Source organism: Allobosea sp. NPDC055353 (assembly GCF_053644975.1).
The window spans coordinates 1,322,571-1,434,028 of the sequence record NZ_JBSHMC010000001.1 but is presented as its reverse complement, the minus strand read 5'-3'; the positions used below and the strand labels follow the sequence as shown (position 1 = coordinate 1,434,028).

Below are 111,458 nucleotides of genomic sequence, written 5' to 3'. Positions count from 1 at the left end.
TCGAGAAGCCGGTCCAGATTCGCTGCATCAGCACCTGGATGCCGAAATAGATGATGTAGAGCGTGAGAAGCTCCGGCACGCCGCGGAAGACGGTGGTGTAGATCGTCGCCAGCGTCCGCAGGATCACATAGTCGGAGCGCTTCCACAGCGCGATGACGAGGCCGAGCGCCAGGCCGAACGGCAGGGTCGCAAGAGCGACCGAGATGGTGTTGGCAGCGCCTTGCAGCAGGGCCAGGCCCCAACCGCCGGCCCCGAAGCCAAGCAGAGCGAATTTGTCGAACATGGGAGGGCCGGCGCGCGAGGAACTGAAGCCCGCCGGCCCGATGCGGCCGGCGGGTGATCGTCGTCGGATGTCAGATCAGTCGTACTTGAACCACTTGTCCTCGAGCTTCTTGTGCGAACCGTCGGCCATGGTCTCGGCGATGGCCTTGCTGATCATGTCCTTCAGCGCCGTGTCGGACTTGCGGACCGCACCGGCGACGCCGGGGCCGTGAATGGCGTCGTCGCGCTTCACCTCGGCGATCTTCTTGCAGCAATCCTTGCCCTTGCCCTTGAGGAAATCGGCAAGAGCGAGGGCGTCGGCGACGATGTAGTCGAGACGGCCGTTGAGCAGATCGAGATTGGCCTCTTCCTGGGTCGGATAGAGGCGCGCGGTCGAATCCTTGTAGAATTTCTCGACATAGTTGGCGTGGATCGTCGAGCCCTGCGCACCGATCGACTTGCCCTTGAGGGCGGCCGGCGAGATGTCGTCCGACTTGGTCGTCTTCGGGCCGATCATCCAGATCGGGGTCTTGCTGTAGACCGAGGTGAAATCGACCTGCTTCTTGCGCTCGTCGGTCGCGTTCATGCCGGCGAAGATGACATCATACTTGTTGGCCTGCAGCGCCGGGATGATGCCGTCCCAATCCTGCACGACCCAGGTGCATTTCACCTTCATCTTCTCGCAGAGCAGGTTGCCGTAGTCGATCTCGAAGCCCTCAAGCTCCTTCTTGGCATTCAGGTTGTTGTAGGGCGGATAGGCACCCTCCGTGCCGATCCGGATCTCCTTCCACTCCTTGGCCTGGGCGAGCGCCCCTGTCGCGCCGACGACCGTCAACGCCGCCGCCGCGATAAAACGAACGAAACTCTTCATGGGACCTCCGCAGATTCAGCCGGCCGGTCTTGCTGTTGTCCCGGTCCGGTTCTGTGGCGACAGATTGGGCGCAGTTTCATTCCACTCGCAAGAGGGAGCGATACAGCTTTTCGCAGCTTGCGCGTCCCAATCCGCGCCTGGAGCCGGGATGCGACCAAAGAAGCAGGGCTATAGGCGGGGCGGAGACCCGCCGCCCTACTCAGCGGCGAGCGTCGAGAACCGCGACGATCCAGATCGCGAGCCCGCCCAGCGCCAGCGCCGCACCGACCCAGCCGGTCGAGGTCCAGCCATAGCCAGCGGCGATCGCCATGCCGCCGAGCCAGGGGCCGAGCGCATTGGCGGTGTTGAAGGCGCTGTGGTTGAGCGCGGCAGCCAGCGTCTGCGCGTCGTCGGCGACATCCATCAACCGGGTCTGCAGCATGGCACCGAGCCCGCCGCCGCTGCCGATCATGAAGATGACCAGCGACACCGCCCAGATATTGCCGGCAGCGAAGGGAAAGGCCGCCAGCCAGAAGGCGCTCCAGAGCAGCATGCCTGCGGTTGCGGGAACGAGCGCCCTGTCAGCCGCCCAGCCGGCGACGAGCGTGCCCGCCGTCAGCCCCAGACCGAAGATCGCGAGCACGACTGGGACGAAGGCCGGCGAGACTTCGGTCACCACCATCAGGGTCGAGGCGAGATAAGCGTAGACGGCGAAGAGGCCGCCGAAGCCGATGGCGCCGGTCGCGAGCGTCAGCCAGACCTGCCGGCGCTTCAGCGCACCGAGCTCCCGCAATGGGCTCGCGCCAGGCTGCACTGCATCGCGCGGCGCAAACAGCGCGATCAGGAGGGCCGTCAGCAAGGCGAGCCCGGAGACGATGGCAAAGCCCGAGCGCCAGCCCAGAATCTGCCCCATCCAGCTTGCGACGGGAACGCCGATGATCGTCGCGACCGTCAGACCGAGCATGACGCGCGCCACCGACTGCGCCCGCCGGTTCGGCGCCGAGAGAGAGGCTGCGACCAGCGCCGCGACCCCGAAATAAGCGCCATGCGGCAGCCCGCTCAGGAAACGGAAGACCAGCATCCAGTGATAGTTCGGGGCGAGCGCGCTCAGCCCGTTGCCGAGCGCGAACAGGCCCATCAGCCCGATCAGCAGCGTCCGGCGCGGGATCCGCGCCGCCAGCACCGCGATCAGCGGCGCGCCGACGACGACGCCGAGCGCATAGACGCTGATGACGTGGCCGGCCGTCGGCTCATCGACGCCAAGCCCAGCCGAGAAGTAAGGCAACAGGCTCATTGCCGCGAATTCGGTGGTGCCGATGGCAAAGCCGCCCATGGCCAGCGCGAGCAGCACCAGCCCCACCGGGACGGGCGTACGGGCGGATACCGGCGCATCCAGGCTGCGATCGTTCGCGGCGAGTGTCATGACGAGCTTTCACGGAGAAGCAGGCGCAATGCTGCGCCGCAACATGAGATAGCCATGCGTCATCGGCCAATCAACGTCATGCGTGACGATATTTCATGCAATCAGCGCATATCGTTTTGGCTTCCAGGCGTTCGAGCCGAATGCGCTATAAGGCAGCTTCCCAGACAGGCGAGAGCGACGTGATACCCTGGACCACCCTCGATACCGCAGCGCTGCCGGACGGCAGCGGCGACCTCCGGCTGAAGCAGCGCGGCAGCGAATTCTCGATCATGCTCGGCAGCAACGAGCTGATGAACAGCCGCCTCAGCGGCTCGGAGGAGGCGCTGGCGACCCTGGTCTGCGACCGGCTGGCGGGGCGGCAGCGACCCAGCATCCTGATCGGCGGCCTGGGGATGGGCTTCACTTTGCGGGCCGCGCTCGCCAAGCTGCCTGACGACGCGCAGGTGGAGGTGGCCGAGCTGATCCCCGCCGTCGTCGCCTGGGCGCGGGGGCCGATGGCCGCAGTCTTCGCCGGCTGCCTCGACGATGCCCGCGTGCAGATGCGTGTCACCGACGTCGCCGCGGCCATCGCGGCCGGCAAGGGGCGCCACGACGCCATCCTGCTCGATGTCGACAATGGTCCGGAGGGGCTGACCGTGGCCGGCAACGACCAGCTCTACGGGGCGGCGGGGCTGCAGGCCGCCAAGGCCGCGCTGCGGCCCGGCGGCATTCTGGCGGTCTGGTCCTCGGGGCCGGACCATGGCTTCACCCGGCGGCTGCGCCAGGCCGGCTTCGCCACCGAAGAGGTGGCGGCACGCGCCCGCCGCACCGGCGGCGGGGCACGTCACGTGATCTGGCTGGCAACCCGGCCCTGAAAGGGCCGGGCCTGTCTCAATTGACCAGGCAGAAGCCTTCGCAGGGAGCGGCGGCCACGACAGAGGCAAATTCCGCAACCGCCTTCTGCGCTTCCGGTTTCAGGGACGGGCTCACCGCCTGGAGCGCGCCGACGAGGGCGTTGCGGTCCGGCGGTGCGAGCGCGGCGGCGATGCCCCCGGCATTCTCCGCGAAAGCCTGCGCGATCAGCAGGCGATTTGCATCGCTCAGCCCGGTGCCGCGCAGCGCCAGCGCCGCGCCGACGACGATCTCCTGCAGGCCGAGCCGCATCTGCCGCAAGCCCTGCGCGCGCGCCTCGGTCTTGTCTTCCTCCTTCAGCTTGAACGAGAAATCGTTGATCGCCGACAAGGTGCCGCCTGCCGCCTTGAGCAGGAAGACGCGCGAACGAGTCATCTCATCCTGGAACTCGACCGCGTTCGCGGCCAGGTCCGGTTCCTTTCGGCCCTGCCCCGGCACGAACAGCGCATAGACCTGAAGGACGCGGGTCTGCTTCTGCACAATATCGTGCAGCGCCGGGAGATCGGCGGCGCCATAGGGTGCCTTGCCGAGAATCGCCGGCACATTCCAGACATCGGCCAGGACCTTGCCATCGACCGGATCGGACAGGCGAGGCAGAGTTCCCTTGCCATCGTAGAGCCTGAGCAGCGATTCGACGGAAGCGAGGGCCGCATCGAGATAGGCCTGCCCGTTTGCAGGCACCTCGGCACGCGCAGCCGGGGCCAGCAGGCACAGCCCGCTCAGCGCGGCGATCCGCGCGATCGATCGAATCCGAATCATGGTCTTCCTTTTCCCGAAGCGCGCGCCTCAGCCAACAGGCAGAGCTCGGTGAAGAGCACCTGGGCCGCACATTGCGCCGTATTGCTGGTCGCGTCGTATTGCGGCGCCACCTCTACGACATCCGCAGCGACGATGTCGCGCCCCTTCAGCGCCCGCAGGATCGCGAGGGCCTCGCGCGGGCTCAAGCCGCCGACTTCCGGGGTCCCGGTGCCGGGCGCGAAGCCGGGATCGAGCGAATCGACGTCGAAGGAAACATAGGTCGGCCCGTCGCCGATCACCGCCAGTGCCTTGGCGATCACCGCCTCGAGGCCGAGATCGTCGACCTCGTTGGCGTGGATCACGGTCATGCCGGACTCGTAGGAGAACTCCCAGAGATATTCGGCACCGCCCCGGATGCCGATCTGGATCACGCGCTCGGGGTCGAGCACGCCGTCGAGCACCGCCTGGCGGAACGGCCCGCCATGATGGAACTTCGAGCCCTCATACGGCCCGGAGGTGTCGCAATGGGCGTCGATATGGACCATGCCGACCGGACGCTTCGCGCCGACCGCCTTCAGGATCGAATAGGTGATCGAGTGGTCGCCGCCGACGGCGAGCGGCGAAACGCCGGCCTCGACGATCGTCCTGAAGGTCGCCTCGATATCCTCGTGGCAGCTCTCCAGCGAATAGCGCGAGCGGAAGGGCACGTCGCCGATATCGGCCGCCTTGAGCATGGTGAAGGGCGCGGTCCCCAGCGCATGGTCCATCGGACCCATGCGCTCGATCGCGCGGACGGCGCGCGGGCCGAGGCGCGCGCCGGCGCGGTTGGTGACGCCGAGATCCATGGGCACGCCGATGATCGCGACATCGAGGCCGCCGAGGCCGGGCGCGGCGAGGGCGTCAGGGCGATAGGGCGCGCCCAGGAAGGTCGCGACATCCGCGAAGGGCCATTTGCGCCGGTCGCCGGTGAACTGACCTGCAGCCACCTTGGCGAAATGCGGGTCGCGGATGTCGCCGCCGCCGCTGCCGGAATAGCGTTCCCGCAGCTTCGCGAGCCTGTCCTGATCCATATTTCCCCGCTCCGCTTCGTCAGCCGGGAATGCGTTCGAGCATCACCACCGGCCCGTTCTGGTAATCGACCTGTCCGAAGCTCTTGTAGCCGAGCTTGTGCGCCACACGGAAGGAGGCAAGATTCTCGGGCGCGATGATGCAGACGCTGCGCCGCTCGCCATGCGCAACTGCGAACCAGCGATGCGCGGCCGTCGCCGCCTCCCCCGCATAGCCCTTGCCCTGCGCCTCGCCGGCCAGAATCCATCCGGCCTCCGGCGCATTGTCGAAATCCGGGGAGAGCCCCCTGCAGCCGTCGAACAGTCCGACCTCGCCGACCAGGGCGCCGCTGCTTTTCTCGACCACCGCGAACATGCCGTAGCCGCGCAAGGTCCAGTGGCCGACGATGCGGGTCAGCCGATGCCAGGCCTCCTCGCGATTGAGCACCCGGCCGCCGAGAAAACGGATGACGGCGAGGTCGCTGCGCATCGCATGGATCGCGTCGAGATCTCCGATTTCGGGACGGCGCAGGCGCAGGTTTTCAGTCTCGATCATGCCCGCTTTAACCACTGCCGCAGAAGCCCGCCAAGATGGGGATGGAACCTAGCCGAAAGTCGCAGGAATCGGCGATGAAATCCCTCGCACTTCGAAAATCCATTCGCTACAACCCGATTCCGAACGCCGGGCGGCAGAACCTGTTTCGAAACGCCCGCATCCGCCAAACATCCGAGGAGAATGTCTAGATGAAGCGTCGTCAGTTTATCCAGACCGCCGCGGCTGGCGCTGCCGCGACCGCCGTCGCCATGCCGGCCGTCGCCCAGTCGAACCCGGAAATCAAATGGCGCCTGGCCTCGAGCTTCCCGAAGTCGCTCGACACGATCTATGCCGGCGCCGAGATCATGGCCAAGATGGTCTCCGAACTGACCGACGGCAAGTTCCAGATCCAGGTCTTCGCGGCCGGCGAAATCGTCCCGGCGCTGCAGGCCCTCGATGCGGTCACGAACAACACCGTCGAGATGGCCCATACCGTCTCGTATTACTATGTCGGCAAGGACCCGACCTTCGCGATCGCCGCCTCGGTGCCGTTCGGCCTCAATGCCCGCATGCAGAACGCCTGGCTGTTCCAGCATGGCGGCAACGAGATGTTCAACGAGTTCTACAAGAAGTTCAACGCCTACGGCTTGCCCTGCGGCAATACCGGCGCGCAGATGGGCGGGTGGTTCCGCAAGGAGATCAAGTCGGTCGCCGATATCCAGGGCCTAAAGATGCGCATCGGCGGCATCGCCGGCTCGGTGCTGCAGAAGCTCGGCCTCGTGCCGCAGCAGCTCGGCGGCGGCGACATCTATCCGGCGCTCGAAAAGGGCACGATCGACGGTGCCGAATGGGTCGGCCCCTATGACGACGAGAAGCTCGGCTTCTCGAAGGTCGCGCCGTATTATTACTATCCGGGCTTCTGGGAGGGTGGACCGACCGTCCACGCCTTCGTCAACCTGGAGAAGTGGAACGCCCTGCCGAAGGCCTATCAGGCCGCGCTGACGGCCGCCTGCACCTATGCCAACACGCAGATGGCAGCGAAGTACGACGTGGTGAACCCGCCGGCGCTGAAGCGCCTGGTCGCGGCCGGCACGCAGCTGCGCCCCTTCCCGCAGGACGTGATGGAAGCCTGCCTCAAGGCCTCCAACGAGCTCTATGCCGAAATCTCGGCCAAGAACCCGGACTTCAAGAAGGCGATCGAGGCCATGGCCGCCTTCCGCTCCGACCAGTATCTCTGGTGGCAGGTCGCCGAACTCAGCTTCGACGTCTTCCAGGTTCGCACGCGCGCCCGCTGAGCGCTCCGGCACCGCGACGGCTCATCGACAGGAGGCCCGGCGAAAGCCGGGCCTTTTTTCATGAAAATGGCGGAAATGCGCGGCCTCATCGATCGCGCTTCGAAAAGGTTCGCAGCCGACTCATGACGAATTTGCATGATTGCCATGCAAATTCCTCTTGCGCCCGCCAACAGACCTGCTTTCCTCACAGGCGTTCGCGACGACCGGAAAACCGGCGCGCATGGCCTTGGGGAGGGCAAAATCGATGAGTCGTCGTCATTTCTTGAAGGTTGCCGGGGCCGGGGCTGCTGCGGGGGCGATCGCGAGCCCGGCCATCGCGCAGTCCATGCCCGAGGTGAGATGGCGCGTCACATCATCCTTCCCGAAATCGCTCGACACGATCTTCGGCGCATCGGAGGTGCTGGCGAAGGCGGTCTCGGAAGCGACGGACGGCAATTTCCAGATCCAGGTCTTTGCGGCCGGCGAGATCGTGCCGGCCCTGCAGGCCGCGGACGCGGTCACCAACGGCACGGTCGAGATGTGCCACACCGCGTCCTATTACTATGTCGGCAAGGACCCGACCTTCGCCTTCGGCACCGCCGTGCCGTTCGGGCTGAATTCGCGCCAGCAGAACGCCTGGTTCTACCATGGCGGCGGCAACGAGCTTCTGAACGAGTTCTACAAGAAGGCGAACATCTACGCCCTGCCCGGCGGCAATACCGGCTGCCAGATGGGCGGCTGGTTCCGCAAGGAAATCAAGACGGTCGCCGACCTGCAAGGCATCAAGATGCGCATCGGCGGCTTCGCCGGGCAGGTGGTGAGCAAGCTCGGCGTCGTGCCGCAGCAGATCGGCGGCGGCGACATCTATCCGGCGCTCGAAAAAGGCACGATCGATGCGGCCGAATGGGTCGGCCCGGCCGATGACGAGAAGCTCGGCTTCAACAAGGTTGCGCCCTACTACTACTATCCCGGCTGGTGGGAGGGCGGCGCGGCGCTGCATTTCTTCATCAACGACAAGAAATGGGACGAGCTGCCGAAGACCTACAAATCGCTGCTCACCACGGCCGCCGCCCAGGCCAATATCGACATGCAGGCGAAATATGATGCCCGCAATCCGGCCGCGCTGAAGCGCCTCGTCGCCGGCGGCGCGCAGCTCAGGCCGTTCTCGCAGGAGATCCTCGAAGCCTGCCTGAAGTCATCGAAGGAGGTCTATGCCGAAACCTCCGCCAAGAACCCGAACTTCAAGAAGCTCTACGATTCGATGGCGGCGTTCCGTGGCGACGAATATCTCTGGTTCCAGATCGCCGAATACACCTTCGACAATTTCCTGATCCGCTCGCGCGTTTCGAACCAGCTCTGATCCAACGGAGCCGTAGCGCGAGCGATACTCACCCCGGCGCAAGCCGGGGTTTTCTATTGGCGGACCGGGAGCCGGCGACCTTGCCACAACTGCGCCTTGCTGGCTCAGTAACAGGGATCGTCGCCCCGGATTCCAGCCATGCTCCGCACTGCCCTTGCCCTGCTTCTGTCCGGCCTCGCGTCCGCAGCCTCGGCGCAGTCGATCGGCCAGCCGCTGCCGCGAAAGCCTGCGCCGCATGAGGCCTACGCCAAGCCCGCTCCCAAGCCCGGCGCCGCCGCCCGCCCCTGCCCCGAATACGGCGCCGGATTCGTCCGGGTGGAGGGCTCCGCATTCTGCGTGCGGGCCGGCGGTTCGGTCCGCGCCGAGTTCGGCAAGAGTTCGCGCAATGGCTACGGCAGCCGGGCCGATGGGCTGGTCTATCTCGAAACCCGGGGAGAGACGGCGCTGGGGCCCGTCCGCTCGGTCGTCGGCGTGCGCGGCCAGGTCAATCGCGGGCTCGATTCCAGCCCCTTCCGCTACTGAACGAGACTGTCAGCGCAGCAGCCGCGCCACCTCTTCCCGCAGGACGGGTACAAGCTCGTCCTCGAACCAGGGATTGCGCTTGAGCCAGGCATTGTTGCGCCAGGACGGGTGCGGCAAGGGCAGGACGCGCGGCAGGACCGGCCTGGCGAGGATCTCGCGCCAGTTGGCGACAGTGGCGGAGAGGTTGGCGGCCTCCTTCGGGCCGAGATGCCAGTTCTGGGCATAGCGCCCGATCGCCAGCACGAGCTCGATCCGGGGCAACGCCGCGAAGACACGATCCTGCCAGGCCGGCGCGCATTCCCGCCGCGGCGGCTTGTCGCCGCCCTTGGCGTCGAGGCCGGGAAAGCAGAACCCCATCGGCACCACGGCGATCTTCGCCGCATCGTAGAAAATCGTCTCGTCGATGCCGAGCCAGTTCCTGAGGCGCACGCCCGAGGGATCGGTGAAAGGCCGGCCGCTGGCATGGACGCGCGTGCCCGGCGCCTGGCCGGCGATGCAGATCCTGGCCGTCACCGACGCCTGGATCACCGGGCGGGGCTGATGCGGCAAGGGCGGCAGGTAGCGAGGCTCATCGCGGCAGATGCGGCAGGCACGCAGCTCCGCCAGCACCTCTGCGAGCCGCTCCGTCGCGTTCATCGGCGCGCCAGCCGCGACCGGCCCGGCGCCTGCGAGATCAGCCCGTCGCAAACCCAGTCGGATTTCCTCGCGGCGTAGCCGTAAGGGTCGCCCTTCTCGATGCGGGCGAGGCCGTTGATGCGGCCGCTCGGGCGGCTGCGAATGACGATGAGATCACCGCTCGTCTCGATGGTGAAGCAATAGGTGCGGCGCTTCTCCTGCGGGCCGTAGTAATAGCAAACGGCGTCGGGGGTCGTGATCCAGCAGGCATCGGTGTTCGGGACGTTGCGATTATGCCCGCTCGCCCGGCCATCGGCATGATGATACTCGCTGAACGGCAGGTTGCTGCCGGAATAGCGGCCCGAGACGGTGTTGCCCTCGAAGAGCTGCCTGATCTGTTCGCCGCTCAGTCGCTCGACGGCCGCAGCCTGGGCCGCCGCCAGCAGACTCAAGGCAAGAATCGCGAGGCCTGCAAACCGGGACATCAGCGCCGCGCCAGCTTCCGGCTCATCGGGGGCTCGGCCCCCCGCGAGATCAGCCCGTCGCAATACCACGGCGTGCCGTTATCGGTATGACCACGGGGATTGCCGGGTTCGACCTTGGCCAGAGCATTGACCACGCCGTTGCCGCTGTTGCGCAGGACATAGAGATCGCCGCTCATCTCGACCGAGAAGCAATGCACCGTCCGGTCGGTCTGCGGGCCGTAATAATAGCAGATCCGGTCCGGCTTGGTGATCCAGCAGGCATCGGTATTGGCCTGCCAGCCATTGTGGCCGAGCGCCTGGCCATTCGGGTCGTGATACTCGGTGAAGAAGCCGCCATTGGTGTAGCGGCCGGACACCGTGTTGCCGCGAAAGGCGCGCTCGATCGCCTCGCCGCTCAGCCTTTCGGCGGCCGACGCCGGAACGGACGAGGCCAGGGCAGCAAGCAGGGCCAGGACCAGGCGAAGCATCAGACCTTCCAGCTCGGCCGGGCCGACAGCGCGCCATGCCAGCGACGGATATGGACGAAATCCTCCGGCAGCGGCACGCGCGACGGCTTCATGAAGTCGATGGCGATGCCGGCGGTGATGTCGGCCACCGTCAGGGCCTCGCCGCAGATGAAGGGATTGGCCGCGAGCTGCAGCTCGATCAGCCAGAGATGGTCGTCCATCTGGTCCCGATTGGCCTCGGCCCATTCCGGCACCTGCTCCTCCAGCTCCGCCATCGAGGGGTGGCTGTGGCGGAAGATCGCGGCGACGCTGGCGAAGAGGCCTAGTTCGACGCGCCGGTTCCACATCTCGATGGTAGCCTGTTCCTTCGCATCCCGGCCAAACAATGGCGGCTGCGGATGCAGCGCCTCGAGATAGCGGCAGATCGCGATCGTCTCGGCGAGCGCGGTGCCGTCGTCGAGCTCGAGGACGGGCAGGCGCTGGGCCGGGTTCAGCCTGGTGAAGGCCTCGGTCCGGTGTTCCTTGCGGGCGATATCGACCGGCACGAGCTCCGGCAGCGGCACCCCCTTCTCCGCGAAGAAGATGCGCACCCGCCGCGGATTCGGGGCCCGCCCGCCGTCATAGAGCTTCATCAGATCCTCTCCGTCTCCGGCCGTACCGGATCACGGCCCGCGCAGGAAGGTCAACCGGATTGCCGGCGCTTCATGACGCCAGCATGGCGAAGAGCTTCAGCGCGGATGGCCGCGACGCCAGGCTTCCGGGCGCTCGAACTGCGTCGCCCAGATGCCGCGACCGGCCGCCCGCGCCGCGTCTTCCTCGGCGCGATAGGCGCCGTAGGAGACCGCGTGGCCTTCGCGCACCAGCGTCGCGTTGATGTCGATCTCGCCCTGCCAGCAACGGGCGAGCCCGCGGCCGTAGCGGTCGGCCTTGCCGATCTCGCAACGCGTAACCCCGCGCGCGAACAACGCCTGCAAAGCGCGCCGCGCCTCACGCCCGCAGGCCACCCGCCTGCCGTCGCGCGCGGTGCAGCTCTGGCGGTATTCGGGCGCGTCGATCCCCTCCAGCCGCAGTTCCTCGCCGAGCAGGCGCGCCGAATCGCCGTCGATCGCCTGGGCCGCGCCGACGAGTTCGCGCGCCGGGCCGAGGCGATATTGCAGGATCGCGCCGGCGAGGCCGAGAAAACCGAGCAGGCCGAGCGCGACGACGAAGTCGACCGGCCGGCCGACCCGGCGCCAGCCGAAAGGTCCATAGCGGGAGCGACCGAATCCGAAGGGTGCCATCAGGAAGAGCTTAACGATTTGGTGTCCATGATGGCGAGCCGGCCCCTGCATGTCGCAGCGGCCGAACGAGGATACACGCTCCCGACCATGACGGAAGTGACGGCCGAACAGGTGCAGCGCGGGCGCGGACCCGACCCCTCGGCCGTGGCGCGCCGGAAACTGGTCACGCGCGAGGTCAAGTCCGCGCGCGAACGGCTGACCTCCTCGACGGGGCTGGAACGCGCCTTCGACAACGAATTGCTGCGTGTCTTCGCGCAGTACCGGATCGCCGGCTCCGCCGGCACGTTCGTTCTGGTGCTCGGCATCGCCGCCGCCGCCTGCCTCTGGCTGCCGACCCCGATCGTCGCGGTGTGGAGCGGCGCGGTGCTGCTCACGACGCTGATCATCGTGCTGATCGCGCGGCGCTTTCTTGCCAAGGTCCCCGACGACGTCCGGCTGAAGCTCTGGCGCCGGCTCTTCGCCCTCGCCGAGGGCCTGCACGGCCTGGCCTGGTCGCTGCTGCTGCTCTTGTTCGTCCCGGTCGAAGCGCCCGGCGCCAAGGTCTTCGTCACCACCGCCCTTTTGATCGTCAGCGCGCTCACGGTGATGCTGTCGGCGACGATCCCGATCGCGGTCTATGCCGGGCTGACCCCGATCATCGCCGGGATCATGGTCTTCTTCTGGGACCGGCGCGACATGGACAGCGTCACCATGGCGCTGATGGCGGCCTCGGCCCAGCTCTTCTTCATCTTCCTCGCCAACCGCCTCTATGCGAGCTCGGTCGATTCGATCGTCTTCCGGGCCGAGAAGGACGCGCTGATCGCGGAACTGGAAACAGCCAACGCCAATTCGGACGAGGCGCGGCGCAAGGCGGAAGAGGCCAACCTCGCCAAGTCGCGCTTCCTGGCCACGATGAGCCATGAATTGCGCACGCCGCTCAACGCCATCCTCGGCTTCTCCGAGGTAATGAAGAACGAGATCTTCGGCCAGCATGCCAATGCCGCCTACAAGGAATACTCGGCCGATATCCACGGATCGGGCCAGCATCTGCTCGACCTGATCAACGAAATCCTCGACCTGTCGCGGATCGAGGCCGGCAAATACGAGCTGAACGAGGAGGCGCTCTCGCTGCCCAGCGTCGTGGAGGACTGCCAGCACATGCTGGCGCTGCGCGCCAAGGCCAAGGGCCAGAGCATCCGCGCGCTGGCCGAGCCGCAATTGCCGCGTGTCTGGGCGGACGAGCGCGCCATCCGGCAGGCCGTCCTCAACGTGCTCTCGAATGCGATCAAGTTCACGCCCCAGGGCGGCGAGATCACGATCAAGGTCGGCTGGACCGCGACGGGCGGGCAATATGTCCTGGTCACCGATACCGGGCCGGGCATCCCCGAGAACGAGATCCCGATCGTCATGCAGAGCTTCGGGCGCGGCTCGCTCGCGATCAAGACCGCCGAGCAGGGCTCGGGGCTGGGCCTGCCGATCGTCAAGGGGCTGATCGACCTGCATGGCGGCGGCTTCCATCTCAAGTCCAGGCCGCGCGCCGGCACCGAGGTCACGATCACGCTGCCGGCCGAGCGCGTGATGGACACGCTCGCGGCCCTGCCCGAGCCGAAGACGCGGGCGGCGTGATCGCGAGCGCCCGAATCTCGCCCCACCCGTCGGCGACATCCTCTCACCGCCTCGTCGAAGCCTTCCCTCCAGCCTCTCGGACCATCGGATCATGAACCGGAAAACGCGCGTCGCCGTGCTCTATGGGGGCAAGTCGGGCGAGCACGAGGTGTCGCTGAAATCGGCGGCCTCCGTCCTGCGCTATATCGATCGCGAGCGCTTCGAGCCGGTCCCGGTCAGCATCGACAAGCAGGGCCGCTGGCAATGCCACGACCTGCGCCGGATCGAGACGGCCAATACCGAGAGCCTGCCGATTCCCGCCGATTCACCCGCGATCCGGCTGGAGCCGCAGGGCGGGCGCACCGCCATCCTGCCGGCCGACAGCGCGGCGCCGGCGATCGCGCCGGTCGATGTCGTGTTCCCGGTGATCCATGGCCCGCTCTGCGAGGACGGCGCCGTGCAGGGCCTGCTGGAACTGGCCGGCGCCGCCTATGTCGGCTCGGGCGTGCTGGCCTCGGCGGTCGGCATGCACAAGGACATCGCCAAGCGGCTGGCGGCGCTCGCCGGGCTGCCGGTCGCGCCCTATCTCGCCCTGTCGCGCCGCGACTGGCGGCGCGATCAGGCAGGCTCAGCCGAGGCGGCCGAGGGGCAGCTCACGCTCCCCGTCTTCGTCAAACCCTGCAACATGGGCTCCAGCGTCGGCGTCCATAAGGTGAAGAGCTGGGAGGCGCTCGGTGCCGCGCTTGACGACGCCTTCCAGTACGACACCAAGGTGCTCATCGAGCAGGGCATCGACGCCCGCGAGATCGAGGTCGCGGTGCTCGACGGCGATCCGCCGACGGCAAGCGTCGCCAGTGAGCTCAACGCCGGCCCGCAGCACGAATTCTATTCCTACGAGGCCAAGTATATCGACCAGGATGGCGCGAGCGTCGACCTGCCGGCGAAGCTCGATGCCGAGCAGATGGCGCGTGTGCGGCAGCTCGCGATCAAGGCCTTCCTCGCCCTGGAATGCAACGGACTGGCGCGGGTCGACTTCTTCCTCGACCGCCAGAGCGGCGCCTTCTACTTCAACGAGATCAACACGCTGCCGGGCTTCACCGCGATCAGCATGTATCCGAAGATGATGGAAGCCTCCGGCCTGCCCTACCCCGCCCTGATCACCCGCCTGATCGAGCTGGCGCAGGAGCGCCATGCCGAGCGGGCGGGATTGAAGACGGATTACGAAGGCTAGTCCTTCCGCGCGACCTGCGCCTGCTCGAAGGTCGCCATGCCCGAATGGACCGCCGCCGCCGCCTTGACGAGGCCGGCGGCAAGCGCCGCGCCAGAACCCTCGCCGAGGCGCATGTCGAGCGCCAGCAGCGGCACCTTGCCGAGACGGGCGAGCACGTCGGCATGGGCGCCCTCGGTCGAGAGATGGCCGGCGATGCAATGATCGATCGTGGACGGCTCGATCGCGTGCAGGATCGCGGCAGCGGCCGTCACGACATAACCGTCGAGGATCACCGGAATGCGCTGCGAACGGGCCGCGATGATCGCGCCGCAGATCGCCGCGACCTCTCGCCCGCCGAGCCGGCGCAGCACTTCGAGCGGGTCCTTGAGATGGGCGCGGTGCAAAGCCAGACCCGCCTCGACCGCCGCGACCTTGCGCTTCAGGCCCTCGTCATCGACGCCGGTGCCGCGGCCGCACCAATGCGCGGCATCGCCGCCATAGAGCGCCGCGTAGATCGCCGCCGCCGAGGTGGTGTTGCCGATGCCCATCTCGCCCAGGCAGAGCAGGTCGGTGCCGCCGACAAGAGCCTCCATGCCGAAGGCCATGGTGGCGACGCAGGCACGCTCGTCGAGCGCATCGGTTTGCGTGAAATCGCCCGTCGGCAGGTCGAGCGCGAGGTCGAAGACCTTGAAGCCGAGGTCATAGGCCGCGCAGATCTGGTTGATCGCCGCTCCGCCCGCCGCGAAATTCTCCAGCATCTGCCGCGTCACCGCCTGCGGATAGGCCGAGACGCCTTGCGCGACCACGCCATGGTTGCCGGCGAAGACGCAAACCAGCGGCCGGTCGACCGCGGGTTTCCCCTTGCCCTGCCAGGCCGCGAGCCATTCGGCGACCTCCTCCATGCGGCCGAGGCTGCCGGCCGGCTTGGTCAGGTTGGCATCGCGGGCGCGCACCGCGTTCGCGGCCTCCATGTCGGGACCAGGCATCGCGGCAATGAGGTCGCGGATATCGTCGAAGGGCAATCCGGAAGCGGCCATGGTCAAATCCATCACGCGAGGGCGCCGCATCAGCGCATCGGCATGGCGGCAGGATTGACGCTGCTGCTATAGGGTCGGGAGCGTGAAGACAATCGAGCGAGACGACGCGGCGAATATGGCAGAGGCGGAAACCACGAACGAGGCGCCCCCGCCGGACTGGCCGGGCTGGGGAATCGCGACCGCGATCTGCCTGCGCTTCTGGTCGCGTCTGCCGGTGCCGTTGCTGCCGGGCGAGAGCGACGGCCACGCCATCCCGGATTTCCGCGAGGTGCCGCGTGCCCTGCCCTTCGCCGCGCTCGTCATCGCCGCGCCGGCCGCGCTGATCGCCTTGGGCGCGGGACTGGCAGGGCTCAGCAGCTTCGTCGTCGCGGCGCTCGCGCTGACCGCACTGGCCCTGACGACCGGCGCTTTCCACGAGGACGGCCTTGCCGACAGCGCCGACGGGCTGTTCGGCGGGCATACGCCCGAGCGCCGGCTGGAGATCATGAAGGACAGCCGCATCGGCTCCTATGGCGCGCTGGCGCTGGGGCTGTCGCTGCTGCTGCGGGCGAGCCTGATCGCCATGATCCTCGACCGCTCTGGCGCCTGGGCGGCGGCCGCTGCGGTGCTCGTCGCGGCGCCCTGGTCGCGTGCCGAGGGGCTGTTCATGTTGGCGACCCAACCGGCGGCGCGCAGCAGCGGCGCGGCGGCGGCTGTCGGCCAGCCGACGGTTCTGACAGCCCGGATCGCGCTGGGCTTGAGCCTCTTCCTCGCGACCGGGATCGGGCTGGCGGCGGAACTGCCGATCACCGGCCTGCTGATCGGCTTCGCGCTGGCGCACGGTGCGGCGGCGGTGCTGTCGCGCATGGCGCGGCGTTTGATCGGCGGGCAGACCGGGGACATCCTCGGGGCAGCGCAGCAATTCGCCGAAATCGCGATCTATCTCGGTCTTGCGCTCGCGATCGGGTGGCCGGGGCGATGAGCAGCGCCTCGACGCCCTGCATCAAGATCTGCGTCATAGACCCTGTCAGCAAGCTCTGCGAGGGCTGCGGGCGGACCCTCGCCGAAATCGCGCAATGGGGCCGGTTGAACGAAGCCGAGCGGCTGGCGATCATGGCGGCGCTGCCGGAGCGGCTGGCGGAACTGAATTCCGCACAAACCGTCATTGCGAGCGAAGCGAAGCAATCCAGAGGGGCCGGGTGAAACATTGCACCTAGTCCCTCTGGATTGCTTTGTCGCTACGCTCTTCGCAATGACGAAACCAGAGGGCTCTCGTCCTGAGGTTCTCGGGTCGAAGCTGCGCTTCGCCGCGAGAATGACGGTCAGGTCTTCGTCAGCTCGATGAGCGCATCGCCGGTCAGGCGATAGAACACCTTCTTCGGATAGGCAGCCGCACCGAGCCCGTCATAGAAACGCAGCAGCGCCGCGTCGTCGGCATCGGCCGTCCAGTCGATGCGGCGGTGGCCGCGCTCCAGGGCGAGTTCGGCGAGCGCCGTCATCAGCTTCCGGCCGAGCCCGGCGCCCCGCGCGGCATCGGCGACGTAGATCTCCTTGAGGAAATAACCGGTCTTCAGGCCCGGTCCCGGATAGAGATTGCAGGCCGAGGCGAAGCCGAGGACCGTCTCGCCCTTGACCGCGATGAGGATATCCACGCCGGCCGGCAAAGCCGCAAGCCCGGCCAGAATTTCGGCCGGCGCCGGGCACGGCACGCTGTAATGTCCCTGCATCTCGACCACCAGCGCCGTCAGCGCCTTGTGGTCATCGGGCCGCAGCAGCCGGATCGTGGTCTCGCTCATCGCCGTTCGCCTCAGTGGATCAGCGACCAGACGAAGCGGCTGGCGACGACCAGCAGGAACAGCCCGAAGGCGATCTCGAGACGACGCTTCGAGAGCCGATGCGCCAATCGCGCGCCGATCGGCGCCGTCCAGATCGAGGTCGGGATGAACAGGATCATGCCGATCAGCGAGACATAGCCAAGCGAGAGCGGCGGCAGCGTACCCAGGGCCATCTGCGGCCAGCCGGCATAGATGAAGCCGAGGGCGCCGGGGATCGAGATCAGCACGCCGAGCCCCGAGGAGGTCGCGACCGCCTGATGGATCGGCCGGCCGTAGAAGGTCATGAACAGGCTGGAGAGCTGGCCGCCGCCGATGCCCATCAGCGCCGAGAGTACGCCGATGAGGCCGCCATAGGCGACCATCAACGGCTTGCCGGGCATGTCCTCGCCGAATTTCCAGCGATCGGCGGCGAAGAGCAGACGCAGCGCCGAGATTGTCGCGACCGCGACGAAGACGATCTTGAACAGATCGGCCGGCGCGAAGCGGGCGATCCAGCTTCCGGCAAGCACGCCGACGATCACAGGCACCGCCCAGATCTTGAGGATCGAGAGATCGACCAGCCCCTTGGCCCGGTGCGCGTTGAAGGAGCGGATCGAGGTCGGGATGATGATCGCGAGCGAGGTGCCGACGCTGAGCGGCATGCGCACCTCCTCCGCCACGCCGATGACGCGGAAGATCTCGTAGAGCACCGGCACGATGACCGCGCCGCCACCGACGCCGAAGACGCCGGCGAGCAGGCCAGTGACAGCGCCTGCCAGCACGAGCGAGACGGCGAGGAAGGCGAGATCGCCGATGGGAATGCCAGCAAACATGACGAGAGATCCGGTGAAGCCGCCCGATCTCTCGGCTATTTGGCCAGCGGGAGCAAGGTGTCCCCCGCATGGCCGTCGCGTGAATCCCGTCCCGTGGCCTCAGCCGCGCCCGGTATCGAAGATCGGCGCGAAGCCGCCATAGACGACGCGCTTGCCGTCAAACGGCATCTTCAGCGCCTCCATGCGTGGGTCTTCCATCATCTTGCCCCAGGCGGCAGCGCGCACGTCCTTGGACGGCCATTCGACCCAGCTGAACACCACCGTCTCGCCAGCTTCAGCCTTCACCGCGCCCTTGAAATCGGTGAGCTTGCCATCGGGCACGTCGTCGCCCCAGGCATCGACGACGCGGCGGGCGCCGTATTCCTTGAACAGCGCCGCGTGACTGGCCGAGAAATCGCGATAATCCGCCTTGCGATCGTCGGGCACGGCGACGAGAACCCCATCGAGATAGCCCATCGCGCCGCCTTCGCCCTCGTCGAGGATCGGGGCGAAGCCGCCATAGATCATGCGCTTCCCGTCGAAGGGCATGGCCTCGCCCATCGCCTTCATGCGCGGATCGCTCATGATCTTCTCGTTGGCCGCGTCGCGCGTCGCCCGGTCGGGATATTCGAACCAGGAGAACACCACGACCTCGTCCGGCGTCGCCTTCACCGCGCCCTTGAAGTCCGTCACCTTGCCGTCCGGGACATCGTCGCCCCAGGTCTCGACATGGCGCCGGACGCCGAATTCCTGGAACAGCGGCGCCGCATCGGCAGCCTGCTTGCGGTAAGCCTCCTTGTTCGCCGCGGGGACCGCGAGGACAAAACCATCGACATAGGCCATTGCATCTCTCCCTGTTCGCGACGGCCGGCGACGGCCGCCTCATGAAATGTTGATATCAACTCTACGAGCCCGGAATAGGTCCGCAAAACCGCTGTCAGCTGCTGCAGCAATTCACCGCCAGCTCCGGCTGGAAGCTCGCCGCGCCCAGCGGCTTGCCGGGGTAGCGATCGTGATGGCGGACCCAGTCCATGATCCCGACCTCGTTGCGCCCCTTCGGGGTCATGTCGAGGAAGTTATGGGTGCCGATCAGAAGGTCACCGCCGCGGGCATAGGTCGAGTAGGTGTGGAAGATCTCGCCCGCGTCGTTGCGATAGAAGACGCTGAAGCCCGGCATCTCGCCGCCCTGCCCGTCATGCATCGCGTAATTGTATTCGTAGCGGCCGGCAGCCTTCTCCTCCGGGCTCGGCGAGACATGGAAGTCGTAGTTGAAGTCGCTGTTCGCCGATGACACCCAGGGGAAGTCCCAGCCCATGCGGTGCCGGAAGTTCTGGAACTCGGCATAGGGCGCCCGCGAGACCACGACGAGGCTGACATCGTGATGTCTGAGGTGCCGGTTGGCGCCGTCGAAATGATCGGCAAGGAAGGAGCAGCTCGGGCAGCCCTCCCGGGCTCCGGGGCCGAACATGAAGTGATAGATGATCAACTGGCTGTTGCCGGCGAAGAGATCGGCCAGCGACAGCGCGCCGTCCCAGCCCTCGAAGGTATAGGTCTTCTCGATCCTGACCCAGGGCAGCGCGCGCCGCTCGGCTGAGAGCGTGTCGCGCCGGCGGGTCAGTTCCTTCTCGTTGGCGAGGTGGGCCTTGCGCGCGGCAAGCCAGTCCTCACGGGATACGATCCTGTGTTCCATCGTCTCCTCTCCTCCAATTCCCGCCGGCATAGTGCCGGCGGCTTCTTCGGCGCAGCGCGGATCATGCCGCGGCGCGCGGTCGCTCAGGCGAAATACGCCTCGAGCTTGGCCATGGTTCCCGTCCAGCCATGCGTGTGGCCGCGGACGGCAGCATCGTCGGCGAGCTTCTCGTGCAAAAGCGTCAGGATCGTGCCGTCTCCGTCCAGTTTCAGGGTGACGGTGACGCGCGAAACGCGCTCCGGCGTGGTGATCCAGGACCAGCTGAAGACCAGCCGCTCGTTCTCGACCACCTCCAGATAACGGCCGAGCACCTCATGGCGCTCGCCGGTATCCTCGATCATTACGACGCGATACGCGCCGTCGACGCGCGGATCGATCTCCGCCTCCTGCGCCACGACATTCTCCGGGCCGAACCAGCGCACGAGCAGCTCCGGATTGGTCCAGGCTTCGTAGACCTCGGCCGGCGACGCGTTGAGGCGGCGCTTCATCGTGAGGCTGGGTGTCACCGGCTGATGCATGTGCCCGATCCTTCCCTCAACCTTCGCCCTTGCGCCGCGCCTCGAGCAGCGCCTCCAGCGCATCGAGCCGCTCGGTCCAGAACCGCTGATAGCGTGCCAGCCAGCCCATCGCCTCCTCCATCGGCTCCGCATTCAGATGGCAGGACACGGTGCGCCCCGCCTTGGTCCGCGTCAGCAAACCGGCATCCGTGAGGACATCGAGATGCTTCATGATCGCCGGCAGCGAAACCGGGAAAGGCTTCGCGAGCTCGCTGACCGACAGTCCGTCTTCCCGCTCCAAGCGCGCCAGCAAGGCCCTCCGCGTCGGGTCCGCCAAGGCGGAGAAGGTCCGGTCGAGCTGCGCGTCCTGAAACTTAACCATTGAGTTAAGTTTAAGCGCAAGCCGCCACGCGCGTCAAGCCGGTCTGCTCAAGCTGTCGCGGTGTCCGATACGCGAACTTTGTCGGTCCAGGAGGGAAGCGCGTCGGCAATTGTCCCCGTAATGTGTCGGTATGTGCCTTTTCAAGGCTTAGGCGCCTGTCAGATTGAGCCAGTCTCGCTCGTTTATCGTCCGAGCATCGGATCCAGTTCGGCGTGAAGGATGGTTCGCCGGCGTCTCAAAATCGCGCCCACGATCGGCCTATTTGTTCACCGCTTTGAATCGAACTCCGACGCTAACCCATCCGCTCAGAGGCATAGGAGCCAGGAGAGGCCGGGAACACGACGGTTTTCCCGTTGTTCAGGAATACGCGGCGATGGATATGGGCGTGAATGGCGCGGGCCAGCACCTGGCTCTCTACATCGCGCCCGAGGCTGACATAATCCTCCGGGCTCTGCGCATGCGTCACACGAACGGTGTCCTGCTCGATGATCGGGCCCTCGTCGAGATCGGACGTAACATAGTGTGACGTAGCCCCGATCAGTTTCACGCCGCGTTCAAAGGCCTGCTTGTAAGGGTTAGCTCCCTTGAAGCTGGGCAGGAACGAGTGGTGGATATTGATGATCCGCCCGGACATCTGCTTGCACATTTCGTCGGACAGAACCTGCATATAGCGCGCGAGCACGACGAGCTCGGCCCCGCTCTCGTTGATGATTTCCATCTGTCGTGCTTCCGCGGCAGCCTTGTTCTCCTTGGTCACGCGGACGCAATGGAACGGAATGTCGTGGTTCACCACGACCTTCTGGTAATCCATATGGTTCGAGATCACCGCGACGATATCGATCGGCAGGGCGCCGATGCGCCACCTGTAGAGCAGATCGTTCAGGCAATGGCCGAAGCGGGAGACCATCAGAACGACCTTGGTCTTGTCAGTCTCGTCGCGGAACTCGAACTTCATGTCGAACGGCTCGGCGACTTCCGCGAAGCCCGCCGCAAGATCCGGCAGTGCCGTTGCTTCCTCGCTGACGAACCCGACACGCATGAAGAAGCGACCGGTGTCGGCATCGTCGAACTGGGCGCTATCCGAGATGTTGCAGCCCATGCGCGCCAGATAGCCCGCGATCGCGGCAACGATCCCCCGGCGTGAGGTGCAGGTAACAGTCAGAATGTACTTCATCATATCGACCAATCCGGTTGGTTTTTAGGGCGTCAGCTCGGCCTGCTCGGGCAGGCCGAGTGATCGGCGGCAGGCATTGAGAGTGTTTGCGAGCAGGCAAGCGATAGTCATAGGTCCCACGCCGCCGGGAACCGGTGTCACGGCCCCCGCGACCTGCGAGACAGCAGCGAAATCGACATCTCCGACGAGGCGTGGCTTGTCCTCTCCAGAGGTTACGCGATTGATGCCGACATCGATGACGGTTGCGCCGGGCTTCACCCAATCGGCCTTGACCATTTCTGGCCGGCCTACGGCCGCGATCAGGATGTCGGCCTGGCGACAGAGCTCCGGCAGGTTTGCACTGCGCGAATGGGCGATTGTCACGGTGCAATTGCTGCGCAGCAGAAGTTGCGCCATCGGCTTTCCGACAATGTTGGAGCGCCCGATAACCACGGCATGCTTGCCCGAAAGATCGCCATGATGAGCGCGCAGCAGCATCAGGCATCCCAGCGGCGTGCAGGGTACCAGGGGCTTCTGGCCTGCTGCCATCAGCCCGACATTCAGGGGATGAAAGCCGTCGACATCCTTGGCCGGATCGATCGCGCTGAGGATGGTCTGCGCGTCGATGTGGTCCGGCAAAGGAAGCTGAACCAGGATGCCGTGGACGCGCTTGTCGGCGTTCAACTGCGCGATCAGGGCGCTGATTTCGCGCTGGCTCACGCCAGCATCCAAACGATGCTCGAAGGATGCCATCCCAGCCGCAATCGTCTGCCGGGCCTTGTTGCGGACATAGACTTCGCTGGCAGGATCATGCCCCACCAGAACCACAGCGAGGCCGGGTGTGATACCATGGTGTTGCTGCAGCTCGGCCGTAGACTTTGCGACCTGAGCACTGACGACGGAGGCGAAAGCCTTGCCGTCGATCCTGTGTGCGGCAGTGCCTTTCATTAGCAGGGCCCTCAAATCATGAAAGTGGCGAACAAGGTGGGCGGGGAGCCGGGACGCACAGGTGCCGGCAGATGCGCATTCGGCTTTCGGCATTGGAGAAATGCGGGGTTTAGCCGCCCCCTCGCGCACCGATGCCCTGTCTTGCACCTGGTTTCTTTGCAGCCGCGAGCCCGGTCGCCTGGAATGCAGGTCGAAGCGAAATCGGGGCGCTCTCTCCCCCCAGCGGCGCGTTGCCAACGGCACCGGACGTGCGGAACAACGCCGCTCGCAAACGGCCTTTCGCAAGCGCCTCGTGCGCGGCCGCCATCCGGTCGGACGCTTCGATATCGCGGTCCGCGATAGCCTCGAACATCAATCGATGCTGGCGCGCTGTTTCGATCATGTGAGCGGTAATATCGTCTTCGGGATAAGCGGCGTCGAAGTCATAGCGCCCATCACCTGAGAAACAGGCCCTTGCTAGCCTGCTCGTCGCCAGGAGCATCTTTTTATAGAAGCTCTCGAAGTAGACGTTATGTGCGGCGTCGGCGATGCAAATATGGAAGGCTACATTGAGTTCGGAACGGCCCAGTCCGTCCGAGGAGGCAATGCCCTCCTCGAAGTCATTCATCGCCGTTTCGATCGACTTCAGCTGCGCTGCCGTTCTGTTCTCGGCAGCGAGCCGGTGGACCATTCTGCTGGAAACGAGCAAGGCATCGTAGAGCTTCGGAACCTCAGCGAAATCAAGTGGCGCAACACGGGCCGAGCGGCCATCGCGAATGACCAGTTCATCGGCGATCAACTGAATGATCGCTTCCCGCACGGGCGTCCTCGAGACATTGATCCGGGCGGCGATCTCGGCCTCGTCGATCACCGAACCCGGACGCATCTCAAGGCGCTGGATCGCATCCTTGATCAACGTGTAGATCGCCGCTCCTTCGCGCGAGTTCCTCGACACGACGAAACCTCCCCATGGTCCCGCAGGACGCTGCTTGTGTTTCTTTGATCGGCTGCCGATCGCGCAGCCCCGTAGGCGTCACATGCCAGCGGCACCGGACGCGATGCTGTCCCGAAAGAAATCCAGGTCCATGTTTCCGCCGGAAAGCACGACGACCGTCGTCTTACCCCGGAACGTCGCGGGGTTGGCGAGCAGCGCCGCGAGGCCGACGGCGCCACCAGGCTCGACGACGAGCTTGGCCACTTCGAACAGCATCCGGACAGCCTTCGCGACATCCGCGTCGCAAACCGCGAAGCCGCCGGACAAATTGGCCTTGTTGATGGGGAACGTGATCTCGCCTGGGATCTGGGTGACGATCGCATCGCACACCGTCGCGTGGCCAGGCCGATTGCCGGTACGCTCGCCGCGTTCGAGCGATACGCGCGTGTCATCGAACCCCTCGGGCTCGACACAATAAACGCCGATGCCCGGTAAGCGCGCCTTCATCGCTGTCGAAATGCCGGCGATGAGTCCGCCTCCGCCGACGGGGCTCAGCAGCATATCGGCTCGCACATCGAGCGCCGAAAGCTGGTCGGCGATCTCGATCCCGATGGTGCCCTGACCCGATATCACCATCTCGTCGTCATAGGGCGGCACGATGACCGCTCCCGTTTCGTTGGCGATGCCCTCCGCGATGGACCGACGATCGCCCGTGAGCCTGTCGTAGAGCACGATCTCGGCACCGAGCCGGTGCGTGTTCTCCCGCTTGAGAGCCGGCGCATCCTCCGGCATCACGACCGTCGCCGGCACGCCGAACGCCTTGGCGGCGGCGGCCACGCCCTGCGCGTGATTCCCGGAGGAATAGGTCACCACGCCTCGCGCGCGTTGCGCGTCGCTCAGGGAGGCGATCTTGTTGTAAGCGCCCCTGAACTTGAAGGAGCCTGTCCGCTGCAGGTTCTCGGCCTTGAAGAGCACCCGCCCTGCGATAACCTCGTTCACCTGCCCGTATTCGAGCAGCGGCGTCAGCACGTGTTTGCCGAGCAGGCGCGCATGCGCCTGCGAAATGGTGTCGATCGTGACCATCCGTGGCTGTCCGTTTGCAATGGGTGCCGCGCACGGGCACCTCGCTTCGATCTGGGCGCGGTGATCGCGCCCTATTTGGCGACGGCTTTGCCCAGGCCCATCGCGCGTTCCACCACCAGAACGATGCCGAGCGTGCCCAGCACCATGAGCGCCGAAACCGCAGCGACCAGAGGGTCGGTGAAGCTTTCGACATAGTGGTAGAGCGTGACCGGCAGGAACTTCAGCTGCGTGCCGGCGATAAACAGCGAGATCACGACCTCATCGAAGGACACGATGAAGGACAGGGCCGCGGCCGCGACCAGCGCGGGAGCCATGAGCGGAAGCGTAACCAGCCTGAACACCTGCCAGGGGCTCGCGCCAAGCGTTCCCGCCGCGTCCTCGACAGAGGGCGGCAAGGTGCTGAGTCCCGTCATCAGGACGCGCAGGGCATAGGGCAAGGTGATGACGAGGTGCCCGGCGATCATCCCCGGCCAGCTGCCAACCAATCCGTAGCCGACGAAGATGATCAGGATCGCCAGCCCCAGAACGATGCTCGGCAGGAGAAGTGGAGCCGTGAAAAGCGACACCAGCGCTTCGCGCCCTGGAAAATCCCAACGCGTCAGCGCGACAGCTGCCGAAGTGCCGATCACCAGCGTGATCGCCGTGACGCAAGATGCGAGGAGCAAGCTGTTCCAGAAGGCCTGGACCATATCGGCATTGTTCAGCAGCGCGACGTACCACCGCGTGCTCCAGGCCGAAGGTGGCCAGGCAACATAGGCGTCCGCGGAGAAGGAGATCGGAAAGACGAAGATCACGGGCGCCAGAAGGAACAGCATGATTATCGCGATGATCAGTAAATGGAGGCCGCGATAGAAGTGAGCCAACATCGTCTCCTCCGCTAGTCGACCATCTTCGAAAGCTGGCCGTAGAATGTCAGGGCCGCTCCGAAGACGACGAGGATGAGGATGGAAAGACAGGCGGCCAGTGGCCAGTTCAGCGTCACGATCGCCTGATCGTAGATTTCGGTGGCTAGCAGAGAGACCCGCCCGCCCGCCAGCATCTTCGGTGTGATGAAGCTGCTGACCGCCAGCACGAAACACAGAAGGCATCCAAGCAGGATTCCGGGCAGGCTGAGCGGCAGGACGATGCGCCGGAAAACGGTGATCGGTCCGGCTCCAAGCGTCTGCGCCGCGTGTTCCAGCGTCACGTCGAGTTTGCCGAATCCGGAGAGCAGCGAAAGGATCATGTAGGGCATCAGGATCTCGGTCATGCCGATCACGACGCCCAGCTCGTTGTTCATAAGCCGCGGTGGCGTGATGCTGACCGAACGGAGCAGCGCCGGCAGAAAGCCCTGCTCCCCGAGAATGACCATCCAGCCATAGGTTCTCACCACGGCTGAGATGAGCAGGGGCGAGATGCAGAGCACGATGAGGATCGCCTTGCCTCGGGTCGCGCGGCTGACGAACAGGGCCAGCGGGTAAGACAGCAGAAGCGTGACCAGCGTGATCAGCATCCCGATCCAGACGGTCCGCCACAGCATCGACCAGTAGTAGCTGTCGGTCAGCAACGAGCCCCAGGCGGCAAAGTTGAAGTTCTCGGTCATCGCGCCCGTCGCGGACGATTCCCGGAACGACATCGCGGCCAGGTTGGCGACCGGCGCCACAAAGGCGACGATGTTCACCAGAATGATCGGGAGAAGCAGCGTAACCAGCAGCTTCGAGCTGTTCGGCATCCCCTTCGTATCGCCAACCGCTGCGGCGCTCATCGCGGCGCCTCCGCGGAGAAGGTCAGCGTGTCGCTCACCTTCCAGTGCAGCGAAACGGCATCGCCCGGCTGGAAGACCTCCGCGGCCGAACTCGTCGACTTCTCGACATGCACGATGCCGCCCGTCGTTTCGGCTGCGTACTGGAGCATGTCGCCGATATAGGTGACCTGCCGGATCGTGCCCGAGACCACGTTATCGTCGGCCTTCTGCGCCCGAGCGGCACTCGCAGCCGCCAGCCCGATCCGATGGGGGCGCATCATCACCAGAACCCGGCCGGCGCCATGGGAAGGCGCCCGGATCACGGAACTGCCGATGGCGATGGCGCCATCGCTGCGCCACTGTCCGTCCAGTCGGTTAATGCGGCCAACGAAATCCGCGACCATGGGCGTGGCGGGCGCCTCGTAGATCTCGTGCGGAGTGCCGATCTGCTCCAGCTTGCCCCGGTTCATCACGATGATCCGATCGCAGATCGCCATCGCTTCGGTCTGGTCGTGCGTCACGAAGACCGTGGTCATGCGGAGGCGCTGCTGAATCTCGCGGATCTCGTTGCGCATGTTGTCGCGCAGCTTGGCGTCCAGATTGGACAGCGGCTCGTCGAGAAGAAGGATGTCAGGTTCGACGACGAGCGCTCGGGCCAACGCCACGCGCTGCTGCTGGCCGCCGGAGAGCTCCCGTGGCTTGCGACCTGCAACGCCGTCGAGGCGGACCATGGCGAGGGCCGTGTCGACACGCCTCGCCAGATCCTCCTTCGGCACCTTCCGCATCTTCAGGCCAAACGCGATGTTTTCCGCGATCGTCATATGCGGAAACAGGGCATAGGACTGAAACATCACGCCCATGTTTCGCCGATAGGTGGGCAGCCGCGTCACATCCTGGCCGCCCACCTTGATCTTGCCTGCGCTCGCCTGAACCAGGCCGCTGATCATGCGCAGCGTCGTCGTCTTGCCACAGCCCGAGGGGCCGAGAAGACCGAGCAATTCACCCTGACCGAGCGAGAAGGAAAGGTTCGACACCGACGGTGCGAATTGCCCGTACCGCTTCTCTAAAGATTCGACCTCTAGATACACATTCTTCTCGCCACGGCGGTGGCGCTCCTGCGCTCAGTGCTGGTTCCGGACGAGGCGATCAGCGACGGCTGGTCACGTTCCTGCGCCACTGTTCGGTGACGCCGTCCCGGATCTTGGCGACTTCAAGCCAGTCGACATCGATCATGCGGGCCATGCGCTCCGGCGTCGCGGCCGTCCGCTTGCGCGCATCCTCGGAGATGGACGCGTCCTTGTTGGTGGGCACGTAATAGAGCGCTTCCGTGAAGGCGCCCTGGGCCTCGGGGCTCAAGGCATAGGCCATGAACTGAAGGGCGGCCTCGGGCTGCTTTGACCCGTTGACCAGGTTGATCGTGTTGATCTGGGAGAGAGAGCCCTCTTCCGGCATCGCCACTGCGATCCGGTCGGGCGTCTGCTTGGAGAAGGTCTGGGCGCGCGCATTGTAGCCGATGCCGAGATCGACCGCGCCATTGGACAGGGCCGCATACGGATTGGGCTTCGGATCCCAGCTTTGCACCAGGGGCGCCATCTCGCCGAGAAGCTCGATACCCTTGGCGATCGACTGCCTGTAGTCGCCGCCGCCGGCCATCTTGTTGGCGATCAGCGTCAGGCCCAGCCCGAGGGCGTTCGGCGGGGCATCGATGGCGATGCGCCCGGAATGCTTCTTGTTCCAGAGTTCTTTCCAGGAAGTCGGCGCGGTCGGGAACTTCGCAGGCGCATACATCAGAACGATGGTGTCGAAAGTCACGGCGGGGCCGGGCACGCCGTCGATCAAGGCGGATGGTACGAGCTGCTTCATCACCGGCAACTGCTCGGCCGTCACCTTCTTGAAGATGTTCTCGTCGCCGCCCGCCTTGGCGACGACCACGTCCAGGATGCAGACGTCGATCTGTGGTGCCGCCTTCTGGGCACGCAACGTACCCAGGTTCTGCGCAGAGGTCGGCATACCCGTGTAGTTCACCCGAATGCCCGGATTGGCCTTCGTGAACGGCTCGATCACCGTCCGCTTGTAGATGTCCTCGAAAATGTCGCTGTAAGCGGCGACGGTGATCGTCCGCTCCTGGGCGTGAGCCTTGCTCACCCACGGCATGGCCAAGCCGCCAGCCGCAAGCACCAGTGCATTTCTGCGCGTCAGGTCAGTCATCGGTCTTCTCCAGTTCCCCGTTGGACTTAAGGTTGCGACAGCGCCCTTCTTCGGAGTGCTGTGGGCGCCGCCCGGGGGACGCCCCGGACTGCTTTGCCGTGTGGATGCCCGCCGCCCTCAGGCCGCGGCGGGGTAGTGCCGCTTGACGTAGCCGGTCGAGAATTTGCCGGATGACAGGTCTTCGCGGATCGCTTCCGGGCTGCGTTCGGCTGCGGGCCCATACCCGCCAGCGCCAGCCGTTTCGAGGACGGCGACCGCATGCGGCTCCAGGCGGATGCAGGATGCCTTTGCGGCCAGTTCGTCGATCCGGCCGTCATCGCCACGGATGTAGAAGCGGCCGGTCGCACCATCCTCACCACCGAACAGACCCCAAGGCTTGTGAGCAAAGCGCTCGCCGACGCCGTTGAACTCGCAGACGTGGTCGACAGGTCGGATGATCCGGCGAATTCCCATGCCGCCGCGGAAGCGCCCTGCGCCGCCGGTATCCTCGATCAGCGAGTACTCTTCCACCCGCAGGGGGTATTCGAGTTCGATCGCCTCTACCGGCAAATTGGAGGTGTTGGTGATATTGACCTGCACCCCGTCCTTGCCGTCGAAGGTCGCACGCGCGCCCATGCCGCCGCCGAGGGTCTCGAGATAGACATAGAGCTGCCCGGTGCGGGGATCGGTGCCGGCGAATACGGCGCTGGTATTCGCACCGTTGGTGCCGGCGACAACCCGATCGGGAACCTGGCTGGCCAGCGCCCCGAACACGCAATCGACCACGCGCTGACAGGAATTGGCACGCAGGGCGACGGCCGCAGGAGCGACGCAGTTCACGAAGGAGCCGAGCGGCGCCTGCAGCTCGATCGCATCGAAGATGCCCTGGTTGTTCGGCACGTTCGGATCGAGCAGCGCCTTCAAGGCGAAGCACACAGCCGACTGCGTCGCGTTGAACACCATGTTGAAATTGCCCGGCACCTGCGGGTCGCTGCCCTCAAAATCGAACAGGATGCGGTCGCCCGTCTTCACGATCTTCAGCGCGATCTTGATATCCTTCGTGCCGGCGCCGTCGTCGTCCATGTAATCGACGAAGGAGTAGGTCCCGTCCGGCAGCGAGGCGATCGCCTTGCGCATGCGCATCTCGGTTCGCGAAATGACCTCCGAGAAGATTGCCGTGATCTTGTCGCCGCCATGCTCCCGGACCATGTCCTCGAGGCGGGAAACACCCAGCTTGCAGGCGGCGATCTGGGCGTTGAGATCTCCGCGTCGCTCGTCGGCCAGGCGCATGTTCAGCAGCAGGAGATGCAGCAGGTCCTGGTCGAGCACGCCCTTGGAGTAGAGCCGCATGATCGGGATCCGCAGCCCCTCCTTGTAGATCTCGTCGAGGCCGCCCGACATCGAACCCTTCGCCGTGCCGCCGACATCGGCGTGGTGGATGATGTTGGCGACGAAGCCGATCAGCCGCTTACCCTCGAACACGGGCATCGCCATGTTGATGTCGGGCAGATGCGTGCCACCCGCGACATGCGGGTCATTGGCGATGAAGACGTCGCCGGGATGGATGTCCTCGCCGAACCGGTCGAGGATGAACCTCGTCAGGCCTCGCATGGAAGCGAGGTGGATCGGCAGCGCCATTTCCGCCTGCACGACCAGTCGGCCCTGTGCATCCGCGATGGCGGTCGAATGGTCGTGACGCTCTTTCACATTGGTTGAGAAGGCACTGCGCATGATGCTGATGAAGCATTCATCGGCGATCGACTTCAGGCCGTTCCAGGAGATCTCAAGAGAGATCGGATCGATCGTGATCTCAGGCATCGTTGAGTTCCATGATCATGTTGTGTGCGGCATCGATTGTGATCGTGGCCCAAGGCGGCACGACGGTGGTGGAATCGAGTTGGGTGATGATGGCCGGACCGGCGATCGTCATACCGACCGGCAGGCCGGCGCGATCGAACATCGGGGTGGGGACGGCGGCCTTCTCGTCGAACCAGACGTCCTTGAAGTCGAAGGGCTCGCGCTTCTCGGCGGCGGTTTCAGCGCTGGAACGGCTCTGCGGCAGCTCGGCGACAGCCCTCAGGCGGGCATTGACGATCTCGATCGGCGCCTGTTCGTCGTAATGGCCATAAGCCCGCAGGTATTCGGCGAAGAACGCTTTCCGGAGATCCTCGGCACCCGGTAGTTTCGGACGCCCTGTCCCGTTCGCGACTTCAACGGCGAGCTCGTAATTCTGGCCGACATAGCGCATGTCCAGCGAGAGCACGAGGCGGGTATCGAGCGCAGTCTCGCTCTCGTGGGAAAGCCAAGCCTCTCCGGCCTCGGTCAGCTCGGCGAGGACCGCCTTTGCCGCCTCCATGTCGCCGCCGACGCGCATCCGGCAGCTCGCGACGAAATCCTCCTGGAGATCGGACAGGATCAGGCCTTCGGCGCACAGAATGCCTGGCGCACGCGGCACGATGATCCGCTTAATGCCGAGCGAACGGGCGACATCCGCAGCATGTAGACCGCCAGCGCCACCGAAGGGCATCAGCAGGAACTTGCGAGGGTCATAGCCCTTCTCGATCGTGACCGCCCGGATGGCGCGCACCATGTTCGACGTCACGATGCCAACGATGCCAAGCGCCGTGTGCTCGACGCTAAGACCGAGCTCGTTTGCGAGCGGCTGCACAGCTTTGACCGCGAGGTCCCTATCGATGGTCATCCCCCCGCCGGTCAGCGTCATCGGGAGCCGGCCGAGGATGACATTGGCGTCCGACACGGTCGGCAGCGTGCCGCCGCGGCTGTAGCAAGCCGGCCCGGGAACGGCACCCGCGCTCTCAGGCCCGACCTTCATCAGGCCGTCTGCACCCAGACGCGCGATGGAGCCGCCGCCTGCGCCCACCGTGTGAATGTCCACCATCGGAAGCCTGATGCGGAAGCCCGAGATGTCGCGCGTGCTGGCGATCGCCGTCCGGCCGTCCTGGATCAGGCAGACATCGGTGCTGGTTCCACCGATATCGAGCGTGATGATGTCGCCGATATCCGACATCGCTCCGGCGCCGGCAGCGCCGACCGCTCCGGCCGCCGGCCCGGACAACGCCGTCCGCACCGGAAAATGCGAGGCGCGATCGACCGACATCAGGCCGCCGCTCGATTGGAAGATGCCGAATTCGGCATTGGGAGCGACGGTCGCCACCTCAGCCTTGAGGCGGTCCATGTAGCGGCCGACTTCAGGCTGCAGGAAGGCGTTGATCAGGGTCGTCGAAAACCGCTCGAACTCGCGGAACTCTGGCTGAACTTCGCTTGAGACCGAGACGAAAACGTTCGGGAAAGCCTCGCGCAAAGCCGCGGCGACACGCTTCTCGTGCTCGGGATTGATGAAGGCGAAGAGCAGGCAGACAGCGACGCCCTCGATGTCGGGCCGCTTGCTCAGTTCGGAGATGAGTTCGTCGATCGCGGCCTGCGAAAGTTCGCGAACGATTTCGCCAGCGGGGCCGATCCGCTCTTCCAGCTCGAAACGCAGCGAGCGGTCTGCCAGCGGCTGCGGAGCATCCAGCTGCAGGTCGTAGATATGCGGCCGAACCTGCCGGCCGATTTCGATCAGGTCGCGAAAGCCCTTGGTCGTGACGAGCGCAACCTTGGCGCCCTTCCGCTGCAGCAGAGCATTCGTCGCAACAGTTGTTCCATGAGCAAATCGCTCGATCGCCCCAACGTCTATCTGGTATTTATCGGTCAGCTCGCGAAGACCGTTCAGTACTGCACGAGACGGATCATCCGGAGTCGACGGCCGCTTATGGATAAGCACCTTGCCCGTGCTCTGATTGCGCGCGGAGAAATCGGTGAACGTGCCTCCGACATCAACGCCGACGACCCATCTCTCTTCGTTTCTGTTCTCTTGGATCATTTGCATCTGCTCATCCGTCCCGCCGCCCTGGCCTTGAGTATCCAAATCGTACACTGAATTTGATGGCCGGCAACACGAAAATGCCGGCACGCTGCCCACTTTTTCGGCGTCGGACAAAGGCTGACGTGAGGTTCCCGGTCAGCCGTCCGCAACCGCTGCCGAGCGAACGGCAACGACCATGCAAGGCATTGAAATAGTTAGCCCTATCGACGACTCGTCATGGCCGGCGCCCCCTGCGCCGGCTAGCAGTTGATCACGCCGGAACACGCCATAATGCGCCGCACGGATCCGACTGCGGAACGGGGTGTGTAGGCTCCGGAAACGCCTCCGAGAGATTGCGACGACACGGAAAACTCCCACGCGATCCCCTGCCCCGAAACCTGGATCCGGTGATGCATCGCGCTTGTTCCGGGCTTGGCGACCACAATGCTCCGCGTGCGATCGAAGCCGATGCCCGCGATCGCGATGGCCGCATGCACGTTGACGTTGCGCGGGAACCGGCCGCAGACCTCCCGCGCACTTCCCTCGAACACGATTCCGGCGGCCCCCTTTTCAAGACCGAGACTGGTTTCGCTCTTGGTCGTGGTGATCGTCACCTCGTCGATGATCTCACGCCCATCTGTCAGCCCGTCGAGCCCGAACACCGCGCCATGGGGAAGGTAGAAGCGCCGGCCACTTGCACGAGCGGCTGCGTCGATCGCCTGCTCTGTCTCAGGCCGCGACAGCGCCGAACAGCTGAATCCGCACAGATCGGCGGATGCGAGGATACGCGGCGCCAGCTGCGCGAGGATATCCGGATGGGCGGCCTCCACCACCAGATCGACGGATCGCGAGAGCGCGACCTCAGGGTCGGTCACGATGAGGGGTTGAAGCTGCGGCGGCGCGTCCGCTGCGGGCCGCGACCCCGATGTCAGGACATAGGCAATGTCAGCCAGATCATTGCCGAGAATGTCGGCATGAATGGCCCGGCCGATCACGCCCGCCCCGATGATGCCGATACGCTTGCGCCCCATCGCAATCCCTCCCGTCATCTCCGACGAGCGGGCATTTGCGCCCACCCGCGCAATTCTCGTCCCGTTGCTCAGGCGCCCGCCCGGTAGCGCTCGATCAGCGTCGCAGTCCGCTCCGCCGCCGCAACCGCGGCCTCATGGTCCTGCGAGTAGTTGAAGCGAATGCTCCGGAAGCTCTGCGGACCGAACTCCGTACCCGGTGTCACCGTTACGCCAGCCTGAACGCGCAGGGCCCGAACGAAGTCGAGCGCGCCGGTCGTCAGCTTCGGCAACTGGGGAAACAGATAGCTTCCGGCCTGCGGCGTACGAACCTTCACACCGTCCACGCGGCGCAGGATCGCCAGCAGATCGTCACGGATCGCCTGATGCTTCGCGATGCGTTCCTGCATCCAGGCTTCCGGCTCCGCCAGCCAGACCTTCAGGACGGCTTGATTGTACCCGCCCGCGCGCAAGGACACGATGGCCTGGAGCTTCGCCATGCGCTCGATGATCGCCTCCGACCCGAACGCGATGCCGAGGCGGAAGCCGCTCAGCGACTCCGTCTTGGATGGCCCCATGATCGTGATCAGATTCTCGCGCGGCATCCTCGTCGCGCGAAGATGCGTATAGGTCTGGCCTTCATATAGGAGGCGCGAATAGAGCTGATCGACGATCACAGTCGCGCCATATCGTGCGGCGAGCGTCGCGATGGCATCGATCTCAGCCGCCGAGTAGACGACGCCCGTCGGGTTGTTCGGGTTCGACAGAACCAGGACCTCGGCGCCGTCCTTGAACGCCGCCTCCAGCTGGTCGAGTTTCAGGCCGGCACAGCCATTCGCATCGAGATAATCCATCGCGACGGGAACCAGCACGCCGTCGAAGAAGCGCACGAGCTTGCGGTTGGCGAAATAGTCGGGCTCGACGATCGCGACCTTGGTTCCACGGGCAACCGTGGCGCCCATGGCGAGGAACAGGGCACCCTGTGTGCCCGGTGTGATGATCAGATCCTCACCCGCTGCCAGCCCCGCGCCGGTGAAGGCGTCAAGGCGCCGTGCCACCTCGGAGCGAATGGAGGCATCGCCGAGATATTCTGTGTAGGCCTGCGAGCCGCCGCGCTGATAACCTTCGACGAAAGCGTCGAGCGCGCCGTCGCTCGGCAGGAACGCATCCACATCGCCATGCGAAAAATCGACGGGGCGGCCCGGAAGCTTATCGCCGATGAAGCCGGCCTCGACGGCTGAGCCCGCCTGCCTGACCTCCTGGCCGGGCGCGTTCTCTGTGGCCAAATCGGCGAACTTCTTCTGGATCGCGCTGGTCATCCAATGCGCCTCCTCAGGCCGGTTCAACAAGCGGGGGCCGATCAACGCCTCCAAGCTGTCGAGCGGCGCCGTTCCTCAATCGGTATCGCTTGTGTCGGCATGGTCCAAGAAATAGAAACCGGCCCTGTGACCCTGTTTTTGTTGGGTGAAGACCATGAGAAATTTGCCGCCGTTGAGCGGGCTTCAGGCGTTTGAAGCCGCGGCTCGGCATCTCAGCTTCACCGAGGCTGCCAAGGAGCTGAACTGCACCCAGGCTGCGGTCAGCCAGCGGGTTCGCGCTCTCGAAACCTACCTGTCGCGGCAGCTTTTCCTGCGCAAGTCGAACGGCCTGCATCTCTCGGAAGCTGGCGAGGCCTATCTGCCCGGCGTAGCCGAGGCCTTGAATGTCGCCGCTGCTGCGACGGAGGGTTTGCGCGGGCGGAACCTGGTCCGCAGCGTCACCTTGTCGGCGCCGGTTTCCTTCCTGACGCTGTGGCTTGCGCCGCGCCTCGATGGCTTCCTGTCGAGCAATCCCAATGTCGAGCTTCGACTGAACAGCGCCATCTGGAGCGACCCGAACGCGGAACTGGCGGATATCGTCATCGAGGTGCGCGACGCGTCCGAGATCGAGGCGGCTGTCCCGCGCTTGCCAAAAGAAGCGCTTTTGTTGGTCTCCACTCCCGAAACGGCAAAGCGTTTTGAGACGATGTCGCTCCAGGAGATGGCCCGAGCGTCCCGAAGAATATACATCCAGGGGCGACACAATTCCTGGCAACGCTGGGCAACCGGGCTTGGCATCAGCCTGAACGACGGCCTGCCGACGCTGAAAGCCGACAATGCGCTGACGGCGCTGGAGAGCGCGGCCCAGAATCTCGGCGCCACGGTCGCCTATTCGACCTACTGCGCCCCGTATCTGGCATCAGGACGCCTTGTGAGCGTGAGCGGCGCAGCCTTTCAGACAGAGCTGAGCCACGCGCTGACCGGAGCGCCCAATCAACCGCTCTGGCATCCCTCGCACCGACTTTACGACTGGCTGAAAGACGAGTTCGGCCGGTGAAGATGCGCGCTTCCGATCACGGGTCTGGCGGGCTCGATCCGGTTCGATGAGGAGCCCATGATGGGCACCTTTGACACTTCGGCATCGAATGCTAAGGCATCTTCGAGAATGACCCCGCGAGCGCATCGAAATGTCGGCTGAATCTCCCCAGAGAGATGGGGTGAAAGCCCTGAACATCCTGCGAGAGCGAATTCTCCGGCTGGAGATGAGCCCAGGATCGGTGATCGACGAAAACGCGCTGGCGTCGTCCCTGTCGGTTTCCCGAACACCGATCCGGGAAGCCATCATCCAGTTGATGTCGGAAGGCCTGGCGATCCGGGAAGGCCGGTTTGCCCGCGTCGCCCCGCTGAATTTCGACGAGGTGCCGCGGCTTTACGAAGCTTTGCTGGTGTCGAGCAGAATGATCATACGGCTCGCTGCCGAGCATCGCACCGACGATGATCTCAAGCGGATCAGGACGACCTACAAAGCCTTCGAGAAGGCGATGTACAGTGGCGACGACATGCAACGCCAAGATGCGAACACGTCGTTCCACCTGGCCATCGCCGAAGCGGCGCATAACTCGTATTTCTACGAATTCTACCACAAGACGCTGATCGCATCGTCGCGGCTGTCGCGCGCATGTTTTTCAGGCGCCGGCAAGAATGCTGGCAACACGGGCGCCGTGTCGGAAACGTCCGATCCCGAGCTATTCGCGCATATGACCGAGGTGTCCCGGCAGCACGCCTTGATGGTCAAGGCGATCGAGAAACGCCGGATCGAGGATGCGGACGAGGTTGCCGTCCTGCATCACGACCTCGCCTGCAATCGCATCAAGCAATTGCTGTTCGCCTTGCCGCTGTCGACGTCGAACGTGTCGCTCAACGCGAGATCGAGCGCCAGAGGATAGCCGGCAGCCGCGCGAAACGGCTACGCCCCCAGTTCCTCGAAACTGCGCAAGGCGAATTCGGAAGACGCAATGTCGAAGAAGAGATCGAAACCGGGCGTCCCGGTTCGATCCGTCCTGATGACGATGCTGTCCATCTGGGCGACGCGCGTCTGTGCGACGCTCAGGAGCGAGAACCGATCCGGGTGAAGATCCACCGGGCAGGTCTTGGCCATGAAAGCAGAGAGATGATGTCCGCAGATATGAAACCAGGCCCAAACCTCCTCGCGCCAAGCGTTGAAGCCTTTCGGCCCGCTGGCATCCTGCTCCCATGCCGCCCTCAACCGGGCGAGAGCTTCGGATGGAGCTCCGGGCCGGGAGAGAACGAGAAAATCCTCCAATCCCAGCCGCGCGAGGTCCAGCTCCCCGATCGAGGCGATCGCGTTGACCTTGGCCGGCAGCGCGATGCCCTGTGACGCAAGCCAGGCACCGGCACCCCTGCCCTTGATCCCGAAACGTCCACAGGCCGTCAGGTCGTAGAGCAGGATTTCGCTGCCGGAAGGGTCCCGAGCGATCACATGCCGATGGCTTTCGCCTGCGAAAGGATCAGGCGCTCCTGTATCGGCGTAGACGTGCCCGAGCGGCGTCCGCCGGCTGACTGCGAGATGCGGCATATCAGACCTCCTGACGCTTGTTCTCGGGATCGTAGAAATGCGGCGGCACGATCTGCACGTTCGTGAGCCTGCCGTCGCGCGCCTTGATCGAGACCATTCCGCCCGGCTCAGCGAGATCGGCCGGTACGAAGGCCAGCCCGATCCATTTCCCGACAGTCGGCGAGAACCCGCTGGAGGTGACATGCCCGACGGCCTCGCCATCCCTCAACACCAGGCAGGATTCTTCCGGCCCCTGGCGCTCACTCACGGGCAATTCGAACCCGACCAGCCGGCGCCTCGCCGGCTGGCGGCGCAGCAGCTCGACCGAACGCTTGCCGATGAAGAACGGCTTCTTCATCGAGAGCGCCCATTCCATGCACAGCTCGTCCGCCGTGCTCACCGCATCGGTGTCCTGGCCGATGATGATATGGCCCTTTTCGAGACGCAGGATGCGGGATGCTTCCAGACCGTAGGGCCGCAAGCCGAACGGCTTGCCGGCCTCGATCAAGGCGTCCCATAGCGACTCGCCATAGCTTTGCGGCGTATGGAGCTCGAAGCTGAGTTCGCCGGAATAGCCGATCCGCATGATCCTGACGGGGCATCCTGCAACCGTTCCGACGCGCCCGGCGAGAAAGCTGAACGCTTCCGGAGAGACATCCATGCCACCGACGGCCTCGAGAACCTTTCGTGCGAGCGGCCCGGTCAGATTGAACGCTGCGAAACCCGCCGTGACATTGTGGATGTCGACGTCCAGTCCCCACTGGGCGTTCTGCCAGCACATATCGGCATAGATCCGATCGACACCGCCGGTCGTGGCCGTGACGTAATACTGGTCATTGGCCATTCGGAAGGCGACGCCGTCGTCGATCACCGTGCCCATCTCGTTCAAGGTCAGGCAGTAGCGGACCTTGCCGATGGGCTGCTTGGCGTAGCTCATCGAGCAGAAGCGATCGAGCAGGAGCCCGGCATCCGGGCCGCGAAGCTCGATCTTGCCGAGTGTCGAGACGTCGAGCATACCGACACGCTCACGAACGAGCTTCACCTCGTCGGTGATGATCGCGTTGCGTGCAGCTTCCGCGCCGTAATAGAGCGGCCTCCACCAGGCTCCTACCGGTGTCATCTTCGCGCCCGCCTCGAGGTGGCGCTTGTGAACCGCGGTATGGCGAAAGCGGCTGCGCTGCACGCCGGCGAGCAGCCCGAGCTTTTCCGGGCCGAAGGGCGGTCGGGAGGTGGTTACACCGATATCGGCGACGTTCCGTCCCGTCTCGCGCGCCACGATCCGCGCCGTCGCGAGCGCCGAGTGGCGTCCCTGCGACGGCCCCATTCCGACCGTCGAAAACCGCTTGACCAGTTCGAGCTCGCTATAGCCAGCGCGAACGGCGTTCTGGATATCCTTGACCTGCAGGTCCTCGTCGAAATCGACGAAATCCCGGCCTTTGGGATGCGCGACGAGCGGCATCGCGAAGCTGCTGACGCTGCGCTCCTCGTCCTCGGGCAGATCGATCGCGCTGCCACCGAAGCCGAGTTCGCTCGCTGCGGCAGCGCCGGCCCCTCGCCCCGCGGCCAGGACTGTGCGCAGCGAGAACTGCCCTGCGACCGATCCGGCAAGCCGCACATGCGCCGGCACGCCCGTCAACGCGAACTGGGCCGAGGCATCATCATAGCCCAGCCTGGCCCCCGACTGCAGGGCCAGCTGGTAGGTCGGCGTGTAGGCGCAGGAGACCGCGAGAAGATCGCAGTCGATGCTTTCCGTGGCGCCCCCCATCGCGACCTTGACCGCCCTAAGGTGCTTTTTGCCAGCTGTGCCCGCAGCTTCGCTGATGGAGGCGTTGAGCAGGATGCGGACGCCCTTCGCCGTCAGCTCATCGGCCAGCACAGGATGCATCTGGCTCGCCCGAGGATCGACCACGGCCGCGACCGCGACGCCGGCCTCGGCCAGGTCGAGCGCCACGCGATAGCCGTCCCGATTGCCGGCGAGCACGACCGCCTTCCGGCCGGGCTTCACGGCATAGTGCCGCATCAGGCGTTGCGCGGCCGAGCCGAGAATGATCCCCGGCAGATCGTTGTTGTGAAACGGCACCGGCTGGTCGAGCGAGCCCGTGCAGAGAACGATCTCGCGCGCCCGCACCTTGTAGAGCCGGCTACCCTTGATGATGGGCACCCAATTATCGGCGTACCAGGCGTTGGCGGTCGCGCCGGTGAAAGCGTCGATTCCCGGATGCGCTTCGATGCGTGCCCGAAGGTCGAGAAGCAGCTTTTCGGTGACGGCACGGCCGCCATCGAACCGGGCATAGGTCAGCGACCCGCCGAGCTCGGGGTTTTCGTCGACGACGAGAACGCGCGCACCAGCCTCGGCGGCTTCGAGCGCAGCGGACAGTCCAGCCGGGCCGCCGCCGACGACCAGCACGTCATAGAAAAGGTTCTGCTTGTCGTAGCGCGCCGGTGGCAGAGCCGTATCGACCTTGCCGAGACCCGCCTTATTGCGGATGAGCGGCTCCCAGAGCTTGAGCCAGGCATTCTTGCCGGGGCCGAAAAACGCCCGGTAGTAGAAGCCGACAGGCATGAAGCGGCCGAAGCGATCGAGGATCGCATCGCGGTCCCGTTCCAGCGAGCCGTTGACGTTCTGCGCGCTCGCGGCGAGGCCATCGCGCAAAGGCTGGACATCGGCCAGGACGTTCGGTTCGTCGCGGAGCTGGACCAGCGTGTTCGCGTCCTGCCCGGCCATGGTCAGGATGCTGCGGGGCCGATGATACTTGAACGAGCGCGAGATCAGCCACTGGCCGGATGCCACGAGCGCGCTGGCGACGCTATCGCCGGAAAGCCCCTCGAACCTCCGCCCTTCGAAGGTGAAGGTCAGAGCCGCGCTCCTGTCGATCCGGGTGCCATAAGGCTTGGGCAGACGCGTGTTCATGGGGTTTTCCCGCCGCGCGGCAAGTCGCTTGCGCTGTAAGTGGCGACGATCTCGTCGGTGACCGTGTGCCGCTCTGCGATGAAGAAGTAGTTGGACGGCGTGTGCCGCCACCATTCGCGAATGACACCGGCCTTGTTCTCATGGTGGAACAGGTAGTGCGACCACTCGGCGTCGCTTGCAGCATCGACATCCAACGGCGCGTGGACGGGGCCGAAGCAGGCGAATTCGCTGATGTTCCGGGGCCCGTTCATGGGGCAATTCATGATCTTCATGGCAAGGCCCTAGTGACTGGCAGCCGTGGCGCCCATTTCGTTGATGAGCGCCATGGTTTCGAAGCGCGTCACGCTGAACGGCTGGAGGATCTCGGGGACGCGCTCCGTCGCCACCGTTTCGGCGAGGTACTTTCCGGCGACCGGCGTAGCCTTGAAGCCCCAGGTGCCCCAGCCACAATCAAGCCAGTAGTTGCGAAGCGGGCTGGCACCCATGATCGGGGTGTAGTCCGGCGTCATGTCGGTGATGCCCGCCCATTGTCGCAGGAGCTTCACGTTGTGCAGGAAGGGAAACAGCTGCAGCGCGCCATGGGCGAGCTGTTCCTTGAGATCCAGCGTCGAGCGGGTCGAGATCAGTTGATAGGGGTCCGAGCCGCCGCCGATCACGATCTCCCCGCGCGACGACTGCACGAGGTAAGTGTGGAGGTTGGCTGAGGACACCAGGGTGTCGAGGAAGGGCTTCAGCGGCTGCGTCACCATCGCCTGCAGCGGGTAGCAACGGATGGGAAGATCGATGCCTGCGAGCTTCGCGACATGCTGGTTGAGGCCACCGACTGCCTGGATGATCTGACCGGCCCTCACCGTGCCGCGATTGGTCCGGATGGCGGAAACCCGATCGCCCGACTTGTCGAAGCCGAGCACTTCCGTGCGCTGATGGATCTCGACCCCGCGGCTCGACGCCTGAGCGGCGTAGCCCCAGGCCACGGCATCGTGGCGAGCCGTGCCGCCATCCTCGTGCCAGAGCCCTCCGAGAATCTCGTGCTGCCCTCCCTCGTCCATGTTGAGATGGGGGCATAGTTCGCGCACCTGCTTGGGATCGACGACCGAAATCCGCGTCCCGTGATGCTTGCCCATTTCGGCGCGCAGATGGAACGAGCGCAGCGTCGCGTCGGAATGCGCCAGCGTCAGCTGTCCGCGCTGCGAGAACATGACGTTGAAATTCAACTCATGCGACATGCTCTCGTAGAGCGAGACGGCTTCCTTGTAGAAACGGATGGACTGGTTGGTGATGTAGTTGGAGCGGATCGTCGTCGTGTTGCGAGCCGTGTTTCCGCCAGCAAGGTAGCCCTTCTCCAACACGGCGACATTGCGGATGCCGTGGTATTTCGAGAGGTAATGGGCAGCCGCCAGGCCGTGGCCGCCGCCGCCGATGATGACGACGTCATAGCTGGACTTCAGCTCCGGCGTCGGAGGGATTTCGCGGTGGGGAGTGTATTCCCGCTTCAGTCCATATTTGAGCAAATTGAACGGCATCGGGTCGGGCTGCCTTCGCTGAACAGCGCAAATCTCTTATGCCGTGATGGTCGGGGCTGGGGGGGCAATCAGCAAGAAACGATATCAGCCTCCATGACCACGTTTCGCTTATGAGGCGCGATTATACCGCAGGCGGCAACGCTCCAAAAACGCGTTGAGTCAGCTCTCTGCGCCTGCTTGGACATGTCCAAAGTCTGCTTTCATTGCGCGGCACAGAGCCCGCCTGGACGCCGAGACGCGCCAGAACCGGACATTGAGACATTTCCGAGAAGCGGACCCGCCGTCTCGTGGCTCTTCGACCTTCAATCAGGCTACACCCGGGCGATTGGTCGAGCGGCGAGGCGCAGCGACCACCCTACGCAGCCGAAAGCCCACGCACGCTCGCCCATTCAAATTAAGCGCGTGTGGCGCGCAAGATGGCGACGAACTTGATCGCACTGGCCGAGAGGGGCCGATCCTTCAACCACGTCATGCCGATGCTGCGCTCTATGGTCGGCGCGACCAGCGGGATCACGGTCAGTTCATCGGCATTGAACATCGCGAAGGTCATCGTTGGGAGCACGGTTATACCAAGCCCGGCGGCTGCGAGCGCAGCAGCGCAAGAAATCTGGTCGACTTCGTAAGTCGGCGTTGTCGGCAGATTGGCGTGGATGAAGCCTGCATCGGTCAGACGCCTGACGGAAGAAGACGGGGACATCGCGATGAATTCGAACGCCCCGAGCTCGCTCCAGTCGACGCTGTCGCGCCCGGACAGGGGATGGAGGCGGGATACGACCAGCTTGAGTTGATCACTCGCGATCTCCTCGAACACAAGCGAACCCTGGCCCGTGTGCCGGCCTGCGAGAACGAGATCGACGCTGCCGTCTTCCAGCATCGCCAGCCCCCGGTCCTGCAACGTATCGCGTACTAACACCTCGATGCCCGGGTAACGTTGGCGGAAGGCGCGCAGCACGGGCGGAAGCAGCGTACAGACGGCTGACGGCAGCGCAGCAATGGAAAGACGGCCATGGACGCCATCGCCACGCCTCGCGATCGCCTCGAAGGTACCAGCCAGGCTGCGCATGGCTTCCCGGGCGCTGGCCACGACATGATGACCTTCATAGGTCAAGGCAAGTTGCCGCGTCGTCCGGTCGGCCAACTTGCAGCCCAGTTCATCCTCGACGCGCCTCAACGTTTCGCTGACGGAAGGCTGCGAGACGCCGAGTTTCTCCGCCGCTGCAGTCAGGCTCAGGGTATCGCCGATGGCAACAAGGATTTCGAGCTGGCGAAGGGTGAGATTCATCGGGGAGCCCAGGCGGGAAGCGCACCCATTCATAGCTCAGACTTATATATAAATTAACAGTCATTATTTGACATTTTTTCTTGCAGACGTTTGCTGCACCGATTGCGCACGACATACGCAGGTGGAGCGGAAACCCAGTGGCACAGCAGGTTTGGATTGGAGCCGCGGCCGGTTTCGCAGGGGATCGCGCCGACGCTTCGGGGCCGCTGATCGAGACGCTTTCGCGTCACGAGGGGCCGCGCTACCTGATTTTTGAGACCCTGGCCGAGCGCACGCTTGCGCTTGCGCAGCTTGACCGCCTCGCGGATCAGACACGTGGCGAGGTGCCGGCTCTGAAGCGCCTGATTTTGCCCGCGTTGGCGCCCTGCGCGGCGGCGGGCATCAAGATCATCGGCAATTTCGGCGGAGCCAATCCTTTTGGTGCAGCGGCCAAGATCAAGACCTGGGCTGCCGAGCTCGGCTGTACCGATCTCAAGATCGCGGTGGTCGCAGGCGACGATCTTCGCGACACCTTCACAGCGGCCGACTTCGCCCGTCTCGAAACTGACGGCACGCTGCTGAGCGGCGAGCCTGCGATCATCTCTGCCAATGCCTATCTGGGCGCGGATGCGATTGCCGAGGCATTGGCAGAGGGAGCCGATATCGTCGTGACCGGACGCGTCGCCGACCCGGCCCTCGTCCTCGGCCCGCTGAAACACAGCTTCGGCTGGGCGGATGACGATTGGGACAGGTTGGCGTCCGGCATTCTCGCAGGCCATCTCCTCGAATGCGGATCGCAGGTAACGGGCGGCTATTTCGCCGATCCCGGCGTCAAGGACGTGCCGGGGATGGATGTGCTGGGCTATCCGATCGCCGAGGTCGATCCGGACGGCGCTTTCACCATCACCAAGCCGGCCGGGACAGGCGGCCTCGTCGACCGTCGGACCGTCACGGAACAGATCCTCTACGAAATCCACGACCCGGCCGCCTATCTGACGCCGGATGCGATCCTCGATCTCACGCAGGTCGAGCTGGCGGAGATAGGGCCTGATCGCGTCCGGGTGACAGGCGCACGCGGAAACGCCCGCCCGGAGATGTTGAAGGCGACGGTGTGCTTCGACGGCGGAGTGCTGGCCGAGGCAGAGATTTCCTATGCCGGCCCGAACGCGAAGGCTCGCGCCGCACTGGCCATCGAGACGGTGGTGAAGCGTGTCGGCTGCCTGCATCCATCCTTGCATGTCCGTGCCGACCTGATCGGTATCGTCAGCGTCTTCGGCGATACATCCGGCTCACTGCTGAGTGCCGAGATTCCGGGTGTCCGCGACGGGGATCTGCGCGTTCGGTTCGCGGCCGAGACGGCCGATCGCGCCGCGGCGGAATGCCTGCTCGACGAGGTCGAGGCCCTGTATTGCGCCGGCCCTGCCGGCGGTGGCGGCGTCCGCAAGCGCCTGACTCCGCGGCTGCGCAGCGCTTCCTGCCTGGTCGACCGCAAGCACGTCACTCCGCAGATCTCGCTTCTGGAGACAGCATGACACGCGCGGTTTCTCTCTACGAGCTCGCTCATGCCCGCTCCGGCGACAAAGGCAACCGGCTCAATATTGCCGTGATCTGTCGCGAGCCACGGTTCTTCGAACCGCTCCGCGAGCGGCTGACGGAGGATTTCGTCGCGCGCGTCTTTCGCGAGCGCAAGCCGACTGCCGTCAAGCGTTATGAGTTGGCGAAGCTCCATGCCTTCAACTTCGTCCTCGACGACGTGCTGGACGGCGGCGTCAACGGCAGCCTCGGGCTGGACGGCCACGGCAAGACATTGTCGTTCATGCTGCTCGCTGCCGAGATCGAGATGCCGGCGGGGCTGCTGGCTCCGGCCGAAGAGCCTTCTGCCGAACTCCCGAACGGAGGCTCGCGATGAGCGCCGAACCCGTCGTCGACTATCTGCAGCGTCGCCATGACGAGGTGATGGCGCGGCTCGATGCCTTCCTCAGGCTGCCAAGCGTCAGCACCGACCCCGCCTATGCGCAGGGCATGGCCGACACGCGGGCTTTCCTGCTGGATTGGCTGAAGGGCATCGGCCTGACCGACGTCCAGCTTCTCGACGGTGGCGGACAGCCTGCGGTCTATGGCGCCTGGCTCGGTGCGCCGGGCGCCCCGACCATCATCGTTTACGGGCATTACGACGTGCAGCCGCCGGACCCGCTGGCGCTGTGGCAATCGCCGCCCTTCGAGCCGACGATCCGCGATGGGCGCCTTTATGCACGGGGCGCCTCCGACGTGAAGGGCTCCACCACGATCGCGATCGAGACGGTGGCAGCTTTCCTTGCCGTCGAGGGGCGCTGCCCGGTCAACATCAAGCTTTTCATCGAGGGCGAGGAAGAAACCGGCAGCCCGAGCCTGCACGAGATCGTGCGCCGCTATGGCGACCTGCTGAAAGCCGATGCGATGATCTCGGCCGATGGCGGCCGGGCAAGCCCAACCGTGCCTACGATCAATGTCGGTGCGCGCGGCCTGACCAAGCTCGAACTGGTTGTCCGCACCGCCGACAAGGAGCTGCATTCCGGCCGCTATGGCGGCTCGGTCCGCAATGCCCTTCACGAGCTCGCGGCCATCGTGGCCTCGCTGCATGACGCGGACGGCGCCATCGCCGTCCCGGCTCTGATGGATGCCGTGCGCCAGCTCTCGAACCGCGACCGGCAGGATACGGCAGCCCTGCCTTTCGACGAGGCGGCTTTCGTCGCCGATGTCGGCGGCATTGCCGCTGGCGAGCCCGGCTACAGCATCCGCGAACGCCTGACGCTGCGTCCGGCAATCGACGTGAACGGCATGTGGGGCGGCTATACCGGCGCCGGTTCCAAGACCGTGATCCCGGACGAGGCCCGCGCCAAGATCACGATCCGCCTCGCGCCGGGGCAGGACCCCGACCAGGCCGGCGCGGCGCTGAAGGAGCACATCCTCGCAGCGGCAAGGCCGGGCGTTAAGGTCGGCTTCGAGGCGATCGGCGGCGGTTCGCCCGCGTCCACGCTGGCGGCGGAGCATCCGCTGGTCCAGGCGGCGGCGACCGTGTTGCGCCAGACCTCCGGGCAGGAGCCGGTCCATGTGCGCCTCGGTGCGACCGTGCCGATCACGGCGATCTTCAAGGAGACGATGGGCCTGGACACGCTGATGTTCGGCTTCAACCTGCCGGACGAGGACGTCCACGCGCCCAACGAGTTCTTCCATGTTCCCTCGGTCGCGCTCGGCCTCCGGGCCTGGCCGATGCTGCTGCAGGAACTGGCGCAATACGCCCCTTCCGCATTCCACCAGCAGGCCGAGTGAGGAGAGCACCGCCATGGCCGGAATGATCGTTGCTGCACAGCCCGAAGCCGTCGAGGCCGGCGCCCTGGTTCTCCGCCGGGGCGGCAATGCCGTCGACGCCGCGATCGCCTGCGCCTTCGTGCAGAGTGTCGTCGATCCGCAGATGACCGGCATCGCCGGCTACGGCTCGATGCAGATCTACATGCCGCGACGCGGCGCGCATGAAGCGCTTGAGTTCTATGCGCGCAGCCCGCGCGCGACGCGGGCCGACATGTGGGCTGACAAGCTGCTTGGCGAGGCGCCGGACGGCTTTTCCTTCATCGTCGAGGGGCAGGTCAACGAGATCGGCTATCAGTCGATCGGCTCGCCCGGAAATCTCAAGGGTTATACGACGGCGCTGTCGGACTACGGCACGATGGATCTCGCCGATGTCATGGCGCCGGCCATCGCTTATGCGCAGGACGGCTTCATGATCCGTCCGTACATGCATTACTTCATGACGCTCGACCCTTCGGCCATGGGCCGGGTGCCGAACGAGAAGCTGCTGCGCTTCAGTGCGACCGGGCGCGACGTTTATTTCCGCGCGGACGGCAGCATGAAGCGGCCGGGCGACATCGTCGCCAATCCCGACCTGGCGCGCACGCTGGAACGCATCGCCACCGCGGGTCCCGATATCTTCTATCGCGGCGAGATCGCGGAGCAGATCGCCGCCGACATGGAGGCCCATGGCGGCCTGCTCGCCTATGACGACCTCGCTCAATACGAATTGCGGCGATCTTCGCCGGTCTGGGGCAGCTATCGGGGCCACCGTATCGCCAGCGTCCGCCCCCCTGGAGGCGGCGTCTCGCTGATCCAGCTGCTGCATGTGCTGGAAGGCTTCGAGATCGGCGCCCTCGAGCATAACGGCACGGAACACCTGCGCATCCTGACCGAGGCGCTGAAGCGCGTTACCATCGACAAGGACACCCATATCGGCGACCCCGAATTCGTCGAGGTCCCGGTTGATCGGCTACTCTCGAAGGACTATGCGGCCGCGCTTGCCGAGAGCATCCGGCGCGGCGAAAAGGCCTCGCTGGAGCGCCTGACACTGAAGCCGGAGCCCAAAGACACCACGCAAGTCTGTGTCGTCGATAAGGACGGCAACGCCGTCACCCTGACCCACACGCTGAACATCCCGAGCGGTGTCATCACCGACGGCCTTGGCTTTATGTATAACGGCCTGATGAGCGCCTTCGACCCACGGCCCGGCAGGCCGGGATCGCTGGCGCCGAACAAGGGCCGCACCAGTTCGCAGATGCCGAGCATCGTCTTCCGGGACGATCAGCCGTTCATCGTCATCGGCGCGCCCGGCGGCACCGCGATCCTGCCGGCCATGGCGCAGGGCATCAGCAATGTCGTGGATTTCGGCATGCCGATCTTCGACGCGGTGGCTGCGCCACGCATCAGCGTGACCAGCAATGCGATCGACGTCTCCAACCGCATCCCGCGTTACGTCACCGCCGAACTGGAGCGCGAGGGATATCGGGTCGCCCGTTCCCATCAGGGTTTTGCCTTCGCGGCGCTGCACGCCGTGCTGAGCCAGGACGGACGCCTGTCGGCGGGAGCTGATCCGCAGCGCGACGGCATGTGGCTGCGCGGCTGAAGCCGCGGCTGAGACATTTCCAGAAAAGGAAGGGAACGAACCGATGAAACAACTCATGCGAGGACTGCTCGTTGCCGGCGCCGTCATGGCCGGCGCGGGCACGGGCGCGGTTCAGGCCGAGCCGTTGCGGATCGCGATCGGCGGGGCCTTCACCTCGATGGATCCCCATTTCTACAACGCGACGCCGAACCACTCGGTCGCGATGCACATCTTCGACCGTCTCGTCGACCGTGCGCCGGATGTCAGCCTGAAGCCCGGCCTCGCGCTGAGCTGGAAGACGATCTCCGACACCGTCTGGGAGTTCAAGCTGCGCCCGGGCGTGACCTGGCATGACGGCAAGCCCTTCACCGCTGACGATGTCGCCTTCACCTATGAGCGCGCCCGCAACGTACCGAACAGCCCCGGCGGCTTCGGCGGCTTCCTCCGCGCAGTGAAGAAGGTCGAGATTGTCGACCCGCTGACCCTGCGCATCGACACCGGCGAACCGGCTCCGAACCTGCCGCGCGAGCTTGCTTTCGTGCCGATCATCTCGCCCCATGTCGGCGAGAAGGCGACGACCGAGGACTACAACACCGGCAAGGCCGTGATCGGCACCGGGCCGTACAAGTTCGTGAGCTACACGCCTGGCGACCGCGTGGAGCTTACGCGCAACGATGGTTGGTGGGGGCCGAAGCAGGCCTGGGACAAGGTCACGCTGCGGATGATCACCAATGCCGGCGCGCGCGTCGCCTCGGTTCTTTCGGGCGATGTCGACGTGATCGACACTCCGCCGGCCGGCGACCTGGAAAAGCTGAAGACCGATCAGCGCGTCACCATCGCGACGACCGAGGGCCTGCGCGTCATCTATCTCGCCTTGAATTCCCAGGAGCCGGTCGCGGCCACCGTTACCGCCAATGACGGCAAGTCGCTGCCGAAGAACCCGCTGCTGGATGTGAAGGTCAAGCAGGCGCTCTCCATCGCCATCAACCGCCAGGGGCTGGCCGATCGTATCATGCAGAAGACGGCCCGCCCGACCGGCCAGTGGCTGCCGCCGGGCACCTATTCCTATGCCAAGAGCGTGGCGGTTCCGCCTTACGATCCGAACAAGGCCAAGGCGCTGCTGGCCGAGGCTGGTTTCCCCGAAGGCTTCAAGCTGACGCTGTTCTCGCCCAACGACCGCTATCCGAACGATGCCGCGACGGCGCAGGCGATCGCGCAGATGTGGACCCGCATCGGCGTGAAGACCGCGGTCGAGACGCTGCCCTGGAGCAGCTATGTCGGCCGTGGCGGCAAGCAGGAATTCGGTGTCGCTCTCTGGGGTTGGGGCAGCCCGACCGGCGAGGCAGGCTATCTGCTGTCGAACGTGGTCGCCACCAACACGCCAGCGCGCGGCCTCGGCGTCTTCAATTACGGCCGCTACAGCGACCCGGCGCTCGACAAGCAGATCGTCGAGGCTCTCGCGACGATCGACGACGCCAAGCGCGAGAAGCTCTTCGTCGCCGCGACTGAGACCTTCGCCCGCACCCTGCCGATCATCCCGCTCTACATCCTCGACAACGCCTGGGTGACCCGCAAGGGGATCAGCATCGACGCCCGCCGCGACGAGCGCACGCTCGCGATGGATGCGCATCCCGCAAAGTGAAGATCGTCGGCGGGCTCTCCGGAGCCCGCCGCTGACAGGAAAGCCCCATGATCAGCTGGCTTGCCAAGCGTGTGGTCCAGGCAATCGCGGTCGTCCTTGCGATGACCGTCATCGTCTTCATCGGCGTGAACGTGATCGGGGACCCGGTCGCGGTGCTCCTGCCGCCCGACGCAACTCAGGACGAGCGGCTGCGCGTCATCGCGTCCTTCGGCCTCGATCGGCCTCTCTGGGAGCAGTATTTCTCGTTCCTTGGTGGTGCCGTCCGCGGCAACCTGGGGCGCAGTTTCGTCTTCAGCGAACCGGCGCTGTCAGTCATCCTGCAGCGGATGCCGGCTACGCTGGAACTGGCGGTCGCCGCCATGTTGCTGGCCGTGATCGTCGGCGTGCCGCTTGGCCTCTATGCCGGCGTCAGGCCGAACTCCAACGGCGCCAAGGCCCTGATGGCGGGCTCGATCCTCGGCTTTTCGTTGCCGACCTTCTGGGTCGGTCTTGTCATGATCATGCTGTTCTCGGTCCAGCTCGGCTGGCTGCCCGCCGGTGGGCGCGGCGAGACGGCCGAGCTCTTCGGCGTGCAATGGTCGTTCCTGACCCTCGACGGGCTACGTCATCTCGCGCTGCCCGCGCTCAATCTCGCGCTGTTCAAGATCTCGCTGGTGATGCGGCTCGTACGGGCCGAGACCCGCGAGGTCGTGCCGCAGGATTATATCCGCACCGCGCGCGCCAAGGGCCTGTCCGAGGGCTCGGTGATCCGCACCCATGTTCTGAAGAACACGCTCATCCCGGTCGTCACGATCGTGGGGCTCGAATTCGGCTCGGTCATCGCCTTCTCGGTGGTGACCGAGACGATCTTCTCCTGGCCGGGCATGGGCAAGCTGATCATCGACAGCATCCATCTGCTCGATCGGCCGATGATCGTGGCCTACCTGATGGTGATCGTCGTGCTTTTCGTGCTGATCAACCTGATCGTCGACCTGCTCTACACCGTGCTCGATCCACGCGTGCGGCTGGAAAACTGAGATGTCCGCCATCACTTCGGCCCCTGCGACCCGCACCCCGCTCCAGCGGACGCTCCGCGCCTTTGCCAGCTCGCCCCTCGCCATGCTCGGCCTTGCCGTGCTGGCCGTCATCATTGCGCTGGCGGTCCTTGCGCCATGGATCGCACCGCAGAACCCGTACGACCTGATGCAGCTCGACATCATGGAGGGGCAATTGCCGCCGGGCTCGAAAGCTGCCACCGGCATGACCTATTGGCTCGGCACCGACGAGCAGGGGCGCGACATGCTCTCCGCCATTCTCTACGGGCTTCGCATCTCGCTGCTGGTCGGATTCAGCTCGGCCATTGCCGCTGCCGCCATCGGCACGACGCTTGGCCTGATCGCGGCTTATGCGGGCGGGCGCACAGACAACGCGATCATGCGGTTTGTCGACCTGCAATTATCGTTTCCAGCCATTCTCGTCGCCCTGATGATCCTGGCATTTCTCGGCAAGGGAGTGGGCAACGTCATCCTCGCGCTGGTGATTGTCGAGTGGGCGGCCTATGCGCGCACCGCCCGCGCCAGTGCGCTGGTCCAGCGCAAGAAGGAATATGTCGAGGCGGCGCTGTCCTACGGATCGTCCCCGCTGCGCGTGCTGTTCCGTTATCTGCTGCCGAACTGCCTGCCGCCGCTGATGGTGATTGTCACGGTCCAGGTCGCCCGCGCGATCGCGCTCGAGGCGACGCTTTCCTTCCTGGGGCTTGGCGTGCCTGTGACGGAGCCCAGTCTTGGCCTCCTGATCTCCAACGGCTACCAGCATATGCTCTCGGGCAAGTTCTGGATCAGCTTCTATCCGGGGATCGCGCTGCTGATCACGGTCGTCGCCATCAACTTGATCGGAGACCGGCTGCGGGACGTTCTAAACCCGCGCAATGCGGATTGATCCAGAGGCACGGCAAGGCCGGTGCATGTCCTATACCAAGTGCCGCGGGCGCCAACTGCCGACATTTGGCAGACCCGCGCCAACCGGATGCTCGGCGATCGACCAGAATTCGACTAGCGCCGAAATCCCAATCGGAACCCATCGTCGCGAAATCCAAAACTGAGTTCGTCGCGCATTCTCGATCGGCCCCGAGCAAACTCCTTGCTCGGGGCCGATTTCGTTTGTTGCCGACGCGCTCATTTTTGCGCTGATTCAAGCCATTTTACCCATTTTGGCGCCCGTTCTCGCGGCCAAGCTGCCGACAGGCCATGGCCGCAAGTGCCGCCAAAACCTCCCCTATCGCCAAGAATAGAGACAAACGTTATCAATTACTTACAAGAGATATTGCCGAAAAACCTCGCGTGCCGGACACGGCCGCCGTGCCGCTTCCCGTGGTCATCAACGGCTGGCCTCAACAACCAGACTTGCCAGCCGGCCCGCAATCGCTAGCTTTGACGCGATGATTGTCGCGCCGGTGCTGCCGGCGTTCATCTGACCGTCCACAAGAGGCGGCGAGGTTCAATCGTTTCAAAGGGAGGAAAACCGATGACGAGACTGAGCAGTGCGGCTTTGTGTCTTGCCACCATGACGGCGCTTTCCGCGCCGGCCGCCGCCACCGAGATGCGCTTGATGACCGGGCCTCAAGGCGGGGTCTGGGTGCCGCTGGGCGGACAACTCAAGGACATGTGGGAGAAGGCGGTTCCGGGCCTCAACGTACAGTCGCTGCCGGGCGCCGGCATCGCCAATGTGCGTGCCATCGAAGAGGGTAAGGCCGAAGTCGGCTTCGGCAACTCGATCTCGACCGTCGACGGGCTCGCCGGCAATGCGCCGTTCCCGAAGAAGCACGAGAACATCTGCAATGTCGCCTCGCTCTATCCGCAGTACTTCCAGATGCTGGTGCCGGCGGATTCCGGGATCAAGACCGTCAAGGACCTGAAAGGCAAGGCGATCACCACCCAGCCGCGGGGCAACACCGGCGAGCTCATCACCGGCCAGCTGCTGAAGGTGCACGGGATGAGCTACAGCGACGTCAAGGTCTCGTTCGTCTCCTACACGGACTCGGTCGAGCAGGTGAAGGATGGCCACGCCCAGGCGTTCTCGCTCGGCACCGCCATTCCCTCGGGCGCGGTGATGGACCTCGCCTCGGCGCGCGACATAAAGCTCCTCGACCTCTCGGCCGATCTCGACGGCATGAAGAAGCTCAATCCCGGCTACACACTGGTGACCGTGCCGAAAGGCACCTATCCCAAGCAGGGCGAAGACGTGAAGGTGATCGGTTACGCCACCCACATCGTCGCCTCGTGCAAGCTGCCGGCTGACCAGGTCTATGCGATGACCAAGGCGATCGCCGACAACGTCCCGGCGCTGGCGGCGACCAGCAAGACGATGGCCGGCCTGACGCCGCAGATCATGGCGGAGGATGTCGGCGTGCCGTTCCATCCCGGCGCGGTACGGTTCTACAAGGAAAAGGGCATCACCGTCGCGGCGAAGTGAGCGGCCGACGGTTCCCTTGAAGATGGACTGACACCCGGCGCGCCGGGCCTCCGGCGCGCACCTCGAAAAGCCCCCGATCCGCCCGCGCAGGCCCGCGCGGCTCGCCGCCTTGCGGCGGATCGGCCCAGAGCCGGGATATGCCAGTGGATATCAGTGTTCCCAAGCCCGAATTCAGGTTCGATTTCAGCCATGCCGGGGTGGTGCGGCTGCTGACGGCCGCAATCGCGGTCGCGATGGCGCTCTACCATATGTGGGTGATCCTGCCGCCGGCGCTGGGCGGCCAGGGCACGCCGGAAGCGATCATCTTCCGTGGCACGCATCTGCTGTTTGCGCTGACGTTGACGTTCCTGATCTATCGGCGGGCCGGGAGCGATGCGGCGCCCTCGCTGCTCGATTATGTGCTGCTCGCGCTCGCCGTGATGCCGATCACCTACCTGTTCTGGAATTACGACTACATCGTCAACCGGATCTACTATGTCGACGACATGACGCCCGTCGATATGGCGATGGCGGTCATCCTCGTCGTCCTGCTGCTCGAGGCGACCCGCCGGCTGATCGGCTGGGCGCTGCCGCTCACGGCGATCGTCTTCCTGGCCTATGGCCTTCTGGTCGCGCGGGTCGAGCCGATGCGGCTGCTCGACCAGTTGTTCATGACCACGGAAGGCGTCTTCGGCGCGCCGCTCGGTGTCTCCGCCGCCTATGTCATGATCTTCGTCCTGTTCGGCTCGTTCATGGAGCGGACCGGCACGGGCCAGCTCTTCATGGATTTCGCACTCTCGCTGACCGGGCACACGGCCGGCGGGCCGGGCAAGGTCTCGGTGGTGTCGTCGAGCCTGTTCGGCACGATCTCCGGCAGCGCCGTCGCCAATGTCATGGTCGATGGGCCGATCTCGATCCCGCTGATGAAGCGGACCGGGTTCAAGGCGCATTTCGCCGCCGGCGTCGAGGCGGTCGCGTCCACAGGTGGCCAGATCATGCCGCCGATCATGGGCGCGGCCGCCTTCGTCATGGCCGAGTTCCTCTCGGTCTCCTACGGCCAGGTGGTGATCTGGGCGCTGATACCGGCGATCCTCTACTACGTCGCCTGTTTCGCCGCGGTGCATTTCGAGGCCAAGCGCCATGGCATCATGGGCGTGCCGCGCAGCGAATTGCCGAAGCTCGGAACGACGTTGCGCGAGCGCGGCCATCTCTTCGTGCCGGTCATCACCATCCTCGCCGTGCTCTATTCCGGCTACAGCGCGCCGCTCGCCGCGCTGGCAGGGACGCTGCTATGCTTTCCGGTCGCAGCGCTGCGCGCCTCGACGCGCGTGAACGTGCGTATCCCGATCATCATCGACGCGATGATCGACGGCTCCCGCAATGCGCTCGCCGTGGCGCTCGCCTGCGCCTGCGCCGGCATCGTGATCGGCGTCGTGGCCCTGACCGGGGCGGGCATCGTCTTCACACAGGCCGTGATCGGCCTGTCGCAGAACTATCTGCTGCTGGCCCTTATCCTGACCGGTGTCGCCGGCATCGTGCTCGGCATGGGAATGCCGACCACACCGGCCTATATCGTGATGACCTCCCTGCTTGTGCCGGCCCTGATCAAGCTCGGCGTCATGATGCCGGCGGCGCACATGTTCGCCTTCTACTTTGCCATCCTGTCGGCCATCACGCCGCCGGTCGCGCTCGCGGTCTATGCCGCGGCCGGGCTGGCGAAGGCCGATCTCTGGACCAGCGGCTGGGCGGCGGTGAAGATCGGCGCGGCGGGCTTCATCGTGCCCTTCATGTTCGTTTACGAGCCCGCGCTGCTGATGATCGGTGACTGGCCGACGATCATCTGGCGCTTCGTCTGTTCCTGCCTGGGGATCGGGCTGCTCGCAGCCGGTCTGCATGGCTATCTGCTGCGGCGCTGCGCTTCCTGGGAACGCGTGGTTCTCGTCGGCGCGGCCTTCTGCCTGGTGAAGCCAGACTGGCTGACGGATTTACTTGGGCTTGGGTTGGCCGCGGCGATGTTCGCGTTCCAATGGCCGCAGCGCGACCGCCCGCTGCCGACGCGGAGCGTCGGGCCGGTGACCGAGGAGGTTGCCGTGCAGCCGGACATGATGAAGTAGGCCTGCGCTCCCGGCCGGGCTCGGCCACTCGACCCGGCCTGGCCCGCGACGATGTCGTCGTATTCCGGGTGGCGGCTGAAAGCAGACATCTGAAACGATTGATCGGTGCATAGAGCGTTCGGCGAGAGGTGGTGGGGACGCCCGCCAGGTGGCAAGCGTCCCGCTGGCCCAAGACGAACTACATCGCAGGCAGAACCGCGATGTCCCTCGCTGTGCCCTGGAGGCCCGTAACCTTGCCTACCGCAGTCGCCTTGCCGGTCGCGAGATCGACCTTGTGCAGCGAACCGTCGCCGAGCAGCCAGCCGGTGTTGGCCCCATCGGCCGCCGTCTCGATATCGAAGGCGATCGCCTTCGGCATGACGCCGAGCTTGCCGACCGCGCCGAGGACACCGTCATTGGGCGGCGCCTGCTTGATCAGGCCGCCGATCTTGCCGTCGATGTCGTAAAGAGCCGTCTCCTTCGTGCCCTTGACCGAGTTGGTGTAGGCGCCGGCCACGATCATCGGCGCTTCGCCCTTGTGCATATCGGTCTCGGCGAATTTCAGCTTGCCGTCGACCGTGGTCTTGCCGTCATCGACATTGACGCGGAGGTTGGTGCCGTCGGAGCCGATCACGCGGAGCCGGTCCGCGGCCGGATTGAAATCGACCGTGGCCATGGCGCCGGCCGCGAGCACGGTGTCCATCTTGGACTTCATCGTCGCCTTGCCTGCCTTGTCGATCATGTAGATCGTGCCGTCGACCGCGAGCGCGTAGAGCATGCCGTCGGCCGGCCTGACGTCGATGCCGGCGATCTTGCCGGCAATGCCGGTGACCTTCATTTGCTTGCCGGCCTTGAGGGTCGCGGTATCGACCATGGTGAGCGTGTCGTCGCCGCTCAGGGCGGCGAGCATGGCGGCCTCTGCGGCGAGGCCGCTGCCGAGAAATGTCGAAACGACGAGGGCGAAACGGATCGTCTTGGTCATGGTGTCCTCCGGTTCTGTCAGGCGCCGCGGCATGCATATCTGCTGGCGGCGCTCATGCGGGATAGAGCCGAAGCAAGGCATTGGATGCGCTCGAAAAAATAAAGCCGCCGGGGTGCATCCATCGCGACGCGGGCAGCGTATCCTCCCGTCGTGCCGTCCAACCGGGGGCAACGAATTTCAGGGATCCCGTATGGCCGTCAATGCCGCGCAATCGCAGGGAGCAGGCATCGAGCAAGCGCTGGCAGCCTGCGCCGGCGGCGATAAAAACGCACTCCGGCGCATCTACGACCAGGAGTGCCCGCGTATGATCGGTGTGGCGCAGCGCATGCTGAAGCGCCGCGCCCTGGCGGAGGAAGCGGTGCAGGACAGTTTCATCCTGATCTGGCGGCATGCGGGACGCTTCGATCCGCAACGCGGTTCAGGCCTGACCTGGATCTACGCCATCCTGCGCAACCGCACGCTGTCGATCCTGCGTGACGAGCGGCGGATGGAGACCGACGAAAGCCCGATTGGTGTGGAAGCCGCCAGCGAAGAGGATGATCCCGAGGCCGTGATGGCGAAGCTCTCCGATGCCAAGGCATTGCGCGGGTGCCTGGAGACCCTGCCGGCTCCGCGCCGCGGGATGGTGCTGCTCGCCTTCGTGCAGGGGCTGAGCCATGGCGAGATCGCCGGCAAGCTCGGCATGCCGCTCGGGACGGTGAAATCGTGGATCCGCCGATCTCTGATCGCACTCAGGGAGTGTCTCGGATGATGTCGGAACCCGATCGCGAGATCCTCGCCGGAGAATATGTGCTCGGCCTGCTCGAAGGCGCCGAGAAGGAGGCGTTCGAGAGGCGGATGGCAAGAGACGCAAAGCTGGATGCCGCAGTAACCCGCTGGCAGGCCCGGCTGGCGCCGATCGATGCCACCGCCCGGCCGATCGAACCGTCGACAGGGCTGTGGCAGCGAATCGAGGGCGGCCTCGACCGAGCCCCTGCTCGAAGCCCAGCCGTGGCTTCGCAGCCCGCGCTCGGCGCACGGCTATCGCAATGGTGGGACAGTCTCTGGCTCTGGCGCGGGACCGCCCTGGCGGGTATTGCCGCCGCGCTCCTGCTCGCCTTCGGGCTCGCCTCGGCCCTCGATCGTGCGCGGCGCCAGCCCGTGATGGTCGCCGTTCTTCTGACCGAGACCAATGTCGCAGCAGCCGTGGTGAACACATTCGCCGACGGGCGCGTCGAATTGCTGCCGCTTCAGGATATCACCGTGCCGCAGGGCCGTGCGCTGGAAATCTGGACGCTGTGGGATCGTGCCACCGGGCCGCGCTCGGTCGGCCTCATCGACAGAGCCCGGGCCGTGCCGCTGCGCTTGGACAACCTGCCGCTCGGGGCCGATCAGCTCTTCGAGATCACGGTGGAACCCGCCGCCGGTTCGCCAACCGGACGCCCGACAGGCCCGATCGTCGCCAAGGGGCTGACTGCGCGACGCCTCTAGAGTAATTCCGCCATTTCCTGAATCGCGGAATTGCTCTAGGTCTTTGTTTTATCGCATTTCTTCACGCGAACCGGTATCCACTTCACTCAAAAATGCTCTAGACGGGTGCGGCGGGGAACGCCGCGCCTCTCAGCGGCCTTGAAGGGCGAGCAGGTTGACGTCGATCGTCCGGGCGCGGAAGCCGGCTTCGCAGTAGCAGAGATAGAATTCCCAGAGCCGGCGAAACGGCTCGTCGAACCCCAACGGCAATATCTCAGCCCAGCTTTCCAGAAAGCGCCGGCGCCACTCCTTCAGGGTCAGGGCGTAACTTTCGCCGAAGTCGAGCTGTTCGACCACTGCGAGAGCGGCAGCCTCGGCGCTGCTCTTCAGCATCGGAACCGACGGCAGGCTGCCTCCGGGGAAGATGTAGCGCTGGATGAAGTCTGTGCCCTGCTGGTAGCTCTCGAACAGCGCATCGTCGATCGTGATCGCCTGCAGGACGACACGGCCGCCGGGCCTGAGCGAGCGGTTCAGGGTATCGAAGTATGACGGCCAGTAGGCGCGGCCGACCGCCTCGATCATCTCGATCGAAACGATGCGGTCGAACAGCCCGGCGATGTCGCGATAATCCTTGAGCTCGATGGTGACGCGTTCGGACAGGCCTGCGGCCGCAACGCGCTGTCGTGCGGCTTCGAGCTGGGCCGGCGACAAGGTGACCGCCGTCACGCGGCAGCCCTCGCGCGCCAGCCGTTCCGCCAGCGCTCCCCAGCCGCACCCGATCTCCAGAACATGCTCGCCGCCCGAAAGGTCGAGCATGGCGACGATCCGGTCCATCCGGCGCTGCTGGGCGGCCTCGAGCGTCTCGGCCGGCGCCTCATAGAGCGCCGAGGAATACATCATGCTGGCATCAAGCCAGTGGCCGTAGAAGTCATTGCCGAGATCGTAATGCGCGGTGATGTTACGGCGGCTGCCGCGGCGCGTATTGGCGTTGAGGACATGCCGCAGGCGGTTGAGCAGACGGGCCGGCCAGGCGCCCGAAACCAGCTTGCGCAGCGTCGCGTCGTTTCGCGCGCCGAGCTCGATCAAGGCCGTGAGGTCCGGCGTGTGCAGGTCGCCATCGCGATAGGCTTCAGCCAGACCGATATCGCCGTCGAGCAGCAGCCGGCGCATCGACCGCCAGTTGTTCAGGATCATGGTCGCCTGTGGCCCGGGCAGGCCGGGTGCGCTGCAAAGTCGTTCACCATCCGGCGTGAAGACCGTCAGGTGGCCGATGGCGATCCGGGAGAGCACGCGGCGCAGGAACCAGCGCGAGAAGCCGATGCCGCTCGACGGCGCAAACACCTGTTCCGGCATGTGAAGGCGATGTTCGGTCTCGGGCCGGCTCATGGCTGGATCGGTCCTTTCGCATGAGCCGTCACGGCTCTGCCAAGACTGAAAGGCCGCTCGGGTGCAGCCGGATGGGGCCGCCAGGAAATCCGCTTCGCCAGCAGCCGCAATGCGTGCCAGTGGATGGCCGCAGTCACTTTCAGCGTGAGCAGCGGATGGGTTGCGAGCAGCCGCAGCAGGGCCGCGTCGCTGAGTTCCGTTCGATTGCCGCTCAAGACCGCGGTGATCAGGCGTCCCTCCGCGTCACTGCCTTCGATGGCGACGGAGACGCGCTGTCCCGGCGGGGTGACCGTGAAGGCGTAGCGCATGTCGAGATTCATGAAGGGCGAGACGTGGAAGACCTTGTCGGCCTCCTGCCTCAATGCGCCTTCGGAACGGTCGGCAGGCGCCACATAGCTATGGATCTCGCCGAAGGTGTTGTGCACCTCGTAGACGGTGGCGCAGAGGCTGCCGTCGCGGCGGCAGCAGAAATAGGTGCTGAGCGGATTGAACGCGTAGCCGAGAATGCGCGGCATGGTCAGCAGGCGGATCGGACCGCCATCATGTGCGATTCCGGCTTTCGCCAGGGTTTCCTCGATCTGAGGCCGCAAAGGGCACCCGCTGCGATCCCCGTAATCCGCATCGCGAAAGGCGTAGAGATTGGAGCGGTTGCGCGAGAAGAATCTGAGCCTCGCCGAAAGCCGATCGATCTCGTCGAGATCGAGCAGCATCCAGAACACGCGATAGGCCAACGCATGCGGCCGCGGGCGGAACCGATGATGCCTGACGCGGCCGACATAGAGGGCGGATTGCAAGGTCATGCGGCCTGCTCCAGTCGCGGCAGGATCGGTATGCGGCCGGATTCGTCGCGAACGCTCCAGGGCCGGCGGACGCCGCCAAGCGCCTCGGCGACGGCGAGCCCCGCCTGCAGGCCGTCCTCGTGGAAGCCCGATCCGAAATAGGCGCCGCAGAACCAGCTATGCCGGCCGCCCTGCAGCGACCAGAGCCGCTGCTGCGCATCGAGCGCCACCGCATCGAACAGCGGGTGTTCGTAGATCTCCTCGTGGAAGATCGTCTCTTGGCGCAGCGTGTCGGGCGGATTGAGCGTGACGAAGAAAGCCTGAGCCTCCGGCAAGTCCTGGAGCCGGTTCATCCAGTAGGTGACCGCGCAGGCTGCGTCCGGCCGGGCGCGGTCACCGATATGGTTCCAGCTCGCCCAGGCACGACGGCGTTTCGGCATCAACGCTTCGTCGCCATGCAGCACGGCGCGGTTGCGGCTGTAACGAAAAGCGCCGAGCGCCTTGGCTTCCGCCGCGCTGGGATCGGCGAGCATCGCCAGCGTCTCGTCGGCATGGGTGGCGAAGACGACCTGGTCGAAGGTCTCGGCCCACCCGTCGCCCGCCAGGACGACATCATTTGCCTCACGCCGAACCTGACGCACCGGCGCGCCGGTCCTGACTTCGCCCGAAAAGGCGGCCCTCAGCCGCTCGACATAGACGCTGCTGCCGCCGGTCACAGTGCGCCAGACCGGCCGATCGCCGAGTTGGAGCAGTCCGTGATTGTGATGGAAGCGCAGGAAGGCGGCAGCCGGATAGGACAGGATTTCCGCACAGGGCGCCGACCAGATGGCGGCTGCCATCGGCAGGAGGTGATCGTCCCGAAAAGCGGCGCCATAGCCGCCGGTCGCGAGATAGTCGCCGAGAGACATGTTGGCCGCGTCCCCCGCGAGTACGTCTCTCGATGCGTTCCGATAGAAGCGGGTGATGTCCTGCAGCATCGCCCAGAAACGCGGGCGCACCAGATTGCCGCGCTGGGCGAAAAGCCCCGCGACGCTGGTGCCGCTATATTCGAGCCGCCCGCCGTCGAGCGATACGGCGAAGGACATTTCGGTCGGCTGCGTGGCGACACGCAGATGGTCCATCAACGCGATGAAGTTCGGGTATGTCGCCTCGTTGTAGACGATGAAGCCGGTATCGACCGCCGTCTCGCCACCGGCACCCGCGATGCGGACGGTGTTGGCGTGACCGCCAAGGCGCGGCGCAGCCTCGAACAGCACCACGTCATGCGCCTGCCCCAGCAGCCATGCCGCCGAGAGGCCGGATATGCCGGCACCGATCACGGCGATCCGCATCGCCTTGCCCTGTACCCGTTCCATCGTCGCTGTTTCGGTGGTCATGACGGGTATACGCGGCATTGGCCGGACTGGATTTGTCAGGCGCACGGCCAAAAGCGCGCCGGCCGGGTGACCCATCACAGCGCCTCCCGCGTAAACGAGGAAAGACCGGGCGTTTCCGCGAGGGATGACGATGCCGATGAATCGACTGAAGCGGGTGGTCGCGGCGATCTGCGCCTACGCCGCGCATCCCGATCCGCGCTCGGCGATCGCCAATACCGTCGCGCTGGTGATCGTCTCCAACCAGCCCTTCTATCCGCTCTATCTCCATTGGACGGTCGGGCCCGTTGTCTCGCCGTCCTATGTCACCTTCCTGTCGACGCCGCTCTTCGCGGCCGTGCCGGCCACGATGCGCCGCAATTGCTTGCTCGGACGAGCCCTGCTGCTCGTCGCCGGCATCGGCAACACCTTGCTCTGCCGCGTCGCCTTCGGTGCCGGCTCAGGGGTGGAGGTCTTCCTGTTCCCCTGTCTCATATTGGCGCTGATGCTGTTTCGCCGCCCGGAACGCGCCTTCGCTCTCGGCTTCGCGGGGCTGGCTTTCACCGCCTATCTGCTGCCGGCGGCAACACTCGGGGCGCCGCTGCACGTCTATGAGCCTCGCGAATATGAAGCGTTGCAGCGCCTGAACTTCTTGAGCGCCGCATCCCTGACAGTCCTGATCGGATGGCTCTTCTCAGAGCGTCTCGACACAATTTCGCTTGCCGATGAAACCGCCGGGACAGGCTGAGCGTAGACGAGACGTAGTCGCCGAAAGGACAACGCCATGAAGCGCATTCCGCTCGCCCTCGCCTTGCTTGCAGTCTCGGCCGGGGGCGCGGCCGCCAACGATCTCGACGGGACATGGTTGCGCGACGACGGCAATGCACGCGTCCGCATCGCACCGTGCGGTGACAAGATCTGCGCCACCAATCTCTGGATCGGCGACACCAGCAAGGGCGAGGCGGCCGGCGACAAACTCGTGATGACACTGGCCCGCCAGCCCGACGGCACCTTCTCCGGCAGCGCCTACGACCCCAAGCGCGACTGGACCTATTCGATGACGATCACCGCGACGCCCGGAGCACTCACCACGCGTGGCTGCGTCGTCGGGCGGCTGATCTGCCGCGACGTGAACTGGAAGGCTGCCGAGTGATGGCGGGTGACCTCGTCCCGGTGATCCGGAGCGGTTCCGGCCGCGTATCTCATACATGGTCCCCGCTCTCGCCTTGACTGTCGACGGCATGCGCAAGGCGGGAGCTGGCGCGCAGGGAGGTCGTTTCATCACCTTGTTCGACCCCAACAGAATGATTGCAGCCATCGCGCGCTCGGGGGACCGGGCGGCCTTTGCCGCGCTGTTCGACCATTTCGCGCCGCGCGTGAAAGGGCTTTTGATGCGCGGTGGCGCCCCGGCGGAACTGGCTGAGGAGGTCGCGCAGGAAACGCTGTTGGCCGTGTGGCGCAAGGCAGCCCTCTTCGACCCCGCGAAAGCCAGCGCCTCGACCTGGATCGCTACGATCGCGCGCAACCTGCGCATCGACATTGCCCGTCGTGAGACCCGTTCGCGGCTGTCGCAAGTTTACGAGATTCTGGATGAAGAAGCACCTGAACAACCCGATGCGATGCTCTCCGGCGCCGAACGCGATGCGCGCGTGCGGGCCGCGATGACCCAGCTTTCACCGGACCAGTACCGCGTGGTCGAACTCGCCTTCATCGAAGGCTTCAGTCATCAGGATGTCGCCGATCGCCTCGCCATCCCGCTGGGCACGGTGAAATCCCGCCTGCGCCTGGCACTGTCGCATCTGCGCGGCCGGCTGGAGGATCTGCGATGAGCATCGGGCATCGCCCATCCGACGAGACGCTCACCGCCTTCGCCGCAGGGCAGCTCGACGAAGGCTTGGCGCTGGTCGTCGCCTGCCATATCGAGGCGGATCAGGAGAGCCGGCGGCGCCTGCGGGAGCTGCAAGCCGTGCAAGGCGCGCTGCTGGATACGGTCGAGCCCGTCCCGATGGCTTCCGGCCCAAACCCTGCGGCCACTGCAGCACGAGCCGGGTCAGCGCCGGCTGCGGCCGTCCCGATGCCCGAAACCGGCATGCCGAAGGTGCTGCGCCCCTATGGCCTCGGCCCCTGGCGCCCGATCGGCATCCGCATCGCCATGCGGCGCGTCGAGGTTCCCGATGCGGGCGCGCGCGTCTTCATGCTGCGCGCCGGGCCGGGGATCGCCTTGCCGCACCACAAGCATACGGGGGTCGAATGGACCACGATCCTTGCCGGTGCCTATGAACACGAATACGGGCGCTATGCGGCCGGGGATTTCGACGAAGCCGACACCGAGCATGACCACACGCCGCGCGTCGACCCTGTCGAAGGCTGCACCTGCATCGTCGCGATGACGGGGAGCGTGCAGTTGCAGGGCTGGCTCGGCCGGCTGCTGCAGCCGCTGGTGCGGTTTTGACGGCCGCGTCCTTCGCCGCGGCTCTGGTCTTCGTGGCCGTGGCCATGTCCGCTTTCATGGCCTTGGCGACGCTGGTCGAACGCCGCACGGGCAACTCCGGCTGGATCGACGTGGTCTGGACCCTCGGGCTGGGCCTGACGGGTATCGCCGGTGCCTTGCTGCCTTTCGGGGCGGGGCCAATGTCACGACGCTTCGTCGTGGCCGGGCTCACATTGGCCTGGGCGCTTCGGCTTGGCCTGCATATCGCGCGACGGACGGCCGGCATCACCGAAGATCCCCGTTATGCGAAGCTGAAGCGCGACTGGGGCAGCGCCGCGCCGCAACAAATGGCCCGGCTGCTGCAGATGCAGGCGCTGGTCAGCATTCCCCTGGGATTGGGGATCACCCTCGCGGCCCATAGCCCCGCGCCATCGCTGGACTGGCGGGATTTCGCCGGTGTCGCCGTGTTCGCCGCCGGCCTTGCAGGAGGCGCCATCGCCGACGGGCAATTGCGGGCCTTTGCGCGCTCGGGAGCAGGAGGCGTCTGCGAACATGGCCTATGGCGCTGGTCGCGGCATCCCAACTACTTCTTCGAGTGCGTTCTCTGGTGCTCCTATGCGCTGATCGCGCCGGCAGTCGGCTATCCCTGGGGCTGGCTCGCCTTGCTGGCGCCGGCCTGCATCACCCTCCTGCTCACCCGCATCTCCGGCATACCGCCGCTGGAAGAGCACATGCTCGCCAAGCACGGCGAGGCCTATCGCGACTACCAGCGCCGGACCAGCGCCCTGATCCCGTTGCCGCCCAAAGGAGCGACACCATGACGATCATGCAGAGGCTCTCGAACTGGGGCGAAGGACTGCCGCTGCCCGACGCCGTCAGCCGCATGGTGATCGCGTCACTGGTCGGACGCACCGCCCGTTCGCTCACGGCGCAATCGGCAGATGTCGCGGCCTTCGCCCGCGACATGGCGGATTTTCCGATCGCGGTTCATACCGACGCGGCCAACGCCCAGCACTACGAGGTGCCGGCCGCCTTCTTCGACCAGGTGCTCGGCCCGCGGCGCAAGTATTCCTGCTGCTACTATGCCGACCCCGGCGACACGCTGGCAGCGGCGGAAGACAAAGCGCTGGAACTGACCGCGGAGCATGCCGGCCTCGCCGGCGGGCAGGACATCCTGGAGCTCGGCTGCGGCTGGGGCTCGCTCTCGCTTTGGATGGCGGAGCGCTATCCGCAGGCACGAATCGTCTCGGTCTCCAACTCGGCCTCGCAGCGCGCCTATATCGAAGAGCAGGCGCAGCGCCGCCATCTCGGCAATCTCCGCATCGTCACCGCCGACATGAACGCGTTTGCGACCGAAGAGCGTTTCGATCGCGTCGTCTCCGTCGAAATGTTCGAGCACATGGCGAACTGGCGCGCGCTTCTCGAGCGGACGCACGGGTGGCTGAAGCCGGACGGCCGGCTGTTCATCCATGTCTTCGCTCACCGGCAAGGCTGCTACCGCTTCGATGCCGGCGATACCGGCGACTGGATCGCGCAGCATTTCTTCACCGGCGGCCTGATGCCGAGCGCGACACTCGCGCACCAGTTTCCCGATCTCTTCGCCGTCGAGGACGAGTGGCGCTGGAGCGGCGAGCACTACCGCGCCACCGCCGAGGACTGGCTGGCGAATTTCGATCGCAATCTCGCGAAGATCGACCCGATCCTGCGCGAGACCTATGGCCCGGAAGCGCCGCTCTGGCGCCGGCGCTGGCGCCTGTTCTTCCTGGCGACGAGCGGCTTGTTCGGCCATGCCGGCGGCGAGGCCTGGGGCGTCCATCACTACCGGTTGCGCGCGGCCTGACGGATTGGCCGGCTGGGGACTAGACCCAGCCCCAACCAGCAAGGCGGCGGACGACTACGAAAGCGACCCATGTGCACAGGCCGACGACGATCGTGCCATAGACGAGGTCAACGAGCGTGATCGCCAGCGTCCAGGGCCGTAGCGCAGCGTAGTTGGTGAGGTCGTAAGTCGCGTAGGCGAGCAGGCCGATGAGAGCGCCATTGAGCAATGCGGCGCCCGCGCTACCGTCACGCAGCGCGGGCAGCAGCGCGAAATAGACGACGCCGAGCGGGAAACCGAAATAGAACAGCGCCGCCGGCCAATAGCGCACCTGCTCGACGATCAGGTCGCCGAGCACCGGCCGATAGAGCCTGGCCGTCATCGTGCCCAGCCAGATGGCGTCGCAAATGCCGAATGCGATGAGGAAGGCGACGTAACCGGCAACGAAGCGCATGGCGACCTCCATGATTCTGCGAAGGGATACGTGCGGCGGGCCGGAGCGGTTCAGTCTCGCCATGGATATCGCGCGGTCGCGACGCTGATCCACCGCCGCGCAGAGAGCGTATAGATTGTGATGCTTCTCCGGCCATTGGCGACGATGACGACCCGAATTGCCCGACGCGCGATCCTGCCGCTAATGGCTGGACTGGCCCTTCCTGCCTGCGCAGCCCTGCGTCCGGGCGGCCTGACCGAGGGCGCGCGCGATGTGGCCTATGGTCCTCATCCCCGGCAACGGATGGATGTCTACGTGCCTTCCGGTAGCGGCAGCACGCCGAAGCCGGTGGTTTTCTTCATCTACGGTGGTTCCTGGGCCAATGGGGCCAAGGAGACCTACTCTTTCGTCGGGGACGCGCTTTCTGCTCGCGGCTTTGTCACGGTGATCGCGGATTACCGCCTGGTGCCGGAAGTCCGCTTCCCGGTCTTCATCGAAGACGGCGCGCTGGCGCTACGCTTCGTGCGGGACAACATTGCCCGCTTTGGCGGCTCCCCAAGGGCAATCCACCTGATGGGGCATTCGGCGGGCGCCTACAACGCGATGATGCTGACGCTGGACAGGCATTATCTCGCCGCCGTGGGAATGCGTGCCGGCGATATCCAATCCACCGTTGGCCTCTCCGGCCCTTACGACTTTCTGCCGTTCGACATCGACGTGACGAAGGAAGCGTTCGGGAACGCGCCTGACCCCGCCCAGACGCAGCCTATCAACTTTGCAAGGCGCGACGCTCCGCCGATCTTTCTGGCTACGGGATCGAGCGACACAACGGTCCTTCCGCGCAACAGCGAGCGCCTTGCGCTCGCGCTCAGAAGGGCGGGCGCGCGATCGGTCTCGCTGAAGATCTATCAGGGGCTCGGCCATGCCGGCACAGCCACAGCGCTGTCTAGAATTCTGCAATGGCAAGCGCCAATTCTCGAAGACGTCGTCGGATTTCTCCGAAACAACCCGACATAGCTTGCCTGCCGGATCGCACCGGCTGCGGACATCGACGGCAAGGGACTGGCGGAACTGTCATCGCTCGGAACCGAGCCGCAATGGGCAGGTTGTGTTTCCTACTGCGAGCGGCGAGCGATGCCGGAACCGTCGTGGAGCAGCCTCGTTCATTTTCGGGGGGCATTCCAGACAGGAGGCACCCATGCGAGAGGGTGAAGGCAACAAGCTCAGCCCTGAAGAGCAGCAGCGCGTGAAATCGATTCAGGGCGATCCGGGCAAGGAGGCCACCACGAAGGTCTCGATCGACCCCGATCCCGAAAAGGACACCGGTGATGCCGACAAACCGCGGGTGAAGCCGGGCGACAAGCCGGCGGCGGGCGTCGGCGAATAGTTGTCGATCTTTCACGTCAATCGGTCACTGATGGACCTGCCCCGTCGCCAGCTCATCACCTGGCAAAGCCGCCGTTTCGAGATTCTTCGCCTGCGCGAACTGCTCGACCTGGCGCAAGTCGAGCCGGCGAACGGGAACCTGCTGCCGGCCGGCGTGTTCGATTCACTATCAGCTCCATCGAGATAGGAAACGCCATGCAGGCGCTCGACCAATCGGAATGGGCGGTCTGCGACCGCCCGGCTGCCAATCGTTTCGTCATGAGCTTTCCGGGCGGCGAAGCCTTTGCCGTCTATCGCAAGCTCGATGAGTACATTATCGTCTCCCATACCGAGGTGCCGGCCGCGTTTCGCGGGCGCGGCATCGGCGATCAGCTGGTCGAAGGGGTTTTCCGCCTGGCACGGGAGCGCGGCCAGCGCATCGTGCCCGCATGCAGCTTCGTCGCCGACTGGGTCCGCCGGCACTCCGAGTTCCATGATGTGCTCGCCGCTCACGACGGAGCGAGACGATGATCGATCACGTCTCCGTCGGCACCAATGATATCGCGCGTGCCCGCGCCTTCTACGACAGCGTCCTCGGCTGCATCGGGCTGAGGCTGCTGCAGAGCGACGAGCATTCTGCCGATTACGGCGTGGCGAGCATCCTGTTCAGCGTCGAGACGCCGCTCGACGGCCAGCCGGCGACGCGCGGAAACGGCATGCATGTCGCATTCGCAGTCGGCCAGCGCGAACTCGTCGAGACGTTCCACCGCATAGCCCTCGCCCATGGCGGCCGCGATGCCGGTGAGCCTGGTCTGCGCCCCGAATACGACGCCCACTATTTCGGAGCGTTCGTGCTCGATCCCGACGGCAACAAGATCGAAGCCGTCACTCGCTCGTCCCAGTGAAAGGAGGACACCATGCCTGCAAAATCAGCCGCACAGCAGAAAGCCGCAGGCGCCGCCCTGGCGGCCAAGCGCGGCGACATCAAGAAGAGCGAGCTCAAGGGCGCCTCGAAGTCGATGGAGACATCGATGAGCGAGGCCGAGCTGGAGAAAATGGCTTCGACCAAGCGCAAGGGAAAGCCTGAGCACGCTTCCAAGCATTGAGCGCGTATGCGCGGAGGCCGAGCCGGCCTCCGCCAAGCAGGAGAGCAGCGATGACCGCACGTTTCGAGCCGCCCTTTCCCGAGCAGAAGCAGCCGATGCCGGGCAGGACCGCGGCGATGACGCCGCGGCCCGACCATGGCGAAACCAGTTATGTCGGCTCGGGCCGCCTGAAGGGCAAGCGCGCGATCATCACCGGCGGCGACAGCGGCATCGGCCGGGCCGTTGCCATCGCCTATGCGCGCGAGGGCGCGGACCTCCTGATCTCCTATCTCAACGAGGACGAGGATGCGGCGGAGACCGCCGCTTGGATCGCGAAGGCCGGGCAGAGGGTAGTGCTGATGGCCGGCGACATCCAGCACCCCGCCCATTGCCGCGCCATTGCAGCGCGGGCTGTGGATGAATTCGGCGGCATCGATATCCTCGTCAACAATGCCGCCCACCAGGCCAGCTTCGACGAGCTGGAGGAGATTTCGGACGAGGAATGGCAGCTCACCTTCGCGGTGAACATCCATGCGATGTTCTACCTGACCAAGGCTGCGGTGCCTCACATGAAGCCGGGGTCCTGCATCATCAACACGGCCTCGGTGAACGCCGACAAGCCCAATCCCAGTCTGCTTGCCTATGCCGCGACCAAGGGCGCCATCCAGAATTTCACCGGCGGGCTCGCGCAATTGCTCGCCGCGAAGGATATCCGCGCCAATGCGGTCGCGCCCGGGCTGATCTGGACGCCGCTCATTCCCTCCACCCTGCCGGCGGAAAGCGTCAGCAATTTCGGCAAGCAGGTGCCGATGCAGCGCCCCGGCCAGCCGGCGGAGCTGGCGACGGCCTATGTCATGCTGGCCGATCCGCTCTCCAGCTATGTCTCGGGCGCGACCATCGCCGTGACCGGCGGCCGACCGATCATCTGAGCCAAATCCCAAGATGACGGCGGATACCTCGCCGGACGCTGCAAGCCTATCGCGCCAACCGCGATTTCCGGAAGAACCGGGGCACCTCGGAGATCCGGGACAGCGGGACCAGCACGAACCGGCCCCGATGATGGCGGGCCTCATCGTTCGGCATCCCGTTTGCCGGCCGGGCGGCTGCGCGAACCAGCATTGCTTCTCCGCCCGGCCTGCGCATGCGACGCGGCCTGGATGCCTCAGCCGGCTCTCAACATATCCCCTCCATCGCCCAGATATTGCAGGATGTCGCGCGGGATCGAGGGATCGTCCGGCGGCAAGGTCGTCGCGACGATCATGTCTTCCTTGCGGATCAGACCCGAGCGCCGATAGTGCAAGGCTGTCCTGGTGGCGTAGGGCTCGCGCAGCATCGTCGCCGCGACGCCGCTGGCGATGCCGAACATGAACCTCGTCTTGCTGCGCTGGACGGGCATCAGGATCGACGTGGTCAGCTCGTTCTTCTGCACGCTTTCGAAGTCGATGAAGAAAATCCTGCCGGCGAGCGGAAACGTAAACCCGTGATATTTGAAGATGTAATCGGTCCTCGGGGGAGAATCGACGCTTGGGAACCGCTCGATATAGCAATGCTGATAGAGGTTCTCGTTGTTGTATATACACAGAATGGAGCGAATGATCGCTCCCTTGTAGATCGATGAATACTGATACCGGTCGTAGACACCTGTGATATCAAGGGTTTCCTGCTTGGAGGCGAGCACGGCGGCGTTCATGAAGTCGTCGAACTGGCGCGAGCCCCGCAAGCGGTCCAGAACCGGGAAATAATTGCCATCGACGAGCATCCGGACTTCGTCGGTCTCGGCGAAAAGGACGGCCGGCCCCAGCCCGAAAAACTGCGAAATCCGCCGGATATTGCCCGGCGACGGCAAGTGAACACCCGAGAGGTATTTGTTGAACTGCTGCCGATTGAGCCCGATCTTGCGGCATACGGCGGTGATCGAGCTGTGCCGCTCGCATAGGAACCTGAGGTTCGCGGCGAACCGTTCCATATCGTTCGGTTTCAAGGCGTTCCCGCTCCCCTTTGCCCCAGCAGCAGGTCGACGCAACTACTGCGTCACTGTGCGTCAGCAATCAAGCCGTTGCGAAATTGTCAGCCGGCGCATCGGCACAGGACACTCTGCGGATCAGATGTCGCGGAAGGCCAAGATGATCAAGCGCTTGAAGACGGCTGCAGGTTCCGGCGACGCGGTTCAGGACAAGGCCCTCACCAAGGCGGTGGAGGACTTGCTGGAACAGGTCGAGACGGGTGGCGACCGGGCCGTTCGCGCGCTCGCCACCCGGTTCGATGGGCTGGACCGCCCCTCGTACCGGCTCAGCGACAGCGAAATCCAGGCCTGCGTCGACAGTCTGACGACGCGGCAGCGGGAGGATATCGAGTTCGCCCAGGCCCAGGTCCGCAATTTCGCGCAGGCCCAGCGCGCCGCGCTCCGGGACATCGAGGTCGAGACGCTTCCCGGCGTCGTCCTCGGGCACAGGAACATCCCGATCGCCAATGTCGGCTGCTACGTCCCCGGCGGTAAATATCCGCTGCTCGCCTCGGCGCATATGTCAGTCGTCACGGCCAAGGTCGCGGGCTGCGAGCGCATCATCACCTGCGCGCCGCCGTTCAAGGGCGAGATCGCTCCCCTGATCGTCGCGGCCCAGCACCTCGGCGGCGCCGACGAGATCTATTGCCTCGGCGGCGTCCAGGCGATCGCTGCCATGGCGTTCGGAACCGAAAGCATCAAGCCGGTCGACATGCTCGCCGGCCCCGGCAATGCCTATGTGGCGGAAGCCAAGCGCCTGCTGTTCGGCAGGGTCGGCATCGATCTTTTCGCGGGCCCGACGGAGACGCTGGTTATCGCCGACGAGACCGTCGACGGCGAAATCTGCGCCACCGACCTGCTGGGACAGGCGGAGCATGGCGTCAATTCGCCCGCCATCCTGCTCACGACCTCGGAGAAGCTGGCCCGCGAGACCATGCGAGAGATCGAGCGGCTGCTCGCCATCCTTCCGACGGGCGAGATCGCGCGCAAGGCCTGGGAAGACCATGGCGAGGTCATCGTCTGCGACAGCCGCGACGAGCTGGTCGAGGAAGCCGACAGGATCGCCTCCGAGCACGTCCAGGTCATGACGGCGGACCCGGACTATTTCCTCGAGCATCTCAAGAACTACGGCTCGCTCTTTCTCGGCGTCCGCACCACCGTCTCCTATGGCGACAAGGTGATCGGCACGAACCACACGCTCCCGACGAGGAAGGCAGCGCGCTACACCGGCGGGCTCTGGGTCGGGAAGTTCCTGAAGACCTGCACCTACCAGCGTGTGCTCACCGACGAAGCCTCCGTTCTGATCGGCGAAGTCTGCTCCCGGCTCTGCATCATGGAGGGCTTCGTCGGCCATGCCGAGCAGGCCAACATCCGCGTCCGGCGCTTCGGCGGACGCAACATCCCTTACGGCGCCGCGATCGAATGAAGTAATGGCCGGAGCAAGCGCGCATGCACTCCCTCCGGCTCGAAACGCCACCCTGGAATCGCATCCATCGCCGACCAGCCATCAAAGGGAAGGACGTTCATGCGCGTCGCATTGGCCAGCTTCGAATTCGAAGGCAACACGCTCTCGTCGCAGATCAACCGCCGGGACACGTTCAGCCGCAAGGTGCTCGTCGAAGGAGACGGCGTTCTCCCGGCGATCGAGGGCCGCGACCTCGCGGTCACCGGCGCACTCGAAGCGCTGCGCAAGGAGGGGCTCGAGATCGTTCCCGTCCTCGTCGCCCATGGCGGCTCCGGCGGCGTCGTCGAGGGCGCCTTCTACCGCGAGACCTTCGACAGGATCGTCGCGGGCATCCTGAAACAGCCTGTTGACGGCGTCTTCCTCGCCCTGCACGGGGCCATGATCTGCGAGGGCGAGACGGATCCCGAAGGCGCGCTCATCGCGGCGCTGCGCGCGGCGCTCGGCCCGGGCATCCCGATCGCCGCGAGCCTCGACCTGCATGCGCATGTCACGCCGCGCATGGCCGACAATGCCGACATCCTCGTCGGCTACGAGACCTATCCACATGTCGACGCCCATGGCACCGGGCGGCGCGCGGCAGAATTGCTCGCGGGAGCGCTGCACGGGCGCATCAGGCCGGTGACCCGGCTCCGGCGCATCGACGCCCTGCTGCCCGTCGTCGGCGGCTCCACCAATGGTGATGCGCCGATGGCCCAGGTCCGCGAACTGGCTCGCCGGATCGAGGCGGACGGGCGCGCGCTCGCCGCGAGCTACTTCCCCGTCCAGCCCTGGCTCGACATCGACGACCTCGGCATCGCGGGGGTGGCGGTCACAGATGCCGATCCAGCCGCGGCAACGACTGTCGCCGAAGAGATCGTGCTGGCGATGTGGGACCGGCGCCGGGCCTTCGAGCTTGCGTGCCTGTCTCCCGACGAAGCCGTCCGTGAAGCCCTTGACCGGCCCGCCCGCGTCCTGATTTCCGATGCGCCCGACTGCGTCGGGGGCGGGGCGCCCGGCGATGCGCCGGCCGTGCTGGCGGCTCTGCTGCGTGCCGGCCCCGATGCGGAGTCAGCCGTACTTGTCGTCGATCCGGCCGCGGCGGCAGAGGCCTTCGACCTCGGCATCGGCGAAACCACCCGCATGCGCATCGGCTCCTCGCTCGACCCGCGCTTCCATCCCCCGGTCGAGACGGAGGTCGTCGTTGAGAGCCTGCATGACGGCCACTTCACCTATTCGGGCGGCATCAGCGCCGGCACGCCGGGCCAGATGGGGCCGACCGCCGTCCTGCGGGCGGGCAGACTGCGGATCGTGGTGCCGACCTACGCGACTTACGAGTACGGCGACGAGCAGTATCGGGCGGTGGGCATCGATATCCGCGATTGCAAGATCGCCGTCCTCAAGAACCCGATGAACTTCCGCACCCTGCTCGATGCCGACACCTCGTGGGTGATGGTCGGTGGCGCCGGCCCGACAGCGCCGGACCTCGCGAGCATCGCCTGGCAGGTGAAGAAGCGCCCGTTCTGGCCCTGCGACGACCAGCAACAGCCCGTTTTCATGGAGAACCACCGTGCCTGACACCTTGCTCTCCTGGCCGACGCCATCCCGCAGCCGGAACGCTCCCCCGGTCGAGGCCCGCTTCGCCGCGGGCACGGCCTGGATCGACGGCAGGATCGTGCCCGTCGCCGAAGCCAGCCTGCCGCTGCTCGATTGGGGCTTCCTGCGCTCCGACGCCTGCCAGGAGACGATCTCCGCCTGGGACGGGCTGCTGTTCAGGCTCGACGACCATCTCGACCGCTTCTGGCGCTCGCTCGAGCGTCTGCGCATGACCTCCCCACTCAGCCGGGACGAGATCCGTGGCGCGATCCATGGCCTGATCGCCACGGCCGGCTACGACAACGCCTATGTGCAGATCATCATGACGCGCGGCCGGCCCCCGATCGGCAGCCGCGACATCCGGCTCTGCACGCAACGCTTCCAGGCCTTCTGCATTCCCTATGTCTGGATCGCGACGCCCGAGGTGCAGCAGCGCGGGCTCCACGTCCATATCGGCAGCCGCCATCGCGTGCCGGCGACCTCGGTCGACCCGATGGTCAAGCATTATCACTGGCTCGACTTCGAGCTCGGTCTGCTCGAAGCCTTCGACCATGGCGCCGAAACCGTCGTGCTGACCGACGGCCAGGGTCATCTCCTCGAAGGCCCCGGCTTCAACATCTTCGTCCGTAGAGGCGAAAAACTGCTCACGCCGCGCAGCGGCATGCTCGACGGCATGACGCGGCGGACGGTGATGGAACTCTGCGCCGGTCTCGGCATCCCGGTCGAGGAAACCGACGTGCCCGTCGCCGCCCTGCGCGAGGCCGACGAGGCCTTTCTCACGACAACGGCAGGCGGGGTTCTCCCGGTCGCCTCGGTCGATGCCAGGGCCATCCGCAACGGCCCCGGCCCGTTCACCGCCCGCATCCACGCCGCCTACTGGCAGCGCCGCGCCGAAGGCTGGCACGGCGAGCCCGTCGACTACACCGTTCCCGCCGCCCTCGCCTCGGAGTAGATCCATCATGCTCAACAGACGCCAGTTCATCGGCGCGGCCGGGGCCGCCGCCCTCGCCCGCCCTGCCATCGCCCAAGGCACGGTGGCGCGCACGCTGAAGTTCGTTCCGGAAACCAACCTCGCCATCCTCGACCCGGTGGTGACGACGGCAGCGGTCTCGACCACGCATGGCTACTGCGTGTTCGACAACCTCTTCGCGGTCGACGACCAGTTGCGGCCGCAGCCGCAGATGGCCGCGGGCGCCACAACCGCCGACGACGGCAAGACCTATGAGATCAAGCTGCGCGACGGCCTCAAATTCCACGACGGCGAGCCGGTCCGTGCGCGCGATTGCGTGGCCAGCCTCAAGCGCTGGAGCACGCGCGACAGCTTCGGCCAGGCGCTCGGCACGGTCGTCGACGCATGGCAGGCCGTCGACGACAAGACGATCCGCGTCAGGCTGAAGCGGCCCTTCCCGCAATTCCTGCGCGCTCTCGGCAAGCCGCACTCTTCGGCCGCCTTCATCATGCCGGAGAGGATCGCGAATTCGGACCCGATGACGCCCGTCAAGGAGATGGTGGGATCGGGGCCGTTCCGCTTCGTCGCCAACGAATTCGTCCCCGGCTCGCGGATCGTCTACGAGAAGTTCGAAGGCTATGTGCCGCGCGAGGAACCCGCCAACTGGACGGCGGGCGGAAAGCGCGTGAATTTCGACCGCCTCGAATGGCATGTCATCACCGATGCGGCGACGGCGGCGAATGCGCTTCAGCGCGGCGAGGTCGACTGGTGGGCGCGCCCCCTGCCCGACCTCATGTCGACGCTCACCTCGGACAAGGACGTCACCACCAGCACGCTCGACCCCTACGGCCTCATCCTCGGGATGCGCTTCAACCATCTCGAGGCGCCGTTCAACAACCCTGCGCTGCGGCGGGCCATCCTCGCGGCCGTCACGCAGGACGACTACATGCAGACGGTGATGGCGGGCGATACCGAGAGCTACCGCGTCTGCCGGGCGATGTTCCCCTGCGGCCTGCCGGGCGTGAACGAGCTCGGCGCCGGGATCATGAAGCAGCCGCCGGACCTGAAAGCCGCCCGGGCCGCGATCGAGGCCTCCGGCTACAAGGGCGAGAAGATCGTCATGCTGCACGCCGCGGACCATCCGCTGATCGCGCCGCTCGGCGACATCACGGCCGATCTGCTGAAGCGCCTCGGCCTGAATGTCGATGTGCAGACCATGGATTGGGGCACGGTCGTCCAGCGCCGCACCTCGAAGGAGCCGGTGGAACGCGGCGGCTGGAGCATCTTCCACACTAACTGGCCGGGCTCCTCGGTCACGAATCCGGCGGAGAATCTCTATATCCGCGGGGCCGGCGCGTCTGGCTGGTTCGGCTGGCACGACAGCCCGGAGATGGAGAGCCTCACCGCGCAGTGGCTGGCCAGCACCGATGAGGGCCAGGCAGAGAAGCTGCTCGACGATATCCAGCGCAGCGCGCTCAACACCGTGCCTGTCGTGCCGCTTGGGCAGATCATTCCGAAGACGGCCTATCGCAGCAACCTGCAGGGCATCCTGACTGCGTCGTCTCCGTTGTTCTGGAACGTCCGCCGGGCCTGAAAACCTGGCGCATTCTCCGGGCGAGCGGCATGGCCCGCGCCCGCATGATAAAGCCCGCCGGAACGATCCGGCGGGCTTCACCTTTCCCAACAGGGCCGATTCAGGCCGCGGCGGCGGCCTCCTGGCGCGAGACATGGGCGATGGCAGCGCGCAGGTCATCCAGCGTCGCATCGGCGCCGACGCAGCGCTCGGCCAGATGGCGGCGGAAGGCGCGCGCGCCTGGACGGCCGGGGAACAGGCCGACAAGATGGCGGGTGAAGGCATGCAGCCGCCCGCCCCGCTCCAGATGCGCGGCGAGATGCGGCTCGAGAGCCTCCAGCATCGCGAAGGCGTCCGTCGCCGGCGCGTCCGTGCCGAACAGCAGCGGATCGACCTCGAGCAGAATCTCGGGATTCTGATAGGCCTCGCGGCCGATCATCACGCCGTCGAGCTTCTCCAGATGCGCAGGCCATTCGGACGAAGCCTTGATGCCGCCGTTGATCGCGACCGGCAGGTCCGGATTGGCCGCCTTCAGGCGATAGGCCCTCTCGTAGTCGAGCGGCGGGATCTCGCGGTTCTCCTTGGGCGAGAGCCCCTGCAGCCAGGCCTTGCGGGCATGGACGATCAGGGCATCGACGCCAGCCGCGCGCACCGCGGCCGTCAGCGCATCGAGCGCGCTTTCTGGGTCCTGATCGTCGACGCCGATCCGGCATTTCACCGTGACGGGAATGGAGACCGCCGCCTTCATCGCGGCGACGCAGTCGCCGACCAGCGCGGGCTCGCGCATCAGGCAGGCGCCGAAGGCCCCGCCCTGTACCCGGTCGGAGGGGCAGCCGCAGTTCAGGTTGATCTCGTCATAGCCGAAATCGGCACCGATCTTCGCGGCTTCCGCCAGCAGCGCGGGGTCGTTGCCGCCGAGCTGGAGCGCGACCGGATGTTCCACGGCATCGAAGCCGATCAGGCGCTGGCGGTCACCGCGGATCACCGCCTGCGCCGTCACCATCTCGGTGTAGAGCAGCGCATGGCGCGACATCAGGCGATGGATGACGCGGCAATGCCGGTCGGTCCAATCCATCATCGGCGCCACGGAGAAGCGCCAGAAGCTCGCCTCGACGCGATCTGCGGTCATCTGAGTGTGTCTGCTCAACGCGCGTGGCCTGCTGGTGCCTTGTTTCGGTGATGCGAAGCCGCCGCCTGGCTACCGTGCCGTCAAACGGCACCGAGGCGGCGAAACTTGGGCGTATATGGCGCAATTCGCGGGGATGCGCGAGAGGCGCGGCAAAATTCTGGCTCCGCCCGAGCATCGTCCAACCCGAATCCATGGAACTGTGCTGCCGGCCTGCGGTTGAAGGGACAGTGGTCGTGCGTCGCCTCATCCCCTGCGGCCCACTGGAAGAAGCGGAGTTGGTATGGCCGAAGCTCCGCGCGTTTTGCGACGCTCGCGCATGCGTCAGTTCTTCGGGATCGCGCTGCGCTACTGGCGCGGCAGGACACGGTGGCATGCCTGGGCCTTGACGATCACCGTCCTCGTCTTCATCGCCGCGCAAACCAGCGCTGCGGTTGGCATCAACCGCTGGAACCGCTGGTTCTTCGATGCTCTGGAAAAGCGCGATGTCGGCGCCGTCTGGGCGACGGTCGGCTGGCTGCCTTTTCTCCTTGGAGCCGCCGCCCTGTCGATGTCCGGCCTCGTGATCAGCCGGATGCTGCTGCAGGTGCGCTGGCGCGAGAACCTGACGCGCCGCCTCGCAGGCTGGTGGATCGCGGACCAACGCTATTATCGCCTGGGCTTCCTGACCAAGAAGATGACCGCGCCGGAGTACCGCATCGCCGAGGATGTCCGCCTCGCCATCGAGCCCCTGGTCGAGCTCGCGATCGGGCTGATCAGCGCCTTCGTCACGGCGGCGACCTTCGCCGCGATCCTCTGGCAGGTCGCCGGTTCGGCCGGATTCATGCTCGGCGGGACCATGATCGTGATCCCCAGCTATATGGCGCTCGCGGCAGTGGTCTATGCCGCTGTCGCTTCGCTTGCCGCCTATTTTGCCGGCCGCCCCCTCGTTGCGCGTGTCGCTCACAAGAACGAGATGGAGGCGCAGTTCCGGGCGGAGATGACCCGATTGCGCGAAAATGCCGAGAGCATCGCGTTGATCCGGGGTGATGCCGACGAGCGCAGCTCCGCCGGGAAAAGCTATGGCCACGTCGTTGCGGCCTGGCTCAGGATCGTGCGCCAGCAGGGTGTGATCGCGCTGGTGCTCAACACCAACGCCGCGCTCTTCCCGATCGTGCCGCTCCTGCTGATCGCGCCGAAATTCCTGTCCGGTGACGTCACGCTGGGCGCGGTCGTGCAGGTCGTCGCAGCCTTCAGCGCGGTCCAGGCCGCATTGATCTGGTTCGTCGACAATTTCGTGCGGCTGGCCGAATGGTTCGCCTCGGTCACCCGTGTCGACGAGCTGATGGAGGAGATCGAGGCGCTGGATATCGGCACGATCATGGACAAGGACACCGGCATCGAACTCGGCGAAAGCGATGACGGCGCGATCCATCTCGACAACCTCTCCATCGCCCACAGCAACGGCCGTGTCGTCCTGGCCGATGCCACCGTGACCATTGCGCAGGGTGCGAAGGCGCTGATCGCGGGCGAGAGCGGCTCCGGCAAGAGCACGCTGATCCGCGCGATAGCCGGGATCTGGCCCTGGGGCTCCGGCTCGATCCGGGTGCCGGCCGGCCAGTCGATCGCCTTCGTGCCGCAGAAGCCCTATCTCCCAAAGGGCACCCTGCGCACCATACTGCTCTATCCGGATGCGGACCGCGCCGTGGCGGACGGGGATGTCCTCGCCGCGCTTCAACGCTGCGGTCTGAGCTATCTCGCCAAGAAGCTCGACGCAGAGGAAGACGACTGGGACCGCATCCTGTCCGGAGGCGAGCGTCAGCGGGTCGCCTTCGCCCGCCTGCTGCTGCAAAAGCCCGATATCATCGTGATGGACGAGGCAACCTCGGCGCTCGACGAGGAGAGCCAGGCTTCGTTGCTGAACCTGTTCCAGGAGGAACTCGCGGGGGCGACACTGATCAGCGTCGGCCACCGCCCCGGCCTCGAGGACTATCACGACCAGAAGATCACGCTGGAACGCAGGCCTGCGGGCGCTCACATGACGTCCAGGCGCCTGCGGAAATCGCTGTGGCGGCTGTTCAGGAGCCGCGGCGCCGACAATGAGGACGAACGCCCGGAGCCTGACGACAGTCCGTGACGGCGGCGCTCGTCTCAAGCGCCGCCGATCCGGTCATTTCTTCGCCCTGGCGACGATCTGCGTCGGATTGACGAAGCGGAGCGCGATGACGAGCCAGATCAGGGTGGTGACCATGTAGATCACCGCCATCGCGTCGATCGACTGCACCGCACGAACGCCGGAGGCAAAGACAGCGTAGTAGAGCGCGACGACGAGCGTCTGGCTGGTCGGGCCGGCCGTCAGGAAGGTCAGTTCGAACATGGCCAGCGTGCGTACCAGCACCAGCAGCAACGCGGCGAGGATGCCGGGCAGCAGCAGCGGCAGCAGCACATGCACGAAGAGCTTGAAGGTGTTGGCGCCGAAGACGCGCGCCGCCGACTCGATCTTGGTGTCGATCTGCTCGATGAACGGGATCATCACCAGGATGACGAAGGGCACCGTCGGCACGAGATTGGCGAGCACGACGCCCGACATCTGGCCGGCGAAGCCCGCCTGGTAGAGCACCGTCGCCAGCGGAATGCCGAAGGTGATCGGCGGCACCAGGAGCGGCAGCAGGAAGAGCAGCATGACGAGCTTCTTGCCGGGGAAATCGCGCCGCGCCAGCGCATAGGCCGCCGGCACGCCGATCAGCCCGGAGAGCGCCACCACCAGGAAGACGATCTGGAAGGTGACGAGCAGCACCTCATAAAGCTGGAACTCGGACCAGGCGGCCGCATACCAGCGCGTCGTCCAGCCGGCCGGCAGCCAGGTGCCGAGCCAGCGCGTCGAGAAGGACGAGGTCACCACCGTCGCGATCATCGCGAAGAGGTTGACGATGAAGAAGCCGATCAGCGTCCAATTGGCGGCGGCCCAGAGCTTCGTCGAGAGACGGGTATCCTTGACCATCGGATCAGCCCTTTCCGCCGCCGGCAGGGCCGCGATACAGCATGCCGCGCGCGGCCAGGACCACGACGACAATGGCGAGCTGAACCACGCCCATGATCATCGCGACGGCCGAAGCCATGGAGTAGTCGTATTCCTCGAACGCCGCCTGATAGGCCGCGATCGAGATCACCCGCGTCGGCCCCGAGGGCGCGCCGAGCAGCACCGCCGAAGGAAACACCGAGAAGGCCTGGACGAAGCTCAGGCAGAAGGTGATCGCGAGCCCCGGCAGCAGGAGCGGAAACAGGATGTGCTTGAAGCGCTCCCACGGGCCGGCCCCCAGCGTCGCGCCCGCCTGTTCCAGCGCCGGATCAATGCCCGAGAGATAGGACAGGGTCAGCAGGAAGGTGAAGGGGAAGCCGGTGATGACCAGCGAGAGCATCACGCCCCAGTAATTGTGCAGCAGCTTCACCGGCGAGGAGATGATGCCGAAGGTCATCAGCACGCGGTTGAACCAGCCCTGCGGCCCCAGATAGTTCAGCAGGCCCTCGGCGACGAGCACGGTGCCGAGCGTGATCGGGATCACCAGGATCGTGGTCAGCAGGCGCTGGTTCTTCATCAGCCGGACGCGGAAGGCGATCGGGATCGCCAGCAGGAGCGTCGCGACCGTCACCGGCAAGGCGAGCCAGAGCGTGGTGCCGATCGTTCCATAGAGGAAGGAATCGGAGAAGAAGCGCTGGTAGTTGGCGAAGATGCCGCCCTGCTTCGGCTCGAAGGAGAGCACGAGCCCGTACAGGAACGGATAGATGAACAGCGCCAGCAGGAACAGGATCGCGGGGACGACGAGCAGCGTCAGCCCGTCCAGCCCGCGCGCCGCCAGCCGCTGCTTCAGCGGGATGGAGGTGATGTCCGCACTCACGCCGCCGCTCCATAGACGAGGACGCGGTCGGGATCGGCGGCGAGTGTCACGGTCTCGCCCGGCGCCAGCTTGTCATGGGCCAGGAAGGACAGATCGGTGCCATCCGCCATGCGGGCGAAGCCGACGAATTCGCGGCCGCGGAACTCGGTCGAGACGACCTGCGCCTTGAGGCCGGCCTGCCCGGCCGCGACCGGATGCAGATCCTCCGGGCGGATCGCCAGATAGCCGTCGGCACCAGCGGAGAGTGTGTGACGCGCGCGGCCCGAAAGCTGCGCATCACCGACAGCGATCGTCGCCCTGCCCTCGCCGGCCGACACGACCTTGCCCTTGACCTTGTTGCGGAAGCCCATGAACTCGGCGACGTCGAGATGGTCCGGCCGCATGAACAGGTCTTCCGGCGCGCCGACCTGGCGAACCTGACCGTCGCGCAGCACCACGATCCGGTCGGCGAGCGAGAGTGCCTCCTCCTGGTCGTGGGTGACGTAGATCGTGGTGGCGCCGAGCGTGTTGTGGATGCGGCGGATCTCGGCGCGCATCTCGAGACGCAGCTTGGCGTCGAGATTCGACAGCGGCTCGTCCATCAGCACCAGCGGCGGTTCGACGACGATGGCACGCGCGATGGCGACGCGCTGCTGCTGGCCGCCGGAGAGCTGGCCGGGGAGCTTCTCGGTCTGGCCCTGCAGGCGCACCAGCGCGGCGGCTTCCGCCACGCGCTTGTCGATCTCGGCGCGCGGCAGGCCGCGCATCTTCAGACCGAAGCCGATGTTCTTGTTCACGTTCATATGCGGGAAGAGCGCATAGCTCTGGAAGACCATGCCGAAGCCGCGCTCTTCCGGACGCAGCGGATCGATGCGCCTGTCGTCGAGCCAGATGCCGCCGCCCGTCGCCGGAAGCAGCCCCGCGATCAGGTTCAGCGTCGTCGACTTGCCGCAGCCGGAGGGGCCGAGCAGCGCGATGAACTCGCCCTTGCCGATCGTCAGCGAGACGTCCTTGAGCGCGTTATGGGTGCCGAAGTCACGGCTCAGACGGTCGAGCCGAAGCTCGCGGAACGAAGCTGCGTTGATGGTCATGGCTTCCGGATGGATCTGAGAAACGGGATCGAAAGGACGGCGGCGGTCCCCGGCGCGTGCCGGAGCCCGCCGCCGCAACCAGTCTTACTTCTTCTTGGCGCCGCCGACCTGCTCGTCCCAGATCCGGAAGGCGATCACCATCTTGTCGGGGTTGAGCGGGGTTTCCATCGGGTTGTCGGCGATGAGCTTCTCGTATTCGGGCCGGCCGAACTCGGCGATGGCCTTCTGGCTGGAGGCCGGCGCCATCGAGAGCGGCACGTCCTTCACCGCCGGACCCGGATAGAAGTAGCCTTCGTCATAGGTGAAGGCCTGCTGCGCGGGGGTCAGCATGTGGCGGATCAGGTCGAGCAGCACGTTGAGCTTCTCGGGCGAGACGCCCTTGGGGATCATCATGTACTGGGCGTCGGTGACCCAGTGGAACCCCTTGAGCGCCTGGATCTTGGCTTCCTTCGGCACGATGCCGAGCACGCGCGGGTTGATGTCCCAGCCGGTGGTCGAGATGATGATGTCGCGCGAGCCGTCGCCGAGCTCCTTCATCGTCTGGCCGGTGCCGGCGGGGTAGTACTCGATGTTCTCGCCGAGCTCCTTGAGATAGGCCCAGGTCTTGTCCCAGCCCTTCTCGGGGTCCTTCGGGTCCTTGTCGCCGAGGAGGTAGGGCAGGCCCATGATCCAGGTGCGGCCGGGGCCGGAATTGGCCGGGCGGCCGTAGAAAAAGCGGTTCTTGTTCTGCTTGGTCCAGGCCAGCAGCTCCTCGGCGGTGGTCGGCACCTGCTTGACGCGCTCGGGCATGTATTCGAGCAGCGGCCCGGAGGGGTAATAGACCATCGCCATGCCCTGGCCCTGGCCAAGATTGTGCATGGCCAGCGCCGGCTTGAGGAAGACATCCTCGGGCTTCGGCAATTCGGCAGCGTGGCTCGGCAGCAGCTCGACCCAGAGCTTCTGCTCGATGCCCGCCGAAAGCACGTCGAGGCCGCCGATGACGAAATCGATGTCGACGCGGCCGGCGTTCTGCTGGGCCTTCAGCTTGGCCGGCAGTTCGGGCGCCGGGGCCTTGGTGAAGACCATCCGCGAGACGGCCTTGGGATTCGCCTTGGCGTAGTTCTCCAGCGGCGTCTGGACCAGGGCGAGCGCCCCGCCGACGTCGATGACGCTGATGGTGAGCGGAGCCGCCGGCAGCTTGAGCTGCTGCGCGAACACGCCCGGCGCATGCGCTGCGACACCGAGCCCGGCAACGCCGCCGATGAAATGACGCCGATTGATGCTGTCGTGAGCCATGATTTCTCCTCCCGATGCGGATGCCCGCTTATGAACCTTATTATGCTGCGCCGATCCGGCCGCCGCGATCCCGTTCCTGCCCCTCGATCCAGGAACTTACCAAGTCGACGAACCTGCCAAGTTGACGCAGCCCCCGGTTGATCAGTATCCTAGTATACTAGTCGTCGAGAGCTTGGCAATGGCCCACCCTGCAACCCGTCATAGCACGGACCAGATCTACAGCGTGCTGCGCACCGACGTGATCAGCGGCGCGCTGAAACCGCGCGAAGCGATGTCGGAGGCGCGGATGGCGCTGCGCTTCGGCGTCAGCCGCACACCCGTGCGCGAGGCGTTCAAGCGGCTGGTCGACGAAGGCTTCCTCGTCGCCGTGCCGCAGGTCGGCACGTTCGTCGCGCCGATCGACCTCGCCGCCGTCCATGACAGCCAGTTCGTGCGCGAGACGCTGGAATGCCGCACCGTCGTGCTGGCAGCGCAGCGCATCGGCGAGGCCGATTGCCGCCGGCTCGCGGCCCAGATCGAGGAACAGGCGGAAGCCGTGCGGCGCGAAGACCGAAGCGAGATCTTCCGCCTCGACGAGGTGTTCCACGCCGAGATTTCCCGCATCGCCGGGCACAGTGCTGTCTGGAGCATGATCGAGGGCGTGAAGGCCCAGATGGACCGGGTGCGCTGCCTCTCCCTGGAAACGCCATCCTGGTCCGAGGTGATCCTGAACGAGCACAGGATCATCGCGGCCTGCGTCATGAAGCACGACGCGAAAGGCGCGGAGGCCGCGATGCGCGCGCATCTGCGCACCGTCTTCGCGACGATCGACACGATCGCGAAAGACCATGCGGACGCCTTCGACGATTCCCGCCTCGCCCACGAAGCCTCCTGACGCCCGCGTCCCCGACCAGCGACATCTCTTGCAAGGATATCACACCATGGAACAATGCTGGCGCTGGTTCGGGCCGGACGATGTCGTGACTCTGGCGCAGGCCCGGCAGGCCGGCGCGACCGGCATCGTCAACGCGCTGCACCAGATCCCCTACGGGGTGGTCTGGAGCGTCGAGGAGATCGAGAAGCGCCAGGCGATCGTGCGCGCCGACAAGAGCCTCGGCCTGGAATGGAAGGTGGTCGAGAGCCTGCCGATCCATGAGAGCGTCAAGATCGGCGAAGGCGATCTCGAACCCATCTTCGAGAACTATCGCCAGTCGATGCGCAACCTCGCCGCCTGTGGCCTCGAGGTGATCTGCTACAATTTCATGCCGGTGCTGGACTGGACCCGCACCGAGCTCGCCCACAAGCTACCGGGCGGCGGCACGGCCTTGCGCTTCAACCTGCACGAATATGTCGCGCTCGATCATTTCATGCTGAAGCGCAAGGGCGCCGACGAGGGCCACTCGGCCGAGGTGATGGACAAGGCGAAGGCCTGGTTCGACAACTCTTCGCAGGCCGATCGCGACCGTTTGCTCTCCAGCGTGATGGCCGGCCTGCCCGGCGCCTTCGACCGCTACGACCTGCCCGGCCTCGCCCGCATTCTCGATCGCTATGCCGGCATGACCCATGACAAGCTGCGGGCCAACCTCAAGCGCTTCCTGGAGGCGATCATCCCGACCGCCGAGGAAGTCGGCATCCGCATGTGCATCCATCCGGACGACCCGCCGCGCTCGCTCTTCGGCCTGCCGCGCATCTGCTCGACCGAAGAAGACATCGCCTACATTCTCGGCTCGGTGGAATCTCCCGCGAACGGGCTGACTTTGTGCTCAGGCTCGCTCGGGGCCAATCCGAAGAACGACGTGCCGCAGGTCGCGCGCCGCTTCGCCGACAAGATCTGGTTCGCGCATCTGCGCAACGTCGCCAAGGACCCGGACGGCTCGTTCATGGAGGCCGAGCATCTCGGCGGCGACACCGACATGGTCGCGCTGGTCGATGCGCTGATGGCCGAGGAGCAGCGCCGCAAGGCCGCCGGCCTTGGCGCCTGGCAGATTCCGATGCGGCCGGACCACGGCCACGAACTGCTCGACGATATCGGCAAGGGCAGCTTCCCGGGCTATCCGGCCGTCGGGCGCCTGCGTGGGCTGGCCGAGCTCCGCGGGGTCATGGCCGCGCTGGCACAGGTCAAGGGCTACGCTGCCTGAAAGCCCGCCTTTGACATGAAAGGCGCGGGATCCCCTCTCCTGTAAGGAGAGGGGTAGGGGTGAGGTGTCAGCCGTTCGACCAGCGAATTGCAGCCTCACCGCTGCGCAGCGACCACCTCACAGAAAAGCGGTGAGCGGCCTACCCCTCACCCTGCCCTCTCCCTTTGGGAGAGGGTTCCCCGCGGTGCCTGAGCCTACCGACAAATGCTTCAATGATCGTGGGAATGGCCTTTGTGGCCATGCGCGGCACCATGGCCGTGGCCATGATCATGGTGACCATGGCCGTGATGGTCGTGGTCATGGCCACAGCCGCAACCCTCGCCATGGGTGTGCTCGTGCTTGTGACCGTGCTCGTGCTTGTGGTCATGCGCATGATCGTGTCCGTGGTGCGCGTGGTCATGCCCATGGCCGTGGTCATGGCCATGATGATCGTGATGGTCGTGGCCATGGTGATGATCGTGCCCGCAGCCGCAATCGTCGCCATGGGCGTGGTGATGTACCTCCGCCTCCGGCTGGAACGGGCGCTCGACCACCGTCATCGAACAGCCCTGCCCGCGCACCAGCTCGCCGAGCGCGGCATCGTTCGGGACGTAGAGGGCGTCAGCCGTCATCTCGGCCGGGACATGATGGCCGCCGAGATGCCAGGCGAGGCGCACCAGCCGCAGCGGGTTCTCGGCGCGGACTTCCAGCAGGCTTTCCGGCGCGGCCTTGATCTGGATGAGGCTGCCGTCTTCCAGCTTCAGCGCGTCGCCATCGTTCAGCGTCGCCGCCTTGTCGAGCGCGATCGCGAATTCCAGCCCGCCCGTCGCGCGGGCGCTGACGCCATTGATCGTGCGGTCGCGATGGCCCAAGGGCAACGTATCGACGACGCGCTCGGCTTTGACGGCGGCCTTGCGAAGGATGGAGGTGGCGCGGAGCATCGTTGGCGATCCCATGGCTTGAGGCTAAGGCGCCACGCGCCCGAGCCCGGATCGCAGCTTAGTAGCACAAACCGGCGGCCGTGCTACCAAGCCTGGATGTCGCGGAGGTGCTCAGCGCGGCAGCGCCTTGACCTCGGTGTCGAATTTCTTGAGCAGGCGCGAACGCTCGGCCGGCGAGCCCCAACGCGGGGTGTCGTAGTCGATCAGCTTCATCTCCGAGAATTTCGGCGCGTCCGGCGAGAGCAGCGAGTTCTTGTTCGACGGGATCGAGTTGATCTTCAGCTTCGCATTGATGTTCTGGGCATCGGGCGAGAGCGTGAAATCGACGAACTTGCGCGCAGCTTCCGGATTCTTGCCGCCCTTGATGATCGAGACCGAGCCGGTTTCGTAGCCGGTGCCCTCGCAGGGAGCGACCGTCTCGATCGGCGCTCCCTGCAGCTTCTGCGTCAGCATGTCGTGGATGAAGGCGATGCCGACCGCCGTCTCGCCGAGCGCCGCCGCCTTGACCGGGGCGATGCCGGACTTGGTGTACTGGCTGATGTTCTTGTGCAGGGCCTTGAGGTATTCGAAGCCCTTCTCCTCGCCGAGGCGCTGCACCGTCGTCGCCAGGAAAACATAGGCCGTGCCGGAGGAGCTTGGATCGGCGATCTGGACCTCGTCGCGCAGCTTGGGATCGAGCAGGTCGGCCCAGCATTTCGGCGCGGCGATGCCCTTCTTCTTCAGCACCTCGGTGTTGTAGCCGACGCCGAGCGCGCCGAGATAGATGCCGTTGGTGCGGAATTTCGACTGCTCGGCATGGCGCTGCGCCCAGTCGTGCAATTCCGGCAGCTTCGGTGACTTGTACTCGTCGAGCAGGCCTTCATCGGCCGCCTGGAGATGCGGCTCGCCCGGCCCGCCCCACCAGACGTCGCCGCGCGGGTTGCTCGCCTCGGCCTTGACCTGGGCATAGACCTCGCCGGTGCTCTTGCGGACCATCGCGACCTTGATGCCGGTCGCCTTCTCGAACATCGCCGCGCCCTCGCGGCACTGCTCCTCGAGGATCGAGCAATAGACCGTGACCTGCCCCTGGGAGAAGGCCGGGGCCGTAAAAGCCAGACCGGCGAACAGCACGCCCACAGGCGCAAAACGCGAAGCAACCATGGTGATCCTCCCGATCGGATTCGTTTGCCGACGAAATGACCGGCGGGAGGATGGGGAGTCAAGCGAAGCGCGCTAGGCCTCGCCTTCCGGCTTGTCGGGGGAGGAGGCCGCGACCGCCTCGGCCGGCTTCGCCCGCTTCTTCTTGGCCGCCGGCTTCTTGCGCCGCTTCGGCCTCGCCTTCGGCAATTGCGTTTCCTGCAGCATTTCGAGCTGGACCTGCTGGATCTCGGCGAGGCGCTGCCATTGCCGGGTGACGAGATGATCCATCTTCTCGTGCAGATGCCGGATTTCGAGCTCGGCCTTGAGATTGACCTGATAATCGTTGAGCGAACGCAGCCGATCCTTCGATTCCTGCCGCTTCTGGCTCATCATGATGATCGGCGCCTGCACCGCCGCGATGCAGGACAGCACCAGATTGAGCAGGATGAAGGGATAGGGATCGAAGGCCTTGGTGTCCCCCATCAGGCCGTTGATCGCCATCCAGACGACGAGCACGAACCCGAAGCTGATCAGGAAGGCCCAGGAGCCGCCAAAGCTCGCGAGATTGTCGGAGAAGCGCTCGCCCAGCGTGCGGTGTTCCTCGAAATCATCCTCGGTGTTCTCCGCGATGGTCTCCTGCCGGGCAATGCTTTCAGCGACCTCGCGGTCGAGATCGGAGTACTCGCCGTGCTCCTCGCGCAGGATCTCCTCGACATAGCGGGTGCGGTAGCGCGCGAGCTCCTTCAGGCTGATCAGTGCATGATCGGGCATGTCGGGGAAATCGGCGCGGATATGGTCGGCGAGCGCCGGGCGCAGCGTGCCGACCTCGACGAGGTTCCGGCGCGCCATCTCCTGGCCGCTGATGGCGCAGATTCCGCGCTTCTTGCTGGCCGCGCCGGCGAGGCTCGCCGGATCAGCCAGGGTCGCGAGGGCACCCGACGGCGCCTCCACGACCTGATCGTCATCCTGTTCCTGTGTCATTCCCTGCCCGTCATCGCGTCTTGAGCCTTCAGCAGATTGCACCTGATCCCCGCGCCGATACCAGCACCCGAAAAAGCCGCGGCGATGGCAGCCACGGCCAGAAACAGCTTGCCCGGCGAGGCGGCTGCCTCTCCGGGCTCATGATCGTCGCGGGGGCTGGAAGAGCCCTCTTCAGGCGGGGCTTCAGCCCTTCAGCTTCCCGTCCTTGCCGGTCTCGTCAGAATCCTCGCCATCCTCTTCGGATTCGTCGGCTTCCTCTTCCTCCTCGCCCTCGTCTTCATCCTCTTCCTCGCCCTCTTCGTCGAGGTCGAGATATTCGTAGCCGAAGACGATCTCGCCGGTTTCCGGATCGAAGGCGCTGGCCGAGGAATCCTCGAAGGCCTCGATCAGCAATTCGGCATCCTCGGCCCCGTCGACATCGAAGCGGCGCACGGCCTCCTCCCCATCGGCCCGGAGAACGAGCTCAATCGACCAACCCTTCCCCGTGGTGTCGTAGATGCATTTCAGACCCTGGATCGCCAGCATGATGCTCTCTCCTGAGATCGACCGATGCGCGGCAGCGCGCGCCGGGTCAGATGCCCGATGCGCGTGACGGCTGCGCGACGCTGGAGAAAAGAGGGAAGAGAGCGGCGAAACAGTTAGACGTCGGCCTGCGCGAGGAAGCGCTCGACCTCGTCACGGCGCGGGGCACCGCTGCGGCCGCCGAAGCGGGTGCATTTGATCGCGGCGGCCGCCGAGGCGAAGCGGATCGCCGCCGGCTCATCCTGCCCTTCGGCCAATGCGAGCGCGAAGGCGCCGTGCCAGACATCGCCGGCACCGAGCGTATCCACCGTTTCGACGACGAAAGCCGGGCTGTGCCGGACCTCGCCGCCCTCGAGGAAGAGCACGCCGTCCTTGCCGAGCGTGACCGCAAGCCAGGTCGGGACGCCGGCCGCCACCTTGCTCAGGCCGGCGCGCGGGTCCTCCTCGCCCGAAATCTCGCGCAAGGCCTGTTGGCTGAAGGCGACATGGCTCGCCGTGCCCACGAGATCAGGATGCGGCGGCTTGCGGTCGCCGTCGAGGACGCCGGGCGCGCCGGCGGCACGAGCGAGCTTCAGGGCGGCAAGCGCCCCCTCGCCCCAGCGCGTATCGGCGAGCACGGCGCCGGCTCCCTTTGGAAGCCCGGCAGGCAGCCAGGCGACATCCTCCGGCATGGCCGGGTCGGAATAGGAGATCACCATGCGCTCGCCTTCGGCATCGACCAGAATGGCCGAGACGGGCGAGCGCAGTCCGGCGACACGGCGGGCGAAGCCGGCATCGACGCCTTCCGCTTCGAGATCGGCGACGATCTGGTCGCCAGTCAGGTCATCGGCGAGGCGCGTCGCCAGCCAGCAGGCGCCGCCGAGGCGGGCGATCGCGACCGAGGCATTGCCGGCGCAGCCGCCACCGACGACGGCGAGCCCGCGCGAACGGTATTTCTCGCCGCGGGTCGGCATGGTCTCGACGCTGTAGACATAGTCCAGCGTCGCGATGCCCAAGCAGAAGACGCCGGCCAAGGCCTACCAGTTCCCAGTGTTCTGCATGCTAGCCCACGGCTCGGCCGGGGCCTTCGGATCACCCTTTTGCAGCAGCTCGATCGAGATGTTGTCGGGCGAGCGGATGAAGGCCATGTTGCCGTCGCGCGGCGGGCGGTTGATGGTGATGCCGGCCTTCATCAGCTTGTCGCAGGTCGCGTAGATGTCGTCGACCTCATAGGCGAGATGGCCGAAATTGCGGCCGCCAGTGTAGTTCTCCGGGTCCCAGTTATAGGTCAGCTCCAGCGTCGGGCTGCCGCGCGAAGCACCGGCCTTCGCTCCCGCGAGGTCATCGGAGGCTGCGAGGAAGACCAGCGTGAAGCGGCCCTTCTCGTTCTCGATGCGCCGGGTTTCGACCAGCCCGAACTTGTTGACGTAGAAATCCAGCGCCTGATCCAGATCGGTCACGCGCACCATGGTGTGGAGATATCGCATCGTCTTTCCTCGTTGATGGGCGGCAGGGTTGATCCGTTTCCTAAATCAGGCAAGAGCATCGGCACTTCAGACCAACTCGCCAAGCCATCCGAACAGGACGCGCCATGACGACAACGCAAGACGGGCCGGAAACGGCACCGGCCGTGCGCGCCACGCCCGCCCAGATCGCGCAGATCAAGCAGCGCGCCGCCATCCTCTCGGTGATGGCGACGATCCTGCTGACGGCGGCGAAGATCGTCGGCGCCATCATCTCCGGCTCGCTCGCCCTGCTGACCGATGCCCTACAGGGCCTGGTCGATGTCGGCTCGACGCTGTTCACCTGGTTTGCGGTCCGCGCCTCCGACAAGCCGGCCGATGACGAGCATCATTACGGGCATGGCAAGGTCGAGGCGCTCGCCGCGCTGGTCGAGACCGCGATCCTGTTCACGCTCGCCGGTGCGATCCTCTGGGAGGCCGGCAACCGGCTCTGGACCAATGTCATCGCGCATGTCGAGGTGACGCCGCTCGTGATCGGCGTGCTCGTGCTGTCGATGATCGTCGACGCGATCCGCTGGCGCTCGCTGACCAAGGTCGCCAGGGAGACCGGCAGCGAGGCGCTCGCGGCCGAAGCCACGCATTTCTCGGCGGATTTCGTCGGCTCGACGCTGGTGCTCGTCGGCCTCATCGGCGTCTGGTACGGCATCGAGCGGGCCGACACCGCCGCCGCCTTCGCGATCGCGGCCTATACCGCCTTCTCGGCCTATCGCCTTGCCCGGCGCGTGCTCGACACACTAATGGACACGGCGCCTGAAGGCGTCAGCGAGAAGCTGCGCGAGGTCGCTCGCGGCGCGCCCGGCGTCGTCGGCGTCAACTGGCTGCGCGTGCGCCCGGCCGGAGGACGCGTCCATGGCGAGATCGGCATCAGCGTCTCGCGCACCCTGCCGCTCGACCGGGTGGTGGCGATCAAGGCCCAGCTCGGCGAGGCCTTGCTGAAGGTCGAGCCCGACGCCGAGATCACGATCACCGCCGATCCGGTGCAGGTCGACGACGAGACAGCGCTGGAGCGCGTGCTGCTGATTGCGCTCAAGCTCAAGATTCCGGTGCATCACGTCACCGTCCACTCGATCGGCGACAAGCTCTCCGTCAGCCTCGACATGGAAGTCGACCAAAGCCTGCCGCTCGGCGAAGCCCATGAGATCGCGACCCGGCTCGAAAGCGCGATCCGGGCCGAATTCGGTGGCGAGACCGAGGTCGAGACCCATATAGAGCCGATGGAGACCGGCCAGCCCTCTGGCCATAACGCCGCCTGGGAAACGGTCGAGGATATCGGCAAGGCGCTCGCCGGCGAAGCCGCGAAGCTCACCGGGCCAATCCACGACATCCACAGCGTGCGCGTGCGCCAGACGGCCAAGGGGCTGGTGGTCAACTACCATTGCCGGGTCGATCCCGCCCTCGACGTCGCCGCCGTGCACGCGGCGGTCGATGCGATCGAGCGCGCGGTCCGGATCGCACGGCCGCAGGTCTGCCGGCTGGTGAGCCATGCGGAGCCGGCGGTTCCGGCGGGCTGAGATTTCCTAATCTCTGTCCACAGGCACAAGTCGACGGCAGCGCGACACACTCTTCCAGAAAGCTCGGACAGCGCGGGAACCCCCTCTCCTGTAAGGAGAGGGGTAGGGGTGAGGTGTAGGCCCCTGGACCAGTTTCGGGCGCCCTCCCCCCGCAGCGATCAGGTCACGGCCAAAGCGTCCAACGGCCGCCCCCTCACCCTGCCCTCTCCCTCCGGGAGAAGGTTCCCCGCGTGATCTGGAGCTGCCTCCCATCACGGAATGCTGCCCTGTTTCCCTCCCGCGCCGGCATGCTCTAGAACCGCACCCTGACTCTCGCCATCAGGGATTCCATGCGTACCGACGACGCTCCGCTGATCCGCCTCGAGGATTACCACCCATCCGACTGGCTGATCGACACCGTCGATCTCGACGTCTCGCTGCATCCGCAGAAAACGCGGGTGCGCGCCTTGCTGTCCCTGCGGCCCAATCCGAATGGGCAGCCCGGCGCGCCGCTCAAGCTCGACGGTGACGAGCTCGTGCTGAAGTCGCTGGCCATCGACGGCAAACCGCTCGACGTGTCTGCCTACACGGTAACGCCGCAGGCGCTGGCGATCCTGAACCCGCCGCCGCATGACTTCACGCTGACGATCGAGACCGAGCTCGACCCCTCCGCCAATACCAAGCTGATGGGGCTCTACCGCTCGTCGAAGGTCTATTGCACGCAGTGCGAGGCGGACGGCTTCCGTCGCATCACCTATTTCCTCGACCGGCCGGACGTGATGAGCGTCTACACCGTCAGGCTCGAGGCGGCGAAGGCGGAAGCGCCGGTCCTGCTCTCCAACGGCAATCTCGTTGCGGCGGCCGAACTGCCTGGCGGCGACCGGCATTTCGCCGTCTGGCACGATCCGCATCCCAAGCCGGCCTATCTCTTCGCGCTGGTGGGCGGAGCGCTCGACCATGTCCGGCAGGATTACGTCACTGCCGACGGCCACAAGGTCGAGCTTGCCGTCTATGTCGAGCCCGGCAAGGCCGATCGTGCCGGCTGGGCGCTGGATTCGCTGGTGCGCTGCATGCGCTGGGACGAGCAGGTCTTCGGCCGCAACTACGATCTCGACGTGTTCAACGTCGTTGCCGTGTCGGATTTCAATATGGGGGCGATGGAGAACAAGGGCCTCAACATCTTCAACGACAAATACGTCCTCGCCGATCCGCAGACCGCGACCGATGGCGACTACGCCTCGATCGAGGCGATCATCGCGCACGAGTATTTCCACAACTGGACCGGCAACCGCATCACCTGCCGCGACTGGTTCCAGCTCTGCCTGAAGGAAGGCCTCACCGTCTTCCGCGATCAGGAGTTCTCCGCTGACGAGCGCTCGCGCCCGGTGAAGCGCATCGCCGATGTTCGCACCCTGCGCTCGACTCAGTTCTCGGAGGATGCCGGCCCCCTCGCCCACCCGGTCCGGCCGCGCGCCTACAAGGAAATCAACAACTTCTACACGCCGACGGTCTATGAGAAGGGCGCGGAGGTCATCCGCATGCTCAAGGTCCTGATCGGCGACGACGCCTTCAAGCGCGGCATGGATCTCTATTTCGAGCGCTGCGACGGCACCGCCGCGACGATCGAGGAATTCCTCGCCTGCTTCGCCGAGAGCTCGGGCAGAGATCTCAACCATTTCGCGCGCTGGTATGAGCAGGCGGGCACGCCGACCATCGTCGCCTCCGGACGCTACGACGCGGCTGCGAAGCGCTACACGCTCGACCTGGCGCAGAGCACGCCGCCGACACCCGGCCAGGCCGAGAAGCTTCCCGTCGTGCTGCCGATCAAGCTCGGTCTCGTCGGCCCGAAGGGCGACCTGCCTCTGAAGACGGCCTCGAACGCCTATACCGGCGACGGGCTCGTCGTGCTCGACCAGCCGTCCCTGTCGGTCACCTTCGAGAACGTTGCGGAAGCGCCGATCCCCTCGCTGATGCGCGGCTTTTCGGCACCTGCGCGGCTCGATCTCGATTTGTCGGATGCGGACCTGCTGCGGCTGTTCTCGGCCGACAGCGATTCCTTCAATCGCTGGCAATCGCTTCAGAGCGTCGCGACGCGCGTGCTCGTTGCTGCCGGCAAGCCCGGCGCCGATGCGGATGTGCTGGCAGCAACCGCCGGCAAGCTCGGCGAAGCACTGCGTGGCTTCCTCAAGGCGGACGGGCTGTCCGACCCGGCCTTCGCGGCGCAGGTGCTGCGCCTGCCCGCGCCGGCCGATATCGCTCGTGAGATCGGCGGGGATGTCGACCCCGATGCGATCTTCGCCGCCCATCGCAAATTGTCGACCGCGATCGGCACCGCCCTGCTCGGCGAATTGCCGGGGCTCCGCGGGGCTCTGGCGTCAAGCGGCGCCTATCGCCCCGATGCGGCCTCGGCGGGGCGGCGGGCGCTGCGCAACGAGCTGCTCGGGCTGGCGGCGTTAGCTTCCCCGGCCGGTGCTGCCGACCTCTGCGAGGAGCAGTTCACTGAGGGCGACAATCTGACCGATCGCCTCGCCGCGCTCGCGGCAATGACGCTTATCTCCGGCGAGCGCCGGGAGTCTCTGATCGCGCGTTTCGCCGAGGCCTATGCGGGCGAGCCGCTGGTGCTCGACAAATGGCTGATGGCGCAGGCGCTGATCGCCGAGCCCGGCACGCTGGAGCGCGTCAAGACGCTGATGCAGCACCCGGCCTTCTCGCTCGGCAATCCCAACCGGGTGCGGGCGCTGATCGGCGGCTTCGCGGCGAACCTGACCCAGTTCAACCGGGCGGACGGCGCGGGCTATGATTTCGTTGCCGATATCGTCGTCGCACTCGACAAGACCAACCCGCAAGTGGCGTCCCGGCTGCTCGGCTCGTTCAAGAGCTGGCGCATGCTGGAGCCCGGCCGCAAGCGCCTCGCCCAGGAGGCATTGAGCACCGTCTCACGCCTGCCGAACCTGTCGCGGGACGTCGCCGACATCGCCGAAAGAGCGCTCGCCTGAGCGCTCTCCGGGATGGTTAACGCCGACCTGTCCAAAAGATTAACGTTTCATTACCCGCGCAGGATTCATCGGCATAAGCACTGCAACCTAAAGGAGAATTCGACACTCCTGACTCAACTCAGGGCTAGACAAACCGAGGCGTCCGGATTCAACTGACAGTGATTCGCGGGGATGCGGCACGTCTCCCGATCTTACTGACGGTAAAGTTCCGAAGGGGGACCGGGCATGTCGCGTGCAAACGCGGGCTGCGCACCTGTGCGCGCCGATACGATTCTGGGTGTAGCGCGCTCGCTGACGCACCCTCTGTATCATCGCTTCGAAAGCTTCGAACCTGCCTTTCGCACCGCAATCCCTGCGTTTGTCGGACTTTTCCTCATCATTCTCGGCGCCGGCGCGCTGATCCAGACCTCGGCCATGCGCGATGACGCCCTCGTCGACGCGGCCGGCGACATGGACCTGGTCTCGGCGCTGGTCGCCCGCGAGCTCGACGCCGCCACGCTGGCGGGCAAGGAGCCCGCCGCCGCCCTCGCAGCCCTGACAGCCCGCCACCTCGCGGCCCATGGCCGCTTCGTCCATGTCAGCGGCGCCGATGGCCGCGTGATCGCCAGCGAGCCGGTGATCGGCCAGACACAGCGCACGCTCGTCGACTTCCTCGGCCAGACCCAGCCTCTCACCGTCTTCGGCGACCGCGCCGGCGTGATGCGCATAACTCTGCCCAACGGCGCCGACGCCTTCGCCAGCGTGCGCAACCTCGCCGCCCCGCTCGGACAGGTCGCGGTGCTGCAGCCGGTCTCGCGGGCGCTCTCGACCTGGCAGATCCGCCGCTCGGGCCTGATCATCCTGTTCGGCTCCGCCGGGCTCATCCTCGGCGTCACTACGCTCGCCTTCATGCTCCAGTCGAAGCGGGCGAGCGCTGCCGACCAGGATTGCGATTGCGTGCGCGAGCGCATCGACACCGCGCTGAACCGCGGCCATTGCGGCCTGTGGGACTGGGACCTTGCGCGGGGCCGCATCTACTGGTCGGATTCCATGTATGCCCTGCTCGGCTATGACCGCACCGGCGAATACATGTCCTTCGGCGAGGTCTCGAGCTTCATCAACCAGGACGATGTCGACCTCTATGCGCTCGCCGACGCGATCAGCCGCGGCGAGGCCGACCATCTCGACCGCGAGTTCCGCGTCCGCTCCGCCACCGGCGAATGGATCTGGCTCAAGGCCCGCGCCGAGCTGGTCATCGACCGCCGCACCCGCGCGCGCCATCTCGTCGGCATCGTCGTCGACATCTCCGAGCAGCGCCGCATGGCCGAGCGCACCGCCACCTCCGATGCCCGTCTGCGCGACGCCGTCGAGGCGATCTCGGAAGCCTTCGTGCTGTGGGATGCCGATAACCGCCTCGTGCTCTGCAACGCCAAATACCAGCAGCTTCACCAGCTCCCCGCCGACGCCCTGCAATCCGGCGCCTCCTACGACGAGATCATGGAGCTCTCGGCCCAGCCGCAGATCGACCGCGAGCCGATGCGGGTGCAACGCGGCATGGCCGGTGCCTCCTACGAGGCCCGCCTCTCGGATGGCCGCTGGCTGCAGATCAACGGCCGCCGCACCAAGGATGGCGGCTCGGTCTCGGTCGGCACCGACATCACCAAGCTGAAGCAGCAGGAAGAGCGGCTGACCCAGTCCGAGCACCAGCTCCTGATGCATGTCACCGATCTCAAGGCCTCGCGCCAGAAGCTCGAAGCCCAGGCCCAGCAGCTCGCCGATCTCGCCGAGCGCTATCTCGAGCAGAAGGCTTCAGCCGAAAGCGCCAACCGCGCCAAGTCCGAATTCCTCGCCAATATGAGCCACGAGCTGCGCACGCCGCTCAACGCCATCATCGGTTTCTCCGAGATCATGGAGAACGGCCTGTTCGGCCCGCTCGGCGAGAAATACACCGACTATGTCCGCGATATCCGCACCAGCGGCGGCTATCTCCTCAGCATCATCGACGACATCCTCGACATGTCCCGCATCGAATCCGGCAGGCTGCGGCTGGAGAAGACCGAGATCGCGCTCGGCCCGGTGCTCGACCAGGCCTTGCAGAAGGTCCAGCCGGAGGTGGAGCGCAAGCAGCTCGTGCTCGCCATCGAAGGCCCGCTCGACACCCATCTCGAAGCCGACCCGCACGCGCTCTACCAGATCCTCGGCAACCTCCTCGACAACGCCGCCAAGTTCACGCCGGAAGGCGGGCGGATCGCGGTCCGCACCCGCCATGTCCCCGGCGCGCTCAACATCTTCATCGAGGATACCGGCATCGGCATCCCCAAGGAGAAGATCGACCGCGTCGGCCGCCCGTTCGAGCAGGTCGAGGGCGATCTGGTGCGCAGCTACAAAGGTTCGGGGCTGGGCCTCGCCATCGCCCGCTCGCTCGTCGAGCTGCATGGCGGCTCGCTCCGCTTACGCTCGGCGATCGGCGCCGGCACCATCGTCATGATCCACCTGCCGCTCGACGGCGGCGCCGACCGCATCACCGCGCAGGCAGCTTGAGCGTCAGCCAGCCTTCGCCTTCGACAGCACGCGGGTGAAGATCGCCCTCACCGCTCCGCGGACCTCGTCCAGCTCCGCCTTCATGACCTTCGCATCGGGCCGGCCGACGGCCGTCGCGATCCTCCTGAGCACCCGGGGCGGCACGGCCTTGGGATCGAAGGCCTCCTCGACGGTGAAACGCTGCCAGAGCTGGACGTCGCCGATCAGGCGATGCGCTTCAAGCAGAACAGAGGCATCCCCGTCTGCGAGCAGGCCGGCCGTCTTGGCCGCCGCGAAGACCGAGGCCGTGTCGTTGACGATCAGGCCCGGATGGTCGCTGGCATAAGCGAGCAGCAGGAACTGGGCGAGGAAGTCGAGATCGGTGATGCCACCGGCCGCGAGCTTCAGGTCCCAGGGGTCCTTCTCGCCCTTCTCCCTGGCGATCAGCGCGCGCATCTCGGCAACGGCCGCCGCGACCTTGGCCGGCTCGCGCTTGCGCGACAGGATGGCGCGGATCGAGGCCTCCACCCGCTTCGCCAGTCCGGCATCGCCCGCGACGACGCGGGCACGGGTCAGCGCCATCTCCTCCCAGATTTCGGCTTCGCCGGCGTGATAGGCCTCGAAGCCGGCGAACTGGGTCGCGGCCGGGCTCTTGTTGCCGGTCGGGCGCAGGCGCATGTCGACCTGATAGAGCGTGCCGCGCCGCGTCGGCACCGTCAGCGCCGCGACGAGGCGCTGGGTAAAACGGACATGCCAGGTAACGGGATCGAGGCTGCGAGCACCGTCGCTCGAGCCCGCCTCTTCCGGCCGGTCGTAGAGCAGGATCAGGTCGAGATCGGATGAGGGCGTGAGCTCGCCTGCGCCGAGCCGGCCAAGGCCGAGCACCACCGTCTCCGCCCCTTCGATCACGCCATGGTCTTCCGCGAAGGATCGGCGGGTGTCGGCAAAAGCGACCCGCAGGCAGGCCTCGGCGACAGCGCAATAGGCTTGCCCCGCCCCTTGCGCCGGATAGACGCCGGAGAGCAAGCGGGCTCCGACCAGGAAATTCTCCTGCCGGGCCGCGTCGCGCAGGCGGTCGAGCCCGTCCTCGACGCTCGGCGGCGGGGAGCCGACATAATTGCGGATGCGCCGCTCCAGCGCTTCGACATCGAGCACCGCCTGCCCGAAGGCCGGGTCGATAACGCCGTCGAGCACATGCGGGTGCAAGGCCGCGACCTTGGCGAGGCGCGGCGCACTGCCGAGGATTTCGGCGAAGAGCGTCAGCAGGGAATCATGCGAGCGCAGCAGCGTCAGCAGTTCGATCGCCGCCGGCATGCGGACGAAGGCGTTGTCGAGATGGGCGAGCGCGCCGTCTGGGTCGGCAGTACGGCCGAGCGCGACCAGCAGGGCCGGCGTCAACTCCGTCAGCACCTCGCGGGCGCGGGCGCTGGTGACGGCCGCCCGGCGGCCAAAATGCCAGCCGCGCACCGTTTCCGCGGCGAGCGCGCCATCGCGGAAGCCGAGCTTGCCCAGCGTCTCGATGGTCTCGGGATCGGCCTCCGAACCGGTGAAGCTCAGCGTTCCGGCTTCGGAAGCCAGGCTCGGCCCTTCCTCGAACAGCAGGGCGTAATGCCCTTCGACGCACTTCGCATGCGCGGTCAACGCCTTGCCGAAGGCAGCGGTCGAGGGATAGCCGCAGAAGCGGGCGAAGGCTTCGAGATCGCCCGCCGCCTTGGGCAGGGTCTGCGTCTGCTCGTCGGCCTGCATCTGCAGGCGGTGCTCGATCGTGCGCAGCCAGCGATAGGATTCCGACAGTTCGTCGCGGGCCTGCGGCGTGATCCAGCCTTCGGTCGTCAGTTCGCCGAGCATCTCCAGGGTGCGCGGGCCGCGCAGGGCCGGGCGGCGGCCGCCGAAGACGAGCTGCTGGGTCTGGACGAAGAACTCGATCTCGCGGATGCCGCCGCGGCCGAGCTTCACATTGTGGCCGGCGACGGCGATGGTCTCGTGGCCCTTCACCGTCTGAATCTGGCGCTTCATCGCATGGATGTCGGCGATGGTGGCGAAGTCGAAATATTTGCGCCAGATGAAGGGCGAAAGATCCTTGAGGAAGCGCCGGCCGAGCTCGATATCCCCGGCGATCGGCCGCGCCTTGATCATGGCGGCGCGTTCCCAGTTCTGCCCCACCGTCTCGTAATAGGAATAGGCCGAGGGCAACGAGACCGCGACATGGGTCGAGGCGGGATCAGGCCGCAGGCGCAGGTCGACGCGGAAGACATAGCCGTCCGGCGTGCGCTCCTGGATGATGCGCGCGATCTGCTGGGTCAGCTTGACGAAGAAGCTGGTGGGCTCGGCAACGCCGGCCGCTTCAGCGGCCTCGGGATCGAAGAAGACGACGATGTCGATGTCCGAGGAATAGTTCAGCTCACCGGCGCCGTGCTTGCCCAGCGCCAGCACGACAAGGCCGGAACCGGGGCCGGGATCGGCTGGGTCGGCAAGGTCGATCCGGCCGAGATCGGCGGCCTGGCGCAGAACGTGGTCGGTGGCGAGGCGTGCCGCCATGTCGGCGGTTTGCGTCAGCGCGCCCGTCACCGTCTCGACATCCCAGGCGCCGCCGATATCGGCGAGCGCGATCAGCAGTGCCATGGCGCGGCGGAAGCGGCGCAGTTCGCGCATCAGGTCGGCGGTTTCGCAGCCCGCCACGCCAAAGGCCGCGATGTCGCTCAGCAGCGCATCACGGCGCGTCTCCGGCGCCTCCGTCAGGCTGGCGAGCAGCCCGGCCGGGTCGAAGCGCATGATCTGTGCCAGAAAGGGCGAATGCGCGAGGATGCCGGCAACGAGCGCTGCGCTCAGCGGATGCGCGGCGAGATGCGCCTTGAGCGCCTCGGCGGCGTCCTCGTCATGCAGCCGCTCGATCAGCTCGCGCTTCAGCAGCGCCTCGGCCCTGGCCTTCGCCGGCAGGACCGGCGCAGCCTCGAGCCTGTCACAGAGCCGTTCCGCCATGGTTCATCGTCCTGCTTCAGTGGCTCGGCACGCCAGCAGGGTTTGGCGCCGCTGTCGAGGCGGCAGGCTCGGCGAGAGCCGGCGTGTCCACAGGCTTGGGGCTGCCGACGGGCAGGAGGATGACGACGCGCAGGCCCGGAGCATTGTCCTCCAGCATGAGGCTGCCGCCATGCAGGCGCACCACACCGGCCACCAGCGACAGGCCAAGCCCGAAACCCGGCTTGCTGCGGCTGGTATCGAGCCGGACAAAGCGGTCGAAGACGCGGCCGCGATCGGCCTCCGCGATACCCCGCCCGCGATCGGCCACCGAGAGCTCGACCTGGTCGCCGCTCTGCCGCGCCGCGACCATCACGGTGCCGTCGCCGCCCTGCTCCGGCGCTCCGTATTTCAAGGCGTTATCGATCAGGTTGTTCAAGGCCTGCCCGATCAGTTCGCGATTGCCGTGGACTTTCAGGCCAGGGGCGACATCGCTGGCTAGCGACAGGCCGGCTTCCTCGGCCAGCGGCTCGTAGAGTTCGGCGAGGCCGGAGACGATCTCGGAAATGTCGAGCTCGCCCATGTTGTCGCTGACGCGACCGGCCTCCAGCCGCGCGATCATCAGGAGCGCATTGAAGACGCGGATCAGGTTGTCCGCCTCCTCGATCGAGCCATCGAGCGCCGCCCGCAATTCATCAGGTGATTTCGCCGTCCGCAGCGCCTCCTCCGCCCGGTTGCGCAGGCGCGTCAGCGGCGTCTTGAGGTCATGGGCGATATTGTCGGTGACCTGCTGCATGCTGGCCATCAATTCACCGATGCGGTCGAGCATGGCGTTGAGGTTGAGCGCCAGCCGGTCGAGTTCGTCGCCGGTGCCGGTGATGGCGAGCCGACCTTTCAGGTCGCCCTCCATGATGCCATGCGCGGTTTCGCTCATGCCGTCGATGCGCTTGAGCACGCGCCGCGCCACGAACCAACTGGCGAAGCAGCCAAGCATGAGGACCAGGGCCAGCGACCAGCCTGCGGCGCGGCGGATGACGATGCCGAGCCGATCGCGCTCCTCGAGGTCGCGGCCGACGAGCAGGCGGAATCCGGCCGGCAGCATGAACACGCGCACCAGCGCGCGGCTCGGCTGGTCGACCGTCTCGCTGGAGCGGGCATATTCGATCTCGCTCTCGCCGGTGCGATCGAGCGTGCCGGGCGGGATCGCCTCGACATTGCCGGCGATGCGCTCTCCCACCGGCGTGGTGACGAGGTAGAGCGAGGCGCCCGGCGCCCGCGAACGGCGCTCGACGATGTTGACGATCCGGCGAATTCCGCCCTGGCGCTGCTGCTCGGCTAGGCCCTGGATCTCGGCATCGATGGTCGAGCGGATCTGGTCGTCGAGCAGGCGCTTGGCGTTCCAGGCGACATAGCCGAGGACGAAGGCGGCAAAGAGCGCGAAGATGACCAGATAGGCCGCGGTCAGCTTGAAGGCGGTCGTGCGGAACAGCGTGGGCAGGAAGCGCTGGCGCTTGTGCGAGGGGGCGTCAGCGGGCGCTGTCACGGACCATGTACCCCGCGCCGCGGATGGTGTGGATCATCGGCAGCTCGAAGCCCTTGTCGACCTTGGCGCGCAGGCGGCTGACATGCACGTCGATGACATTGGTCTGGGGATCGAAATGATAATCCCAGACGTTCTCCAGCAGCATGGTGCGGGTCACGACCTGCCCGGCATGCTTCATCAGATATTCGAGCAGGCGGAACTCGCGCGGCTGCAGGACAATCTCCTGCCCTTCGCGGGTGACGCGATGGGCAAGCCGGTCGAGCACCAGCTCGCCGACACGATAGGTCGTGGGCTCGGAGGCAGGCGCACCACGGCGGCGGGCCAGAACCTCGACGCGGGCAAGCAGCTCGGAGAAGGCATAGGGCTTGGGCAGGTAGTCGTCGCCTCCGGCCCGCAGGCCCTTCACCCGATCGTCGACCTGGGCGAGCGCGGAGAGGATCAGGGCGGGCGTATCGTCCTTCTGCTCGCGCAGGGAGCGGATCAACGAGAGCCCGTCGAGGCGCGGCAGCATGCGGTCGATGACGAGCACGTCGTAGCCGCCGCCCTCGGCCATGGCATAGCCTTCCAGTCCGTCCGCGGCATGGTCGGCGACATGGCCGACTTCGCGGAAAGCCTTGGTCAGATAGGCCGCAGCCTCGGCATCATCTTCGACGATCAGGAGTCGCATAGACCAACCCTATCTCAAGAAACGCGAAAACGGCAGGCCGGAGGATACGCATCCGGCCTGCCGCCGCGACGGCAAAGTCCCTAGGCTGGGGCGACAGGGAACCGAGGGACCTGCCAGCACTTGCATCGGACCGAAAAGTGGAAACCACTTTTCGGAGAGTTCCGATGCGCCCCGGATCAGGCCGCCGGCTGGCGGCCGACCTCGAAGGTCACGTCACGCGACTTGCCTTCGCGGAAGACGGTGATCGTGGTCTTGGTGCCCGGCGCGAAGGTCGCGATCTTGCGGGAGAGCTCGCGAGCGTCCTTGATCGCGTCGCCATTGACGGCGGTGATGGTGTCACCGCGACGGATGCCGGCCTTGGCGGCGGGGCCATTGCCCTGCGCCTCGGCGACGAGCGCACCCTTGGCGTCCTTCAGGCCGATGGCATCGGCCATCTCGCTGGTCACGGGCTGGATCTGCACGCCGATGAAGCCGCGCGCCACCGTGCCGTCCTTCTTCAGCGATTCGACCACCTGCTTGACGGTGGAGGCCGGGATCGCGAAGGCGATGCCGACATTGCCGCCGGAGGGCGAGAAGATCGCGGTATTGACGCCGACGACCTCACCCTTCTGGTTGAAGGTCGGGCCGCCCGAATTGCCGCGGTTGATCGGCGCGTCGATCTGGATGAAATCGTCATAGGGACCCGAGCCGATGTCGCGGCCCTGGGCAGAGACGATGCCGGCCGTGACCGTGCCGCCAAGGCCGAAGGGGTTGCCGATCGCCAGCACCCAGTCACCGATGCGCGCCTTGCCGTCGGCAAGCTGCACGAAGGGGAAGTCGCCGGCATCCTTGACCTTGAGCAGGGCAAGATCGGTACGCGGATCGGTGCCGACCACCTTGGCATCCAGCGTCTTGCCGGAATCGGTGACGAGCTGGACCTCGACAGCGTTCTCGACGACGTGGTTGTTGGTCACGACATAGCCGTCCTGGCTGACGAAGAAGCCCGAGCCCTGGGCCATGCCCTGGCGCGGCTGCGGCCGGTTCGGACGGGCGCCCTCGCCATGCTCGCGGAAGAAGCGGCGCAGCTGCGGCGGCAGGTCGTCGAGATTCTGCTCGTCGTCGGCGGAAGCGGTCTGCGTCTTGACGCGAACCGAGACGACGGCCGGCTTCACCTTCTCGACGAGGTCGGCGAAGGAGGGCAGCGCCGTCTGCGCGCCCGAGAGCTGGATCGGCTGCGCGATGGCATTGTGGTTCTGCATCAGGGCGCTGTCGGCGATGCCGGCGGCGAGGCCGATGCCGAGAATGGCGGTGCCGGCGAGAAGGGCACCGCGCTTCAGGATGGACTTGCGATTTTCAGTGTGTGTCGTCATGGCGGGAACCTCGTGAAGCGACAGGGTGCTTTCCCCTGCTCGTGACGAGGACCATGAGGTCTGCCGCCTTACGCGGCTTTGGCCTGAAGATGACGATTTCGTAAGGTTGCCCGGCTGACCGCGCCTTACCCCTGCTCGTCCCGCAGCAGCTTGTCGACGCGATTGCGCTCCTCGTCCGTCAGGGGCGCCGGCATGGCGTTTTCCTCGCCGGCGCGCTGCCGGCCCCGACGCCAGACGAAGGCGGCGCCGGCCAGGAAAATCAGGAAAGGCGCGCCCCAGAGCAGCAGCGTATGCGCGTTGAATGGCGGGCGCAGCAGGACGAAATCGCCGTAGCGGGCGACGACGAAATCGACGACCGCCTTGTCGTCGTCGCCGGCAACGAGACGCTCCCTGACGAGGATGCGCAGGTCGCGGGCCAGAGGCGCGTCGGAATCGTCGATCGACTGGTTCTGGCAAACGAGGCAGCGCAGTCCGCCGGAGATGCTGCGCGCCCGCTGCTCCAGCGCCGCGTTGGGCAGGATCTCGTCGGGCTGCACGGCCTGGGCCACCGGCGCGACCAGAAGCATCAGGCCGAGGATGAGAGCAATTCGCCGCATCGGCCTATTCCGCCGGCTGCACGGCGGCCGCGGGCGCGGCGCGCTTCGGCGCGGCCAGCCGGAAGCGCCGATCGGTCAGCGACAGCCCGCCGCCGAGCGCCATCACGAGCGAGCCGATCCAGATCAGCAGGATCAACGGCTTGTCGTAGAGGCGCACCGCGACGCCGCCATCCTGCGCCTCGCCGAGGCTGACATAGGCCTGGCTCAAGCCATCCGTCCGGATACCGGCTTCGGTCGTCGGCATCGCGCGCGCCGTATAGATGCGCTTGGAGGCCTCGACCGGCGCCAGTTCGCGATCACCGGAGAAAACCTGGAAGCGGGCGATTTCAGCGCGGAAATTCGGCCCCGTGCGGGGCGACATGCCTTCGAGCATGATGGTGTAGCGGCCGCTGGTCAGGCGTTCGCCCGGCTTCAGGACGGTGATCGCCTCGCTGCTCCAGGCCTGGGCGGCGATGCCGATGATGCTCAGGCCGATGCCGGCATGGGCGAAAGCCGTGCCCCAGGCCGAGCGCGGCAGGCCGCGTGCCCGCGACAGCATCGCCCGCCAGCCGCTGGCGCGGGTCACGATGCGCTCGCCGAGATCGAAACCGGCAGCGAGAACGAGGAAGACGCCGAGTCCGACGCCGAGCGGCGCCAGGACCGGCCCACCACGCGTGAAGAAGAGCAGCGCCAGCGCCGCCAGCACCGCAAGCCCGAAGGCAAAAGCGTTGCGCTGTGCTGCGCCGAGCAGGTCGCCTCGCTTCCAGGCGAGCGATTGGCCGATCGGCATGAGCAGCAATAACGGCACCATCACCGGTACGAAGGTCGCGTTGTAGAAGGGCGGGCCGACCGAGATCTTGTCGCCGGTGACCATCTCCAGCAGCAGCGGATAGAGCGTCCCGACGAACACGGTGGCGCAGGCGGTCGCCAGGAAGACGTTGTTGATGACGAGCGCGCTTTCCCGAGAGACCGGTGCGAACAATCCGCCCTGCCGCAGCAGAGGCGCCCGCCAGGCGAACAGCGCGAGCGATCCGCCGACGAAGAAGATCAGGATGAAGAGGATGAACAGCCCGCGCGCCGGATCGGTCGCGAAGGAATGCACCGAAGTCAGCACGCCGGAACGGACGATGAAGGTGCCGAGCAGCGAGAGCGAAAAGGTCAGGATCGCGAGCAGGATCGTCCAGACCTTGAGCGCATCACGCTTCTCCATCACCACGGTCGAGTGGATCAGGGCGGTGCCGGCGATCCAGGGCATGAAGGAGGCGTTCTCGACCGGGTCCCAGAACCACCAGCCGCCCCAGCCGAGCTCGTAATAGGCCCAGTAGGAGCCCATCGCGATGCCGAGCGTCAGGAAGGTCCAGGCCAGCAGAGTCCAGGGCCGGACGGCGCGCGCCCACATCGCGTCGATGCGCCCGTCGATCAGGGCGGCGACCGCGAAGGCATAGGTGATCGAGAATCCGACATAGCCGATATAAAGCAGCGGCGGATGGATCGCGAGGCCGAGATCCTGCAGGATCGGGTTGAGGTCCTGCCCCTCGGCCGGCACCGGGACAAGCCGCTGGAACGGGTTCGAGGTCAGCAGGGTGAAGGCGATGAACGCGACGGCGACCAGCCCCTGCGCGGCAAGCGCTCCGGCCCGCAGGCGCGGCGGCAGCGAACGGCGCGACAATGCGACCAGCGCCCCGAACAGCGTCAGGATCAGCACCCAGAGCAGCATCGAGCCTTCGTGGTTGCCCCAGACCGAGGTGAATTTATAGATCAGCGGCTGCGCCGAATGGGAGTTGGCGACGACGTTGCCGACCGAGAAATCCGAACGGACATAGGACGTCACCAGGGCGGCGAAGGACAGGGCGACCAGCGCAAAGGAAACCAGCGCCGCGCTGCTGCCGACCGAGGCCAGCGTCCGGTCCTGCCGGAACACGCCCCAGAACGGCACCACCGCCTGGATCACGGAAACGCCGAGCGCGAGCGCCAGCGCGTAATGGCCGATCTCGACGATCATGAGCAGCTCACGGTTTCGCCGGCGCGGCAGCGGGGGAGCGGGAGCCGCCTGCCTGCCAGTGCCCCTGTTTCTTGAGCGCGTCGGCGACCTCGCGCGGCATATAGGTTTCGTCGTGCTTCGCCAGCACCGAATCCGCCTTGAAGCGCCCGGCGCCCTCGAAGACGCCTTCGGTGACGACGCCCTGCCCTTCCCGGAAGAGGTCAGGCAGCAAGCCGTCATAGCCGACCTTGATCGCGGTCTTGCCGTCGGTGACGCTGAAGCTGATGCGCTGGCCGCCACTGCGCTGGACCGAGCCGGCCTCGACCAGCCCGCCAAGACGCATGCGGGTGCCCGGTTGCACGCCCTTCTCCGCGATTTCCGTCGGACCGTAGAAGAAGACGATGGTATCGCGCATCGCGAAGAGGACGAGCCCGGCCGCAAGGAACAGGACAACACCGGCTGCCGCGATCAAGGTCAATCTGCGCTGCTTGCGGGTGAAGCGGCGTTTCGCCGGGAGCGGCCGCGTCGGCTGAGCTAGGGTCATGGCGCGGCCTCCTTCAAGGCCAATTCATCGGCGAGAGCGTCGATGGCTGCAAGCGCCGCCTTGTCATCAGCGAGGCGCTCGCGTGCCGTCTTCACGGCCTGAAGCGCCGCAGGCTTGTCCCCGAGCACGGTGCGGGCGCGGATCAGGCGGCTCCATTCGGGCAAGCTGCCGCCCCCAGTGCTCAAGCGTTCGGCAAGCCCGTCGACCATTCCCTTGATCGCCTGCTGACGCTCGGCCTCGGGAAGCGCGGCGACCGCTTTGCGGCCGGCATCAGCCTGCATCCGCTCCAGCCGGGCGCGAACGGCACCGGACCAGTCGGCATCGGCCGGCGCTTCGACGAGGAGCTGGGCAAGCGCCGCCTGCGCGCCCTCGCCGTCACCGTCCTGTTCCCTGGCGAGAGCGAGATAGTAGCGGGCTCGCGGGCTTTTCGGATCGAGCTTGACGGCCTCGGCCAGCGCTTCGCGCGCTGCGGCGGTCACAATGCCGCCGGCTTCCATGATGCGAGCTTCGCCCAGGCCGGCATAAAGCTCGGCATCGGGCTTTCCGGCGCGGACCGCGGCGGCGAAGGCTTTCGCGGCCTCGTCGTAGCGGCCCTGGCGGAGATAGATCGGCGCCAGCAGCGCCCAGCCCTTCGCATCGCCGGGATTGGCGGCGAGATGGGCCTCCATCCGCGCGAGCACGATGGCGAAATCCTGCTGCGGCCCGGCCTTCTCCAATCGCGCTGCCAGCGGCTGGTCGGGCTGCCCGGGAGAGCCGTAGAGGCCGTAGATCAGCAGCGCCAGCAGCGGCACGACCGAGAGCATCAGCGCAGAGCTCGCCCGGCGACGGCGCAGTGAGGGCTCGGTCTCGCCGGCGGGTCCGGCTTCATCGCCAGCGGCGCGCAGAAGGCGGCGGGCGGCTTCGGTGCGGGCGGCCTGCGCCTCCTCGTCACCGATCAGCTTGCGCGCGAGATCGCGGTCGATCTCCTTGAGCTGGGAGCGGTAGAGGCTGCGGGCATCGGCCGCGTCGGCGAAACCCTGCGCCCGGCCACGGCTGAGCGGCCAGAGCAAGGCGAACACCGCTGCTCCCGTCATCGCTGCAAAGACGACCCAGATCATCATGCGGCGTTCTTACTCAATCGTCCGCTCCGGTTCATGGTGACAAAGGGTCACGCGGCAAAGAATTCTTCTAAACCGAAGGCAGTTCGAGACGCGCCCTCAATCCGCCCAGTGGCGAGCGATCGAGGCTCAGGCCGCCACCATAGAGCTTGGCGAGATCGACGACGATGGAGAGGCCGAGGCCTGAACCCGGCGTCGTCTCGTCGAGCCGGCGGCCACGCTTCAGGACCTCGGCCATGGCCTCGGCCGGCAGGCCAGGACCGTCGTCGTCGATCAGGAGCGCGATCCGCTCGCTATCGGCGCCCTTCCCGCCGGCAAGTGAAACCTCGACGGTCGAGGACGCCCATTTGAAGGCGTTATCGAGAAGATTGCCCAGCATCTCCTCCAGATCCTGCTTCTCGCCACGGAAGCGCAGGCCGGGCGGGATCATATGCGAGCCGGAGATACCCCTCCCCTGCGAGATTTTGGTGAAGGTGCGTAGCAGGGCATCGAGCGAGGGCGCGATCTCGGTCACGCCGCCGAGCGCACCTGAGAGGGCCGCGGCCCTGGCCCGGTCGAGATAATACTGGACCTGATCGCGCATGATCGCGGCCTGCGCGCGGACGGTCTGGGGCAGCTGGCCGTCACCGCTCGTGCCGGCCTCGTTCATCATCACGCTGAGCGGGGTCTTGAGCGCATGCGCGAGGTTGCCGACCTGGGTCCGGGCGCGGTCGAGGATCTCGTGATTGGCGTCGATGAGCTGGTTGAGCTCGCTCGCGAGCGGCGCGAGATCGGGCGGATATTGCCCGACGATCCGCGGATTCTCGCCGGTCCTCACCGCCCCGACAGCAGCGCGCAGCCGCACGAGCGGGCGCAGGCCGAAGCGGACCTGCACGAGCGTCGAGGCGACCAGGGCTATGCCGAGCAGCAGGAAGGTCATCGCCAGCGCGAAGCGGAAATCCTGGATGTCGCCCTCGATCTCGTCGGCGGGCGCTGCGACCGCGACGGTGAAGCGCCCGTCCTCGCCGACATCGATCTCGCGCTCCAGCACGCGCAGGCGGCGATCGTCCGGGCCCGAGACATAGCTTTCGCGCAGGCCCCGGCTGTTCGGCACGATCGATTGGTCGAGCAGCTTGGGGAGTTGCCCGCCGACCAGCGAGCGCGAGGCGCGGACATTCGGCCGCTCGCCGTCGAGCCGGGTGATCTGCCAGTACCAGCCTGTCAGCGGCAGGTCGAAGCGCGGCTCACCGAGATCGCCGATCGTCTGGCGCTCGGTCTCGGGCGGTGCGGCGAGATCGGCGACCAGTTGCTTGATATAGACCGAGAGCCGCTCGTCGAAGCCGCGCTCGGCCGAACGGCGATAGAAGGTGGTGAGGCCGACGCCCGCCAGCACCAGGATCAGCACGCAGCAGACGGCCGCCGAGAAGAACAGCCGCGTTCCCAGCGAATAGCGATGGGATTTGAGCGGCATCGCCCGCAATCAGACCTTTTCCGGAGCGGCGGCGATATAGCCCAACCCCCGGACGGTCTCGATGACATCGACGCCCAGCTTCTTGCGCAGACGGCCGACGAAGACCTCGATCGTGTTGGAATCGCGGTCGAAATCCTGATCATAGAGGTGCTCGACCAGCTCGGTCCGCGAGACGACCCGCCCTTGATGATGCATCAGATAGGAGAGCAGGCGGTATTCGTGCGAGGTGAGCTTCACCGGGTTGCCATCGACGACGACGCGACTCGCGCGCGTGTCGAGCCGGACAGGGCCACAGACCAGTTCCGAGGTCGCGTGCCCGGTGGCGCGGCGCAGCAGCGCCCGGACGCGGGCCAGCAGCTCCTCGATATGGAAGGGCTTGACGACGTAATCGTCGGCGCCGGCATCGAAGCCGCCGACCTTGTCGCTCCAGCGGTCGCGCGCGGTCAGGATCAGCACCGGCATGGTCTTGCCGGCGCGGCGCCAGCCCTGCAGCACGGCGACGCCGTCGACCTTCGGCAGGCCGAGATCGAGGATCACCGCGTCATAGGGCTCGGACTCGCCGAGATAGAGCCCCTCCTCGCCGTCGAAGGCCTTGTCGACGGCATAGCCGGCATTCTCAAGCGCGGTCACGATCTGGCGGTTGAGGTCCTTGTCGTCCTCGACGACGAGCAATCTCACGGTCGGCTAACTCCAGTTGTCGGATGGCCGCGACGGCTGTCAGCGGATGGTGGCGATCTTGCCGGATTGTCCCTCCAGCGTCACCCTCGCAACGCGGCCATCACGCTTCAGCGTCGTTACCACATAGACGAAATCCCCGCCCTGGCGACAGAGCCTGATGCGGACGACCTCGCCCGGAGCGGCATGGCGGGCGTGGCGCGAGGCCTCGGCCGGTTGCATGACGCGCCCGTCGGCGACGGCGTCGCGCGTCTCTTCGGAGGACAGGCAGGAAATCGGCGTCGCATCGTCGACCCGAACGATCGGCATCGGCGAAGAGGCGATGAGCGCAAAAGCAAGGATCGGTTCGACCAGCATCGTCGACATGGCTAAGCCCGTCCGCGTGAATGCGCCATGAATGCATCGCCTCGTTCACAACCTACACTAGATCAGCGCACCGGAATCCGTCCACGCCATTCGCGCCCGCGCCCGACAGTGGTGCTGAGCTGGCGGAGCGAGAGCCCGATTTCCTGCTGCTGCGCGCCGAAATCGGCGAGCTCCTGCGCGGCCGGATAGGACCAGGCGGGCGTATTCACGATTTCGGCATGGAGCAGATCCTCCCCATCGAGGATGCCGATTTCGTAGCGCTCGTTCTCCTCGCCCAGAGGCACCTCCGCCAGTTCCCAGGAATCGCCGTCGATTCGCGTCCGCCTGAGCCAGGCCAACGCAATGCCGCCCGCGGTGCGCACCGCCGTCGGCCGGACCGGGGATCGCGGGACAAGCGCTTCCCCGGCGACCGAGGTTTCGAACTCGACCATCGTCGCATCACCGACATCGTCGCGAACCGGCCCGACGCGATACAGCTGCGTCCGGCCGAGATCGGCCAGATCGTTCGTCAGCGAGACGGCGGCTCCGTCCAGCACCACGATCCTGGCTCCGGCCGGCAGAAGGCGGCCTGCCGCGGGCTCGCTGCCGCCAATCCCGCGAATCAGGCCGGACAGGCGGAAACGCTGAGGCCCGATGAGCTCGACCTGGGACACCGTTGCGATCTCGATCGCGCCGTCAGCCCCGACCAGGGCGAGTGCATTCGCGCCGGCCAGGGCTGCTTCCGGCGAAACGGAGGACAGCACGCCGCCGCGCAGCCTGACCTCCAGCACGGCATGCCGATCCGTCCGCCAGAGCGGCCCCGGCGGCAATGCCGTCAAGGTCTCGCCGACGATCGAGGGCGCCTCGACGAAGCCGTCCAGCGCGAACAGCC

108 protein-coding genes (2 of these 108 cut by a window edge) are annotated in these 111,458 nt (G+C 65.9%); 44 read left to right on the top strand and 64 right to left on the bottom strand.

Features of this window, described 5'->3' with window-relative positions:
• The 3 genes from ACWIEX_RS06645 to ACWIEX_RS06635 form a co-directional block, all read right to left on the bottom strand.
• Positions 1-283 carry the 5' portion of an ABC transporter permease gene (locus ACWIEX_RS06645; RefSeq protein ID WP_454032302.1) on the bottom strand. 428 nt of this gene lie to the left of the window's left edge, so 283 of the gene's 711 nt are visible here — the first part of the coding sequence; the start codon lies at positions 281-283; the stop codon falls past the left edge of the window.
• Positions 284-358: 75 nt separating this feature from the next.
• Complete coding sequence (locus ACWIEX_RS06640) at positions 359-1,132, bottom strand: transporter substrate-binding domain-containing protein (RefSeq protein ID WP_454032301.1); 774 nt, start codon at positions 1,130-1,132, stop codon at positions 359-361.
• Positions 1,133-1,331: 199 nt separating this feature from the next.
• Positions 1,332-2,534: an MFS transporter gene (locus ACWIEX_RS06635; protein ID WP_454032300.1), complete on the bottom strand. Its 1,203-nt coding sequence runs from the start codon at positions 2,532-2,534 to the stop codon at positions 1,332-1,334.
• 179 nt (positions 2,535-2,713) lie between these two features.
• Between ACWIEX_RS06635 and ACWIEX_RS06630 the strand changes: the two genes are divergently transcribed.
• Entirely contained in the window at positions 2,714-3,388 is a 675-nt protein-coding gene (locus tag ACWIEX_RS06630) for a spermidine synthase family protein (protein ID WP_454032299.1), read from the top strand.
• A 16-nt stretch (positions 3,389-3,404) separates the two neighbouring features.
• Here ACWIEX_RS06630 and ACWIEX_RS06625 read toward each other — a convergent pair whose 3' ends face one another.
• Genes ACWIEX_RS06625 through ACWIEX_RS06615 form a run of 3 tightly spaced genes read right to left on the bottom strand, consistent with a single transcriptional unit; the run spans position 3,405 to position 5,765 of the window.
• Positions 3,405-4,184: a hypothetical protein gene (locus tag ACWIEX_RS06625; RefSeq protein WP_454032298.1), complete on the bottom strand. Its 780-nt coding sequence runs from the start codon at positions 4,182-4,184 to the stop codon at positions 3,405-3,407.
• On the bottom strand, positions 4,181-5,233 hold the full coding sequence (gene speB, locus ACWIEX_RS06620) for an agmatinase (protein WP_454032297.1): 1,053 nt from the start codon (positions 5,231-5,233) through the stop codon (positions 4,181-4,183). The genes ACWIEX_RS06625 and speB overlap by 4 nt, the downstream gene beginning before the upstream one ends.
• Before the next feature lie 19 nt (positions 5,234-5,252).
• Positions 5,253-5,765: a GNAT family N-acetyltransferase gene (locus ACWIEX_RS06615; RefSeq protein ID WP_454032296.1), complete on the bottom strand. Its 513-nt coding sequence runs from the start codon at positions 5,763-5,765 to the stop codon at positions 5,253-5,255.
• A gap of 188 nt (positions 5,766-5,953) precedes the next feature.
• Between ACWIEX_RS06615 and ACWIEX_RS06610 the strand changes: the two genes are divergently transcribed.
• The 3 genes from ACWIEX_RS06610 (at position 5,954) to ACWIEX_RS06600 (ending at position 8,900) form a co-directional block, all read left to right on the top strand.
• The gene (locus ACWIEX_RS06610) at positions 5,954-7,039 is read left to right on the top strand and encodes a TRAP transporter substrate-binding protein (protein ID WP_454032295.1); all 1,086 of its coding nucleotides are present in this window, start codon (positions 5,954-5,956) and stop codon (positions 7,037-7,039) included.
• A gap of 244 nt (positions 7,040-7,283) precedes the next feature.
• Positions 7,284-8,378: a TRAP transporter substrate-binding protein gene (locus ACWIEX_RS06605; RefSeq protein ID WP_454032294.1), complete on the top strand. Its 1,095-nt coding sequence runs from the start codon at positions 7,284-7,286 to the stop codon at positions 8,376-8,378.
• Positions 8,379-8,516: 138 nt separating this feature from the next.
• A complete protein-coding gene (locus tag ACWIEX_RS06600) occupies positions 8,517-8,900 on the top strand; it encodes a porin family protein (protein WP_454032293.1) in 384 nt (127 codons plus the stop codon).
• A gap of 9 nt (positions 8,901-8,909) precedes the next feature.
• Here the strand turns inward: ACWIEX_RS06600 and ACWIEX_RS06595 are convergent, their stop codons facing one another.
• The 5 genes from ACWIEX_RS06595 to ACWIEX_RS06575 form a co-directional block, all read right to left on the bottom strand.
• Entirely contained in the window at positions 8,910-9,536 is a 627-nt protein-coding gene (locus tag ACWIEX_RS06595; protein ID WP_454032292.1) for a uracil-DNA glycosylase family protein, read from the bottom strand.
• Entirely contained in the window at positions 9,533-10,000 is a 468-nt protein-coding gene (locus tag ACWIEX_RS06590; protein ID WP_454032291.1) for a hypothetical protein, read from the bottom strand. Before ACWIEX_RS06590 ends, ACWIEX_RS06595 begins: the two co-directional genes overlap by 4 nt.
• The gene (locus ACWIEX_RS06585; protein WP_454032290.1) at positions 10,000-10,467 is read right to left on the bottom strand and encodes a hypothetical protein; all 468 of its coding nucleotides are present in this window, start codon (positions 10,465-10,467) and stop codon (positions 10,000-10,002) included. The genes ACWIEX_RS06590 and ACWIEX_RS06585 overlap by 1 nt, the downstream gene beginning before the upstream one ends.
• Positions 10,467-11,078, bottom strand: coding sequence for a glutathione S-transferase family protein (locus ACWIEX_RS06580; protein WP_454032289.1), 612 nt, complete (start codon positions 11,076-11,078; stop codon positions 10,467-10,469). The genes ACWIEX_RS06585 and ACWIEX_RS06580 overlap by 1 nt, the downstream gene beginning before the upstream one ends.
• Before the next feature lie 96 nt (positions 11,079-11,174).
• Positions 11,175-11,726: a thermonuclease family protein gene (locus tag ACWIEX_RS06575; RefSeq protein WP_454032288.1), complete on the bottom strand. Its 552-nt coding sequence runs from the start codon at positions 11,724-11,726 to the stop codon at positions 11,175-11,177.
• Between the two features lie 87 nt (positions 11,727-11,813).
• On the opposite strand from ACWIEX_RS06575, the gene ACWIEX_RS06570 reads away from it, so the two are divergent.
• Together ACWIEX_RS06570 and ACWIEX_RS06565 are read left to right on the top strand one after the other, a co-directional pair.
• Entirely contained in the window at positions 11,814-13,331 is a 1,518-nt protein-coding gene (locus tag ACWIEX_RS06570; RefSeq protein WP_454032287.1) for a sensor histidine kinase, read from the top strand.
• Positions 13,332-13,422: 91 nt separating this feature from the next.
• On the top strand, positions 13,423-14,541 hold the full coding sequence (locus ACWIEX_RS06565) for a D-alanine--D-alanine ligase family protein (protein ID WP_454032286.1): 1,119 nt from the start codon (positions 13,423-13,425) through the stop codon (positions 14,539-14,541).
• Here ACWIEX_RS06565 and cobT read toward each other — a convergent pair.
• Positions 14,538-15,557: a nicotinate-nucleotide--dimethylbenzimidazole phosphoribosyltransferase gene (gene cobT / locus ACWIEX_RS06560; RefSeq protein ID WP_454032285.1), complete on the bottom strand. Its 1,020-nt coding sequence runs from the start codon at positions 15,555-15,557 to the stop codon at positions 14,538-14,540. The two genes, ACWIEX_RS06565 and cobT, sit on opposite strands and share 4 nt — an antisense overlap.
• An 82-nt stretch (positions 15,558-15,639) precedes the next feature.
• Here cobT and ACWIEX_RS06555 point away from each other — a divergent pair, with 82 nt between their 5' ends.
• Positions 15,640-16,518 carry an adenosylcobinamide-GDP ribazoletransferase gene (locus tag ACWIEX_RS06555; RefSeq protein ID WP_454032284.1) on the top strand — a complete coding sequence of 293 codons (879 nt, stop codon included), beginning with the start codon at positions 15,640-15,642 and terminating at the stop codon, positions 16,516-16,518.
• A complete protein-coding gene (locus ACWIEX_RS06550; RefSeq protein ID WP_454032283.1) occupies positions 16,515-16,739 on the top strand; it encodes a DUF1289 domain-containing protein in 225 nt (74 codons plus the stop codon). Before ACWIEX_RS06555 ends, ACWIEX_RS06550 begins: the two co-directional genes overlap by 4 nt.
• 119 nt (positions 16,740-16,858) lie before the next feature.
• Here ACWIEX_RS06550 and ACWIEX_RS06545 read toward each other — a convergent pair whose 3' ends face one another.
• The 18 genes from ACWIEX_RS06545 to ACWIEX_RS06460 all read right to left on the bottom strand — a co-directional run bounded on the left by ACWIEX_RS06545 (position 16,859) and on the right by ACWIEX_RS06460 (position 34,929).
• Positions 16,859-17,332, bottom strand: coding sequence for a GNAT family N-acetyltransferase (locus ACWIEX_RS06545; RefSeq protein WP_454032282.1), 474 nt, complete (start codon positions 17,330-17,332; stop codon positions 16,859-16,861).
• An 11-nt stretch (positions 17,333-17,343) separates the two neighbouring features.
• Entirely contained in the window at positions 17,344-18,183 is an 840-nt protein-coding gene (locus ACWIEX_RS06540; RefSeq protein WP_454032281.1) for a sulfite exporter TauE/SafE family protein, read from the bottom strand.
• 99 nt (positions 18,184-18,282) lie between these two features.
• Complete coding sequence (locus tag ACWIEX_RS06535) at positions 18,283-19,005, bottom strand: DUF1428 domain-containing protein (RefSeq protein WP_454032280.1); 723 nt, start codon at positions 19,003-19,005, stop codon at positions 18,283-18,285.
• A gap of 94 nt (positions 19,006-19,099) precedes the next feature.
• Positions 19,100-19,852, bottom strand: a complete 753-nt coding sequence (locus tag ACWIEX_RS06530; RefSeq protein WP_454032279.1) for a DUF899 domain-containing protein — start codon at positions 19,850-19,852, stop codon at positions 19,100-19,102.
• A gap of 83 nt (positions 19,853-19,935) precedes the next feature.
• Positions 19,936-20,370, bottom strand: coding sequence for an SRPBCC family protein (locus ACWIEX_RS06525; RefSeq protein WP_454032278.1), 435 nt, complete (start codon positions 20,368-20,370; stop codon positions 19,936-19,938).
• Positions 20,371-20,386: 16 nt separating this feature from the next.
• Positions 20,387-20,731, bottom strand: a complete 345-nt coding sequence (locus ACWIEX_RS06520) for an ArsR/SmtB family transcription factor (protein WP_257733666.1) — start codon at positions 20,729-20,731, stop codon at positions 20,387-20,389.
• A gap of 292 nt (positions 20,732-21,023) precedes the next feature.
• Positions 21,024-21,908 carry a formyltetrahydrofolate deformylase gene (purU, locus tag ACWIEX_RS06515; protein WP_454033473.1) on the bottom strand — a complete coding sequence of 295 codons (885 nt, stop codon included), beginning with the start codon at positions 21,906-21,908 and terminating at the stop codon, positions 21,024-21,026.
• 21 nt (positions 21,909-21,929) lie between these two features.
• A complete protein-coding gene (gene folD / locus ACWIEX_RS06510) occupies positions 21,930-22,832 on the bottom strand; it encodes a bifunctional methylenetetrahydrofolate dehydrogenase/methenyltetrahydrofolate cyclohydrolase FolD (protein WP_454032277.1) in 903 nt (300 codons plus the stop codon).
• Positions 22,833-22,941: 109 nt separating this feature from the next.
• Positions 22,942-23,766: a GntR family transcriptional regulator gene (locus tag ACWIEX_RS06505; protein ID WP_454032276.1), complete on the bottom strand. Its 825-nt coding sequence runs from the start codon at positions 23,764-23,766 to the stop codon at positions 22,942-22,944.
• A 78-nt stretch (positions 23,767-23,844) separates the two neighbouring features.
• The gene (locus ACWIEX_RS06500; RefSeq protein WP_454032275.1) at positions 23,845-24,828 is read right to left on the bottom strand and encodes a threonine ammonia-lyase; all 984 of its coding nucleotides are present in this window, start codon (positions 24,826-24,828) and stop codon (positions 23,845-23,847) included.
• A 71-nt stretch (positions 24,829-24,899) separates the two neighbouring features.
• Positions 24,900-25,643, bottom strand: coding sequence for an ABC transporter permease (locus ACWIEX_RS06495; RefSeq protein WP_454032274.1), 744 nt, complete (start codon positions 25,641-25,643; stop codon positions 24,900-24,902).
• 62 nt (positions 25,644-25,705) lie between these two features.
• Positions 25,706-26,572, bottom strand: coding sequence for an ABC transporter permease (locus ACWIEX_RS06490; RefSeq protein ID WP_454032273.1), 867 nt, complete (start codon positions 26,570-26,572; stop codon positions 25,706-25,708).
• A complete protein-coding gene (locus tag ACWIEX_RS06485) occupies positions 26,569-27,585 on the bottom strand; it encodes an ABC transporter ATP-binding protein (protein WP_454032272.1) in 1,017 nt (338 codons plus the stop codon). The genes ACWIEX_RS06490 and ACWIEX_RS06485 overlap by 4 nt, the downstream gene beginning before the upstream one ends.
• A gap of 112 nt (positions 27,586-27,697) precedes the next feature.
• Complete coding sequence (locus ACWIEX_RS06480; protein ID WP_454032271.1) at positions 27,698-28,759, bottom strand: ABC transporter substrate-binding protein; 1,062 nt, start codon at positions 28,757-28,759, stop codon at positions 27,698-27,700.
• A 117-nt stretch (positions 28,760-28,876) separates the two neighbouring features.
• Entirely contained in the window at positions 28,877-30,556 is a 1,680-nt protein-coding gene (locus tag ACWIEX_RS06475; protein WP_454032270.1) for a hydantoinase B/oxoprolinase family protein, read from the bottom strand.
• Positions 30,549-32,738 carry a hydantoinase/oxoprolinase family protein gene (locus ACWIEX_RS06470; RefSeq protein WP_454032269.1) on the bottom strand — a complete coding sequence of 730 codons (2,190 nt, stop codon included), beginning with the start codon at positions 32,736-32,738 and terminating at the stop codon, positions 30,549-30,551. The genes ACWIEX_RS06475 and ACWIEX_RS06470 overlap by 8 nt, the downstream gene beginning before the upstream one ends.
• A 125-nt stretch (positions 32,739-32,863) precedes the next feature.
• Positions 32,864-33,634 carry an aspartate dehydrogenase domain-containing protein gene (locus ACWIEX_RS06465; protein WP_454032268.1) on the bottom strand — a complete coding sequence of 257 codons (771 nt, stop codon included), beginning with the start codon at positions 33,632-33,634 and terminating at the stop codon, positions 32,864-32,866.
• Positions 33,635-33,702: 68 nt separating this feature from the next.
• Positions 33,703-34,929, bottom strand: coding sequence for a pyridoxal phosphate-dependent aminotransferase (locus ACWIEX_RS06460; protein ID WP_454032267.1), 1,227 nt, complete (start codon positions 34,927-34,929; stop codon positions 33,703-33,705).
• A 172-nt stretch (positions 34,930-35,101) separates the two neighbouring features.
• On the opposite strand from ACWIEX_RS06460, the gene ACWIEX_RS06455 reads away from it, so the two are divergent.
• Positions 35,102-35,965 (top strand): LysR family transcriptional regulator, encoded by an 864-nt coding sequence (locus ACWIEX_RS06455; RefSeq protein ID WP_454032266.1) that lies wholly within the window; start codon positions 35,102-35,104, stop codon positions 35,963-35,965.
• Between the two features lie 160 nt (positions 35,966-36,125).
• Positions 36,126-36,854 (top strand): GntR family transcriptional regulator, encoded by a 729-nt coding sequence (locus ACWIEX_RS06450; RefSeq protein WP_454032265.1) that lies wholly within the window; start codon positions 36,126-36,128, stop codon positions 36,852-36,854.
• A 20-nt stretch (positions 36,855-36,874) separates the two neighbouring features.
• On the opposite strand, the gene ACWIEX_RS06445 is transcribed toward ACWIEX_RS06450, so the two are convergent.
• From ACWIEX_RS06445 to ACWIEX_RS06425, 5 genes are all read right to left on the bottom strand, one after another.
• The gene (locus ACWIEX_RS06445) at positions 36,875-37,504 is read right to left on the bottom strand and encodes a hypothetical protein (RefSeq protein WP_454032264.1); all 630 of its coding nucleotides are present in this window, start codon (positions 37,502-37,504) and stop codon (positions 36,875-36,877) included.
• Between the two features lies 1 nt (position 37,505).
• Complete coding sequence (locus ACWIEX_RS06440) at positions 37,506-40,394, bottom strand: glycine cleavage T C-terminal barrel domain-containing protein (protein WP_454032263.1); 2,889 nt, start codon at positions 40,392-40,394, stop codon at positions 37,506-37,508.
• Positions 40,391-40,666 (bottom strand): sarcosine oxidase subunit delta, encoded by a 276-nt coding sequence (locus tag ACWIEX_RS06435; RefSeq protein WP_454032262.1) that lies wholly within the window; start codon positions 40,664-40,666, stop codon positions 40,391-40,393. Before ACWIEX_RS06435 ends, ACWIEX_RS06440 begins: the two co-directional genes overlap by 4 nt.
• Before the next feature lie 9 nt (positions 40,667-40,675).
• Positions 40,676-41,917 carry an FAD-dependent oxidoreductase gene (locus ACWIEX_RS06430; protein WP_454032261.1) on the bottom strand — a complete coding sequence of 414 codons (1,242 nt, stop codon included), beginning with the start codon at positions 41,915-41,917 and terminating at the stop codon, positions 40,676-40,678.
• A 394-nt stretch (positions 41,918-42,311) separates the two neighbouring features.
• A complete protein-coding gene (locus ACWIEX_RS06425) occupies positions 42,312-43,199 on the bottom strand; it encodes a LysR family transcriptional regulator (RefSeq protein WP_454032260.1) in 888 nt (295 codons plus the stop codon).
• 137 nt (positions 43,200-43,336) lie between these two features.
• Between ACWIEX_RS06425 and ACWIEX_RS06420 the strand changes: the two genes are divergently transcribed.
• The 9 genes from ACWIEX_RS06420 to ACWIEX_RS06380 all read left to right on the top strand — a co-directional run bounded on the left by ACWIEX_RS06420 (position 43,337) and on the right by ACWIEX_RS06380 (position 55,272).
• Entirely contained in the window at positions 43,337-44,710 is a 1,374-nt protein-coding gene (locus ACWIEX_RS06420) for an acyclic terpene utilization AtuA family protein (protein WP_454032259.1), read from the top strand.
• Positions 44,707-45,087 carry an AtuA-related protein gene (locus tag ACWIEX_RS06415; RefSeq protein WP_454032258.1) on the top strand — a complete coding sequence of 127 codons (381 nt, stop codon included), beginning with the start codon at positions 44,707-44,709 and terminating at the stop codon, positions 45,085-45,087. Before ACWIEX_RS06420 ends, ACWIEX_RS06415 begins: the two co-directional genes overlap by 4 nt.
• Positions 45,084-46,487: a dipeptidase gene (locus ACWIEX_RS06410; RefSeq protein WP_454032257.1), complete on the top strand. Its 1,404-nt coding sequence runs from the start codon at positions 45,084-45,086 to the stop codon at positions 46,485-46,487. The genes ACWIEX_RS06415 and ACWIEX_RS06410 overlap by 4 nt, the downstream gene beginning before the upstream one ends.
• Before the next feature lie 13 nt (positions 46,488-46,500).
• Positions 46,501-48,108, top strand: coding sequence for a gamma-glutamyltransferase (gene ggt, locus ACWIEX_RS06405; protein WP_454032256.1), 1,608 nt, complete (start codon positions 46,501-46,503; stop codon positions 48,106-48,108).
• A 43-nt stretch (positions 48,109-48,151) separates the two neighbouring features.
• Positions 48,152-49,729, top strand: coding sequence for an ABC transporter substrate-binding protein (locus ACWIEX_RS06400; RefSeq protein ID WP_454032255.1), 1,578 nt, complete (start codon positions 48,152-48,154; stop codon positions 49,727-49,729).
• A 47-nt stretch (positions 49,730-49,776) separates the two neighbouring features.
• On the top strand, positions 49,777-50,745 hold the full coding sequence (locus ACWIEX_RS06395) for an ABC transporter permease (RefSeq protein WP_454032254.1): 969 nt from the start codon (positions 49,777-49,779) through the stop codon (positions 50,743-50,745).
• A 1-nt stretch (position 50,746) separates the two neighbouring features.
• Positions 50,747-51,646 (top strand): ABC transporter permease, encoded by a 900-nt coding sequence (locus ACWIEX_RS06390; RefSeq protein WP_454032253.1) that lies wholly within the window; start codon positions 50,747-50,749, stop codon positions 51,644-51,646.
• A gap of 585 nt (positions 51,647-52,231) precedes the next feature.
• Complete coding sequence (locus ACWIEX_RS06385) at positions 52,232-53,179, top strand: TAXI family TRAP transporter solute-binding subunit (protein ID WP_454032252.1); 948 nt, start codon at positions 52,232-52,234, stop codon at positions 53,177-53,179.
• 143 nt (positions 53,180-53,322) lie between these two features.
• Positions 53,323-55,272: a TRAP transporter permease gene (locus ACWIEX_RS06380; protein ID WP_454032251.1), complete on the top strand. Its 1,950-nt coding sequence runs from the start codon at positions 53,323-53,325 to the stop codon at positions 55,270-55,272.
• Positions 55,273-55,450: 178 nt separating this feature from the next.
• Here the strand turns inward: ACWIEX_RS06380 and ACWIEX_RS06375 are convergent, their stop codons facing one another.
• Positions 55,451-56,233, bottom strand: coding sequence for a DUF4394 domain-containing protein (locus tag ACWIEX_RS06375; protein ID WP_454032250.1), 783 nt, complete (start codon positions 56,231-56,233; stop codon positions 55,451-55,453).
• Positions 56,234-56,423: 190 nt separating this feature from the next.
• Between ACWIEX_RS06375 and ACWIEX_RS06370 the strand changes: the two genes are divergently transcribed.
• Positions 56,424-56,984 carry a sigma-70 family RNA polymerase sigma factor gene (locus tag ACWIEX_RS06370; protein ID WP_454032249.1) on the top strand — a complete coding sequence of 187 codons (561 nt, stop codon included), beginning with the start codon at positions 56,424-56,426 and terminating at the stop codon, positions 56,982-56,984.
• Complete coding sequence (locus ACWIEX_RS06365) at positions 56,981-57,703, top strand: anti-sigma factor (protein ID WP_454032248.1); 723 nt, start codon at positions 56,981-56,983, stop codon at positions 57,701-57,703. Before ACWIEX_RS06370 ends, ACWIEX_RS06365 begins: the two co-directional genes overlap by 4 nt.
• Before the next feature lie 129 nt (positions 57,704-57,832).
• Here the strand turns inward: ACWIEX_RS06365 and ACWIEX_RS06360 are convergent, their stop codons facing one another.
• From ACWIEX_RS06360 to ACWIEX_RS06350, 3 genes are read right to left on the bottom strand one after another with little or no spacing between them, the layout of a single operon-like run.
• Positions 57,833-59,068 carry a class I SAM-dependent methyltransferase gene (locus ACWIEX_RS06360; protein WP_454032247.1) on the bottom strand — a complete coding sequence of 412 codons (1,236 nt, stop codon included), beginning with the start codon at positions 59,066-59,068 and terminating at the stop codon, positions 57,833-57,835.
• A complete protein-coding gene (locus tag ACWIEX_RS06355; RefSeq protein WP_454032246.1) occupies positions 59,065-59,868 on the bottom strand; it encodes a DUF1365 domain-containing protein in 804 nt (267 codons plus the stop codon). Before ACWIEX_RS06355 ends, ACWIEX_RS06360 begins: the two co-directional genes overlap by 4 nt.
• Positions 59,865-61,223 carry an NAD(P)/FAD-dependent oxidoreductase gene (locus ACWIEX_RS06350; RefSeq protein WP_454032245.1) on the bottom strand — a complete coding sequence of 453 codons (1,359 nt, stop codon included), beginning with the start codon at positions 61,221-61,223 and terminating at the stop codon, positions 59,865-59,867. The genes ACWIEX_RS06355 and ACWIEX_RS06350 overlap by 4 nt, the downstream gene beginning before the upstream one ends.
• Before the next feature lie 136 nt (positions 61,224-61,359).
• On the opposite strand from ACWIEX_RS06350, the gene ACWIEX_RS06345 reads away from it, so the two are divergent.
• From ACWIEX_RS06345 to ACWIEX_RS06320, 6 genes are all read left to right on the top strand, one after another.
• Entirely contained in the window at positions 61,360-61,947 is a 588-nt protein-coding gene (locus ACWIEX_RS06345) for a hypothetical protein (RefSeq protein ID WP_454032244.1), read from the top strand.
• A 36-nt stretch (positions 61,948-61,983) separates the two neighbouring features.
• Entirely contained in the window at positions 61,984-62,352 is a 369-nt protein-coding gene (locus ACWIEX_RS06340) for a DUF2147 domain-containing protein (RefSeq protein ID WP_454032243.1), read from the top strand.
• Between the two features lie 73 nt (positions 62,353-62,425).
• Positions 62,426-63,028, top strand: a complete 603-nt coding sequence (locus tag ACWIEX_RS06335; protein ID WP_454032242.1) for a sigma-70 family RNA polymerase sigma factor — start codon at positions 62,426-62,428, stop codon at positions 63,026-63,028.
• Entirely contained in the window at positions 63,025-63,651 is a 627-nt protein-coding gene (locus ACWIEX_RS06330) for a ChrR family anti-sigma-E factor (RefSeq protein WP_454032241.1), read from the top strand. The genes ACWIEX_RS06335 and ACWIEX_RS06330 overlap by 4 nt, the downstream gene beginning before the upstream one ends.
• A 44-nt stretch (positions 63,652-63,695) precedes the next feature.
• On the top strand, positions 63,696-64,451 hold the full coding sequence (locus ACWIEX_RS06325) for a DUF1295 domain-containing protein (RefSeq protein WP_454032240.1): 756 nt from the start codon (positions 63,696-63,698) through the stop codon (positions 64,449-64,451).
• A complete protein-coding gene (locus ACWIEX_RS06320) occupies positions 64,448-65,470 on the top strand; it encodes an SAM-dependent methyltransferase (RefSeq protein ID WP_454032239.1) in 1,023 nt (340 codons plus the stop codon). The genes ACWIEX_RS06325 and ACWIEX_RS06320 overlap by 4 nt, the downstream gene beginning before the upstream one ends.
• Positions 65,471-65,489: 19 nt before the next feature.
• On the opposite strand, the gene ACWIEX_RS06315 is transcribed toward ACWIEX_RS06320, so the two are convergent.
• Positions 65,490-65,903 carry a DUF2177 family protein gene (locus ACWIEX_RS06315; protein ID WP_454032238.1) on the bottom strand — a complete coding sequence of 138 codons (414 nt, stop codon included), beginning with the start codon at positions 65,901-65,903 and terminating at the stop codon, positions 65,490-65,492.
• A 144-nt stretch (positions 65,904-66,047) separates the two neighbouring features.
• Between ACWIEX_RS06315 and ACWIEX_RS06310 the strand changes: the two genes are divergently transcribed.
• The 7 genes from ACWIEX_RS06310 (at position 66,048) to ACWIEX_RS06280 (ending at position 69,261) form a co-directional block, all read left to right on the top strand.
• Positions 66,048-66,899, top strand: a complete 852-nt coding sequence (locus ACWIEX_RS06310) for an alpha/beta hydrolase (RefSeq protein ID WP_454032237.1) — start codon at positions 66,048-66,050, stop codon at positions 66,897-66,899.
• Between the two features lie 181 nt (positions 66,900-67,080).
• Complete coding sequence (locus ACWIEX_RS06305; RefSeq protein ID WP_454032236.1) at positions 67,081-67,269, top strand: hypothetical protein; 189 nt, start codon at positions 67,081-67,083, stop codon at positions 67,267-67,269.
• Entirely contained in the window at positions 67,270-67,455 is a 186-nt protein-coding gene (locus ACWIEX_RS06300; protein ID WP_454032235.1) for a hypothetical protein, read from the top strand.
• A gap of 8 nt (positions 67,456-67,463) precedes the next feature.
• Positions 67,464-67,778 carry a GNAT family N-acetyltransferase gene (locus ACWIEX_RS06295; RefSeq protein ID WP_454032234.1) on the top strand — a complete coding sequence of 105 codons (315 nt, stop codon included), beginning with the start codon at positions 67,464-67,466 and terminating at the stop codon, positions 67,776-67,778.
• Positions 67,775-68,152 (top strand): VOC family protein, encoded by a 378-nt coding sequence (locus ACWIEX_RS06290; RefSeq protein WP_454032233.1) that lies wholly within the window; start codon positions 67,775-67,777, stop codon positions 68,150-68,152. The genes ACWIEX_RS06295 and ACWIEX_RS06290 overlap by 4 nt, the downstream gene beginning before the upstream one ends.
• A 12-nt stretch (positions 68,153-68,164) precedes the next feature.
• On the top strand, positions 68,165-68,353 hold the full coding sequence (locus ACWIEX_RS06285; protein ID WP_454032232.1) for a DUF3008 family protein: 189 nt from the start codon (positions 68,165-68,167) through the stop codon (positions 68,351-68,353).
• Between the two features lie 50 nt (positions 68,354-68,403).
• The gene (locus tag ACWIEX_RS06280) at positions 68,404-69,261 is read left to right on the top strand and encodes an SDR family oxidoreductase (RefSeq protein ID WP_454032231.1); all 858 of its coding nucleotides are present in this window, start codon (positions 68,404-68,406) and stop codon (positions 69,259-69,261) included.
• Between the two features lie 233 nt (positions 69,262-69,494).
• On the opposite strand, the gene ACWIEX_RS06275 is transcribed toward ACWIEX_RS06280, so the two are convergent.
• Positions 69,495-70,313 (bottom strand): helix-turn-helix transcriptional regulator, encoded by an 819-nt coding sequence (locus ACWIEX_RS06275; RefSeq protein ID WP_454032230.1) that lies wholly within the window; start codon positions 70,311-70,313, stop codon positions 69,495-69,497.
• A gap of 142 nt (positions 70,314-70,455) precedes the next feature.
• On the opposite strand from ACWIEX_RS06275, the gene hisD reads away from it, so the two are divergent.
• The 4 genes from hisD (at position 70,456) to ACWIEX_RS06255 (ending at position 75,914) form a co-directional block, all read left to right on the top strand.
• A complete protein-coding gene (gene hisD / locus ACWIEX_RS06270) occupies positions 70,456-71,760 on the top strand; it encodes a histidinol dehydrogenase (protein WP_454032229.1) in 1,305 nt (434 codons plus the stop codon).
• Positions 71,761-71,859: 99 nt separating this feature from the next.
• A complete protein-coding gene (locus ACWIEX_RS06265; RefSeq protein WP_454032228.1) occupies positions 71,860-73,353 on the top strand; it encodes a M81 family metallopeptidase in 1,494 nt (497 codons plus the stop codon).
• The gene (locus ACWIEX_RS06260) at positions 73,346-74,323 is read left to right on the top strand and encodes an aminotransferase class IV (protein ID WP_454032227.1); all 978 of its coding nucleotides are present in this window, start codon (positions 73,346-73,348) and stop codon (positions 74,321-74,323) included. The genes ACWIEX_RS06265 and ACWIEX_RS06260 overlap by 8 nt, the downstream gene beginning before the upstream one ends.
• A 7-nt stretch (positions 74,324-74,330) precedes the next feature.
• A complete protein-coding gene (locus tag ACWIEX_RS06255; protein WP_454032226.1) occupies positions 74,331-75,914 on the top strand; it encodes an ABC transporter substrate-binding protein in 1,584 nt (527 codons plus the stop codon).
• 100 nt (positions 75,915-76,014) lie between these two features.
• Here ACWIEX_RS06255 and dusA read toward each other — a convergent pair whose 3' ends face one another.
• A complete protein-coding gene (gene dusA, locus ACWIEX_RS06250) occupies positions 76,015-77,022 on the bottom strand; it encodes a tRNA dihydrouridine(20/20a) synthase DusA (protein WP_454032225.1) in 1,008 nt (335 codons plus the stop codon).
• A 316-nt stretch (positions 77,023-77,338) separates the two neighbouring features.
• Between dusA and ACWIEX_RS06245 the strand changes: the two genes are divergently transcribed.
• Entirely contained in the window at positions 77,339-79,135 is a 1,797-nt protein-coding gene (locus tag ACWIEX_RS06245; RefSeq protein WP_454032224.1) for an ABC transporter ATP-binding protein/permease, read from the top strand.
• A 33-nt stretch (positions 79,136-79,168) separates the two neighbouring features.
• On the opposite strand, the gene ACWIEX_RS06240 is transcribed toward ACWIEX_RS06245, so the two are convergent.
• The 4 genes from ACWIEX_RS06240 to ACWIEX_RS06225 all read right to left on the bottom strand — a co-directional run bounded on the left by ACWIEX_RS06240 (position 79,169) and on the right by ACWIEX_RS06225 (position 83,239).
• On the bottom strand, positions 79,169-79,999 hold the full coding sequence (locus ACWIEX_RS06240; protein WP_061964391.1) for an ABC transporter permease: 831 nt from the start codon (positions 79,997-79,999) through the stop codon (positions 79,169-79,171).
• Positions 80,000-80,003: 4 nt separating this feature from the next.
• Entirely contained in the window at positions 80,004-80,894 is an 891-nt protein-coding gene (locus ACWIEX_RS06235) for an ABC transporter permease (protein ID WP_244492694.1), read from the bottom strand.
• A complete protein-coding gene (locus ACWIEX_RS06230) occupies positions 80,891-81,958 on the bottom strand; it encodes an ABC transporter ATP-binding protein (RefSeq protein ID WP_454033472.1) in 1,068 nt (355 codons plus the stop codon). The genes ACWIEX_RS06235 and ACWIEX_RS06230 overlap by 4 nt, the downstream gene beginning before the upstream one ends.
• Before the next feature lie 90 nt (positions 81,959-82,048).
• On the bottom strand, positions 82,049-83,239 hold the full coding sequence (locus tag ACWIEX_RS06225) for an extracellular solute-binding protein (RefSeq protein WP_454032223.1): 1,191 nt from the start codon (positions 83,237-83,239) through the stop codon (positions 82,049-82,051).
• A 178-nt stretch (positions 83,240-83,417) separates the two neighbouring features.
• Here ACWIEX_RS06225 and ACWIEX_RS06220 point away from each other — a divergent pair, with 178 nt between their 5' ends.
• Both ACWIEX_RS06220 and uxuA read left to right on the top strand, forming a co-directional pair.
• Entirely contained in the window at positions 83,418-84,113 is a 696-nt protein-coding gene (locus ACWIEX_RS06220) for a GntR family transcriptional regulator (RefSeq protein ID WP_454032222.1), read from the top strand.
• 46 nt (positions 84,114-84,159) lie between these two features.
• Positions 84,160-85,356, top strand: a complete 1,197-nt coding sequence (uxuA, locus tag ACWIEX_RS06215) for a mannonate dehydratase (RefSeq protein WP_454032221.1) — start codon at positions 84,160-84,162, stop codon at positions 85,354-85,356.
• A gap of 209 nt (positions 85,357-85,565) precedes the next feature.
• Here uxuA and ACWIEX_RS06210 read toward each other — a convergent pair whose 3' ends face one another.
• The 6 genes from ACWIEX_RS06210 to ACWIEX_RS06185 all read right to left on the bottom strand — a co-directional run bounded on the left by ACWIEX_RS06210 (position 85,566) and on the right by ACWIEX_RS06185 (position 90,364).
• A complete protein-coding gene (locus tag ACWIEX_RS06210) occupies positions 85,566-86,276 on the bottom strand; it encodes an urease accessory protein UreE (protein WP_454032220.1) in 711 nt (236 codons plus the stop codon).
• A 111-nt stretch (positions 86,277-86,387) separates the two neighbouring features.
• Entirely contained in the window at positions 86,388-87,416 is a 1,029-nt protein-coding gene (locus tag ACWIEX_RS06205; RefSeq protein ID WP_454032219.1) for an ABC transporter substrate-binding protein, read from the bottom strand.
• A gap of 72 nt (positions 87,417-87,488) precedes the next feature.
• On the bottom strand, positions 87,489-88,376 hold the full coding sequence (locus ACWIEX_RS06200) for a DUF1003 domain-containing protein (RefSeq protein ID WP_454032218.1): 888 nt from the start codon (positions 88,374-88,376) through the stop codon (positions 87,489-87,491).
• A gap of 183 nt (positions 88,377-88,559) precedes the next feature.
• Positions 88,560-88,901, bottom strand: a complete 342-nt coding sequence (locus tag ACWIEX_RS06195) for a hypothetical protein (RefSeq protein WP_454032217.1) — start codon at positions 88,899-88,901, stop codon at positions 88,560-88,562.
• Positions 88,902-89,014: 113 nt separating this feature from the next.
• Positions 89,015-89,911: a PfkB family carbohydrate kinase gene (locus ACWIEX_RS06190; protein ID WP_454032216.1), complete on the bottom strand. Its 897-nt coding sequence runs from the start codon at positions 89,909-89,911 to the stop codon at positions 89,015-89,017.
• A gap of 3 nt (positions 89,912-89,914) precedes the next feature.
• A complete protein-coding gene (locus ACWIEX_RS06185; RefSeq protein WP_454032215.1) occupies positions 89,915-90,364 on the bottom strand; it encodes a VOC family protein in 450 nt (149 codons plus the stop codon).
• Positions 90,365-90,468: 104 nt separating this feature from the next.
• Between ACWIEX_RS06185 and ACWIEX_RS06180 the strand changes: the two genes are divergently transcribed.
• The 3 genes from ACWIEX_RS06180 (at position 90,469) to ACWIEX_RS06170 (ending at position 97,406) form a co-directional block, all read left to right on the top strand.
• Positions 90,469-91,911 carry a cation-efflux pump gene (locus ACWIEX_RS06180; protein ID WP_454032214.1) on the top strand — a complete coding sequence of 481 codons (1,443 nt, stop codon included), beginning with the start codon at positions 90,469-90,471 and terminating at the stop codon, positions 91,909-91,911.
• 329 nt (positions 91,912-92,240) lie between these two features.
• Positions 92,241-94,886 carry an aminopeptidase N gene (gene pepN / locus ACWIEX_RS06175; protein ID WP_454032213.1) on the top strand — a complete coding sequence of 882 codons (2,646 nt, stop codon included), beginning with the start codon at positions 92,241-92,243 and terminating at the stop codon, positions 94,884-94,886.
• Between the two features lie 414 nt (positions 94,887-95,300).
• The gene (locus tag ACWIEX_RS06170) at positions 95,301-97,406 is read left to right on the top strand and encodes a PAS domain-containing sensor histidine kinase (protein WP_454032212.1); all 2,106 of its coding nucleotides are present in this window, start codon (positions 95,301-95,303) and stop codon (positions 97,404-97,406) included.
• Positions 97,407-97,409: 3 nt separating this feature from the next.
• On the opposite strand, the gene ACWIEX_RS06165 is transcribed toward ACWIEX_RS06170, so the two are convergent.
• The 12 genes from ACWIEX_RS06165 to ACWIEX_RS06110 all read right to left on the bottom strand — a co-directional run.
• Complete coding sequence (locus ACWIEX_RS06165) at positions 97,410-100,364, bottom strand: bifunctional [glutamine synthetase] adenylyltransferase/[glutamine synthetase]-adenylyl-L-tyrosine phosphorylase (protein WP_454032211.1); 2,955 nt, start codon at positions 100,362-100,364, stop codon at positions 97,410-97,412.
• A gap of 16 nt (positions 100,365-100,380) precedes the next feature.
• Positions 100,381-101,883, bottom strand: coding sequence for a HAMP domain-containing sensor histidine kinase (locus ACWIEX_RS06160; protein WP_454032210.1), 1,503 nt, complete (start codon positions 101,881-101,883; stop codon positions 100,381-100,383).
• On the bottom strand, positions 101,867-102,550 hold the full coding sequence (locus ACWIEX_RS06155) for a winged helix-turn-helix domain-containing protein (RefSeq protein WP_454032209.1): 684 nt from the start codon (positions 102,548-102,550) through the stop codon (positions 101,867-101,869). The genes ACWIEX_RS06160 and ACWIEX_RS06155 overlap by 17 nt, the downstream gene beginning before the upstream one ends.
• 176 nt (positions 102,551-102,726) lie before the next feature.
• Positions 102,727-103,899, bottom strand: a complete 1,173-nt coding sequence (locus ACWIEX_RS06150; RefSeq protein ID WP_454032208.1) for a Do family serine endopeptidase — start codon at positions 103,897-103,899, stop codon at positions 102,727-102,729.
• Positions 103,900-104,024: 125 nt separating this feature from the next.
• The gene (locus ACWIEX_RS06145) at positions 104,025-104,495 is read right to left on the bottom strand and encodes a cytochrome c-type biogenesis protein (RefSeq protein ID WP_454032207.1); all 471 of its coding nucleotides are present in this window, start codon (positions 104,493-104,495) and stop codon (positions 104,025-104,027) included.
• 4 nt (positions 104,496-104,499) lie between these two features.
• Positions 104,500-106,476: a heme lyase CcmF/NrfE family subunit gene (locus tag ACWIEX_RS06140; protein ID WP_454032206.1), complete on the bottom strand. Its 1,977-nt coding sequence runs from the start codon at positions 106,474-106,476 to the stop codon at positions 104,500-104,502.
• Between the two features lie 7 nt (positions 106,477-106,483).
• Positions 106,484-106,999, bottom strand: coding sequence for a cytochrome c maturation protein CcmE (ccmE, locus tag ACWIEX_RS06135; RefSeq protein WP_454032205.1), 516 nt, complete (start codon positions 106,997-106,999; stop codon positions 106,484-106,486).
• The gene (gene ccmI, locus ACWIEX_RS06130) at positions 106,996-108,099 is read right to left on the bottom strand and encodes a c-type cytochrome biogenesis protein CcmI (RefSeq protein ID WP_454032204.1); all 1,104 of its coding nucleotides are present in this window, start codon (positions 108,097-108,099) and stop codon (positions 106,996-106,998) included. Before ccmI ends, ccmE begins: the two co-directional genes overlap by 4 nt.
• A gap of 67 nt (positions 108,100-108,166) precedes the next feature.
• Positions 108,167-109,546 (bottom strand): ATP-binding protein, encoded by a 1,380-nt coding sequence (locus tag ACWIEX_RS06125; protein ID WP_454032203.1) that lies wholly within the window; start codon positions 109,544-109,546, stop codon positions 108,167-108,169.
• A gap of 9 nt (positions 109,547-109,555) precedes the next feature.
• Positions 109,556-110,224, bottom strand: coding sequence for a response regulator transcription factor (locus tag ACWIEX_RS06120; RefSeq protein ID WP_061964427.1), 669 nt, complete (start codon positions 110,222-110,224; stop codon positions 109,556-109,558).
• A 39-nt stretch (positions 110,225-110,263) separates the two neighbouring features.
• Positions 110,264-110,587 (bottom strand): PepSY domain-containing protein, encoded by a 324-nt coding sequence (locus tag ACWIEX_RS06115; protein ID WP_454032202.1) that lies wholly within the window; start codon positions 110,585-110,587, stop codon positions 110,264-110,266.
• 62 nt (positions 110,588-110,649) lie between these two features.
• Positions 110,650-111,458: the final stretch of a baseplate multidomain protein megatron gene (locus ACWIEX_RS06110; protein WP_454032201.1), read on the bottom strand. The gene runs 3,109 nt beyond the window's last position; 809 of the gene's 3,918 nt are visible here — the last part of the coding sequence; its start codon lies beyond the right edge, outside the window — the gene reads right to left on this strand; its stop codon occupies positions 110,650-110,652.

Excerpts from the sequence above, each read along its gene's own strand:
- ACWIEX_RS06585 (WP_454032290.1), bottom strand. The coding sequence starts at position 10,467 with ATGCTTCGCCTGGTCCTGGCCCTGCTTGCTGCCCTGGCCTCGTCCGTT.
- ACWIEX_RS06465 (WP_454032268.1), bottom strand. The coding sequence starts at position 33,634 with ATGGGGCGCAAGCGTATCGGCATCATCGGGGCGGGCGTGATCGGCCGG.
- ACWIEX_RS06265 (WP_454032228.1), top strand. The coding sequence starts at position 71,860 with ATGCGCGTCGCATTGGCCAGCTTCGAATTCGAAGGCAACACGCTCTCG.
- hisD (WP_454032229.1), top strand. The coding sequence starts at position 70,456 with ATGATCAAGCGCTTGAAGACGGCTGCAGGTTCCGGCGACGCGGTTCAG.
- ACWIEX_RS06520 (WP_257733666.1), bottom strand. The coding sequence starts at position 20,731 with ATGGTTAAGTTTCAGGACGCGCAGCTCGACCGGACCTTCTCCGCCTTG.
- ACWIEX_RS06345 (WP_454032244.1), top strand. The coding sequence starts at position 61,360 with ATGAATCGACTGAAGCGGGTGGTCGCGGCGATCTGCGCCTACGCCGCG.
- ACWIEX_RS06525 (WP_454032278.1), bottom strand. The coding sequence starts at position 20,370 with ATGCATCAGCCGGTGACACCCAGCCTCACGATGAAGCGCCGCCTCAAC.
- ccmE (WP_454032205.1), bottom strand. The coding sequence starts at position 106,999 with ATGACCCTAGCTCAGCCGACGCGGCCGCTCCCGGCGAAACGCCGCTTC.
- folD (WP_454032277.1), bottom strand. The coding sequence starts at position 22,832 with ATGAAAGGCACTGCCGCACACAGGATCGACGGCAAGGCTTTCGCCTCC.
- ACWIEX_RS06590 (WP_454032291.1), bottom strand. The coding sequence starts at position 10,000 with ATGTCCCGGTTTGCAGGCCTCGCGATTCTTGCCTTGAGTCTGCTGGCG.
- ACWIEX_RS06410 (WP_454032257.1), top strand. The coding sequence starts at position 45,084 with ATGAGCGCCGAACCCGTCGTCGACTATCTGCAGCGTCGCCATGACGAG.
- purU (WP_454033473.1), bottom strand. The coding sequence starts at position 21,908 with ATGATGAAGTACATTCTGACTGTTACCTGCACCTCACGCCGGGGGATC.
- ACWIEX_RS06320 (WP_454032239.1), top strand. The coding sequence starts at position 64,448 with ATGACGATCATGCAGAGGCTCTCGAACTGGGGCGAAGGACTGCCGCTG.
- ACWIEX_RS06125 (WP_454032203.1), bottom strand. The coding sequence starts at position 109,546 with ATGCCGCTCAAATCCCATCGCTATTCGCTGGGAACGCGGCTGTTCTTC.
- ACWIEX_RS06490 (WP_454032273.1), bottom strand. The coding sequence starts at position 26,572 with ATGAGCGCCGCAGCGGTTGGCGATACGAAGGGGATGCCGAACAGCTCG.
- ACWIEX_RS06440 (WP_454032263.1), bottom strand. The coding sequence starts at position 40,394 with ATGAACACGCGTCTGCCCAAGCCTTATGGCACCCGGATCGACAGGAGC.
- ACWIEX_RS06350 (WP_454032245.1), bottom strand. The coding sequence starts at position 61,223 with ATGACCACCGAAACAGCGACGATGGAACGGGTACAGGGCAAGGCGATG.
- ACWIEX_RS06565 (WP_454032286.1), top strand. The coding sequence starts at position 13,423 with ATGAACCGGAAAACGCGCGTCGCCGTGCTCTATGGGGGCAAGTCGGGC.
- ACWIEX_RS06545 (WP_454032282.1), bottom strand. The coding sequence starts at position 17,332 with ATGAGCGAGACCACGATCCGGCTGCTGCGGCCCGATGACCACAAGGCG.
- ACWIEX_RS06480 (WP_454032271.1), bottom strand. The coding sequence starts at position 28,759 with ATGACTGACCTGACGCGCAGAAATGCACTGGTGCTTGCGGCTGGCGGC.
- ACWIEX_RS06625 (WP_454032298.1), bottom strand. The coding sequence starts at position 4,184 with ATGATTCGGATTCGATCGATCGCGCGGATCGCCGCGCTGAGCGGGCTG.
- ACWIEX_RS06460 (WP_454032267.1), bottom strand. The coding sequence starts at position 34,929 with ATGACCAGCGCGATCCAGAAGAAGTTCGCCGATTTGGCCACAGAGAAC.
- ACWIEX_RS06495 (WP_454032274.1), bottom strand. The coding sequence starts at position 25,643 with ATGCTGTTCCTTCTGGCGCCCGTGATCTTCGTCTTTCCGATCTCCTTC.
- ACWIEX_RS06310 (WP_454032237.1), top strand. The coding sequence starts at position 66,048 with ATGACGACCCGAATTGCCCGACGCGCGATCCTGCCGCTAATGGCTGGA.
- uxuA (WP_454032221.1), top strand. The coding sequence starts at position 84,160 with ATGGAACAATGCTGGCGCTGGTTCGGGCCGGACGATGTCGTGACTCTG.
- ACWIEX_RS06140 (WP_454032206.1), bottom strand. The coding sequence starts at position 106,476 with ATGATCGTCGAGATCGGCCATTACGCGCTGGCGCTCGCGCTCGGCGTT.
- ACWIEX_RS06170 (WP_454032212.1), top strand. The coding sequence starts at position 95,301 with ATGCGCGATGACGCCCTCGTCGACGCGGCCGGCGACATGGACCTGGTC.
- ACWIEX_RS06580 (WP_454032289.1), bottom strand. The coding sequence starts at position 11,078 with ATGAAGCTCTATGACGGCGGGCGGGCCCCGAATCCGCGGCGGGTGCGC.
- ACWIEX_RS06285 (WP_454032232.1), top strand. The coding sequence starts at position 68,165 with ATGCCTGCAAAATCAGCCGCACAGCAGAAAGCCGCAGGCGCCGCCCTG.
- ACWIEX_RS06445 (WP_454032264.1), bottom strand. The coding sequence starts at position 37,504 with ATGCCGCATCTCGCAGTCAGCCGGCGGACGCCGCTCGGGCACGTCTAC.
- pepN (WP_454032213.1), top strand. The coding sequence starts at position 92,241 with ATGCGTACCGACGACGCTCCGCTGATCCGCCTCGAGGATTACCACCCA.
- ACWIEX_RS06430 (WP_454032261.1), bottom strand. The coding sequence starts at position 41,917 with ATGCCGTTCAATTTGCTCAAATATGGACTGAAGCGGGAATACACTCCC.
- ACWIEX_RS06145 (WP_454032207.1), bottom strand. The coding sequence starts at position 104,495 with ATGCGGCGAATTGCTCTCATCCTCGGCCTGATGCTTCTGGTCGCGCCG.
- ccmI (WP_454032204.1), bottom strand. The coding sequence starts at position 108,099 with ATGATGATCTGGGTCGTCTTTGCAGCGATGACGGGAGCAGCGGTGTTC.
- ACWIEX_RS06355 (WP_454032246.1), bottom strand. The coding sequence starts at position 59,868 with ATGACCTTGCAATCCGCCCTCTATGTCGGCCGCGTCAGGCATCATCGG.
- ACWIEX_RS06640 (WP_454032301.1), bottom strand. The coding sequence starts at position 1,132 with ATGAAGAGTTTCGTTCGTTTTATCGCGGCGGCGGCGTTGACGGTCGTC.
- ACWIEX_RS06535 (WP_454032280.1), bottom strand. The coding sequence starts at position 19,005 with ATGGCCTATGTCGATGGTTTTGTCCTCGCGGTCCCCGCGGCGAACAAG.
- ACWIEX_RS06635 (WP_454032300.1), bottom strand. The coding sequence starts at position 2,534 with ATGACACTCGCCGCGAACGATCGCAGCCTGGATGCGCCGGTATCCGCC.
- ACWIEX_RS06365 (WP_454032248.1), top strand. The coding sequence starts at position 56,981 with ATGATGTCGGAACCCGATCGCGAGATCCTCGCCGGAGAATATGTGCTC.
- ACWIEX_RS06185 (WP_454032215.1), bottom strand. The coding sequence starts at position 90,364 with ATGCGATATCTCCACACCATGGTGCGCGTGACCGATCTGGATCAGGCG.
- ACWIEX_RS06570 (WP_454032287.1), top strand. The coding sequence starts at position 11,814 with ATGACGGAAGTGACGGCCGAACAGGTGCAGCGCGGGCGCGGACCCGAC.
- ACWIEX_RS06315 (WP_454032238.1), bottom strand. The coding sequence starts at position 65,903 with ATGCGCTTCGTTGCCGGTTACGTCGCCTTCCTCATCGCATTCGGCATT.
- ACWIEX_RS06435 (WP_454032262.1), bottom strand. The coding sequence starts at position 40,666 with ATGAAGATCATGAATTGCCCCATGAACGGGCCCCGGAACATCAGCGAA.
- ACWIEX_RS06280 (WP_454032231.1), top strand. The coding sequence starts at position 68,404 with ATGACCGCACGTTTCGAGCCGCCCTTTCCCGAGCAGAAGCAGCCGATG.
- dusA (WP_454032225.1), bottom strand. The coding sequence starts at position 77,022 with ATGACCGCAGATCGCGTCGAGGCGAGCTTCTGGCGCTTCTCCGTGGCG.
- speB (WP_454032297.1), bottom strand. The coding sequence starts at position 5,233 with ATGGATCAGGACAGGCTCGCGAAGCTGCGGGAACGCTATTCCGGCAGC.
- ACWIEX_RS06210 (WP_454032220.1), bottom strand. The coding sequence starts at position 86,276 with ATGCTCCGCGCCACCTCCATCCTTCGCAAGGCCGCCGTCAAAGCCGAG.
- ACWIEX_RS06245 (WP_454032224.1), top strand. The coding sequence starts at position 77,339 with ATGCGTCAGTTCTTCGGGATCGCGCTGCGCTACTGGCGCGGCAGGACA.
- ACWIEX_RS06530 (WP_454032279.1), bottom strand. The coding sequence starts at position 19,852 with ATGGAACACAGGATCGTATCCCGTGAGGACTGGCTTGCCGCGCGCAAG.
- ACWIEX_RS06340 (WP_454032243.1), top strand. The coding sequence starts at position 61,984 with ATGAAGCGCATTCCGCTCGCCCTCGCCTTGCTTGCAGTCTCGGCCGGG.
- ACWIEX_RS06385 (WP_454032252.1), top strand. The coding sequence starts at position 52,232 with ATGACGAGACTGAGCAGTGCGGCTTTGTGTCTTGCCACCATGACGGCG.
- ACWIEX_RS06200 (WP_454032218.1), bottom strand. The coding sequence starts at position 88,376 with ATGACACAGGAACAGGATGACGATCAGGTCGTGGAGGCGCCGTCGGGT.
- ACWIEX_RS06370 (WP_454032249.1), top strand. The coding sequence starts at position 56,424 with ATGGCCGTCAATGCCGCGCAATCGCAGGGAGCAGGCATCGAGCAAGCG.
- ACWIEX_RS06550 (WP_454032283.1), top strand. The coding sequence starts at position 16,515 with ATGAGCAGCGCCTCGACGCCCTGCATCAAGATCTGCGTCATAGACCCT.
- ACWIEX_RS06295 (WP_454032234.1), top strand. The coding sequence starts at position 67,464 with ATGCAGGCGCTCGACCAATCGGAATGGGCGGTCTGCGACCGCCCGGCT.
- ACWIEX_RS06395 (WP_454032254.1), top strand. The coding sequence starts at position 49,777 with ATGATCAGCTGGCTTGCCAAGCGTGTGGTCCAGGCAATCGCGGTCGTC.
- ACWIEX_RS06180 (WP_454032214.1), top strand. The coding sequence starts at position 90,469 with ATGACGACAACGCAAGACGGGCCGGAAACGGCACCGGCCGTGCGCGCC.
- cobT (WP_454032285.1), bottom strand. The coding sequence starts at position 15,557 with ATGGCCGCTTCCGGATTGCCCTTCGACGATATCCGCGACCTCATTGCC.
- ACWIEX_RS06605 (WP_454032294.1), top strand. The coding sequence starts at position 7,284 with ATGAGTCGTCGTCATTTCTTGAAGGTTGCCGGGGCCGGGGCTGCTGCG.
- ACWIEX_RS06205 (WP_454032219.1), bottom strand. The coding sequence starts at position 87,416 with ATGGTTGCTTCGCGTTTTGCGCCTGTGGGCGTGCTGTTCGCCGGTCTG.
- ACWIEX_RS06325 (WP_454032240.1), top strand. The coding sequence starts at position 63,696 with ATGTCCGCTTTCATGGCCTTGGCGACGCTGGTCGAACGCCGCACGGGC.
- ACWIEX_RS06540 (WP_454032281.1), bottom strand. The coding sequence starts at position 18,183 with ATGTTTGCTGGCATTCCCATCGGCGATCTCGCCTTCCTCGCCGTCTCG.
- ACWIEX_RS06240 (WP_061964391.1), bottom strand. The coding sequence starts at position 79,999 with ATGGTCAAGGATACCCGTCTCTCGACGAAGCTCTGGGCCGCCGCCAAT.
- ACWIEX_RS06360 (WP_454032247.1), bottom strand. The coding sequence starts at position 59,068 with ATGAGCCGGCCCGAGACCGAACATCGCCTTCACATGCCGGAACAGGTG.
- ACWIEX_RS06415 (WP_454032258.1), top strand. The coding sequence starts at position 44,707 with ATGACACGCGCGGTTTCTCTCTACGAGCTCGCTCATGCCCGCTCCGGC.
- ACWIEX_RS06375 (WP_454032250.1), bottom strand. The coding sequence starts at position 56,233 with ATGACCAAGACGATCCGTTTCGCCCTCGTCGTTTCGACATTTCTCGGC.
- ACWIEX_RS06500 (WP_454032275.1), bottom strand. The coding sequence starts at position 24,828 with ATGGTCACGATCGACACCATTTCGCAGGCGCATGCGCGCCTGCTCGGC.
- ACWIEX_RS06575 (WP_454032288.1), bottom strand. The coding sequence starts at position 11,726 with ATGGCACCCTTCGGATTCGGTCGCTCCCGCTATGGACCTTTCGGCTGG.
- ACWIEX_RS06165 (WP_454032211.1), bottom strand. The coding sequence starts at position 100,364 with ATGGCGGAACGGCTCTGTGACAGGCTCGAGGCTGCGCCGGTCCTGCCG.
- ACWIEX_RS06195 (WP_454032217.1), bottom strand. The coding sequence starts at position 88,901 with ATGCTGGCGATCCAGGGTCTGAAATGCATCTACGACACCACGGGGAAG.
- ACWIEX_RS06615 (WP_454032296.1), bottom strand. The coding sequence starts at position 5,765 with ATGATCGAGACTGAAAACCTGCGCCTGCGCCGTCCCGAAATCGGAGAT.
- ACWIEX_RS06155 (WP_454032209.1), bottom strand. The coding sequence starts at position 102,550 with ATGCGACTCCTGATCGTCGAAGATGATGCCGAGGCTGCGGCCTATCTG.
- ACWIEX_RS06595 (WP_454032292.1), bottom strand. The coding sequence starts at position 9,536 with ATGAACGCGACGGAGCGGCTCGCAGAGGTGCTGGCGGAGCTGCGTGCC.
- ACWIEX_RS06220 (WP_454032222.1), top strand. The coding sequence starts at position 83,418 with ATGGCCCACCCTGCAACCCGTCATAGCACGGACCAGATCTACAGCGTG.
- ACWIEX_RS06390 (WP_454032253.1), top strand. The coding sequence starts at position 50,747 with ATGTCCGCCATCACTTCGGCCCCTGCGACCCGCACCCCGCTCCAGCGG.
- ggt (WP_454032256.1), top strand. The coding sequence starts at position 46,501 with ATGGCCGGAATGATCGTTGCTGCACAGCCCGAAGCCGTCGAGGCCGGC.
- ACWIEX_RS06150 (WP_454032208.1), bottom strand. The coding sequence starts at position 103,899 with ATGACGACACACACTGAAAATCGCAAGTCCATCCTGAAGCGCGGTGCC.
- ACWIEX_RS06610 (WP_454032295.1), top strand. The coding sequence starts at position 5,954 with ATGAAGCGTCGTCAGTTTATCCAGACCGCCGCGGCTGGCGCTGCCGCG.
- ACWIEX_RS06255 (WP_454032226.1), top strand. The coding sequence starts at position 74,331 with ATGCTCAACAGACGCCAGTTCATCGGCGCGGCCGGGGCCGCCGCCCTC.
- ACWIEX_RS06305 (WP_454032236.1), top strand. The coding sequence starts at position 67,081 with ATGCGAGAGGGTGAAGGCAACAAGCTCAGCCCTGAAGAGCAGCAGCGC.
- ACWIEX_RS06115 (WP_454032202.1), bottom strand. The coding sequence starts at position 110,587 with ATGTCGACGATGCTGGTCGAACCGATCCTTGCTTTTGCGCTCATCGCC.
- ACWIEX_RS06225 (WP_454032223.1), bottom strand. The coding sequence starts at position 83,239 with ATGGCTCACGACAGCATCAATCGGCGTCATTTCATCGGCGGCGTTGCC.
- ACWIEX_RS06400 (WP_454032255.1), top strand. The coding sequence starts at position 48,152 with ATGAAACAACTCATGCGAGGACTGCTCGTTGCCGGCGCCGTCATGGCC.
- ACWIEX_RS06425 (WP_454032260.1), bottom strand. The coding sequence starts at position 43,199 with ATGAATCTCACCCTTCGCCAGCTCGAAATCCTTGTTGCCATCGGCGAT.
- ACWIEX_RS06475 (WP_454032270.1), bottom strand. The coding sequence starts at position 30,556 with ATGCCTGAGATCACGATCGATCCGATCTCTCTTGAGATCTCCTGGAAC.
- ACWIEX_RS06600 (WP_454032293.1), top strand. The coding sequence starts at position 8,517 with ATGCTCCGCACTGCCCTTGCCCTGCTTCTGTCCGGCCTCGCGTCCGCA.
- ACWIEX_RS06290 (WP_454032233.1), top strand. The coding sequence starts at position 67,775 with ATGATCGATCACGTCTCCGTCGGCACCAATGATATCGCGCGTGCCCGC.
- ACWIEX_RS06330 (WP_454032241.1), top strand. The coding sequence starts at position 63,025 with ATGAGCATCGGGCATCGCCCATCCGACGAGACGCTCACCGCCTTCGCC.